119 protein-coding genes, 3 pseudogenes and 2 riboswitches (2 of these 124 only partly in view) are annotated in these 114171 nt (G+C 46.0%); of the genes and pseudogenes, 94 read left to right on the top strand and 28 right to left on the bottom strand.

Annotated features, from left to right (window positions below):
• The 7 genes from AC58UX_RS16450 to AC58UX_RS16420 all read left to right on the top strand — a co-directional run.
• Positions 1-119, top strand: the 3' portion of a protein-coding gene (locus tag AC58UX_RS16450; protein ID WP_497254525.1) for a patatin-like phospholipase family protein. It extends 733 nt beyond the left edge of the window; only the last 119 of its 852 coding nucleotides appear in the window; its start codon lies beyond the left edge, outside the window; its stop codon occupies positions 117-119.
• Positions 120-166: 47 nt separating this feature from the next.
• Positions 167-277: riboswitch (TPP riboswitch) on the top strand.
• A gap of 106 nt (positions 278-383) precedes the next feature.
• Positions 384-1400 carry an ABC transporter substrate-binding protein gene (locus AC58UX_RS16445; protein ID WP_497254523.1) on the top strand — a complete coding sequence of 339 codons (1017 nt, stop codon included), beginning with the start codon at positions 384-386 and terminating at the stop codon, positions 1398-1400.
• Positions 1401-1428: 28 nt separating this feature from the next.
• Entirely contained in the window at positions 1429-1719 is a 291-nt protein-coding gene (locus AC58UX_RS16440; protein ID WP_056621187.1) for a thiamine-binding protein, read from the top strand.
• Positions 1719-2486: an ABC transporter permease gene (locus AC58UX_RS16435; RefSeq protein ID WP_497254521.1), complete on the top strand. Its 768-nt coding sequence runs from the start codon at positions 1719-1721 to the stop codon at positions 2484-2486. The genes AC58UX_RS16440 and AC58UX_RS16435 overlap by 1 nt, the downstream gene beginning before the upstream one ends.
• A gap of 19 nt (positions 2487-2505) precedes the next feature.
• A complete protein-coding gene (locus AC58UX_RS16430; RefSeq protein ID WP_497254519.1) occupies positions 2506-3282 on the top strand; it encodes an ABC transporter ATP-binding protein in 777 nt (258 codons plus the stop codon).
• On the top strand, positions 3269-4072 hold the full coding sequence (locus AC58UX_RS16425; protein WP_497254517.1) for a TatD family hydrolase: 804 nt from the start codon (positions 3269-3271) through the stop codon (positions 4070-4072). The genes AC58UX_RS16430 and AC58UX_RS16425 overlap by 14 nt, the downstream gene beginning before the upstream one ends.
• Positions 4073-4153: 81 nt before the next feature.
• On the top strand, positions 4154-4720 hold the full coding sequence (locus AC58UX_RS16420) for a DNA-3-methyladenine glycosylase I (protein WP_497254515.1): 567 nt from the start codon (positions 4154-4156) through the stop codon (positions 4718-4720).
• A gap of 61 nt (positions 4721-4781) precedes the next feature.
• On the opposite strand, the gene AC58UX_RS16415 is transcribed toward AC58UX_RS16420, so the two are convergent.
• From AC58UX_RS16415 to AC58UX_RS16405, 3 genes are all read right to left on the bottom strand, one after another.
• Positions 4782-5090, bottom strand: coding sequence for a hypothetical protein (locus AC58UX_RS16415; RefSeq protein ID WP_497254513.1), 309 nt, complete (start codon positions 5088-5090; stop codon positions 4782-4784).
• A gap of 131 nt (positions 5091-5221) precedes the next feature.
• Positions 5222-6211 (bottom strand): YpdA family putative bacillithiol disulfide reductase, encoded by a 990-nt coding sequence (locus tag AC58UX_RS16410; protein WP_497254511.1) that lies wholly within the window; start codon positions 6209-6211, stop codon positions 5222-5224.
• Positions 6212-6373: 162 nt separating this feature from the next.
• Positions 6374-6550 (bottom strand): hypothetical protein, encoded by a 177-nt coding sequence (locus AC58UX_RS16405; RefSeq protein ID WP_497254509.1) that lies wholly within the window; start codon positions 6548-6550, stop codon positions 6374-6376.
• A gap of 169 nt (positions 6551-6719) precedes the next feature.
• On the opposite strand from AC58UX_RS16405, the gene AC58UX_RS16400 reads away from it, so the two are divergent.
• Genes AC58UX_RS16400 through AC58UX_RS16390 form a run of 3 tightly spaced genes read left to right on the top strand, consistent with a single transcriptional unit; the run spans position 6720 to position 7957 of the window.
• Positions 6720-7031: a Dabb family protein gene (locus tag AC58UX_RS16400; protein WP_497254507.1), complete on the top strand. Its 312-nt coding sequence runs from the start codon at positions 6720-6722 to the stop codon at positions 7029-7031.
• A 13-nt stretch (positions 7032-7044) separates the two neighbouring features.
• On the top strand, positions 7045-7299 hold the full coding sequence (locus tag AC58UX_RS16395) for a DUF2164 family protein (protein ID WP_497254505.1): 255 nt from the start codon (positions 7045-7047) through the stop codon (positions 7297-7299).
• 22 nt (positions 7300-7321) lie between these two features.
• Positions 7322-7957, top strand: a complete 636-nt coding sequence (locus tag AC58UX_RS16390) for an NUDIX hydrolase (RefSeq protein WP_497254503.1) — start codon at positions 7322-7324, stop codon at positions 7955-7957.
• Between the two features lie 65 nt (positions 7958-8022).
• On the opposite strand, the gene AC58UX_RS16385 is transcribed toward AC58UX_RS16390, so the two are convergent.
• Together AC58UX_RS16385 and AC58UX_RS16380 are read right to left on the bottom strand one after the other, a co-directional pair.
• A complete protein-coding gene (locus AC58UX_RS16385; RefSeq protein WP_497254501.1) occupies positions 8023-8187 on the bottom strand; it encodes a hypothetical protein in 165 nt (54 codons plus the stop codon).
• Between the two features lie 14 nt (positions 8188-8201).
• Positions 8202-8456, bottom strand: a complete 255-nt coding sequence (locus AC58UX_RS16380) for a YpbS family protein (protein ID WP_497254499.1) — start codon at positions 8454-8456, stop codon at positions 8202-8204.
• Positions 8457-8618: 162 nt separating this feature from the next.
• On the opposite strand from AC58UX_RS16380, the gene hrpB reads away from it, so the two are divergent.
• From hrpB to AC58UX_RS16365, 3 genes are read left to right on the top strand one after another with little or no spacing between them, the layout of a single operon-like run.
• Positions 8619-11102, top strand: a complete 2484-nt coding sequence (hrpB, locus tag AC58UX_RS16375; protein ID WP_497254497.1) for an ATP-dependent helicase HrpB — start codon at positions 8619-8621, stop codon at positions 11100-11102.
• A 34-nt stretch (positions 11103-11136) separates the two neighbouring features.
• Entirely contained in the window at positions 11137-11856 is a 720-nt protein-coding gene (locus AC58UX_RS16370) for a lipase family protein (RefSeq protein ID WP_497254495.1), read from the top strand.
• On the top strand, positions 11849-12112 hold the full coding sequence (locus AC58UX_RS16365; RefSeq protein ID WP_497254493.1) for a hypothetical protein: 264 nt from the start codon (positions 11849-11851) through the stop codon (positions 12110-12112). Before AC58UX_RS16370 ends, AC58UX_RS16365 begins: the two co-directional genes overlap by 8 nt.
• A 41-nt stretch (positions 12113-12153) precedes the next feature.
• On the opposite strand, the gene AC58UX_RS16360 is transcribed toward AC58UX_RS16365, so the two are convergent.
• A complete protein-coding gene (locus AC58UX_RS16360) occupies positions 12154-13056 on the bottom strand; it encodes a LysR family transcriptional regulator (protein WP_497254491.1) in 903 nt (300 codons plus the stop codon).
• 145 nt (positions 13057-13201) lie between these two features.
• Between AC58UX_RS16360 and AC58UX_RS16355 the strand changes: the two genes are divergently transcribed.
• Positions 13202-13672, top strand: a complete 471-nt coding sequence (locus AC58UX_RS16355) for a CBS domain-containing protein (protein ID WP_497254489.1) — start codon at positions 13202-13204, stop codon at positions 13670-13672.
• A 172-nt stretch (positions 13673-13844) separates the two neighbouring features.
• On the opposite strand, the pseudogene AC58UX_RS16350 reads toward AC58UX_RS16355, so the two are convergent.
• The 3 genes and pseudogenes from AC58UX_RS16350 to fabF all read right to left on the bottom strand — a co-directional run.
• Positions 13845-13982 (bottom strand): annotated as a pseudogene (locus AC58UX_RS16350) (beta-ketoacyl-[acyl-carrier-protein] synthase II); the annotation flags it as partial.
• A 122-nt stretch (positions 13983-14104) separates the two neighbouring features.
• Positions 14105-14242, bottom strand: a pseudogene (locus AC58UX_RS16345) (beta-ketoacyl-[acyl-carrier-protein] synthase II); the annotation flags it as partial.
• A gap of 124 nt (positions 14243-14366) precedes the next feature.
• Positions 14367-15602, bottom strand: coding sequence for a beta-ketoacyl-ACP synthase II (gene fabF, locus AC58UX_RS16340; protein WP_497254487.1), 1236 nt, complete (start codon positions 15600-15602; stop codon positions 14367-14369).
• A 112-nt stretch (positions 15603-15714) separates the two neighbouring features.
• Between fabF and AC58UX_RS16335 the strand changes: the two genes are divergently transcribed.
• The 8 genes from AC58UX_RS16335 to AC58UX_RS16300 all read left to right on the top strand — a co-directional run bounded on the left by AC58UX_RS16335 (position 15715) and on the right by AC58UX_RS16300 (position 23424).
• Positions 15715-16557 (top strand): helix-turn-helix transcriptional regulator, encoded by an 843-nt coding sequence (locus AC58UX_RS16335; protein ID WP_497254485.1) that lies wholly within the window; start codon positions 15715-15717, stop codon positions 16555-16557.
• Between the two features lie 68 nt (positions 16558-16625).
• Positions 16626-17729 carry a GntR family transcriptional regulator gene (locus AC58UX_RS16330; protein WP_497254483.1) on the top strand — a complete coding sequence of 368 codons (1104 nt, stop codon included), beginning with the start codon at positions 16626-16628 and terminating at the stop codon, positions 17727-17729.
• A gap of 84 nt (positions 17730-17813) precedes the next feature.
• Entirely contained in the window at positions 17814-19493 is a 1680-nt protein-coding gene (locus AC58UX_RS16325; protein ID WP_497254481.1) for a ribulokinase, read from the top strand.
• Between the two features lie 30 nt (positions 19494-19523).
• Positions 19524-21011 carry an L-arabinose isomerase gene (araA, locus tag AC58UX_RS16320; RefSeq protein WP_497254479.1) on the top strand — a complete coding sequence of 496 codons (1488 nt, stop codon included), beginning with the start codon at positions 19524-19526 and terminating at the stop codon, positions 21009-21011.
• Positions 21012-21204: 193 nt separating this feature from the next.
• Positions 21205-22206: an aldose 1-epimerase gene (locus tag AC58UX_RS16315; protein WP_497254477.1), complete on the top strand. Its 1002-nt coding sequence runs from the start codon at positions 21205-21207 to the stop codon at positions 22204-22206.
• A 101-nt stretch (positions 22207-22307) separates the two neighbouring features.
• Positions 22308-22481, top strand: a complete 174-nt coding sequence (locus AC58UX_RS16310) for a hypothetical protein (protein WP_497254475.1) — start codon at positions 22308-22310, stop codon at positions 22479-22481.
• 89 nt (positions 22482-22570) lie between these two features.
• Positions 22571-22918 (top strand): ASCH domain-containing protein, encoded by a 348-nt coding sequence (locus AC58UX_RS16305; protein WP_497254473.1) that lies wholly within the window; start codon positions 22571-22573, stop codon positions 22916-22918.
• Between the two features lie 86 nt (positions 22919-23004).
• Positions 23005-23424: a hypothetical protein gene (locus AC58UX_RS16300; protein ID WP_497254471.1), complete on the top strand. Its 420-nt coding sequence runs from the start codon at positions 23005-23007 to the stop codon at positions 23422-23424.
• 14 nt (positions 23425-23438) lie between these two features.
• On the opposite strand, the gene AC58UX_RS16295 is transcribed toward AC58UX_RS16300, so the two are convergent.
• The 3 genes from AC58UX_RS16295 to AC58UX_RS16285 all read right to left on the bottom strand — a co-directional run bounded on the left by AC58UX_RS16295 (position 23439) and on the right by AC58UX_RS16285 (position 25496).
• Positions 23439-24134, bottom strand: coding sequence for a class I SAM-dependent methyltransferase (locus tag AC58UX_RS16295; RefSeq protein WP_497254469.1), 696 nt, complete (start codon positions 24132-24134; stop codon positions 23439-23441).
• 150 nt (positions 24135-24284) lie between these two features.
• On the bottom strand, positions 24285-24716 hold the full coding sequence (locus tag AC58UX_RS16290; protein WP_497254467.1) for a threonine/serine exporter family protein: 432 nt from the start codon (positions 24714-24716) through the stop codon (positions 24285-24287).
• A gap of 6 nt (positions 24717-24722) precedes the next feature.
• Positions 24723-25496: a threonine/serine exporter family protein gene (locus AC58UX_RS16285; protein ID WP_497254465.1), complete on the bottom strand. Its 774-nt coding sequence runs from the start codon at positions 25494-25496 to the stop codon at positions 24723-24725.
• A 167-nt stretch (positions 25497-25663) separates the two neighbouring features.
• Here AC58UX_RS16285 and AC58UX_RS16280 point away from each other — a divergent pair, with 167 nt between their 5' ends.
• Entirely contained in the window at positions 25664-26536 is an 873-nt protein-coding gene (locus AC58UX_RS16280) for an HAD hydrolase family protein (protein ID WP_497254463.1), read from the top strand.
• 21 nt (positions 26537-26557) lie between these two features.
• On the top strand, positions 26558-27109 hold the full coding sequence (locus AC58UX_RS16275; protein WP_497254461.1) for a DUF1697 domain-containing protein: 552 nt from the start codon (positions 26558-26560) through the stop codon (positions 27107-27109).
• Positions 27110-27269: 160 nt separating this feature from the next.
• Here AC58UX_RS16275 and AC58UX_RS16270 read toward each other — a convergent pair whose 3' ends face one another.
• Positions 27270-27497 carry a hypothetical protein gene (locus tag AC58UX_RS16270; protein WP_497254904.1) on the bottom strand — a complete coding sequence of 76 codons (228 nt, stop codon included), beginning with the start codon at positions 27495-27497 and terminating at the stop codon, positions 27270-27272.
• Between AC58UX_RS16270 and AC58UX_RS16265 the strand changes: the two genes are divergently transcribed.
• From AC58UX_RS16265 to AC58UX_RS16250, 4 genes are all read left to right on the top strand, one after another.
• On the top strand, positions 27477-28055 hold the full coding sequence (locus tag AC58UX_RS16265; protein WP_497254884.1) for a polysaccharide deacetylase family protein: 579 nt from the start codon (positions 27477-27479) through the stop codon (positions 28053-28055). The genes AC58UX_RS16270 and AC58UX_RS16265 overlap by 21 nt on opposite strands.
• 62 nt (positions 28056-28117) lie before the next feature.
• Positions 28118-29050 carry a manganese-dependent inorganic pyrophosphatase gene (locus AC58UX_RS16260; protein WP_497254459.1) on the top strand — a complete coding sequence of 311 codons (933 nt, stop codon included), beginning with the start codon at positions 28118-28120 and terminating at the stop codon, positions 29048-29050.
• Between the two features lie 109 nt (positions 29051-29159).
• The gene (gene msrB / locus AC58UX_RS16255; protein ID WP_497254457.1) at positions 29160-30146 is read left to right on the top strand and encodes a peptide-methionine (R)-S-oxide reductase MsrB; all 987 of its coding nucleotides are present in this window, start codon (positions 29160-29162) and stop codon (positions 30144-30146) included.
• Positions 30147-30212: 66 nt separating this feature from the next.
• Positions 30213-31100, top strand: a complete 888-nt coding sequence (locus tag AC58UX_RS16250; RefSeq protein WP_497254455.1) for a multicopper oxidase family protein — start codon at positions 30213-30215, stop codon at positions 31098-31100.
• 248 nt (positions 31101-31348) lie between these two features.
• Here AC58UX_RS16250 and AC58UX_RS16245 read toward each other — a convergent pair whose 3' ends face one another.
• Positions 31349-32239 carry a cation diffusion facilitator family transporter gene (locus AC58UX_RS16245; protein ID WP_497254453.1) on the bottom strand — a complete coding sequence of 297 codons (891 nt, stop codon included), beginning with the start codon at positions 32237-32239 and terminating at the stop codon, positions 31349-31351.
• 329 nt (positions 32240-32568) lie between these two features.
• Between AC58UX_RS16245 and AC58UX_RS16240 the strand changes: the two genes are divergently transcribed.
• Positions 32569-32832 (top strand): HPr family phosphocarrier protein, encoded by a 264-nt coding sequence (locus AC58UX_RS16240; protein WP_497254451.1) that lies wholly within the window; start codon positions 32569-32571, stop codon positions 32830-32832.
• A gap of 62 nt (positions 32833-32894) precedes the next feature.
• A pseudogene (locus AC58UX_RS16235) lies at positions 32895-33802 on the top strand (Gfo/Idh/MocA family protein).
• 272 nt (positions 33803-34074) lie between these two features.
• Here the strand turns inward: AC58UX_RS16235 and AC58UX_RS16230 are convergent.
• Both AC58UX_RS16230 and AC58UX_RS16225 read right to left on the bottom strand, forming a co-directional pair.
• Positions 34075-34884: a YitT family protein gene (locus tag AC58UX_RS16230; RefSeq protein WP_497254882.1), complete on the bottom strand. Its 810-nt coding sequence runs from the start codon at positions 34882-34884 to the stop codon at positions 34075-34077.
• Between the two features lie 115 nt (positions 34885-34999).
• Complete coding sequence (locus AC58UX_RS16225; RefSeq protein WP_497254449.1) at positions 35000-35344, bottom strand: hypothetical protein; 345 nt, start codon at positions 35342-35344, stop codon at positions 35000-35002.
• A gap of 216 nt (positions 35345-35560) precedes the next feature.
• Between AC58UX_RS16225 and AC58UX_RS16220 the strand changes: the two genes are divergently transcribed.
• From AC58UX_RS16220 to AC58UX_RS16195, 6 genes are all read left to right on the top strand, one after another.
• Positions 35561-36610, top strand: coding sequence for a YheC/YheD family endospore coat-associated protein (locus AC58UX_RS16220; protein WP_497254447.1), 1050 nt, complete (start codon positions 35561-35563; stop codon positions 36608-36610).
• Positions 36611-36664: 54 nt separating this feature from the next.
• On the top strand, positions 36665-36856 hold the full coding sequence (locus tag AC58UX_RS16215; RefSeq protein WP_497254445.1) for a hypothetical protein: 192 nt from the start codon (positions 36665-36667) through the stop codon (positions 36854-36856).
• 229 nt (positions 36857-37085) lie between these two features.
• Positions 37086-37394, top strand: a complete 309-nt coding sequence (locus tag AC58UX_RS16210; RefSeq protein WP_497254443.1) for a hypothetical protein — start codon at positions 37086-37088, stop codon at positions 37392-37394.
• 15 nt (positions 37395-37409) lie between these two features.
• On the top strand, positions 37410-37892 hold the full coding sequence (locus AC58UX_RS16205) for a hypothetical protein (RefSeq protein ID WP_497254441.1): 483 nt from the start codon (positions 37410-37412) through the stop codon (positions 37890-37892).
• A 101-nt stretch (positions 37893-37993) separates the two neighbouring features.
• Entirely contained in the window at positions 37994-38755 is a 762-nt protein-coding gene (gene hisA / locus AC58UX_RS16200; protein WP_497254439.1) for a phosphoribosylformimino-5-aminoimidazole carboxamide ribotide isomerase, read from the top strand.
• A gap of 40 nt (positions 38756-38795) precedes the next feature.
• The gene (locus AC58UX_RS16195) at positions 38796-40169 is read left to right on the top strand and encodes a PDZ domain-containing protein (RefSeq protein WP_497254437.1); all 1374 of its coding nucleotides are present in this window, start codon (positions 38796-38798) and stop codon (positions 40167-40169) included.
• 10 nt (positions 40170-40179) lie between these two features.
• Here AC58UX_RS16195 and AC58UX_RS16190 read toward each other — a convergent pair whose 3' ends face one another.
• Positions 40180-41058: an alpha/beta fold hydrolase gene (locus tag AC58UX_RS16190; protein WP_497254435.1), complete on the bottom strand. Its 879-nt coding sequence runs from the start codon at positions 41056-41058 to the stop codon at positions 40180-40182.
• Between the two features lie 93 nt (positions 41059-41151).
• Between AC58UX_RS16190 and AC58UX_RS16185 the strand changes: the two genes are divergently transcribed.
• From AC58UX_RS16185 to AC58UX_RS16165, 5 genes are all read left to right on the top strand, one after another.
• Positions 41152-42705, top strand: a complete 1554-nt coding sequence (locus AC58UX_RS16185; RefSeq protein WP_497254433.1) for a tetratricopeptide repeat protein — start codon at positions 41152-41154, stop codon at positions 42703-42705.
• A 102-nt stretch (positions 42706-42807) separates the two neighbouring features.
• Positions 42808-43710, top strand: a complete 903-nt coding sequence (locus AC58UX_RS16180) for an S-layer homology domain-containing protein (RefSeq protein ID WP_497254431.1) — start codon at positions 42808-42810, stop codon at positions 43708-43710.
• A gap of 133 nt (positions 43711-43843) precedes the next feature.
• Positions 43844-44020, top strand: coding sequence for a hypothetical protein (locus tag AC58UX_RS16175; RefSeq protein ID WP_497254429.1), 177 nt, complete (start codon positions 43844-43846; stop codon positions 44018-44020).
• Positions 44021-44231: 211 nt separating this feature from the next.
• Entirely contained in the window at positions 44232-45137 is a 906-nt protein-coding gene (locus tag AC58UX_RS16170; protein WP_497254427.1) for a Gfo/Idh/MocA family protein, read from the top strand.
• Positions 45138-45164: 27 nt separating this feature from the next.
• Positions 45165-46148 carry a Gfo/Idh/MocA family protein gene (locus tag AC58UX_RS16165; RefSeq protein WP_497254425.1) on the top strand — a complete coding sequence of 328 codons (984 nt, stop codon included), beginning with the start codon at positions 45165-45167 and terminating at the stop codon, positions 46146-46148.
• A 260-nt stretch (positions 46149-46408) separates the two neighbouring features.
• Here AC58UX_RS16165 and AC58UX_RS16160 read toward each other — a convergent pair whose 3' ends face one another.
• The gene (locus AC58UX_RS16160; RefSeq protein ID WP_497254423.1) at positions 46409-47482 is read right to left on the bottom strand and encodes an LLM class flavin-dependent oxidoreductase; all 1074 of its coding nucleotides are present in this window, start codon (positions 47480-47482) and stop codon (positions 46409-46411) included.
• A 180-nt stretch (positions 47483-47662) separates the two neighbouring features.
• Here AC58UX_RS16160 and AC58UX_RS16155 point away from each other — a divergent pair, with 180 nt between their 5' ends.
• From AC58UX_RS16155 to AC58UX_RS16100, 12 genes are all read left to right on the top strand, one after another.
• On the top strand, positions 47663-48247 hold the full coding sequence (locus tag AC58UX_RS16155; RefSeq protein ID WP_497254421.1) for a histidine phosphatase family protein: 585 nt from the start codon (positions 47663-47665) through the stop codon (positions 48245-48247).
• A gap of 104 nt (positions 48248-48351) precedes the next feature.
• Positions 48352-50130 (top strand): sensor histidine kinase, encoded by a 1779-nt coding sequence (locus AC58UX_RS16150; RefSeq protein WP_497254419.1) that lies wholly within the window; start codon positions 48352-48354, stop codon positions 50128-50130.
• Positions 50105-51712, top strand: coding sequence for a response regulator transcription factor (locus tag AC58UX_RS16145; RefSeq protein ID WP_497254417.1), 1608 nt, complete (start codon positions 50105-50107; stop codon positions 51710-51712). The genes AC58UX_RS16150 and AC58UX_RS16145 overlap by 26 nt, the downstream gene beginning before the upstream one ends.
• 173 nt (positions 51713-51885) lie before the next feature.
• Positions 51886-52842 carry an ABC transporter permease gene (locus tag AC58UX_RS16140; protein WP_497254415.1) on the top strand — a complete coding sequence of 319 codons (957 nt, stop codon included), beginning with the start codon at positions 51886-51888 and terminating at the stop codon, positions 52840-52842.
• A gap of 11 nt (positions 52843-52853) precedes the next feature.
• Positions 52854-53828, top strand: coding sequence for a carbohydrate ABC transporter permease (locus AC58UX_RS16135; protein ID WP_497254413.1), 975 nt, complete (start codon positions 52854-52856; stop codon positions 53826-53828).
• Between the two features lie 73 nt (positions 53829-53901).
• On the top strand, positions 53902-55455 hold the full coding sequence (locus AC58UX_RS16130; protein ID WP_497254411.1) for an ABC transporter substrate-binding protein: 1554 nt from the start codon (positions 53902-53904) through the stop codon (positions 55453-55455).
• 152 nt (positions 55456-55607) lie between these two features.
• On the top strand, positions 55608-56807 hold the full coding sequence (locus AC58UX_RS16125) for a CynX/NimT family MFS transporter (protein ID WP_497254409.1): 1200 nt from the start codon (positions 55608-55610) through the stop codon (positions 56805-56807).
• Positions 56804-58657, top strand: a complete 1854-nt coding sequence (locus AC58UX_RS16120) for a heparinase II/III family protein (RefSeq protein WP_497254407.1) — start codon at positions 56804-56806, stop codon at positions 58655-58657. Before AC58UX_RS16125 ends, AC58UX_RS16120 begins: the two co-directional genes overlap by 4 nt.
• Before the next feature lie 133 nt (positions 58658-58790).
• Positions 58791-59885 (top strand): peptidyl-prolyl cis-trans isomerase, encoded by a 1095-nt coding sequence (locus tag AC58UX_RS16115; RefSeq protein ID WP_497254405.1) that lies wholly within the window; start codon positions 58791-58793, stop codon positions 59883-59885.
• A 30-nt stretch (positions 59886-59915) separates the two neighbouring features.
• The gene (locus AC58UX_RS16110; RefSeq protein ID WP_497254403.1) at positions 59916-63572 is read left to right on the top strand and encodes a X2-like carbohydrate binding domain-containing protein; all 3657 of its coding nucleotides are present in this window, start codon (positions 59916-59918) and stop codon (positions 63570-63572) included.
• A gap of 11 nt (positions 63573-63583) precedes the next feature.
• Entirely contained in the window at positions 63584-66475 is a 2892-nt protein-coding gene (locus tag AC58UX_RS16105) for a golvesin C-terminal-like domain-containing protein (protein WP_497254401.1), read from the top strand.
• A gap of 110 nt (positions 66476-66585) precedes the next feature.
• A complete protein-coding gene (locus AC58UX_RS16100) occupies positions 66586-68751 on the top strand; it encodes a Sip1-related alpha-galactosidase (protein ID WP_497254399.1) in 2166 nt (721 codons plus the stop codon).
• Between the two features lie 187 nt (positions 68752-68938).
• Here AC58UX_RS16100 and AC58UX_RS16095 read toward each other — a convergent pair whose 3' ends face one another.
• The gene (locus tag AC58UX_RS16095) at positions 68939-69646 is read right to left on the bottom strand and encodes a histidine phosphatase family protein (RefSeq protein WP_497254397.1); all 708 of its coding nucleotides are present in this window, start codon (positions 69644-69646) and stop codon (positions 68939-68941) included.
• Positions 69647-69824: 178 nt separating this feature from the next.
• Between AC58UX_RS16095 and AC58UX_RS16090 the strand changes: the two genes are divergently transcribed.
• From AC58UX_RS16090 to AC58UX_RS16055, 8 genes are all read left to right on the top strand, one after another.
• Positions 69825-71054, top strand: coding sequence for a GNAT family N-acetyltransferase (locus tag AC58UX_RS16090; protein WP_497254395.1), 1230 nt, complete (start codon positions 69825-69827; stop codon positions 71052-71054).
• 15 nt (positions 71055-71069) lie between these two features.
• On the top strand, positions 71070-71420 hold the full coding sequence (locus AC58UX_RS16085; protein WP_497254393.1) for a VOC family protein: 351 nt from the start codon (positions 71070-71072) through the stop codon (positions 71418-71420).
• 4 nt (positions 71421-71424) lie between these two features.
• On the top strand, positions 71425-72300 hold the full coding sequence (locus AC58UX_RS16080; RefSeq protein ID WP_497254391.1) for an RNA polymerase sigma-70 factor: 876 nt from the start codon (positions 71425-71427) through the stop codon (positions 72298-72300).
• Between the two features lie 67 nt (positions 72301-72367).
• Positions 72368-72811: a carboxymuconolactone decarboxylase family protein gene (locus tag AC58UX_RS16075; protein ID WP_497254389.1), complete on the top strand. Its 444-nt coding sequence runs from the start codon at positions 72368-72370 to the stop codon at positions 72809-72811.
• 249 nt (positions 72812-73060) lie between these two features.
• A complete protein-coding gene (locus tag AC58UX_RS16070; RefSeq protein ID WP_497254387.1) occupies positions 73061-74164 on the top strand; it encodes a fatty acid desaturase family protein in 1104 nt (367 codons plus the stop codon).
• Positions 74161-74478 carry a MocE family 2Fe-2S type ferredoxin gene (locus AC58UX_RS16065; RefSeq protein WP_497254385.1) on the top strand — a complete coding sequence of 106 codons (318 nt, stop codon included), beginning with the start codon at positions 74161-74163 and terminating at the stop codon, positions 74476-74478. The genes AC58UX_RS16070 and AC58UX_RS16065 overlap by 4 nt, the downstream gene beginning before the upstream one ends.
• 105 nt (positions 74479-74583) lie before the next feature.
• On the top strand, positions 74584-75603 hold the full coding sequence (locus AC58UX_RS16060; protein ID WP_497254383.1) for a LacI family DNA-binding transcriptional regulator: 1020 nt from the start codon (positions 74584-74586) through the stop codon (positions 75601-75603).
• Positions 75604-75635: 32 nt separating this feature from the next.
• A complete protein-coding gene (locus tag AC58UX_RS16055; protein ID WP_497254381.1) occupies positions 75636-76613 on the top strand; it encodes an aldose 1-epimerase in 978 nt (325 codons plus the stop codon).
• A 74-nt stretch (positions 76614-76687) separates the two neighbouring features.
• On the opposite strand, the gene tatA is transcribed toward AC58UX_RS16055, so the two are convergent.
• Genes tatA through AC58UX_RS16035 form a run of 4 tightly spaced genes read right to left on the bottom strand, consistent with a single transcriptional unit; the run spans position 76688 to position 80233 of the window.
• Positions 76688-76888 (bottom strand): twin-arginine translocase TatA/TatE family subunit, encoded by a 201-nt coding sequence (gene tatA / locus AC58UX_RS16050; protein WP_497254379.1) that lies wholly within the window; start codon positions 76886-76888, stop codon positions 76688-76690.
• Between the two features lie 28 nt (positions 76889-76916).
• Entirely contained in the window at positions 76917-77657 is a 741-nt protein-coding gene (tatC, locus tag AC58UX_RS16045; protein ID WP_497254377.1) for a twin-arginine translocase subunit TatC, read from the bottom strand.
• A 44-nt stretch (positions 77658-77701) separates the two neighbouring features.
• Positions 77702-79423 (bottom strand): GMC family oxidoreductase, encoded by a 1722-nt coding sequence (locus AC58UX_RS16040; protein WP_497254375.1) that lies wholly within the window; start codon positions 79421-79423, stop codon positions 77702-77704.
• Positions 79424-79456: 33 nt separating this feature from the next.
• Complete coding sequence (locus AC58UX_RS16035; protein ID WP_497254373.1) at positions 79457-80233, bottom strand: gluconate 2-dehydrogenase subunit 3 family protein; 777 nt, start codon at positions 80231-80233, stop codon at positions 79457-79459.
• A 177-nt stretch (positions 80234-80410) separates the two neighbouring features.
• On the opposite strand from AC58UX_RS16035, the gene AC58UX_RS16030 reads away from it, so the two are divergent.
• The 3 genes from AC58UX_RS16030 (at position 80411) to AC58UX_RS16020 (ending at position 81961) form a co-directional block, all read left to right on the top strand.
• Complete coding sequence (locus AC58UX_RS16030) at positions 80411-80776, top strand: c-type cytochrome (RefSeq protein ID WP_497254371.1); 366 nt, start codon at positions 80411-80413, stop codon at positions 80774-80776.
• Between the two features lie 132 nt (positions 80777-80908).
• Positions 80909-81508 (top strand): DUF2238 domain-containing protein, encoded by a 600-nt coding sequence (locus AC58UX_RS16025; protein WP_497254369.1) that lies wholly within the window; start codon positions 80909-80911, stop codon positions 81506-81508.
• A gap of 108 nt (positions 81509-81616) precedes the next feature.
• Entirely contained in the window at positions 81617-81961 is a 345-nt protein-coding gene (locus AC58UX_RS16020; protein ID WP_497254367.1) for a zinc ribbon domain-containing protein YjdM, read from the top strand.
• Positions 81962-82051: 90 nt separating this feature from the next.
• On the opposite strand, the gene AC58UX_RS16015 is transcribed toward AC58UX_RS16020, so the two are convergent.
• Positions 82052-82480 (bottom strand): cupin domain-containing protein, encoded by a 429-nt coding sequence (locus tag AC58UX_RS16015; RefSeq protein WP_497254365.1) that lies wholly within the window; start codon positions 82478-82480, stop codon positions 82052-82054.
• 377 nt (positions 82481-82857) lie between these two features.
• Between AC58UX_RS16015 and AC58UX_RS16010 the strand changes: the two genes are divergently transcribed.
• The 3 genes from AC58UX_RS16010 to AC58UX_RS16000 all read left to right on the top strand — a co-directional run bounded on the left by AC58UX_RS16010 (position 82858) and on the right by AC58UX_RS16000 (position 85041).
• A complete protein-coding gene (locus AC58UX_RS16010; protein ID WP_497254363.1) occupies positions 82858-83481 on the top strand; it encodes an FMN-dependent NADH-azoreductase in 624 nt (207 codons plus the stop codon).
• A 156-nt stretch (positions 83482-83637) separates the two neighbouring features.
• Positions 83638-84021, top strand: a complete 384-nt coding sequence (locus tag AC58UX_RS16005; protein ID WP_497254361.1) for a hypothetical protein — start codon at positions 83638-83640, stop codon at positions 84019-84021.
• A 30-nt stretch (positions 84022-84051) separates the two neighbouring features.
• Positions 84052-85041 carry a glycerophosphodiester phosphodiesterase family protein gene (locus AC58UX_RS16000; RefSeq protein ID WP_497254359.1) on the top strand — a complete coding sequence of 330 codons (990 nt, stop codon included), beginning with the start codon at positions 84052-84054 and terminating at the stop codon, positions 85039-85041.
• Positions 85042-85102: 61 nt separating this feature from the next.
• On the opposite strand, the gene AC58UX_RS15995 is transcribed toward AC58UX_RS16000, so the two are convergent.
• Positions 85103-85636, bottom strand: coding sequence for a DUF84 family protein (locus AC58UX_RS15995; protein WP_497254357.1), 534 nt, complete (start codon positions 85634-85636; stop codon positions 85103-85105).
• 204 nt (positions 85637-85840) lie between these two features.
• Here AC58UX_RS15995 and AC58UX_RS15990 point away from each other — a divergent pair, with 204 nt between their 5' ends.
• The 3 genes from AC58UX_RS15990 to AC58UX_RS15980 all read left to right on the top strand — a co-directional run bounded on the left by AC58UX_RS15990 (position 85841) and on the right by AC58UX_RS15980 (position 88137).
• A complete protein-coding gene (locus tag AC58UX_RS15990; RefSeq protein ID WP_497254355.1) occupies positions 85841-86269 on the top strand; it encodes a DUF4362 domain-containing protein in 429 nt (142 codons plus the stop codon).
• Between the two features lie 98 nt (positions 86270-86367).
• A riboswitch (cyclic di-AMP (ydaO/yuaA leader) is annotated at positions 86368-86502 on the top strand.
• A gap of 5 nt (positions 86503-86507) precedes the next feature.
• Entirely contained in the window at positions 86508-87158 is a 651-nt protein-coding gene (safA, locus tag AC58UX_RS15985; protein ID WP_497254353.1) for a SafA/ExsA family spore coat assembly protein, read from the top strand.
• Between the two features lie 517 nt (positions 87159-87675).
• A complete protein-coding gene (locus AC58UX_RS15980) occupies positions 87676-88137 on the top strand; it encodes an SRPBCC family protein (RefSeq protein WP_497254351.1) in 462 nt (153 codons plus the stop codon).
• Positions 88138-88215: 78 nt separating this feature from the next.
• Here AC58UX_RS15980 and AC58UX_RS15975 read toward each other — a convergent pair whose 3' ends face one another.
• Both AC58UX_RS15975 and AC58UX_RS15970 read right to left on the bottom strand, forming a co-directional pair.
• Positions 88216-89025 (bottom strand): sugar phosphate isomerase/epimerase family protein, encoded by an 810-nt coding sequence (locus AC58UX_RS15975; RefSeq protein WP_497254349.1) that lies wholly within the window; start codon positions 89023-89025, stop codon positions 88216-88218.
• 101 nt (positions 89026-89126) lie between these two features.
• Positions 89127-90026, bottom strand: coding sequence for a helix-turn-helix transcriptional regulator (locus tag AC58UX_RS15970; RefSeq protein WP_497254347.1), 900 nt, complete (start codon positions 90024-90026; stop codon positions 89127-89129).
• A 171-nt stretch (positions 90027-90197) separates the two neighbouring features.
• Between AC58UX_RS15970 and AC58UX_RS15965 the strand changes: the two genes are divergently transcribed.
• The 12 genes from AC58UX_RS15965 (at position 90198) to AC58UX_RS15910 (ending at position 98794) form a co-directional block, all read left to right on the top strand.
• Positions 90198-92309, top strand: coding sequence for a glycoside hydrolase family 52 protein (locus tag AC58UX_RS15965; protein ID WP_497254345.1), 2112 nt, complete (start codon positions 90198-90200; stop codon positions 92307-92309).
• Between the two features lie 104 nt (positions 92310-92413).
• Positions 92414-92860, top strand: coding sequence for an NUDIX hydrolase (locus AC58UX_RS15960; protein WP_497254343.1), 447 nt, complete (start codon positions 92414-92416; stop codon positions 92858-92860).
• Positions 92861-92865: 5 nt separating this feature from the next.
• Positions 92866-93066, top strand: a complete 201-nt coding sequence (locus AC58UX_RS15955) for a hypothetical protein (protein WP_497254341.1) — start codon at positions 92866-92868, stop codon at positions 93064-93066.
• 105 nt (positions 93067-93171) lie between these two features.
• Complete coding sequence (locus AC58UX_RS15950; RefSeq protein WP_497254339.1) at positions 93172-93753, top strand: YdeI/OmpD-associated family protein; 582 nt, start codon at positions 93172-93174, stop codon at positions 93751-93753.
• Between the two features lie 25 nt (positions 93754-93778).
• Complete coding sequence (locus AC58UX_RS15945) at positions 93779-94111, top strand: low molecular weight protein tyrosine phosphatase family protein (protein ID WP_497254337.1); 333 nt, start codon at positions 93779-93781, stop codon at positions 94109-94111.
• Between the two features lie 25 nt (positions 94112-94136).
• Positions 94137-94583, top strand: coding sequence for a GNAT family N-acetyltransferase (locus AC58UX_RS15940; RefSeq protein ID WP_497254335.1), 447 nt, complete (start codon positions 94137-94139; stop codon positions 94581-94583).
• On the top strand, positions 94561-95733 hold the full coding sequence (locus AC58UX_RS15935) for an alanyl-tRNA editing protein (RefSeq protein WP_497254333.1): 1173 nt from the start codon (positions 94561-94563) through the stop codon (positions 95731-95733). Before AC58UX_RS15940 ends, AC58UX_RS15935 begins: the two co-directional genes overlap by 23 nt.
• A 74-nt stretch (positions 95734-95807) precedes the next feature.
• Positions 95808-96206 carry an RrF2 family transcriptional regulator gene (locus tag AC58UX_RS15930; protein WP_497254331.1) on the top strand — a complete coding sequence of 133 codons (399 nt, stop codon included), beginning with the start codon at positions 95808-95810 and terminating at the stop codon, positions 96204-96206.
• A 230-nt stretch (positions 96207-96436) separates the two neighbouring features.
• Entirely contained in the window at positions 96437-97135 is a 699-nt protein-coding gene (locus AC58UX_RS15925) for a class I SAM-dependent methyltransferase (RefSeq protein WP_497254329.1), read from the top strand.
• Between the two features lie 136 nt (positions 97136-97271).
• The gene (locus tag AC58UX_RS15920) at positions 97272-97754 is read left to right on the top strand and encodes a DUF2975 domain-containing protein (RefSeq protein WP_497254327.1); all 483 of its coding nucleotides are present in this window, start codon (positions 97272-97274) and stop codon (positions 97752-97754) included.
• A gap of 10 nt (positions 97755-97764) precedes the next feature.
• Entirely contained in the window at positions 97765-97980 is a 216-nt protein-coding gene (locus tag AC58UX_RS15915; RefSeq protein WP_497254325.1) for a helix-turn-helix domain-containing protein, read from the top strand.
• Between the two features lie 43 nt (positions 97981-98023).
• Entirely contained in the window at positions 98024-98794 is a 771-nt protein-coding gene (locus AC58UX_RS15910; RefSeq protein WP_497254880.1) for an arylamine N-acetyltransferase family protein, read from the top strand.
• A 371-nt stretch (positions 98795-99165) separates the two neighbouring features.
• Here the strand turns inward: AC58UX_RS15910 and thpR are convergent, their stop codons facing one another.
• Positions 99166-99750 carry an RNA 2',3'-cyclic phosphodiesterase gene (gene thpR, locus AC58UX_RS15905; RefSeq protein WP_497254323.1) on the bottom strand — a complete coding sequence of 195 codons (585 nt, stop codon included), beginning with the start codon at positions 99748-99750 and terminating at the stop codon, positions 99166-99168.
• Positions 99751-100168: 418 nt separating this feature from the next.
• On the opposite strand from thpR, the gene AC58UX_RS15900 reads away from it, so the two are divergent.
• From AC58UX_RS15900 to AC58UX_RS15845, 12 genes are all read left to right on the top strand, one after another.
• Entirely contained in the window at positions 100169-101497 is a 1329-nt protein-coding gene (locus tag AC58UX_RS15900; RefSeq protein WP_497254321.1) for an ABC transporter substrate-binding protein, read from the top strand.
• Positions 101498-101569: 72 nt separating this feature from the next.
• The gene (locus AC58UX_RS15895) at positions 101570-102466 is read left to right on the top strand and encodes a carbohydrate ABC transporter permease (RefSeq protein ID WP_497254319.1); all 897 of its coding nucleotides are present in this window, start codon (positions 101570-101572) and stop codon (positions 102464-102466) included.
• A gap of 6 nt (positions 102467-102472) precedes the next feature.
• The gene (locus AC58UX_RS15890; protein WP_497254317.1) at positions 102473-103303 is read left to right on the top strand and encodes a carbohydrate ABC transporter permease; all 831 of its coding nucleotides are present in this window, start codon (positions 102473-102475) and stop codon (positions 103301-103303) included.
• 20 nt (positions 103304-103323) lie between these two features.
• Entirely contained in the window at positions 103324-104370 is a 1047-nt protein-coding gene (locus tag AC58UX_RS15885; RefSeq protein ID WP_497254315.1) for a glycoside hydrolase family 43 protein, read from the top strand.
• A 181-nt stretch (positions 104371-104551) separates the two neighbouring features.
• Positions 104552-105901, top strand: a complete 1350-nt coding sequence (locus AC58UX_RS15880; RefSeq protein ID WP_497254313.1) for an ABC transporter substrate-binding protein — start codon at positions 104552-104554, stop codon at positions 105899-105901.
• A gap of 31 nt (positions 105902-105932) precedes the next feature.
• Positions 105933-107687 (top strand): cache domain-containing sensor histidine kinase, encoded by a 1755-nt coding sequence (locus AC58UX_RS15875; protein WP_497254311.1) that lies wholly within the window; start codon positions 105933-105935, stop codon positions 107685-107687.
• Positions 107680-109296, top strand: coding sequence for a response regulator (locus AC58UX_RS15870; RefSeq protein ID WP_497254309.1), 1617 nt, complete (start codon positions 107680-107682; stop codon positions 109294-109296). Before AC58UX_RS15875 ends, AC58UX_RS15870 begins: the two co-directional genes overlap by 8 nt.
• A gap of 103 nt (positions 109297-109399) precedes the next feature.
• Entirely contained in the window at positions 109400-109666 is a 267-nt protein-coding gene (locus AC58UX_RS15865) for a hypothetical protein (RefSeq protein ID WP_497254307.1), read from the top strand.
• A gap of 271 nt (positions 109667-109937) precedes the next feature.
• Positions 109938-112787 carry a fibronectin type III domain-containing protein gene (locus AC58UX_RS15860; protein WP_497254305.1) on the top strand — a complete coding sequence of 950 codons (2850 nt, stop codon included), beginning with the start codon at positions 109938-109940 and terminating at the stop codon, positions 112785-112787.
• Positions 112788-112873: 86 nt separating this feature from the next.
• Entirely contained in the window at positions 112874-113224 is a 351-nt protein-coding gene (locus tag AC58UX_RS15855; protein ID WP_497254303.1) for a zinc ribbon domain-containing protein, read from the top strand.
• 134 nt (positions 113225-113358) lie between these two features.
• Positions 113359-113817, top strand: a complete 459-nt coding sequence (locus AC58UX_RS15850) for an SRPBCC family protein (RefSeq protein ID WP_497254301.1) — start codon at positions 113359-113361, stop codon at positions 113815-113817.
• Positions 113818-113832: 15 nt separating this feature from the next.
• Positions 113833-114171: the 5' portion of a GNAT family N-acetyltransferase gene (locus tag AC58UX_RS15845; protein WP_497254299.1), read on the top strand. 207 nt of this gene lie beyond the right edge of the window; the window shows 339 of its 546 coding nt (coding positions 1-339); it begins with the start codon at positions 113833-113835; its stop codon lies beyond the right edge, outside the window.

Genomic DNA, 114171 nt, shown 5'->3' with positions numbered 1-114171 from the left:
CCAAAGTGGAAGTAGGACGGATGGAGAAGGACCCGCGCAAGCTTGAGAAATTGTTTGAGCTTGGCTATGAAGATGCGAAGAAGCTTGGGCAGAAGTTAAAGGAATGGTTACTTCGTTAAAGGTTTGCTTTTTGTCGAAACTTGCGGTATCTTAGAAATTAACCAAATAAAGAACCCACGGGAGCTTGAGATGTCAGGCTGAGATTGTGACCGTCATTGTCACTAACCGTTAATCTGATCTGGGTAATGCCAGCGTAGAGACTCTTATAAATGCACATCCAGCGATAATTTCGCTTGGAAATATCATTTTCTACACATGGCGCTCCCGGATAACGGGGGCTTTTTCTTATGGTTACATAGAGAAAGAGGAGAGGGAAATCAGCAATGAAATGGAATAAAATCGCACCACTCGTACTTGTCAGCTTGACCGTTTTCATGGCGGGCTGCGGCAACAATGCAACGAAGTCCGCACAACCGACAGATGGGGCTAAAAAGCTAACCGATGTGAAGGTTGTTCTAGACTGGACGCCGAATACCAATCATACAGGACTGTATGTGGCGAAGGATCAAGGTTTTTTTGAGCAAGAAGGTTTGAACGTTCAGATTATAGCGCCAGGTGAAGGCGGAGCGGATACGATGATCGCCTCTGGAGCGGCTGAGTTTGGTGTGAGCTATCAAGAAAGTATTACGCAAGGCCGGGTTCAAGGAGTGCCATTAGTTTCGATTGCAGCAGTTATTCAACATAATACATCAGGCTTTGCTTCACCGGTTGCGAAGAACATCAAAACTCCGAAGGATTTTGAGAACAAATCATACGGCGGCTGGGGAGCTCCTTCTGAGAGTGCCATGATCGATTCGTTGATGCAATCCGAGAAAGCAGATCCGAAGAAAGTGAAAATGGTGAATATCGGCGACGCGGACTATTTTACTGCAGTCAAACGCGATATTGATTTTGCTTGGATTTACTACGCTTGGACAGGTGTTGACGCAGAACTTCGCGGTGAGCCGCTCAACATGATTTATTTAAACAAGTATTCGGATAAACTGGATTATTATACACCGGTTCTGGCGACAAATGAGAAGATGATCTCTTCGAAGCCAGAAATAGTTAAGGCATTCGTAGCTGCGGCGTCGAAAGGCTATCAATATGCGATATCCAAGCCAGAAGATGCGGCTAACATTTTGATCAAAGCTGTTCCTGATCTAGATCCTAAGCTAGTCGTCGCTAGTCAAAAATGGTTAAGCCCACGCTATCAGGATGATGCAGCACGCTGGGGCGAGCAAAAGAAATCCGTGTGGGAAAACTACGCAACCTGGATGCTTGATCACAAGCTTTTAGAGAAAAAGCTGGATGTGGATGCGGCATTTACGAACTCATTTTTACCGGGAAGCACGAAATAATCAAATAGGCTAAAAGAGGAGAATTCCAATGGCTAATGCGCTTGTCAGTATTCAAATCATTCCCAAAACGGTGAATGGGGAAGACGTAATTCCTTACGTAGACCGTGCAATTGAAGTGATCGCGAAGTCTGGTGTCAAATATTTCGTGTCCCCGCTGGAAACGACAATGGAAGGCGAGCTGGATCAGCTTTTATTGATTATCCAAGATATGAATACCGCGATGATCGATATGGGAAGTCCGAACGTCATCTCGCAAGTGAAAATCTACTTCAATCCGTCAGGCGCTTCGATGGACAAGTTGACGGAGAAATACAGATAATGAACATCCATCGCTGGATCAAAGCAGGATGGCCGCCACTCGTGGTAGTCATCCTTCTGTTGTTTATTTGGCAGTTTGCGGTTACATGGGGAGGAACGGCCGATTGGCTGCTTCCGAGCCCTCTTAAAATATGGCGTGACGGCACGACAGATATGCCGCGTGTGTGGATGCATATGTGGGCAACTATCCGTCTGATGTGTATTGGTTTCAGTGTGGGAGCACTTGGCGGAATTCTTGTTGCAAGTAGCTTACATAGGCTGCCGTTCGTGAAAGCAGGCTTCTATCCGCTGCTGATCCTCTCGCAAAATATCCCTGTCATCGCACTAGGTCCGCTGTTGATCATTTTATTTGGTTTTGGTCTTTTACCTAAAATTATTTTAATTTCACTTGTTTGTTTCTTTCCTGTGACGATGTCAACATTAGATGGCTTTATGCAAACCGATCGCACCATGTATAACTACATGCAAATGATTGGCGCTTCGAAACGCCAAATTTTTTATAAATTAGAGCTGCCTCACGCATTACCATTTCTGTTTACCGGGCTTAAAATATCAGCGACTTACAGTGTAATGGGAGCTGTCATTGCCGAATGGCTGGGCGGAAATGTGGGGCTTGGCTATTATATGATTTTACAAAAATCAGCCTTCCGAGCAGATCGTGAATTTGTGGCCATCGGGATTATCGTGATCCTGAGCCTGCTTTTTTTCTGGCTCATTGCTGGGATCGAAAAGCTCGTCATTCGTTGGAACGTCAAACGTTCTTCGTAAGGAAAGGAGGCGCTGTTTCATGAGCAAATTAAAGCTAACAGGAATTGGGCACGGTTTTCCAAACAAAAAAGGGCACGTTTCCGTGCTTGCCAATATTCAGCTGCAAGTCGAGCAAGGGGAGTTTGTTTCCATCATTGGCCCCTCTGGCAGCGGTAAGAGTACATTATTCCATATTATTGGCGGACTCGTTCAGCCGATGTCTGGGGAGGTTTGGCTGGACGGCGAGAAGGTGACAGGCAAAAAAGGGTTAATTTCCTACATGCCGCAGCAGCCGGCTTTGTTCCCATGGCGCACGATTGAGGAGAATGTGGCGCTGGGGCAGGAAGTGGCTGGTGAGTCGCGCGATACGGCGATCGCCAAAGCCAGAGAATGGCTGCCCAAGGTCGGATTAGGCGGCTATGAACGAGAGCTCCCTCACGTGCTGTCAGGCGGGATGCAGCAGCGGGTTTCCTTTTTAAGAGCCTTGTTAAGCCCGCAGGAGCTCATGTGCTTAGATGAGCCATTTGGCTCTTTAGATGCGCTAACAAGGCAGGATATGCAGGCGTGGCTATTAGACATTTGGGAGCAGAATAAACGTTCTATTCTATTTGTGACGCATAGTATCGAGGAAGCGCTATTTCTATCTGACCGTATTTATGTGCTTTCCAATAAGCCAGCAAGTATTATAGAAGAGCTGAAGGTTCCATTTGCAAGACCGCGACAGGAAGCAGTTCTGCAGGATCCGGCATTTCTAACACTCAGGCAGCATATTCAAGGGCTTCTAAGACGGGAGAAAATAAACGATGCAAGCCATTGATGCACATATTCATCTCGATATGTATACGGTAGCGTCCGCACAGTCGATCCTAACGGATTTAGAAGCTTCTCAGGTGCAGGCATTGATCGCGGTGTCCAGACATCTAGAATCCTGTAAGGACACGAAGCGATTGCAGTTACTCGCGCCAAACCGAGTCTTTGCGGCGTATGGGTTTCATCCGGAGCAGGAAATACCGACGGATGCTCAGTTGGAAGCATTAATCAACTGGATGCGTGAACATGCAAGTGAAATGATCGCGGTTGGCGAAATTGGCCTGCCTTACTATATGCGACAAGAGGTGGAAGCAACGGGTCAAGTATTTAACTTGGCGCCGTACATTCGCCTGCTGGAGCGATTCTTGCAGCTAGCTGCCGAATGGGACAAGCCTGTTGTGCTTCATGCGGTGTATGAAGATGCCGCAATCGTATGTGACTTACTTGCGAAATACAGCATCAAGAACGCACATTTTCATTGGTTTAAAGGACCAGACGAAACGGTGGAGCGAATGATAAACGCTGGCTATTACATTTCAATCACGCCTGATGTTCTCTATGAAGAGGAGATTAGAGGGCTTGTTCGTACATATCCATTAGCGCAAATGATGGTCGAAACAGACGGCCCTTGGCCATTTGAGGGGCCATTCGCAGGTCAAGAGACACATCCTCGTATGGTTCATGCCGTCACCAAGCAAATTGCCGAGTTGAAAGGATTAACCGTACAAGAAACGGCAACCATTTTACTGGGCAACACTTGCCGGTTTTATCAGTTGTCAAGGTCAGACCAACGCTAAATCCAACTGGACAAGTGTTCGTATTCGCCTTATAATAAAATAGAACAAATGTTCGATATTTGGATGAGGTGAAAGAAAAACATGACAAATCGTTGCGGTTGGGTGAATGAAGACCCTTTATATCAAGATTATCATGACCACGAATGGGGTGTTCCCGTTCATGATGATCGTGTTTTATTTGAGATGCTGAACTTAGAAGGTGCGCAAGCGGGCTTAAGCTGGTATACGATCTTGAAGAAGAGAGCCAATTATCGAGAAGCGTTCGATGGCTTTGATCCGCATGTGATCGTGAATTATGATGAGGCAAAGCTGCAGGAATTGCTTCAAAATCCCGGCATCGTGCGAAATCGCTTAAAAATTGCCGCTGTTGTCCAGAACGCGAAAGCCTTTCTTAAAGTTCAACAAGAGTTCGGTACGTTCGATACGTACATCTGGAGCTTCGTAGGCGGAGAACCGATGAAAAATCGGTGGGAGGATAGCCGACAGCTACCTGCCACAACGGAAATTTCAGATCGCATGAGCAAGGACTTAAAGAAGCGCGGCTTCAAATTTGTCGGTTCAACGATTTGTTACGCATATATGCAAGCTGTGGGCATGGTCAATGATCACATACAAACATGTTTCTGTTATCACAACGAAAATAACTAGAAGGTAAACATAAGGCCATCTGATGGGACGAATCGTCCGAGTCAGATGGCCTTATTGTGCTTCAATTGGCATGTTGGAGTTGTTTTTCTATTAAATTGAATTTGATCATATAGATCCGTTTGCGAATGTAGAAATCATAAACAGCACCTGTAAGCTCTCTTGGTTTAATCCGGTTGTTCGTGTCGTTATCTATGATCGTTACCGACCCATCGTCATAAAACTTGAACGTATAGTCGGCATAGTGCGAGTGAGCTTCGTCCAGCATGGTATCGATCTGTTCAGGAAGAAGATGTTCAGTGGCGTCACACAATGCCTTCTGGAACCAATAATCTCTCTCGATAAAACGAAAATTGTGACTGCGGTTCATCATGTTAACAACCTCCTCATCTAATTGGAACGTTTGTTCTTGTTTTCATTATAGCAAACAAGTGTTCGTAATGGAAGAGGGAACTATGAAAAAAAGGAAATATTTTCATAGAATTAATATGAAAAAACCACCAATCACATTGATTGATGGTTTTGGCTAGCAATGATATGTTTGGTAATGGAAAGTCCGTGCAATCGCCCTGTTTCGATGAAGATTTCGTTCGCATCATACTTGGATGAAGCGACAACGCCTGCAACATATAAGCCGGGAATATTCGTTTCCATCGACGCTGGGTTGACCACAGGCGCATTGGTTTTTTCATGAAATTGAACACCAATATCCGTAAGCAACTGCCGGTCTGGATGAAAGCCGGTTAAAGCAAGCACAAAGTCATTTGCTAAAGTGACGTGTTCGCTTCCTTTTCGCACATATACAGTGTGTTCGTCAATTCGTTCGACCTGCGAGTCAAACAACATCTGGATTCGGCCTTTGCTCACCATGCTTTCAAACAGGGGACGGACCCATGGTTTAATATTGGCCGAGAAATCTTTTCCACGATAGACGACAGTCACCTCTGCACCAACACGTAGTAAATCCATGGCAGCATCCACAGCTGAATTGTTGCCACCGATAATCGCGACTTTGGCTCCAGCATAAGGATGGGCTTCCTTGTAATAATGCGTCGTTTTCGGAAGTTCCTCCCCAGGTATGCCGAGCAAGTTAGGGTGATCGAAATAACCTGTAGCGACAACAACTTTGAGCGTATCGTAAGTCGCTTTATTGCCAAACTGATCGGACGTGTGAACCTTGAAGCCAGCTTCAACTTGCTCAATGAGAACAGCTTCCTCGTAGGAGCGGATTCGCAGCTGCTCTCGGCGAGCGACTTCACGGTAGTAAACCAGTGCCTCCTGGCGGTAAGGTTTATCATGCGGAGTCGTAAAGGAATAGCCGCCAATCTCTAGCAGCTCAGGCGTACTGAAAAATTGCAAATACGTAGGATATAAATAAATGGCATTTACGATACAGCTTTTCTCTATGAGTAATGGTGACAGACCTGCGCGTTCCAAGGCAACGGCTGCCGATAAGCCGCAAGGCCCTGCACCAATCACAATCACTTGCTCCACAGTAACAACCTCCTCAAATCCAGTTTCTTTAGTCTATAGTAGCGCACGTGGTAGGAGATGCCAAGTTCGATTGCCGCTGAAAATAAGTCGAAATAACGAAAATAGAGCAGCCCCAAGCTCCTAAGAAGGAACGAGAGGACTGCTCTATATGTATGAAGCCGATTATTTTTGGTTCAGTTGGTTTTCTTCATTGTCTTCACTAATATCGTCCTTGGCTAGATTAATGGAACTCGTGCTTGGCGCGTTTTCCAGCGTATCATTCACGAAAGCCATATCTTGATTTTCCGCATTCATATTCGTTGTTCCTGTATAATTGCCTTCATGTTTCTTATTTTCCATAGGGCACTTCCTTTTCTTCTGATTTAAAGTACTTCGTTAATGTGCACAGGCATGCAGGATTTTATTCCCTTTTTAGGTATGGTAAGGCAAGGGTGTGAGTCAATATAGTTCCTAACAACAAAATCCGCTATAATAAGCGAAGATGGTAAAAGAAGGAGAGATCATACGGATGTCAGCGACAAGTATTAAGCATATGGTTGTTTTCAAATTGCATACAGGTAAGGATAACGCTGCAGCGGAACAATTCCTGAAAATCAGCGCAGATGAGCTGACAACAATTCCAGGAGTAGAGCAATTTGAAGTACTCCGTCAAGTGAGCGCGAAAGCTGAGTATGATTATGGATTTTCCATGGTATTTGCGGATCAAGCTGCGTATGATGCCTATAATCAGCACCCTGTACATACCCAATACGTGGCTGAGCGGTGGTTAAAAGAAGTTAGTTCTTTCCAAGAAATTGACTTTAAAGTATTCGAAAAATAGGAGTGCGTACTCTATGAAAGTTCTTAAACTGCCCAAGGATGAAAAAGACGCTTTAATCAGCGATCTGCAGGAGCATTTGGATGTGGAATTAGGTGTGACAGTAGGTCAGATTGCCGCAGAGCAATTGATTGACTACATGCTGCAGCAGCTAACGGCACCTATTTACAATTTAGCTATCGAGGATGCACTCAAAGGCGTGAGGGATCGCATGAGCGTGCTGGAAGATGATCTGTATGCCATGAAGGTTACAAAGCGTACGCGTAGATAGTGGATTGGAGTGGGAACGTGAAATGAAGAAGTCTGAAGAGCTATTTGATGTGTTTGATGAGCAAAAGAATTGGCTTGGCGTGGCGCCTCGCTCCGAGGTTCATGCCAAGGGTCTATGGCATCAGACCTTTCAGTGCTGGATTGTCAGCCTGGAAGAAAAAGTGCCGAAGCTGCTGTTACAGTTAAGGCATCCGGATAAAGATTTATTCCCAGATCTACTCGATATCTCTTGTGCAGGACATCTTGCAGCGGGTGAAACCATCATTGAGGGGACGAGGGAGCTGGTGGAAGAGTTAGGGCTCACCGTTGCTTTCGAGGACTTAATTCACTGCGGCATGTTTGCGGAAGAGGATCTCATTTCGGATAACCTGATCGACCGTGAGTATTGTCATATGTTCATTTATCGCTGTGATCAAGCTTTGAAGAGTTACGTGCTTCAACCTGATGAAGTTAGCGGGCTATTTGCGGTGAACGTGTCTGATTTTAAACAACTCATTCGCGGTGAACGAGTAGAAATTGCAGCAACTGGTTTTAAAAGAAGTAGGAACGGCGAATACATAGATGTAGAATGGCCGATTTCATTGAAGGATGTAGTGCCGCATCCTACGGCTTATTTTGAACTTCTTTTTAAGAAGTTGGAGGAGCAGGGTTGGACATAACTATGCGTAAGCAGGAAAAAGAACCGACTCAGAGAATCTGATCGGTTCTTGCAGCGCTTATTTAATTAGACGAAATAGGTGCTCGCAATGTAGTAATAAGCGATGTAGCACACAATGGAAAGCCCGATGCAGGTAATTCCCCATGCCGTTTTTTTCTTAAACAAAAGCAAGAATCCCGCACTGAAGGCGGATCCCATGATAAGCATTGAAATAAAAGTTAGCACACCCATGCAAATGTATCTCCTTACCCTTTGTTTACGTAATCACGAACCATATCCTCGGTTACGAGGGAACGGAGCGGAGAAATACCTTTTTGGGCATGGGCGATAATTTGGGCCGTAATGGCGTTGATGCTATCAACGTTAAAAGGCAGCCCGCGTTTGCACAAGTCGACAGCCGTGTCAATGGCGTGCTCTCGCTGTGCATCAAGCTCAGCAAAACGAACAAGATGCAAATGCTGTGCATTCGAATGTTTGGAAATCGCTTCATGTACATTCATGTTAAAGTTCTCCTTTAGTGACTAGATTGTCTTCTAGTATACACGATTGAATTGCGAAGGAACAGGTTTCCAAGGAGAAAACAGATGAACAAATCGTGATCTTTCATTCATGGCATGCATATTTGATGGCATTAATTAGAAGGTAGGCTCGGAGTGAAACCCATGAATGTGTTACCGATTACCGCAATACTTCCACAACTCGTAGATACGTTAGAAGTACGCAGCTGTGCGATTGTTGTTGCGCAGCCAGGCGCAGGCAAAACGACGCAGGTACCATTAGCACTATTGGATGCCCCGTGGCTACAAGGTCAAAAGATTCTCATGCTAGAACCTAGAAGACTAGCTGCTCGCGCTGCAGCAAGATATATGTCTAGGCTTCTCGGTGAGGAAGTCGGTCAGACAATTGGCTACCGCGTGAAAAATGATACCCGGGTCGGACAGAACACCCGTATTGAGGTCATCACAGAAGGTGTCCTAACACGCATGCTGCAGCAGGATCCTGCCTTGGATGGGGTGGGTATCGTTATTTTTGATGAATTTCATGAGCGCAGCTTGCATGCAGACATCGGACTTGCTCTGTGTCGGCAATCACAAACACTGCTTCGTGAGGATTTAAGAATACTGCTCATGTCGGCCACCATAGAAGCCAATGAGATTTCTGCTTTGTTAGATGAAGCTCCGATCATTGAAAGTGAAGGCCGAACCTTTCCAGTCGAGACGCATTATCTTCCAAATAAAGTAGTTGGAAGAATAGAGAATGCAGTTGTTACAAGTGTTGCGCAGGCACTACGAGATCAAGATGGAAGCCTGCTAGTCTTCCTTCCAGGTGCAGCGGAAATTCATCGTGTCGCGAATGGAATTGCAGCATTGCGATTAGGTCAAGAAGTGGAGATCGCACCTTTGTATGCGAATCTCACGATAGAGGCCCAAGACCAAGCGCTGGCGGCCACCCGTGAGCCAGGCCATCGCAAAGTCGTACTGGCCACGTCCATCGCGGAGACCAGCTTGACGGTCGAAGGGATCACGGTCGTGATCGACAGCGGCCTTATGCGTGTGCCGCGGTTTTCGCCCCGCACCGGCATGACCCGTCTGACGACGGTGCCGGTGTCAGTCGCCTCTGCGGATCAGCGCAGAGGCCGGGCAGGGCGTCTCGGTCCAGGCGTGTGCTACCGCCTATGGACCGAGACCGAGCACCGGCAGCTCCCGCCGAGCTCTACGCCCGAGATCCGCGAAGCCGATCTCGCCCCGCTGGCGCTGGAGCTTGCCGCCTGGGGCGCGCCAGACCCCGCTGCGCTGGTCTGGCTAGACCCGCCGCCTGCTGCTGCGTACCAGCAGGCGCAGGAACTGCTCGTGCAGCTCGGCGCGCTGCACGACAACGTACTGACGCCGCACGGCAAGCGTGTTGCGGCGTTAGGCTTGCACCCGCGGCTTGCGCACATGGTGCTGCAAGCCATCCCGCTTGAGCTCGGCGCGCTGGCGTGCGAGCTCGCGGTCATGCTGAGCGAGCGCGATTTCATGCGCGCCGCCGAGCGGGATGCGGATGTGCGCAGCCGCATCGAAGTGCTCCAGCGCGCCGTGCGTGGCGACGCGCGCGAGGGGGTGGACCTTGGCCTTTGTCGCCGCATCGCGGCGGAGGCCAAGGTCTTGATGCAGTCGCTCGGGGTGAAGCCGAGCGAGGGCAATGCAGAGGCGAGCGGGCTGCTGCTCGCCTTCGCCTTCCCCGACCGCGTCGCGCAGCGGCGGTCGGCGGGGCGGTTTACGCTAGCGAACGGCCGCGGGGCCGTGCTGCCAGAGCTGCAGCCGCTCTCGAATGAGCGGTACATCGTCGCAGCGGAGCTGGACGACAGCGGCATCGAGAGCCGGATTTATCTCGCTGCTCCGCTCGAAGAGGAGCAGCTGTTCACCGCCTTTGAAGACCATATCCGCAAAGAACAAGTAGTGGAGTGGGATGGTGAAGTGGGCTCCGTGCGAGCGAGAGAACGGTGGCAGCTCGGCGCGCTCACACTGAAAGACAAACCGCTGCACGATCCAAATCCGGATCTCGTCCTGCAAGCATTGCTTACAGGGATTCGAGCGGAATCCTTGGACGTGCTGCCTTGGTCGCGTTCCGCGCGCCAGCTTCAGGAGCGCAGTATCTTTTTGCACCGTTTTACGGAGAATTGGCCCGATCTTCGCGACGAAACGTTACTAGCGACTCTTGAGGAGTGGGCAGGTCCGCATCTGTATGGGGTGAAAAGCAAAGGAGCTTTAAGCCGCCTCAACTTGACAAGCCTATTAGAAGAAATGCTAACATGGGAGCAGCGCCGTTCGTTAGACGAGTGGGCGCCTACGCACATTCAAGTGCCGAGCGGGTCGCGAATCCCCATTGATTATAGCAACATGGAATCACCGACTTTATCCGTGCGTCTGCAAGAGATGTTTGGGTTAGCAGATACCCCTCGAATCGCGAAAGGTAGGGTGCCCGTAACCCTACACCTGTTATCTCCGGCTCAGCGGCCGATGCAGGTGACGAAGGATTTGGCGAGCTTTTGGCGGGAAGCCTACTTCGAAGTGAAAAAAGATCTCAAAGGCCGCTACCCCAAGCACTACTGGCCTGACGATCCGATGGCGGCGATTCCGACGAACCGAGCGAAGCCAAGAACTTGAACCCATTTATCCGAGAAGGGAACGAAAGCAAGTCATGACCAGTCACGCTGATACCGCGGACATCATAATTTATGTTTCAGCTGGATTTGCAACCGCGTCGAATTTCCTGGATGATTTTGCAGATAAACTTGCTTCGCGATATGTACAGGCTGGTAAGCATGTGCGTGTGTATGTTCACTTTCCATACGGCGATTGGGAACGTTCGAAGCGAGGGCAGCTGCAAGAAATTATCCGAGATATGTGGCATAACGCACATCGGATGAAATCCGTCTACGGCGGTAAAAGCTTACGCGAATTCGTACAAGCAACGATGAAACATGGGCAAAAGCTGCTTTTCATCGGACATAGTGCTGGTTCTGTAGCCTCGATCATGGCGGCGGAGGAGCTTGCGCGTGAGGGACATACGATCCTCGGCGTGATCCAAATTGGATCCCCGAGGTGTGCGATTCCGGCTATTTTCAAAAATAAAGTACTGTACGTACATGCTGCGAATCCGCATAATCAAGCGAGAGATCCCATTCCTCGGTTGGGAACATGGGGCGGGTGGAGCCGAACACGTTTAGGCATCCACGGCTGGAACCGTGTGAAACATGCGCCGTTACACCAGCTCAAGCTCCCGCTTATTGGGAGTCATGCTGATTATTTTAGAGATCACAATCCCTACATATGGCAAAATGCAACCAATTTACAAACGACCATGAACGCAATCTGGACATGGCTACAAACACTTGAAAAGGATGTTGAAGATGATTGAAATTTTGAAAGCAAGTATGGAACACAGCAAGGAAGATGGCTACCTCGGGCATGTTCAGTTTAAAGTTGAAGGCCATGAGCATCCGTATGAAATTACGCTACATGACCCAAAGGGGAAAAATGATTGGAGCTATGCCCTGAACTTCCTCAATGAATCTGGTAAAGAAGAGGATATTGAGGCAGTAGAAGAGCTGCTCGAAGAGGATGAGCATTTCGATCTGCTTGTAGATGCGGCGCGGGAAGCGTTGGCGAAGTAAATATCATTGGAAGCCGCGCTGGTTAGCGCGGCTTTTTGTCGTTATTGTTTTATTTGAAAATGCTTTAAAAATTGTTGTCTAAAAAGGTTGGATACTTGAGCATTTTTATCCAATCCTGAACGTACCCATCCTAGTTGGATCGGCACTTGCTCCACATCCTCGATCTCGAGCATAACCAGATTTCCACTCAAGGCATAGGGACTATCAAAAAATGAAAAATCATAACCAATGGTGGCTGCAAGGTTTTCTTTCAAGGCTGTAGCTATCGCATTTGGGTTATTACTCCTAAATAAAATCGGTAGTGCGCCATGATGTTCAGAAAAGTGATGCATAAAATCATGAAGATACGATTCATCGTACAAAGCAAAAGAGCATTTCTGCATGTCAATAGGCGTGATTTTCTTTTTGGCTGCTAGCGGTGAGTTCTTCCAAACCCCGACAACGATTTTCCCCTTCCAAATACAATCGAAACTCAATCCAGCCTCAATTGTCGACTCACCTCTTAGTCCAACCAATCCTAAATCAATGTTGTTTTGTTTAATTTCTTGCAAGATAACATCGGAAGAACCCTCAATAATTCGGAAAGACACATCGGGGTAATCATTTTTAAAGCTGGAAACAGTTCTCACAAGTGAACTCATTACCCCTGGTAGAGATGCTACTCGCAATTCTGCTTGCATCATTTGGGATAAGCGTAATACTCTTTCCTTCATTTCCTGCAGTTTAGTTACGACTTCCAATGCGGTTTGTATGATGTTCATGCCCTCTTTCGTAGGGACAACACCTGTACGTGAACGATTAAAAATCGGAAGTCCTAGCTCGGATTCCAAACTAGCAATCGACTGACTAACCGCAGATTGTGTTACGTTTAGATTGCTCGCAGCGATCGTTAGTGATTTCGTTTTTGCGACTTCAATAATGTAGTGCATCTGTTCTAGTTTCATAAAATTTGCTCCTTTATAGCATTAGTATAACTAATGATAAACTAATTAACATTAATTTTATTTATTTTAAAGGGTGAGTTATACTAGTTTTTGCAACGTATGTATGACACTTGGGTCATATATTTTCGTAAAGGGGAAATCGGACATGGAAACGTCGGCAATGACTATTATGACCCAGCAAGTGTATAAGTTAAAAGAACATGATTCTGTCGGAGATGCGATTGACAAGCTTATCAAGTACAGGATCAGCTCTTTGCCAATCGTTAACGACTACAATGAAATCGTTGGTTTTGTAAGTGATGGAGATATTCTTAGAATGATCGGCAAGCATCATCTTAAAGTGATAGATAATGGATTTTTTATGGTCAATTATTTTGAAAATGGCGATCCCTTTGATTTTCGTTGTAATCACATCAGACAAATGAGTATCATGAAAATTGCAAAACGTAAAGTGATCAAGGTGCAGACGGATACCAACATTGAGGAAGTCTCAGCAATCCTGGCTCAAAAACAGATAAAAAAAGTGCCTGTGGAACGCAATGGAGTCCTAGTTGGCGTAATTAGTCGCGCTGATCTCATACGTCACATCTATACAGAGAAACTTGAAATAGGGTAGTACAACGAAAAACCGCGCTTCTGCACGGTTTTTTGTTCGTCTAGGATTTGTAGCCGGCACGCTATTGGGGAGAAACTATATTAATTAATTGATAATATCGCCTAGTATCAATTTACAGCTGACAATATTTCATTTTTGTCATTGACCTATTTACGTGGTTTATATATTACCCTCACCCAAACCGCTTCAAAATCAACACCGCATTATGCCCGCCAAAGCCAAATGAACTCGACAACCCGTACTGCAACTCCGCATGCCTCGCCACATGCGGGACGTAATCCAGATCACACTGTGGATCTTGATTGTCCAAAGATTCCAACCTGCACTTGATGGGGAGAAACTATATCGATTTATTTTTTTGACTAGTATCATTTTACAACTGACAATATGTCATTTTTGTCCCGAGCTATTTACGTGGTTAGTATATTACCCTCACCCAAACCGCTTCAAAATCAACACCGCATTATGCCCGCCAAAGCCAAATGAACTCGACAACCCGTACTGCAACTCCGCATGCCTCGCCACATGCGGGACGTAATCCAGATCGCACTGCGGATCTGGATTGTCCAAAGATTCCAACCTGCACTTGATGGGGGAGAAAGTATATCGATTCTTATTTTTGCCTAGTATCAATTTACAACTGACAATATTTCATTTTTGTCATCGACCTATTTACGAGGTTCGTATACTGCCCTCACCCAAAAAGCTTCAAAATCAACACCGCATTATGCCCGCCAAAGCCAAATGAGCTCGACAACCCATACTGCAGCTCCGCATGCCTCGCCACGTGCGGGACGTAATCCAGATCACACTGCGGATCTGGATTGTCCAGATTGATGGTCGGCGGAATGAGGCCGTCTTGTAAGGTTTTGATCAGCGCGACGGCTTCGACACCGCCGGCGGCGCCAAGCATATGGCCGATCATCGACTTGTTTGCGCTGATCGGCACGTTGTATGCGCCGCGGCCAAGCAGACGCTTGATCGCCAGCGTCTCGGAGAGATCTCCCGCGACGGTGCTCGTCGCGTGCGCGTTGATGGTGTTGATCTCCGACGCGTCGATCCCTGCATCGACCAGCGCTTCGCGCATGGCTCGGTAAGCCCCCGAGCCTTCAGGATCGGTCGCCACGATGTGGTAGGCGTCCGAGGTTGATCCATAGCCGACGATCTCGGCATGGATGCGAGCCCCGCGTCGCTCCGCGTTCTCGAGCGACTCCAGGACGAGCACGCCAGCGCCTTCGGCGGCGACGAATCCGTCACGCTGCGCGTCGAACGGGCGACTCGCCTGCTCCGGCGCATCACAGCGCGTCGACAACGCGGTTGCATTGCCGAAGCCCGCTAGCGCGAGGTCGGTGACCGTCGCTTCGGCGCCGCCGGCAATAACGGCATCTGCGCCTCCGCGCTGGATGAGCTTGAAAGCCTCGCCAATGGCGTTATTTCCCGTCGCGCAGGCGGTGACGGGAGCTAAGGATGGCCCCTTGGCACCGTATAGGATGCTCACCTGCGCTGCCGCCATGTTGGCGATCATCATCGGAACAACAGTCGGACTGACGCGGCTTGGCCCTCTGGACAGCAGCGTTCGATAGTTGTCCAAGATCGTTTGAATGCCGCCAATGCCAGAGCCGATATAGACGCCAACGCGTTCTTCGTTGGAGGCGTCGATTACGAGCCCAGCGTCATCGATAGCTTGTTTGGCTGCGGCAACAGCGAACTGGCAGTATCGATCCATGCGGCGCACCTCGCGCCGACCAACTTCGGCTTCCGCATCGAAATCACGAACAATGCCAGCGAAGTTTGTTTTGTAATCCGATGTGTCGAACTGCTCTATTTTAGAAATACCAGATTTCCCCGCAATCAAATTTCCCCAGAATGTCTCTACCTGATTTCCTATAGGTGTAATGACTCCCATACCTGTAATAACCACACGTTTCATCGCGTCGTCCTCCTTTTTTACTTAGAATGTCACACTACGTATCCTATTACAAGTTACCGTTTATACTGGTATAATGGCTTCTATGATACTAGGCTGAGGAGGCAACAGACGCATGAACACGAAGGAAAGACTCCATGAATTATCCAACTTTCTAACAGCACATCGGTCACGCATTCAACCGCATGAAGTTGGATTAGTAGGCGGAAGCAGGCGGCGTACGCCAGGTTTGCGTCGAGAAGAAGTCGCTGCGATCGCTGGCGTAAGCACGACGTGGTATACCTGGCTGGAACAGGGACGCGACATCAAAATGTCCGTACAAGTCCTTGATCGAATTGCGATGGCCTTACAGTTGAATGAGGATGAACGGCAATATTTATTCATGTTAGCCCTTGAGCAACCAGCGCCTACGACTTTTGTCGATAAGATACCAACGATAAGCCCGGCTTTGAACCGGATTTTGACGGAGCTTCATGATTGTCCGACGATCGTATCTGATCGCAGATGCCATATCGTTGGCTGGAATCAAGCAGCTGCGGCTGTTTTTCTAGATTTTGCTAAGCTCCCGGAGGGGGAGCGGAATATGATATGGCTGCTTTTTACACGGAAAGAATTGAAAGCATTGGCGGTCAACTGGAGTGACTTTGCCAAAGGTTTTTTGGCGATGTTTCGCTCTTATTATGGACAGTATGTAGGAGATAACTGGTATAGCGAGTTTATAGAGGAAATAAGTGAGCGGAGCAAAGAATTTCGTGCTTTGTGGAATGAGGGTGATGTTAGCTCTGCGCCTGAAGTTTTTATTGAATTTCGACATGCTAAGGTGGGAAAAATGCTGTTCGATCTCACAACCTTGCAGGTGCAAGGGAGAACGGATCTGAGATGCAGTGTGTATACCCCGTCCATCGGGTCCGATACTGATACGAAAATCAGACTACTGATGAGTAAATTAAACGAGTAGCATAAATATGTACATACAAGTTAACAGAATGGTATAATACGTTCACAATCAAAGCCTTGAGGTGAAGCATGAAAGATAAGCAATTACCGAAATACCAACAATTAAAACAGGAAATTTTATCCTGGTTACATACCGGAAGACTTAAGCCTAATGATCAAATGCCATCGGAAAACGAGATTGCCGAGCAGTTTCAAATGAGTCGGCAAACGGTAAGACAGACGTTCGGCGAGTTGGAGAAAGAAGGCTGGCTCTACCGCATGCAAGGCAAAGGAACGTTCGTTTCTACGCCGCAAACGCAAAAATCACGCGATGTACAAACGATAGGTATCCTGACGACCTATATTTCTGACTATATTTTTCCGCATATTGTGAGAGGAGCAGAGGCAGCGTTGCGGGCGCGAGGCTATAGATTGCTGCTCTCTTCAACAGATAACGACAAAGCAAAAGAACGAGAAAGTCTGGATATGATGATGAGTCAGCCCCTCAGCGGACTTATTATTGAGCCCACCAAGAGCGCAGAGGGGAACCCAAATCTGAGTTACTATTTGGCTTTGGACTACCAGCATATTCCGTATCTCATGATTAACGAGCGGTATCCCGAGATGAATTGTCCTTCTTTAATCGTGGATGATGAAGAAGGTGGATTTAAGGCTGCTCAGCATTTAATTAAGCTTGGGCATCGGCGGTTAGCGGGCTTTTTCAAAACAGATGATTTACAAGGTGTGAATCGGTTAAAAGGCTTCATTCGTGCGCATCATCACTACCAGATCCCGCTGCTGCCGGAATACGTGATTCATTATACGACAGAGGAGAAGCGCCAAAAACCGTATGCAAGCGCCGTTGCAATGCTTGAACACAGTACGGTACAGGAACGCCCGACGGCCTTCGTTTGTTACAATGACGAGCTTGCGATTCATCTGCTTGAAGCTGTACGTACAATTGGCTTGCAAGTGCCGCAGGACGTCTCCATTATTGGATTTGATGACTCCACTCTTGCCACAGCAACTGAAGTGAAGTTGACTTCGCTTTCCCATCCTAAGACGGAGCTTGGGAGTGACGCAGCTGGTATTCTAATTGATATGATCGAGAATAAGCGTGCCAGCGGCAGTGAAACAGGAAAAGTGTACAAGCCAGAATTAATAATTCGTGAGTCAACGATGCGCATTTCCTAATTTAAAAATTTAGGGTAGTCAACTTGTACGTACAAGTGATATACTGAAACCAAGAATCATGTTCACTTTTGAAGGAGGCCCACGATGTCGAAGAAATATGCGATTGGTGTTGACTATGGAACGGAATCAGGACGTGCGGTTTTGGTTGATTTGAGTGATGGCACTGAGGTTGCAGATCACGTTACGCCGTATCCGCACAATGTGATTGACGAGAAACTGCCGGTTTCCGGTGTGAAACTAGAGTACGATTGGGCTTTACAGCATCCCCAAGATTATATCGATGTGTTAACGCAATCGGTTCCTGCAGTTGTACGTGCATCTGGTGTAGATCCTGCGGATATTATCGGGCTGGGGATTGATTTCACGGCATGTACCATGCTCCCGATCGATAAGGAAGGTCAACCGCTTTGTTTCCAACCCGCGCTTTCCGCGAATCCGCATAGCTGGGTAAAGCTCTGGAAACACCATGCAGCACAAGATGAAGCGACTTTGATCAATGAGATTGCGGCGAGCAGAGGGGAAGCTTTCTTGCCACGTTACGGCGGTAAAATTTCTTCCGAGTGGATGATCGCTAAGGTTTGGCAGATTTTGAACGAAGCACCTGATATTTATGACCAGGCTGATCGCTTCTTGGAAGCGGCAGATTGGGTAGTTTCTCAAATGACAGGTCAAGCCGAAATCGTACGCAACAGCTGTACAGCGGGCTACAAATCCATTTGGCATAAGCAAGACGGCTATCCAAGCCAAGATTTCTTTAAAGCGTTGGATCCTCGCCTGGAAGATGTAACGGCTACGAAGCTTCGCGGTGATGTTGCTGCTCTAGGTACAAAAGCTGGAGAGCTGACCGCTGCAATGGCTGAGCGCATGGGGCTAGCGGCGGGAACAGCGATTGCTGTGGGTAATGTGGATGCGCATGCGGCAGTACCTGGTGTTGGCGTAGTGACTCCAGGCAAGTTAGTCATGGCGATGGGGACATCCATTTGTCACATGCTGCTTGGTACAGAAGAGAAAGAAGTAGAAGGCATGTGCGGCGTCGTAGAAGACGGCATTATTCCAGGCTACTTAGGATATGAAGCAGGGCAATCTGCGGTTGGTGACATTTTCGCATGGTATGTGGAACAAGGTATTCCTGCTTATGTAGAGAAGGCTGCAGCTGAGGAAGGCATCAATGTCCACGAATGGTTGGAACGTCGTGCATCCGCTTACAAACCAGGTGAAACGGGCTTGCTAGCATTGGACTGGTGGAATGGTAACCGTTCGGTGTTAGTCGATACAGAGTTAAATGGACTTATTTTAGGTTATTCTTTGCTGACAAAACCGGAAGAGATTTATCGTACTCTACTGGAAGCAACAGCTTTCGGAACTCGCAAAATTGTCGATGCTTTTCATAGCAACGGGGTTGAGGTTGAAGAGTTGTACGCGTGTGGCGGTCTGCCGCAAAAAAATCGCCTTCTAATGCAAATTTATGCAGATGTTACGAACCGTGAAATTAAAATTGCCGATTCCAAACAAACGCCAGCGCTTGGAGCTGCTATGTTCGGAGCCGTAGCTGCGGGAGCGGACAAAGGCGGTTATGACAGCATCGTGGATGCCGCGAAGCAAATGGCGCGTGTGCGTAAAGAAACGTTCAAGCCCATTGCGGAAAACGTCGCTGTATACGAAAAGCTATACCAAGAGTATAGCAAGCTGCATGACTATTTTGGTCGCGGTGACAATGATGTGATGAAACGACTTCGCTCGATTCGTGAAGAAGCCCGTCATTAATTATCCCAATATCCTAGGAGGCATTAAGCTATGAACCCTTTTTCTGAAAAAGTATTTTGGTTTGTCACTGGCAGTCAACATTTGTATGGACCTGAAACACTGCTTCAAGTAGATGAGCATTCCAAACAAATCACAGCAGGTATTGATCGTGCCGAAGTGATCCCTAGCAAGCTTGTGTTCAAACCAGTTCTAACTACACCGGATGCCATTCGTAGACTGTGTCTAGATGCGAATGCGGATGATTCCTGTGCGGGAATTATTACTTGGATGCATACGTTCTCTCCGGCAAAAATGTGGATCGCAGGTCTTTCGGAGTACCGCAAGCCGTTGCTTCACTTGCACACACAATTCAATCGTGATATCCCATGGGAAACGATTGATATGGATTTCATGAATTTGAACCAAGCTGCGCATGGTGACCGTGAATATGGGTTCATTGGCGCTCGCATGGGAATTTCTCGTAAAGTGGTAGTCGGCTACTGGGAAGATCCTGCTGTGCTTGATCGCATTGCAGGCTGGATGCGTACGGCCGTGGCGTTCATGGAAGGTCGCAGCTTGAAGGTTGCTCGTTTTGGAGACAACATGCGTCATGTGGCCGTAACAGAAGGCGATAAAGTCGAAGCGCAAATTAAATTCGGCTGGTCCATCAATGGCTACGGTGTAGGTGATCTTGTTCAGCGTGTTGGGGATATCTCTGAAGCTGAAGTAGATCAACTTATGGATGAATATAATGAATCATACGACATTACACCTGAAGGCCGCACAGCGGGACCTATTCGTGATGCCATTCGTGAACAAGCGCGTATTGAGCTTGGGTTGAAAGGCTTCTTGCAAGAAGGCGGCTTCGGTGCTTTCACAACGACGTTTGAGGATTTGCATGGCCTTAAGCAATTGCCAGGTCTTGCGGTTCAACGCTTGATGGAGCAGGGCTATGGCTTTGGCGGTGAAGGTGATTGGAAAACGGCGGCGTTGCTGCGCGTGATGAAAATCATCGCAAACAACAAAGGAACGTCCTTCATGGAGGACTACACATATCATATGGAGCCAGGCAATGAGCTTGTGCTAGGCGCACATATGCTTGAAATTTGTCCGACGATTGCGGCGACTCGTCCGAAAATCGAAGTTCACCCGCTTGGCATTGGCGGTAAAGCAGATCCAGCGCGTCTTGTTTTTGACGGTGCTTCAGGCTCCGCATTGAATGCTTCCCTCATCGATATGGGCAACCGCTTCCGCTTGCTGATTAACGAGGTGGATGCAGTTCAACCAGTGAAAGATATGCCGAAGCTGCCTGTTGCACGCGTGTTGTGGAAGCCGCAGCCTTCCTTGAACGATTCAGCAGAAGCTTGGATTTATGCAGGCGGCGCTCATCACACGGTGTTCTCTTACACAGTGAGCACGGAGCAGCTTGTAGATTGGGCAGAGCTGGCTGGCATCGAAGTCGTTATCATTAATAAAAATACTTCACCACTCCAGTTCCGTAATGAGCTTCGCTGGAACGATGCAGTTTGGAGACGCTAATCAACAGGAAGTCTTTAGGACCTGAGGCATTCAGCCTCAGGTTTTTCTATCGAATGCCGAATGTCATATTTGTCTATATAAAAGCTTTTTATGTCCATTGACTTCTTTGAGAAATATCGGCTAAAGTAAAATCAAATAAGCCTGTCCACATTTTGGATAGAAGTAGCTAGTTATTAGGAGGAGAATGAAGAGGATGTCTACCAAAGCATATGAAGGAACGTACAATGGTGAACAAGCAATTTGGCTGCAAGCTGGGCGTTATGAAGCGGTTGTTTTGCCAGATGTCGGTGCAAATCTGATTGCTTTTCGTGATATAGAGAAAGAATATCGTTTCTTGCGTGAGCCGGCTCTGGAAGAAATGGAAGCGTTCAAAGAGCGTCCAATCGTTCATGGCATTCCTGTATTGTTCCCGCCGAATCGTTATGAGGATGGCAAATTCCCGTGGAATGGGAAAGTATTCCAGTTTCCGGTGAATGAACCTAAGACAGGCAATCATTTGCACGGATTTGTACACAATATTCCATGGGCCGTGGAGAATTTCAGCAGCGATGGCACGGAAAGCCGCGTTGCACTTGCTTTACGTGTGCGTGAAGGACATTCGGTTCATGAATTTTTACCTTTTGACTTTACGATTCGCTTGATTTATACCTTGAATGAGCAAGGTTTGCATCAGCAAATTTCCGTACATAATGAAGGCAATGAAGCGATGCCGTGCTTGTTAGCGTTCCATACGACAATTAATGCGCCTTTTGCGGTCAACAGCCAGCCTTCCGACTATACATTCCAAATGACAATCGGCGAGCGTTGGGCATTGAACGAGCGCATGCTGCCAACAGGCGAGTATCAAGCGCTATCCGCGGATGAAGAGAAGATGAAAGTCGGCGGTCTGTCGCCGTTCTTTGAAGGCATGGATAATCACTACACGAGTGTTCCGCAAAATAGCCGCAACTTCATGGCATTGACAGATGCGCGCGAAGGGATCAAACTCGTTTATGATGTAGGAACTTCGTACAAGCAGTGGATGATTTGGAACAATGGCAAAACAGAAGGCTTCTTCTGCCCTGAGCCACAAATGAACTTGGTCAATGCGCCGAATGTGAATCTGCCGGCAGATCAAATCGGGCTAGTGTCCTTGGAACCTGGCGAAGTGTGGGAAGAGACAGCACGCTTATATGTCATTAAAGCTTCGAAATAAGAAATAATCGGTTGCGAACCACCCCCTTTGATGCATGGAGAGAATCCGATGGGATGATCGACTTGTGAGGAGGGGGTATTTTCATACTAGGAGGGGTAAGAATGGGGAAGTGGGATCATTTAGATCGCGAGCAAATTGAAGCTAAGGTTGATGCGCTAACACTTGAAAATGAAAGATTGAAGGCGGAAATCGCGCGTCTGCGCGGCGTTAAGCCTCCAGCTTCAGGCTCCATGGAGAGCATGTCCACAAAGCTGAGGGAAGCTTTATACGAATAAATTGGGCTGCCAGATCGGAATAAACGCCTCAGTTCGACAAAGCGAATGTGATTCGCTATAATAAACACTGGCAAAAGGAGGGAACTATCATGAGTCAAACTAACGTAAATGAAACTTTACCGCCAAAAACGTGTTCCATCGATCGACTTGTAACGAAAGAAGCCGAAGTAAGTAAAGTACTTGCTGGCCAAAAAACAGCTTGTCGTCGTAATGGACGTTATGCGGATATCGGTGAAACGATGGACTTGCAGGGCACAGCTTTTACAGTAACCAATGTATACCAACAAGCGCTTGGTGAGCTTACAGCTGAGCATGCAAAAATGGAAGGTCACGAAACTGTAGATGAGTATCGCGACAGCATTCTTGCTATGCACCCTGGTATGCCGTGGCTGCCACAGATGAAAGTCTGGGTACACGAATTCCAAAAAGCAGAATAAAACAAAGAACCGTGTGGATCCTAGATTCACACGGTTTATTCTCATTCCTGATAGAACGGATGATCAATTTGTCTTGGTATGTTGTCATGCTTTATATTCATATTTTTAGCGTTGTGTTAAGCATTGGTCCTTATTTCGTCCTATTTCCGTTACTTGCCCTTATTCGCAGAGCGCCATTCGAGCAGCTTCCTGATTACTTAGAGCCTTTTCGAATTACAGTACGGCTAACGAAGCATGCTGGGCATGTGCTTGTTGTGACAGGCATTATCCTGACTTGGGTCACGGCATGGAGTTGGAAAACCTCCTGGATTGTCGCGACAGTCCTGATCATGGTCGCTTCGTTATACTTCATCGCACGTGCATTCTCACCGCTTCTACGACAGTTGAAGGCCCCCCACGAGGATCGTAATCTACTCGTAAATAAGCTTCGCAAAGCCTTGATCCTGTATGTGATCATTACGCTTGCGATGATGTGGTTCATGGTGTCGAAGCCGATGATCTGGTGATTTTTGTTGAGAGTTTATGGCTTTCTCGCCAGCATCACGACAAAATTATGGGACTTGTAAACACAGTCCACATCCTCGAAGCCGGAGTCGCGAAGCCAGCCAAGCTGCGCATCTAATGGAGCCATTTTATCCAGCTTGGTCCGCTCGTAGGCGGCTTGCAGTGCTTCTTGGGTGAGATCCGTTGCTTCGATCTTAGCGACCCAGTCGGAACGGTATAGGCTATCGAGAAAAGGTGTTTGACCTAACACTTGATCTGCATTCACGAATACCCCACCTGGCTTTAACAGATGAAAAATATGAGCGTACAAAGCTTGTTTATCTGCATCCTCCAAATGATGAATGGATAGGGAAGAGATCACCGCATCGTAAGGTTCGGCATCCTCAAAAGTTGTGTAATCCCCAGCAAGGAATCTCATCTCCGTAGTTTCTGCCTGTTCAAATCTTTCTCTGGCAATGTCCAGCATACCGGTCGATAGATCAATTAAGGTTAATCTCGCTTGTGGGTACATGCGCAGCATATAGGAAGAAAAAAGCCCTGTCCCAGCGCCTAAATCGAGAATACGCGGAGCTTCATGGTCTACTTGGACAAGAGAAGCGGCCGTATTATAAAAATCCTCGAAGCAAGGGATCAGCTTTCTACGCTGGCTATCGTATTTTTGGGCAATTTCATCGAATTTCGTTCCAATGTGATGGTTTGCGGTGTTGTTCATGTGTGGTCAGCTCCATTTCCTATCCTTGGTTAGTGTCTCTGTACACTTAGTGTAAAGGGCAGTTGGTAAAAAATCCAAGAGTTATTCGTGATGGAGTTATAGGTTGAAACTATGAAAGATCAAATTTTTATTGGGGTGAGATTGGCGGATTTAAGTTCTTGTCCTTCTTAACAGTACGTTAATGACCTCTGAGAAAACCAGACCGATGGCAATCGCACCCGAGAGCAAGAAAGCTTTCGCAGCCAACTGAACAGCGACGTCATAGTGATTTTGCACGACATTACGCATCGCATCATAAGCTAGTCCACCAGGAACGAGCGGAATAATCCCGGAAACGCTGAAAACGATGACGGGTGTTTTATATATTTTCGCAAAAAACTGGCTAATAATGGTCACTACAAAGGACGCAATGAGCGTAGCTAAGATGGGATCCAGATACGCTTTTTGAAATGAGAAATAAAGCATCCATCCAATCATTCCTACAAAACCACATTGTACAAGGGTTCTTCTAGGTACATTGAAAATGATGCCGAATGCGGAAGTCGAAATGAAGCTGGTTATGAGCTGTTCGAACATTTCCATATTAGATTAGAACCCCTTCCCTGGATAAAAGGTCAATACAAAGGCGATTCCCGCCCCGATGGCAAAAGCGGTCAAGAAGGCTTCGGCTCCTTTTGAAACGCCAGATACGAAATGGCCTGCCATTAAATCGCGCACCGCATTGGTAATTAGCAGCCCCGGCACGAGCGGCATCACGGAGGCAATAATAATCGTATCGAGATTATGACCGAGCTCTATTTTGACCGTTAAATAGGCAATAAGTCCAATAATGAGCGACGCGAGGAATTCGGCGAAAAATTTGATCGGGACTAACCTGTGGAAGAACGTGATGGAAATCGTGCCCAAGCCACCAGCAAGTAAAGCAGGGAAGAAGTCTGACCACTGACCCTGAAACATAATGAGAAAACAACCGCTCGCAATCGCTGCGGCTAAGGCCTGCAACCATGCGGGATATCTGCGTTTATCGGTGCTTAGGGCTTCAAGCTCTTGATACGCTTCGGTAGGCGAAAGCTCCCCTTGGCTAATTCTGCGTGAAATGGCATTAACCACGGTGACTTTCCGTAAATCCGTTGATCGAGAGGAGATGCGAATGAGTCGTGTTGTTTGTTCTGGTCCGTCGATCGAGAAAATAATGCCAGTTGGCGTAACAAAGCTATGCGAATTCGGAATGCCGAAAGCTTCGGCAACGTGGGTCATCGTATCTTCCACACGGTAGGTTTCGCCACCGTTTTCCAGCATAATTTTACCAGCGAGCAAACACACTTGTGCGATTTCATAATTCGTCGCTGCAGGCTGCGCCATGGGATCCGTATCCTTTCTCCAGTAAAGTAATTGACCTAAGTATAATTCATATTGGGATATTTTGAAAATGAATGAGTCGACGGAATCGGGCTGAGCGGCTGTGTTTATGCTATAATTCCTGGATACATGGGAAGAAATACCATTAGCTAGTTGGAGGGGGCCCGGAAATGAGCTTGTTTATGAAAAAAGACTATTTCTTGACGGACTTGGACGGAACTCTGCTGCGCTCTCATGCGAAACCATCAGATTTTACAGTAAAAGTACTCTCTGAAGCACTTGAGCAGGGAACAGTTATTAGTTATGCGACGGCTCGGAACTATCAGAGTTCACAGGCTGTCGCTTCCGAAATCCCGTGGAAGTATCCGATCGTTTTGTATAATGGTGAGATGTTGTTTGATCCGATTCAGAAGCGGGTACTAGACGGACGTTGGTTGGATAGTGCACGAACGAATGCAATTGTTGCTATGGGGAAAACGTGTGGGTTGACGCCGTTGTTGTTTGCCCTTGATGATCAGGATAACGAGCGTGTCATTCATGAGAAGCTGGTACGCACGGGGGATGTTCAGTTCTATGCAAGTCGGCTCAATGATCCAAGATTTCAAGAGGTTGAGGTGGTTAGCTGTTCCGATTCACTGCGTACGCTGATTCTGACATATATCGGGTTGCTGGACGAGCTTCTACCGCTGAAGGCTGCCGCCCAAGAATTGTTAGGATCTGAGGTTCATATCCAATTGATGAAGGATAATTACATAGAAGGGCACTACTTCCTTGAATTTAGTCATCCAGAAGCCAATAAGCAGATGGGCTTGCGCTTATGGGCGGAGCTTGTTGGTTGTTCGTCCGAAGAGGTGACGGTTTTCGGGGATAACCTGAATGACACGGGGATGTTCCTTAAGGCTGGGCATAAAGTGGCTGTGGCGAACGCGCATCCTGAGATTTTGCTGTTGGCGGATGAAATTGTCGTGAGTAATGATGAGGATGGCGTTGCTGGGTATATAGCTGCTCGATTGGGTGGGTTATTTGCAGATGAGGTCATGTAAGTTGAAAAAGGAGGGTTAGCGATGCCGAGATATGTTGCTATGCTGCGCGGAATTAATGTCAGTGGGCAGAAAATCATTAAAATGGATCGGCTTAGACAGCTATTCGAATCGATGGCGTTTACGAATGTAAGCACTTATATCCAGAGTGGGAATGTCATCTTTAATGCTGAGGAAGAAGACCCAGCGATTGTGCGTGATCGCATCGTCCAAGAGTTGAAGGAACAGCTGACGTTAGACATCCCTGTCATCATCCGTACTCCGGCGGAGTTGCGAGAGGTGGTATCGAGCACGCCGTATCCGACAGTGAATGAAGAAGAAAATGAGCAAAGATACGTTACGTTTCTTGGTGGCACACCGACGGAAGCAGCGCTTGCTAAGTTGAATGCTGCACAGAGTGAAGTGGACGAGTATCAGGTACTTGGTCTAACCGTGTACTTGTTAATTCGTAAAAACTACGGTGAATCCAAGTTCAGCAATAACTTTATTGAGAAGAAGCTAGGCGTTGCCGCAACTACTCGGAATTGGGAAACGGTGAACAAGTTGATTCAGTTGGCGGGGGGAGCGGGGGAGTAACCTCGATTTAACTCGGCAAAATCGGACTAACGTAACTTCGGCGGGAGCTTGTGGAGAGACAAGTCGTGAGGTGGTGGCATATGGAGCTATGCTGGCATTATTTGCATATTCAGTCTGCATGTAGGGGAGGCTTAGGAGATCACACCTTGGACTACTATGTTCAAAATAAGGTAGGCGATCTTCGATGAAGCTTCACATGCAAAAGAATGCACTCGCAGCCTTGCTGCTCGCTTGCCTCTTCCTGGCGTGCTTCGCCGCGCCAGCTAAGGCCAAGCACGGGATCGCGATCCCCGTGCTCAATTATCACAGTATCGGGGTGGACCCCGGGAACACGTACGTGCTCCACCCCGATACGTTCGCGCGCCAAATGGACTATTTGGCCGCGCATCACTACACCCCGATGACGCTGGAAGAGTTCACCAGCGTCATCGAACACAAGCGGCCGTCACCGGCTCACTCCGTGCTGCTCACGTTCGATGACGGCTATGCGAATAATGCGGAGGTGGCGTTGCCTATCCTCCAGCAGCACGGCTTTCCGGCGACATTATACTTGTCGACGGGTCTTATTAACACGCCAGGGTACCTCACCTGGCCGCAAGTCAAACAGCTGAGCGCAGCAGGATGGGATATTGCGTCACACACCGTGACGCACCCGCATCTGCCCGAGCTCAGCAAGAAGGCACAGCGCGCGGAAATACTTGCAGCGCGCGCACGCATTGAGCAAGAGCTGGGGAAACCAGCGGATACGTTCGCTTATCCGTACGGCGAGTACAACCGCACGACGCTGCGTATTTTACGAAAGGCCGGCTTTCGGTACGCCTTCACGACCAAAGACGGCTGGGCTTCATCCGATCAACCGCCACTGGAGCTGCATCGCATCGTCGTAGACAGCCAAAAACCATTCGAAGATTGGGTTCAGCAATTGTCCGAACCGACATCGCCGTAGTATAATCGTGTTTAGAGGTCATAACCACTCTCACTAAAAAATGTCTTTTAAGGAGTCGTACAATGTCAAAAACACTTATTTTCGGACATAAAAATCCGGACACTGATTCAATCACATCCGCAATTGCTTATGCTGCATTGAAAACAAAATTAGGTCAAGAAGTAGAAGCAGTTCGTCTAGGTTCCGTTAACGGCGAAACGCAATTCGCGCTTGATACCTTTAAAGTAGCGGCTCCACGTGAAGTTCAAACCGTTGCGAACGAAGCAGCAAATGTTATCTTGGTCGACCACGTTGAGCGCCAACAAAGCGCTAACGATATCGATCAAGTACGCGTTGTGGAAGTTATTGACCACCACCGTATTGCGAACTTCGAAACGAGCCACCCGCTTTACTACCGTGCGGAGCCGGTTGGTTGCACAGCAACGATTCTAAATAAATTGTACAAAGAAAACGGCGTTTCCATCGATGCTGACATCGCTGGTTTGATGCTTTCTGCTATCATTTCTGATTCCTTGCTATTCAAATCGCCAACTTGCACAGAGCAAGACGTTGCTGCTGCTCGTGAGCTAGCTGCAGTTGCAGGTGTTGACGCTGAAGTTTATGGTCTGAACATGCTAAAAGCTGGCGCAGATCTAAGCGACAAATCCGTTGCACAATTGATTTCTTTGGATGCAAAAGAATTCCAAATGGGCAGCTACAAAACAGAAATCGCACAAGTCAATGCGGTTGATGTGAACGATGTTCTTTCCCAACAAGCTGAAATCGAAACGGCGCTTCAAGCGATCATCGCTGAGAAAAACCTAGATTTGTTCTTGTTCGTTGTAACGGACATTTTGAACAATGATTCCGTAGGTCTTGCTCTTGGACGTAAAGCTGACGCAGTTGAGAAAGCGTACAACGTATCTCTTGTTGACAATAAAGCGGTACTTAAAGGCGTTGTTTCCCGTAAATCACAAATCGTGCCTGTTCTTACAGACATTTTCAACAATCTGTAGGATACATAGCGTATTTTCGAACACCGTTCACTTGATGAGCGGTGTTTTTGGCTATCTCGGTAACTTTTGATATGATAAGAAGATAATTGGAGAAAGAGGTGGCCTTAACATGACAGATAACATTCAAGGTGTTCATTTAGATAAAGCAACATTTGCAGGAGGGTGCTTCTGGTGTATGGTAACGCCGTTCGAGTCACTGCCGGGCATTATTTCCGTTGTTTCCGGTTATATCGGCGGGCATACGAGCAATCCGACGTATGAAGAAGTGTGCTCAGAGACGACGGGGCATGCGGAAGCCGTGCAGATTACTTTTGACCCCGAGCTATATCCCTATGAAAAACTTTTAGACACGTACTGGCGTCAAATTGATCCAACCGATGCGGGTGGACAATTCCATGATCGTGGATCATCGTACCGTACGTCGATTTTTGCCCATAGTGATGAGCAGCTAGCCAAAGCTGAGGCGTCCAAACAAGTGCTGCAGGATAGCGGTCGATTCGATCGTCCAATCGTAACGGAAATCGTTCGGATTGATGCTGAAGCCTTTTACCCAGGGGAAGAGTATCATCAGGATTATCATCATAAAAATCCGCTTCGCTACAAAGCCTACCGCAAAGGGTCAGGACGCGATGCGTATATTTCGCAATATTGGAACACTGCGAAGGATAAAGAAGAGCGTAAGAAAGCTCTAACGCCGATCCAATACGAAGTTACACAAAATAATGCGACTGAGCGTCCATTCCAGAATGAGTTCCATGATCACAAAGAAAAAGGCCTCTACGTTGATATCGTTTCAGGGGAGCCGCTGTTTACCTCTTATGATAAGTTTGACTCCGGATGCGGTTGGCCGAGCTTCACACAGCCATTATTCGAAGGACATGTGAAAGAGCTAACGGACACGAGTCATTTCATGATTCGGACAGAAGTTCGAAGCACGGAGGCGGATTCGCATTTAGGTCACGTTTTTAACGATGGTCCTGGACCCAATGGGCTTCGCTATTGCATCAATTCCGCAGCACTGCGGTTCATTCCTTTAGCGGAAATGGAGAAAGAAGGCTACGGTGCGTATCTACGTTTCTTTGAAGGGAAGCAGTAAGTAGGTAAATCCTCAGCTTTGACGCATATGCTTGATGTATAGAGCGCTGAAGCGGGGGGATATGCCATGGTCGTATCACCAGATCTGCAAGATCTAAGCTATGTCGTGCTGCATGGTGTGAAGTTTTTTGAGTTGGTCGCGGAGCCGGTCATGCAAGAAATTTTACCCGGTGTATTTATCAAAGGATGGGGATACAACGGCAGCATTCCAGGGCCAACGATCCGAGTCTTTCCTGGTGATTGGGTAACTATTCGCGTGCATAATCGGCTGCCGGAGGCTACAAGTGTGCACTGGCATGGGCTTGATGTGCCGAATCGCATGGACGGTGTGCCAGCGGTTGAGCCCTCACCCTATATAGAGAACGGCCAATATTTTGATTATCATTTTCAAATTGTGAACCCTCCAGGTACGCATATGTATCACACGCATGTGGACACGGCGTTTCAAGAGTTGATGGGCTTAGGCGGAGGCTTGATTATCGAAGATCCGTACGAATGCACTGCACAACGGGACTATTTTATTATGCTTCAGGAGTTTCATGTAAAAGGCATGGAAAAAGGTGTCGTGAAAGCAGGTCATTATGAATTGGAGACCATGTCGGATGCTTTTAATTTTTTTACGATGAATGGTCGGTGCTTTCCTCATACAAGCCCGTTACCTGTTCGATATGGGGAGGAAATGCGCATTCGGTTTGGTAATATCGGAATGAACGCACATCCCATTCATTTGCACGGTCATCAGTTCTGGGTCACAGCAGCAGATGGGAACACCATACCGCATTTCAATCGAGAGAGACGGAATACGATACTTGTGCCTAGCGGTGTCACGGTGGATATTGAATTTTCAGCGCAAAATCCTGGCGTTTGGCCGCTGCATTGCCATATGCCGCATCATACATCAAACAATATGACGAAGCCTACGGGCGGTATGTTTACGGTTGTTAAGTATGTGTAGGCGAGAATGGCTAAGATGAATCTGAGTTGCGGCTAGTAGCTGGAAAAGATACAGTTAATTTCACCATATTTGATTAAAAACACTATTTAGATGGATTTCCTACAGCTAATTTTGCCATACTCGACGATTTGGAGATCATCGAGGCAGATTAACTACAGGAAATCCATCTATTTAGATTTTTACGAGGTTTTTTGCGAGGATTAGCTGTAGGAAATACAGTTATTGTCTATTTCAAAGCAATAGCACCATCATTTCTCATACCAAGGGTTCAAATGGATCAACACTTCATCCACATCGCTGTACTGATCCATGATGGATTTCTTAATTGCACGCGAGATGTCATGTCCTTCTTGGATCGTGAGCTCGCCAGGAACAGAGATACGCGCATCAACTAAAATATAGTGTCCGTGCTCTCTCGCCCGAACACGATCAATACGTTTCACCTGAGGAACCGCTTCGATCAAAGCGGTAAATTGCGCAAGCATATGTTGATCGACGGTTTTTTCCATAAGAATATCGAAGGATTCTTTGGCCATCTCAGCACCCAACTTCAAAACCAAGAGGGACACAACAACCCCGGCAGCCGCATCGCCGTATGCCAGCCAGTGAATGTCGGAGGCTTTGCCGACGAACGCCAAACCAATACCGACTACGGCTGCAAGCGAGGCATACACATCAGCTAAATGATCGTGAGCTGTCGCGATCAAGCTTTTGCTGTTTGTATTGCGTCCGATCCGCATGGTGTAGACATAAAGCGCATATTTCCATACCACAGAAACAGCTGAAGCGATCAAGGCGATTAGACTAGGCGCACTCGGTTCATGGAAGAGCGCTGCAACGGAGTGGTACCCGATATAAAGCGCAGCCGTTACAAGGATGAAAGCAACAAAGCCCGAGCCCAGCACTTCGGCTTTACCATGGCCGTACGGATGATCTTCATCCGCCGGGAGCTTGGAAATTCGCATGGCGCTTAGTGCAGCAACTGTTGCGATGATGTCACCAGCGTTATGAACACCGTCAGCGAGTAGTACCTCACTATGAAAAATGAGACCGATAATAATTTTAATAATCGTTAATAAAATGTTACTGATGAGGGAGAGCCAAATGGCCCAAACCGATGACTTGTTGTTAGTATGCATGAATGATGACCTCCTGCAGAAGTGTTTCCCGAAGGAAAAAAAATCCCTCGACCTAAGGTCGGGGGATTGGGCTGGTTTTTTTACCACATAAGAATTTATAAGTTTCCGATGCTCGGAAATACAAATTTTTATTGGCGATAAAAACTACCTTTAAAACGCGGTCGCTCATCTTCGAAGGACTTCGATAGGAGTTTTTATCATGGGAATCTAGTAAACTATCATTATAGGGCATATTCAACACTTCACTTTTCAGAAATATCTTTGTATAATACCACACATAATGAGAAATCACAAACCTCCAAATGTCATGGAAAGGAAGTCGAGACGGCATGCGCGTACATGAATTTAAGATTGTCAAAGATTTAGAGAGAAGCGATTTAACTGGAATTTCTGCGAAATCTTCAATTTTTATCTCGGACATAACACTCGACTTTCAGTTAGAAGAAAAGCATCATAAGGTTGATGTGAAAAGTGTATTAGGTATGCTGCTGGTTCCCATCAAGGCAGGTACGACGCTGCGTTTGCTCACGAGAGGGAAAGATGAGGAAGAGGCCATGCATTTTATTTTTGGGTTATTTCAAATATTTTGCTAAACAGGTGCGCGTATACGCTTACATGCTTGTCCATTAGCAGTGTAGTTGGTGGTTAATTCTCGATGCGTACATATCGAATTGTTGGCGTTGGTTGTGGTGGCATGGCCAATGTGTGGGTTGAAAATATGAAGCAAAGGCAGGCGTGTGAGATCGGAGCACTCGTGGATATTAAAGTAGAGTTCGCGCAAGCGATGGCTGATCGTCATGGGCTGAGCTGTGGTGTGTATACAGATGTTGAGACAGCGATTCGTGAGAATGGCGCCAATCTGGTGCTGGATATCACGATTCCATCGAGTCATTTTGGGGTTGGAAGCACCGCACTGCGTCTCGGATGTGATGTACTGGGCGAGAAACCGATGGCGGCAACGATGGACGAGGCGCGTGCGCTCATTCAAATTGCAGATGAAGCCGGGAAATCGCTGGCTGTTATGCAAAATCGCAGATACGACGCGAATATTCGCGCCTTTCGCGAGGCTCGGTTCCTTACTGGGGCAGACCCTGTTTCGGTGTACTGCCAAGAATTTAACCCTCCCGGCTCCTGGTATGCCGGGAATGCCTCTGCCATCTGCATCTACGAGATGTCAGACGGCTCTGTGTTCTGCTACCGCGGCTCCTAGTGCGCAGAAGGTGCACCGACCTCTTGGGAGGCGTCTTGGCGCGTGACGGGCGAGCAGGGCACCGCTCTGTGGGACGGTGCGGGCGCGCCGTACGCGGAGGTTGCGGATGCCGACACAATCAAGACGGCAAGTTCCTGCGGGAGTTCACGCGCGTGGACGCGAACGTGAACTGGTCGGGTCGCAGCGGCCATGCTGGCTGCTTGGACGAGATGTTCGCGGCGCTGGCCGAAGCCTGCCGCGCGGAGACCGATTGCCGCGACAATATTAAGAGCATGGCGATGGTGTTAGGCGCGCTGGACAGTGCGAAGCTGGGCCAGAAGGTCAATCTGCGTTCGTACTGGAGCAGCATGTGATGCTTGCAAATAAGTGAAAATGCGAAAAAGCATCCTTTTTTATCGAATGAACCCTTATTTGCAAAAATGCTTGCAAATAAGCAATTATTTCTGCCAGTTTGGGCTTTTTCGGGCCAATCTTGCTGAAAAGGATGCTTTTTTGCACTAATTTCGCCACATGGGGCGGTTTTCCGAGAATTAATGTAGTTTTGCAATTTTGCTCGGTTACCTTTAGCATATACGCAAAAAACAAGGAGCTAAGACGGCCTTTGCCGCTTGGCTCCTTGTTTTTTCTAGTGAATATCCTTCTTCTTAAAGCGTCCGCCCTTCACATCGTGAATATTCCCGATGGCAAGAAAGGCTTTAGGATCCAAGTCGTCGACAATGGATTTGAGCTTCGCTTCTTCCAGTCGTGTAATGACGCTGAAGATCACTTTTTTATCATCACCTGTAAAAGCGCCCTCGCCTTTGAGGTACGTGACCCCTCGACCCAGTCGATTCGTTATGGAATCCCCGATTTTCACGTATTCATCGCTGATAATCCAAACGGATTTGGATTGATCAAGACCCTCAATCGTAATATCAATCATTTTAAAAGCAATAAAATAAGCAATCAGTGAATACATCGCCCGATCCCAACCAAACACGAAGCCTGCGCTTGCTAGAATGAAAAAGTTGAAGAACATGACAATTTCGCCAACCGAGAAGGGCATTTTTTTACTAAATAAAATAGCGACAATTTCTGTGCCATCCAGCGACCCGCCTGAGCGTATAACGAGCCCTACGCCAATGCCAAGGATCACTCCGCCAAATACAGCGGCTAATAAAGGATCGATGGTGATCGCTTGAACCGGGTGAAGCAAGGTGGTGCCAATCGACATCAAGATAACTGAGAACGTGGTTGAGATAGCAAAGGTTTTCCCAATTTGCTTATATCCGAGCAACACGAACGGCAGATTGAGTACAACCAGAAAGATACCGATAGGAAAGCCGGATAAATGCGATAGGATAATGGAAATCCCCACGATACCGCCGTCAATAATATGATTCGGAACTAGGAAAATTTCCAAGCCAATCGAAACTAGGATCGTACCGATAATCATAAATAAAATTCTACGGGCAAATTTTAATCTTGTTAGTTTCCGATGCTGTGCATGCGTTTGAGCCTGTTGTTCTTTACCTAATGAAGTAGCCATGAAAGTGTCCTCTTTTCCTCAATCATTCAATTTCGTTACTTAATGAGTAAGAAGGAATGAGGCCCGCATAACGTGAGGTGAATTTGAGGAAGGCAAGCAGGATAACTTTCAGTTTTTTCCAAATAAGACTCGCTAGAAATACGATAAAAACGACAAAAATAGTTATTTCATACTGCTTGTGAAACTGGTCATCTAAATGAATCTTATTTTCATAAACAAGGATGATTTCCTTCGTAGGCGGCTGTTGTTGAACCGTTAAAACCTGTGTGGTATTGGCAGAAATGAGAACATCGGTTTCGGCTGTAGCATGGTTAGCAATAGGGGGAGTTAAAGGAAAGACGAATAGTCCGAGAACCAGCCAGACCATGATTGTCCAACAGCATTTTCGTGAAAAAGGGTGTATGGTTATCCCCTCCAAACAATGTAAATCCAAATTTGCTTGAATTGTAGCACTTCACTACCAATGAGTCAAACTTCAAATTAGTCAAAGTCAGATGTTGGGATTTCCTCGTGTGTAACAGGACCATTTAGGCCTATTTCTGCATACATTAGTAGGATGAAACCTAGCTGATGAGGTGACAATGTGCACGATGTAATCGGAATTCTCCTGGACCGTAAAACGTATCTCGGCATTCTTCGGAACCAAACCGGGTATGAACATATCGCTTATTATAATAAGGCCGCTGCAGAGTTGGAGATGACGCCTTTTTACATGTGTTTAAAAAATGTGAGCGCGAAGTCGGCTCTAGGTTTATGTTATGAAAACAAACAGTATACATTGAAGCGGCTGCCGATCCCAAAGGTCATTCATAACCGAGCGATGACACTTTCCCTTTCGTCAAAAAAGAAATTAAATGAAATCGCGAAGATAAGCCAAGTTTTCAATGGTCAAAATAGACATGATAAGCTCCGTATCCATCGGTTGTTACGCGCAAGCACCGACAGCTCAGCCTTTCTTCCTCCAGCTATGACATACTCACTCGACAAATTGAAGAAGGCTTTGAGCCGATATGGATCTTTCTTTGTGAAACCTACCAATAGTTCAGTGGGAAAAGGTGTACTGAAGGTTACTGCGCTGCCAAATGACATCTGGCAAGTGTGGTGGAGTAAACAAGTAGTGAGGCAGCTTGACTTGCAGCAAGTCATTGATTTTATAGATGAGAAAGTTAGCGGACAATCGTATTTGATTCAAAAAGCAATTCCTCTTGCAATGTACGAGGGGCGTCCCTATGACTTGCGCGTATCTGTACAACGTGGTGACAAAGGAGAATGGGGCGTTACCGGGATAGCAGGGAAGGTTGCTGCGACTGGTCGCCATGTCACCAATTTGGCAAGAGGCGGAGAAGCCAAGATTTGCGAGACGTTGTTTGTAAGTAATGGCTTCGATCCGGTTCTGAAGAGGGAGCAAGTCGAAAAAGCTGCATTACAAATTGCAGAGAGCCTGAGTCAGCAAATTCCCTCGATCTCCGACGTGGGGATGGATATAGGCATCGATGAGCAAGGAGCCATTTGGCTTATCGAAGTGAACGGCAGGGATCAGCGTTATCAATATAAGCATTTGAAATTGAATAAGACATTTTATCGCACGTATGAGACCCCCATGCTATATGCGAAATACTTATTGAGTAAATAGATTCAATCTGGCGTAAAGAAGCAGAAAACCTGCGCCCAAAGGTGGAGTTGAGATGTGAGTGAGCGAGTTCTCGTCATTAAAATGAATTTATTACCTTGGTATAACGAACTGGACGATCAGTTGGAAGTCTATCATATTACGTTCCCTGAAGTTGTGCGCGAGCGAATTATGACATTCGGTGAATTTCGAATTCTGTCCATTAATCGGTATCAAACGCGCTTGAAACGAATTCCTGAAAAAGCTTAGAGCTTTTTGTGCGTAGAAATTAGATAATTGTGGCATAATTAATTATAGAAGCAATAACCCGTAGAGGCAGGAAATACCTGCTTCTTTTTGTGTACAGAAAATGAATTTGGCAGATGTGTTGCTTCATACCCCTATAAACAAGTAAAATAGAAGTGAAGCATTATTCGTTCGATGAAGGCTTTTACCCACAAGCAAATACAGGGTGTACAGGAAAAGGGGACATTTAAAGGTGAACGTTCATTTAAATTTTACAAACAAAGGCAAAGTAGTCATCGAAAATTTCAATAATGAGGAGCTTATTGAAATTTTTAGTCGTTATATTAACACGTTGACGAAGAAGTACGCAGTTGATATATCGGTGCCTGCTGAAGCAAATCAGAATATCGTTCAGGATGGTTCATTTAAAGTGGTACTTTCCAATGTACAATGTGATGTTGAGACTTTTTTCAAAGAGCTAGGGAGAGATATTAAAGTGCCCCTGAAGAAAAGAGCGGAAGGCAAGTTGGAGAACGTGTTTAAAATTCAAGTGATCGAGTAAGTTACGGGGGCATGTATGCTTAGTTTAGACGAAAAGTTAGCCATAGCAGCATCCTTTCCTGAGTTGCAGCGTAAGGATGTTTCCCTGGGACGAATCAATTTTCATTATGTAGAGAGTGACTATGAGAAGACAACTGTTCTGTATCATCTTCACCCGAATGGAATTGGATTCGTGTATGCCGAATACATCCCAGGCTGTACGGTAGATTCCAAAGGGTTAATCAACATTCGGGATTATAGTGAAGACGAGCTTCGTGACATTATCGCGAAGTCGATTCAGTCTTTAACTCGTGGCGGTAGTCCTAAAGCTGTTTCAAAGGTTGAGGAAGATCTTGTCCCGCAGGAAGAAATTTGGGCGGATGACAACGGCAATACATTAAGTGTTACGTTCGTGGAAGATTTATGGTATATCTACGCGGGAGAGAATTTGGATTGCGCCTTTGAGACGTATGAAGAGGTTCAGGAGTATCTGGAAGAAGAAGGTTTTGATAAGCAGTGATTTATGTGTGTGCAGCCCTCCATTGAGGGCTTTTCTCATGTTAGCACTGATGACGGGACGTCATTCAACTACTACTTATGGCAAAGGGGAAACAGTACGTCATGAAATTTAGACCATGCATTGATTTACATAACGGGAAAGTAAAGCAAATTGTCGGTGAAACCTTGGGTGGGGAGGGTCAGCCTGTCGTTGAGAATTTTGTTTCTTCGTATGACTCAACCTATTATGCGGAAATGTTTAAAAGAGATCGTTTAACCGGCGGGCATGTGATCATGCTTGGCGGTGGCAATCAGGACGAAGCGATACGAGCGCTTCAAGCGTATCCTGGCGGACTGCAAATCGGCGGCGGTATTCAGGCGGAGAACGCGAGCTTTTATCTGGAGCAAGGGGCGTCTCACGTCATTGTAACTTCGTATATTTTCCGCGATGGACAGCTGAATATGGATAATCTCACGCGGATCGTTGAAGCGATTGGGAAAGAGAAATTAGTCATTGATTTGAGCTGCAAAGAAAAGGATGGCAAATGGTATGTCGCTACCAATCAATGGACACAGCTGAGTGATGTGGAGTTGAATCAAGCGTCGATCCAGTTCTTTGAACAGTATTGCGATGAATTTCTTATTCATGCAGTGGATGTAGAAGGGAAGCAGAGCGGGATTCAACAAAGCTTGGTAAGCTCATTGGCGCAGTGGGTTACGATTCCAACTACGTATGCCGGCGGGGCTAGATCGTTTGAGGATTTGGCGTTGTTTAGACAACTATCCCAAGGGAAATTAGATATTACGATTGGCAGCGCACTTGATATTTTCGGTGGGAAGCTCTCGTATGATGAGGTTGTTAGGCAGTTAAGTATTGCGTTGTAAGGGTAGGCTTGTTCGCATGTTCGGATAAAGGATGTGTGCAATGGCACTTTGGCACAAGTTATATGACTGGGGAATCGGGATCATCCTCCTGTTAATCATGATAGGTGAGCTAGTCTGGCTGCCGGATCCCATGCGATGGGGGACACGCTATTATTGGATTGATCTTATAGATCTGCTGATTTATGCGCTTGCGCTTGTTCCATTGCTCTGGATGATAGCGGCTCTTCTGCACCTCGCCAAGTCTGAATCACGGTGGAAGAAAGTATTTCGCGGCTTTATTAGTTTCATCTGCTTATTAAGTGTAGTTATTGTGGTTACAATGCCTAAAAAGCTGGAATTTTCAGCTTCTGCCATGATCCTCAGTTTGGTTCTGATTTCTGTGGATATGGTCCTTCACGAACGAAAGAAACGAAAGGTGCCACGCCAAAGTATACTTGTTTTGGGTGTGACACTAGGACTTTTGCTGTTGATGCTTTGGCCAACCAACTATTTGGTGACGTATCCAGGCATTACCCTCAACATGAATCGGTATGCAAAAGCTCAAGGCGGAGCTTCCCATGGTGATATTTCGGGTGTGCTTATTTTCGAACGGCCGGCATTTCCGGTGGACTGGTTGTATGCGAAGCTTTTTAAAGACTACACCTTTGAGAGAATCGAAAGCTTGGGTATGTCCATCGGCGAATACAATCAGGAAGTTCGGACGATGAAGGAAGACGCGAACGCCACGGGAAGTGCCATTGCTTTCCATAAAGTAGGATTAGGCAAAGGGATTGTCTCAGAAGGCGTGCGGATTACGGCTGTATTGCAAAATACGAAAGCCTCCGAAGTGCTGAAGCCAAGCGATGTCATTACCGCATTGAATGGACATCCGATCACCATGACTTCTGAGCTTAGTGAGCGGATGAAAGTAGTTAAACCAGGCGAAGTCATCAAACTTTCCATTATTCGGAATCAGGCAAAAGTCGAGCTGACCGTTGAAACACGTGCTAGTACGGATGACCCGGCTCGTGCCTCGATTGGCATCATGATTGCGAATGAGTTGAGATACGATCTACCTGATCTCGTCACGTATCATAATTATTTGCTTCACGAAGGCGGACCGTCCCATGGGGCCATGCTGGCGTTAACGCTCATTGACCAGCTTACACTGTGTGGTGTTACGTATGGTCATCACGTTGCGGGAACAGGGACTATCGAATGGGACGGATCCATCGGTCCAGTCGGTGGACTCGTGCAGAAAGCTTATACGGTGAGCCGAACGAATGCGGATGTGTTCTTTGTGCCAGTTGCGAATGAAGCGGATGCGAGAAAAGGTGCAGGCGATTTGCGTATTGTACCTGTTCGTACGCTAGATGATATTTTGAACTGGCTGAAGGCCAATCCTAAGGTTGGGGCACCAGGATGCTCCTCATAGAGGCTGCCTTTTAGTCTCGTGCAGCTTCATAGAGCTTACGCGCAACGAGCTTGGGCTCGTACTGTGGAGTTGTCATATGATCGCCATGGACTTGTAAGAATCGGAAAATACCAAGTCGACTCGACATGTGCGGATGCCAGCCATAGTTGGGATCACCAAATGGAATCACATTATCTTCCATGAGGTATACGTAGCTTTTCGGAATAGGCAGGCTATAAAATTTCTTCAGGTCTAATTTCTCGAACAAGGGTCCCGCTGGCTCAGGCGATACTTTGCTATAGATGCGTTTTGCTTGCTCCAACGTAGCCAAATTCGTAAAGGTTTCTCTAAACAGCTCATAAGGCAGCATAAGCGTGTTGTTCTTGGAGCCTGCCACGAACTGCTTAAACTGCGCAACCACAGGTGGCGGGAACTCATCGGCAGCCATTCCGCCGTCCTTGAGAACGAAGGCGTTCAGAAATACAAGCCGCTTCAAGCGATCGGAAACTAGCTCAGCTGCTTTTTGGATCAACGTACCTCCAAAGCTATGTGCAACCAGGATCACGTTATGCAAGTTATGTGAGATGATGAAATCCGCAATCGATTTGGACATCATCGCATGTGTCACATTTTTATTGGGGTCAGCGCCATGTCCTGGAACATCAGGGACGTAGACGGTATGACCTTTTTTGCTTAACTCCGAGGCAATGCCTGCCCAGAAGCTTCTATCGGCCCAGGCGCCATGGACGAGAACGAACGTGAGCGGCTGTTCTTTTGCACGGAAGGATGGATCATCTTCTTGGTTCCAGGGTATTGGCAAATAGGGCCAATTCGTAGACATATATTGTGGAGGATAGGGTGCAGGCCATACTGGATTTGGATTAGGGTAAATCTCATTCAGGTATGTCATTGTGGTCTTCCTCTCTTGCAGTGATGTAATACTATATGCCCAGAAGATCGATGTGCGATAAGATTTTGAAATCGAAGGAAAGTTGGTTTACGAATGACTCATCATGAGCAGAAAATGTACCGATTTAGTGAAGCACCGATTTGGGAACTGCAGCGTGCTTACTATGAGGAGCAAGGGATTACGGCTTGGCAAAGCGGAGATGTGCCACAATACATAACGAGTAATCGAGTCATGGCTATTTCGTACGCGGAAATGTTGTTTGCTTTTCTACAGGATCGGGCTAGAATGGGCCACCTGAGCGCACGTGTGATGATTCTGGAGCTCGGAGCGGGATCAGGTCAGTTCGCATTTTATGTGCTGCAGGAGTTAACGAAGCTGATAAGAACGTCAGGCATACCGCTGCCGCCGTTTCGTTATGTTATGACCGATTTGGCAGAGAAAAATATTGCGTTCTGGCGAGAGCATGCCTGTTTAACTCCTTACGTGGAGTTAGGGGTGCTTGATTTTGCAAGATTTGATGCGGTGCAGGATGAGGCCATTCATTTGCTCCACGCAGGAGAGCGCATTGGTGCAGGTGATTTGAATCAGCCACTCGTGATTATGGCGAATTATTTTTTCGATAGCCTTCCACAGGAATTAATATATGTCGAAGATGGGCAGGTGTTTGATTGTCGGATCTCACTGGAATTTCCAGAGGGCGCATCAGAGCTTAGTGCTTCTCAGCAGCTGAAAGATGTTGTCGGAAGTTATCATTATCAGCGGGAGCCGGCTTATGACGACGATGCTTATCCATTCCGAGAGCTGCTAAACGTGTATCGTCAGCACATAACGGATTCGCATATCCTTTTGCCTGAGGTAAGCTTGCGGTGTTTGGCACGTTTGCGAACGTGGTCACAAGAAGGTTTTCTGCTGCTCACGGCCGACAAAGGAGATCAACGGTTGGAAAGCTGGGAGTTCAACGAGCCGCCGAAGCTTATTCATCACGGGAGCATTTCACTAACGGCGAATTATCACGCATTAAGCTATGTAAGTGAAGCGCAGGGAGCCCTGCCACTGTTCACAAAGCATCCGTATACCTATTTGAACATCGGATGTATTCTTCATTTTCCGGAACCCGTCCACTACGGATTAACGCGATTAGCTTATGAGAGGTTCGTGGAACAATTCGGACCCGATGATTATTTTATTTTAAAAGAAGTCTCTGATTCGCAGGTGGAACAAAAGTCGATGCCGCAGATTCTAGCCTTGTGGCGCATGAGCGGTTATGATACGCAATTGCTGCTGCCTTGTACCCAACGCTTGATCGAGGTTATTCCAGATTGTGGGGAACATGAATGGATAGCGCTTCAGCAAGGAATTGAACGAATGTGGGCACATTATTATCCAATGGATGACAATACAGATGTTGCGCTTGCATGTGCTGTGCTGCTCTATCAAATGGACAAGTATCAGGAAGCCATTCCTTACTACGAACACACGCAGCCTAAGCTGGACAATGATGCGACTGTGTTCTACGAGATGGCCGTATGTTACTACGAGATAGGTCAGGATGAGGCTGCGAAGCGATGGGCTGAGCGAACGATCTCGGTATCACCTGAGCATGAGGAAGCGATTGCCCTGCGGGAGTTGTTGAATTCACTTGTGTGATCGTTTGCAAATAACTGCAACATTCTCATAAGTCTCCACGTTAGGAAAGTATCCATCACATATGGAACGAAATACAATCCATTTAACGAGAGGAGTACATTTATGAAAAAAATAGCAGCTTTAGGCTTATCTGTCCTGTTGTGCAGTAGTTTGACCGTCGGTTCCGCATACGCGTTTTCAGACTTAGAGGAGGGACAAGCCGCAGCGATTATAGCATTAAAAGATCGAGGAATTGTCAGTGGCTTTGATAACCAGCATTTTGTGCCAAGGGGTAAAATCAGCTACGCGCAAAGTGTACAAATGATTGTCAAAGGTTTGAACCTGAACTTGGATACGATGAAGTTCATCAAGCAGCCGTTAGCATCTGACAGTTATACCAACATCCCGAATAATGCTTGGTATGCCGATGCGTTCATCATTGCGCATTACCATAATCTAGACATTCCGAAGGATGTTAACCCGAGTGCGACGATCACGCGTGAGCAATTCGGTAACTTACTTGTGAAAGCCCTTGAGACTAAAGGTCAATTCCCACTTGTAAAAATGTATATCCCAATCAAAGATGAGGATCAGCTTACCGTAGATTATCAAGGTACAATTCAACGATTGTTGCTGTACAAAATCACAGCTTTGGATGCGAACGGCAAGTTCAATCCAAAAAGCGAACTTACACGAGGAGAAGCCGCGAACTGGCTGTACAACGCCATTCGTGTGCTGGAGACACATGTGAAACCACCGCAAGCAGAGCAAGTTACCGTATCGGTTGAAAAAGTGAACGACGATGTGAACAAAGTGACGCTATCCAGAGGGTTGAAACCGAATCCTGGCTATGGTATTGCCATTGACAGCATCCAGTTCGAGGCTGATGGTCAAGCGATCGTGACATACACATTGAAGGAACCGAATCTTGACATGATGTATGCGCAAGTGATGACTGAAGCGAAGGCTGAAACTTATGTGTCTTCGAAGTATGTCGTGAAGGCCGAAGCAAGCGGCCTGAAATAGTTGGTTAAAATGCCAGTGTCCGATGAGGATGCTGGCATTTTTTTGTGCGTTTACCCTCCTGTATTCGAACGATGCAAGCTCGTACTCTCTCACATAGGATATAGCATCCTCTATTAGACGGGAGGTGAGAGATATGAAAACAATCAACTATTACACGTTGGCATTAGGTTTGTTAGGGGCGGCAAAATTAATTTTGGACGCATTTGGCATGGACTTGATCACAGATGACACTGTAAATGCGATTGCCAATGGTGTCGCAGCATTACTTTCTGTTGTAGGTGTGTACACGAACCATCAGAAATCGGAGTAATGAAAGTACGAAGTAATATCTAATGATGGGCCTCCCAATTTTTGGGGGGCTTGTGGTCGTTACAGGGGAGTTCTTTGATGGTAAAAAGACTATTAAAAGACTTGTCTCTTAAGTGGATGTTCATTATGATGGGAGAGTAGTGTTTCTCGATCAAGCGGTTTGCACCATCGTATACAAGATCATTCAAACTTGTTTGGAGGTTGTTATACTTATGACTCATACTAACTTACGAATTGGAATTATTGGGATTGATTCCTCTCATGCGCCTGCTTTTACCCAGTTGTTAAACGAGACGGAGCATCCGTTTCATGTTGCAGGAGGCAAGGTTACGATTGCTTATCCTGGTGGTTCGCCGGATTTTGAGATGAGCTATTCCCGTATTGAAGGGTTTACAGCGCAGCTTCGCGAAAAAGGTGTTCAGATCGTGGACTCGCCGGAGGAAGTTGCAGCGAATTGTGATGGTATCTTAATGACGTCTGTGGATGGGCGTATTCATCTTGAGCAGTTTCGTCGCGTAGCTTCGTATCGTCGGCCAATCTTCATTGATAAACCGATGGCGGTCTCGTCAGCCGATGCGCGTGAAATTCTAGCTATTGCTCGGGAGAATCAAATTCCGCTCATGAGCTGTTCTTCTCTTCGTTACGCGGAGGAATTGACACTTGCTCTAGAAAATACGAATCAAAGTCAGATCATCGGGATGGATTGTTACGGTCCAATGGCTCTACAACCTACACAACCTGGATTATTCTGGTATGGTATTCACACGGTTGAAATGCTGTTTAGATCACTAGGAAAAGGTTGTCTCAAAGTGAGTGCAGTAACGACCGAAGACCATGATCTTATTACTGGCGTATGGGAAAATGGTATTATTGGCACGATACGTGGCAATCGGAAAGGTAACTCGCAGTTTGGCGCGCTGCTGCATACGGACACGAATACGCAGTTTATCGATGTGTATAAACATCCGAAGCCGTATTACGCCAGCCTTTTGGAGAAGATTATGACGATGTTTGTTGCAGGTACTCCTGACATCGACGAGGAAGAAACGTTGCAAATTATTCGCTTTATGGAAGCAGCCAATGAGAGTCGCGAAACGGGACTTACTGTTTATTTATAGATGTGGTCAGGGTGGGGGAAAACAACGATGACAAGACTGGATTTAAAGGTAGCTGTCCTTGGCGCAGGCGCGATTGCTGGCCAGCATTTTGAGGCGATCCGCCGTACAGAAGGATTTGTAGCTTGCGCGGTAGCTGATATTCAGATTGAAAAAGCACAAGCCATTGCTGAAGCGTATGGTATTGTGGCTTATAGCGATTATCAAGAGCTAATTCGTCAAGAACGTCCGGATGTTGTGGTTATTGCTTTGCCGCATTTTTTACATAGAGAAACAGCGATTTTCGCGGCTGAGCACGGTTGTCATTTGATGCTGGAGAAGCCAATGGCGCTGTCGGTTGCAGAATGCGATGACATTATAGAAGCAGCGACGAAAGCGGATATTCGCATCTTAGTCGGGCATACGCAGCATTATATTGCCGAGAATATTCATGCAAAACGCATCATTGAAAGCGGAGAACTAGGCGAGATTGTCATGATTAATGATGTGCGCCATTTGAACTATTTTAGAGACACGCGGCCACAGTGGTTTCTGGAGAAAGAGAAGTCGGGCGGTGGCATTCTTGCCAATTTGGGCACCCATTCTATTGATAAAATCCAATGGCTCATGGAGAGCTCCGTGCGCAAAGCAAGTGCATCGGTGAGTCATCATGGCAAAAGAGGAAATGTAGAGGGCAGCGGCGTCATCTACATGGAGCTGGCTTCTGGGCTTCCAGCGACCATTGCGCAGTCTGGTTATCCGGGGGCGACTCGGAATGAGACGGAGATCATTGGTACAGCAGGGATGTTGAAGCTGGTAACAAGTGAAAGCTTATGGATCTCTCGCGGCGGCGCCTATGAGCAGGTGGAAGTGCCGACGATGGGGACGCCATTCGAGCTGCAATATAAGGATTTGCTGATCGCGATTGAGACAAAAAGTGAATCGAGTTGTCCGCCTTTGTATGCGCGAAGTGTGATTGCAGCGCTTGAGGCTGTTTATCAAGCCGCGGAGACGGGCGTGGAACAATATTTATAGGTTGAAATGGAAAATAGCTGGAGAGATCCAGCTATTTTTTATGTTTGTAAAGAGTAACTCGAAAAATCGAGTTACGTGTGGCGCTCAAGGCAAAAGGAATAGCGTAACTCGAAATAATCGAGTTACGCATAGCGATCAATACAAAAAGAATAGCGTAACTCGAAAAAATCGAGTTACACGTGGCGTCCAAGGCAAAAAGAATATCGTAACTCGAAAAAATCGAGTTGCGATATTCTACGAAGACATAGAAGTAGCAAACCCTATTTAACCGAGCCGCCGCGAGCAAGCTCTTTACGAACAATCGGAGCCACTTTCGTGCCCAGCAACTCAATGGCATGCAGCATCTCACGATGTGGCATTGTACCCACGTTGAGGTGAAGGAAGAAGCGAGTAACGCCGAGGTTTTTGCGCAATAGCAGGATTTTCTCAGCGACATACTCTGGATCGCCTACATAGAGTGCACCGCGTAAGCTTCGAGCAGCGTCGAAGGTAGCACGGTTGTATGCTTGTCCCCAACCGCGTTCGCGTCCGATGACGTTCATTTGCGCAGCGGTTGGTGCGTAAAACAGTTCAGCCGCCCGCTCACTCGTATCACTCACAAAGCCATGCGAATGCGTGGCTATTTGTAAGGTGTCTGGATTGTGACCTGCTTGTCTTGCCGCTTCTTTATACAGCGCCACTAAAGGAGCAAAGCTCTCCGGCATGCCGCCGATGATGGCGAATGCGATCGGCAGCCCCAAAATCCCCGCACGAATCGCGGATTCCGAATTGCCGCCGCTTGCGATCCATACCGGCAACGGGTTTTGCTCGGAGCGTGGGTACACGCCTAGATTCGGAATGTCTGGGCGGTGTGTGCCTTGCCACGTGACTTTTTCGGATTCACGAATTTTCAGCAGCAGCGCCAATTTTTCCTCGAATAATTCGTTATAATCGTCCAAGCTATACCCAAATAGGGGAAATGATTCGATGAAGGAGCCTCGACCTGCCATAATTTCTGCACGTCCGTTCGAGAGTGCATCCAGTGTTGAGAAAGATTGATACACCCGCACAGGGTCATCGGAGGAAAGAACGGTGACCGCACTGGTCAACCGAATATTTTTTGTTACTGCGGCTGCGGCAGCCAAGACGACGGCAGGGGCTGTCCCTGCGTAATCAGCGCGATGATGCTCGCCGATCCCATATACATCCAAGCCGACTTGATCGGCTAGCACGATTTCCTCGACGGCGTTGCGGATGCGTTCGGCGTGGCTCATTATTTTACCTGTTGCAGGATCAGGTGTTGTTTCCAAAAAAGTACTAATGCCTATTTCCATGGTTGGTGCTTGCTCAGACATCTTCGTCTCGCCTCCAAGTAAAGTGATAGGTCTATTGTCTCATGAGCGGAACGCGGGGACAAGTTTTATCCTCTGCGAACTATTGCGGGGAAATGGGTATGGATATAGTATAGTAAAAGAGAATCGTAGTAGGAGACTTGCGGAAACGATCAACAGTTACTATTTGGAGGATGAAATAGCATGACGGTCATTGGACTTATACGACACGGTTTAACAGATTGGAATACGGAACGACGCATTCAGGGGCGAACGGATGTTCCACTGAATGCCTATGGACGTAAGCAAGCGCAATTGTTATCTGAACGCATGAAAGATGAACACTGGGATTACATCTATGCCAGCGATCTGGGGAGAGCTAGAGAAACAGCAGAATATATAGCGCATGTGAAGCAAATGGAAGTGAGTACAGATCAGCGCTTGCGAGAAATGTATTTCGGACAAGTTGAAGGTACAACACTTGAAGAACACGTGGCGAAATGGGGAGAAGATTGGTCCAAGTTGGATCTAGGCGTGGAAACACACCAAGACCTCGCTGCTCGTGGTGTGAACTTCCTTCAAGAAGTGGTCGAAAAGCATCCGAATCAGAAGGTGTTGATCGTCAGCCACGGTGCATTGCTTAGTGTGACGCTCATGGATTTGATCCCTCATGAAGACATCGAGGACCATTTGCATAACACGTCTGTGACGAAATTACGCCACAACGAGAGCCGTTGGGAATGCTTGCAATACAATTGTATTGCGCATTTAGCTGATCTGGGTACTTGACGGTTGACCCGAAGTGCGTGGTATGATCATAACGAAAAGATAAGGTGCTCATGACAGAGTACCTTATTTTTATATCCATATTTTTCATGACGGGTGGAAAGTAAATGAAAAAGCCGACGCTTCGTATCCGTTTACTTCGCAGCTTCTTAGTCATTATTACACCTTTGGTCCTGTTTCTGTATTATGAAAACTACTATGCCATCAAAATTGTTCGAGAGGAAGTGTCGCAATCTACAAGTAATGTACTCGCGATACATATTACGCAGATTGATCGCACGCTAGAAGAAATTACGCACTATCTGTTACAACAGATTGTCACATCCGATACCAAATCTGCCTATCTGGATATGGCATCACTGCCTGAAACGAACGGTAATTATACGCTAGCTAAAATCAAAATCCATAATGAACTTACCTCGGGAAGCACTGCTTTCGAGAATTTTCATTCATTCTTCGCTTATTCCGTCAAAAAAGAGGATTTTATATTCTCTCGGTCCTCGTTCACGGACACGAATGATCTGAAAGAAATGTTGGGTGCGTACTTGCGAGAGAAGGTGAATGGACAAACGTTCAGTAATTGGATTGTTTTTCGATATTGGGAAAAAAGTTATCTGGTACGTGTGGCACAAGCGAGTGATGGGGTATATATCGGTGCAGTCCTCCTGTTGGAGGATCTGATTCGACCTCTGCGCGGATTGGACTATGGCGATCGCTGGGAGGCGATTCTGTTAGATACGACCGGACAACCTTTGACCAAATCCGTGATGTCACCAGAAACGATGACAGCGGTTAATCGAAAGCTGATTACCAATCCGCTTGCTTTTCAAGTTTTTGAAAATCCTGTCGACCAAAAGGATTACCTGCTCGTCAGTACGGACTTTCAACAGGCGCCACTTCGCCTGGCGGCCATGATTCCAGAGAAATCGCTACTGCAGCGTCTGCCATTTTTTCAAGGGGTTATCTATCTCATTCCGCTTGGTGTTATTCTTATCTTTTACTTTTACTCGCATTATTTGCGTAAAATGCTGTTCGCTCCTATGAATTCACTAATTATGGGCATGAGGCGGGTCGTAAAAGGGGATATGGAAATCGGGTTAAAGGAAGCGGAGACAGAGGAACTGAATTTTCTGATCACAACTTTTAATCACATGGTATCTCAAATTAGCCATCTCAAAATTAACGTGTACGAAGAAATGTTGAAAGCCCAGCAATCTGAATTCAAACATTTGCAAGCCCAGATCAATCCGCATTTTTATCTAAACTCCCTGAATATAATTAATAGTCTTTCTACGCTGGGGGAGAATGATCTGATCAAAAAGATGACGGAGCATCTAGCTGATTATTTCCGATTTATAACAAGATCGCATCGGGATACGATCACAATGGATGAAGAAGTACGGCATATCCGCAATTATCTGGAGATTCAAATGCTTCGTTTTCCGGAGAAAATTACGTATAGCATTAATCTGCCTGAACAGCTTTCTCGTACGATGATTCTTCCCTTGATGATCCAACCCTTTGTGGAGAACGCAGTTATTCACGGGATGGAAGAGGGGAGTAAGCCTTTCCATATCGATATCTCCGCAGGTGTTTACCAAGTAGATCCGAACTGTCTGGAAATTCTCATTCGCGATAACGGAGTAGGCTTCACACCTGAAGTCTTGTCAACGTTTAATCAGAAAAAATTTGGAGATGGAACAGGAACCCATATGGGCATTTGGAATGTGTACCGGAGGATGCGTATGGCTTTTGGCAATCAGGCGGAGGTAACCTTTTTGCTAGGTGAGCCGAATGGCGCCATTGTATGTCTGATTATTCCGGCAATTGGCGCATTTCACGAAATGGAGGATGAGGAAAATGGCAAAGTTGATGATCGTCGATGATGAGGTGTATGTGCTGCGTGCCATGATGAGGTCTATCGATTTTGCGGCACTTGGCTTTGAAGAAGTGTTTCAGGCCATGGGCGGTAAAGAAGCAATGGAAATATTGAAAGCGCATTCCATCGATCTAATCATTTGCGATATTGAAATGCCTGGCATGAGCGGCTTGGAGCTAATTGAATGGGTAAATGATCATTATCCCGAAGTGGAAACCATTTTTTTAACTGGACATGCCGAATTCTCCTATGCGAAAAAAGCCGTACAATTAGGCAGCTTCGAATATTTGCTTAAGCCTGTCAAAACTGAAGAGCTTGTCCTGACAATTAATAAGGCGATTGAGACGATCAATGAAAACAGGAATGCCGTGCAAATGGTGGAAACGAGCAAGAAATACCGCACTTTGTGGGAACGTCAGAAATCCGTTGTCGTTGAGCGCTATTGGCAGAACCTATTGTCAGGTAGAATTATTCCTGAAGTGAGCAATCTGCAAGCGGTCAATTTACCTTTAAGGACTGATTCGCAAATCTTGCCAATTCTCATCAGTATCGAGCAATGGCATAAGGAATTCAGCTTACGCGATGAGGACACGTTGGAGTATGCGATTCGCAACGCAGCGTCTGAGCTCCTTCTAGGCGGTTTTGCCGGGGACATTATCAAAGATGAGAATGGAATTCTCTTTGCACTTGTATATGAATCGTCCGAACGGTCGTCCAATGTGCAGCAATTGTCTGAAGCATGCCGAACGTTCACAGATGCTTGCAGTCGGTACTTTTACTGCACAGTTTCCTGTTATATCGGGCACTTGGTTCCGTTCCCAGAGCTTACAGAGGTGTACCATCGGTTAATTGAAATGGAGCAGGAGAATTTGTCCAATCCCTTGTCTGTTCAGCAGCTGAATCAAACGGTACGCTCTTCCAATGCTAGCAAGCATCCGTTCGTCATCCCATGGTCGGATTGGGTCATTCTTTTTGAAACAGGTAATAAAACAGAGCTCCTAAAGCGGTTAGATCAACTATTTGCCGGGATGCAGGAAGGCGGTGCAGATACGGAGTCGGCCAGTGCACTGTATCATGCGTTAGTGTATATGATCTATCACGTTGCTCATAAGAATGGTTTTTCGGTGAAAGAGTGGTCGGGACTTCGTGAACGCAGCGGGGAATTAAATGCCATTCGTTCGATTTCCCAATTGAAAACATGGGCGGAGAAAATCATCGATACGGGATCACGCTATCTCGAATCCCAAAGAAATGAAAGCTCTCAAATTATTGAGAAGACCAAGCAATTCATCAAAGCCAACTTGAAGGATGTTACACGGGAAAAGGCCGCTGGTTACATTTACTTGAATTCCGCTTATCTGTCACGCATATTCAAACGGGAAACAGGTCAGTCCCTGATTGACTTCATCATTAATGCGAAGATGGATCGGGCGAAAATATTGCTGACGGAATCGAGTCTGAAAATTGTTGATATCTGCGAGGAGATTGGCTACGAGAATTACTCGCATTTCGGACAAGCGTTTAAGAAGAAGGTAGGCATTTCGCCAGTGGAATTCCGTAAACGATTCCAAAATCTAGAATTGAAATAATGGTTGATCTCATAGAAAGTTTGGCACGATGCCAGACTTTTTTTGTTTTCGTGAGATGTTTGTGGTTTAAAGCAGTCACAAAAACGAGATAGGAGTCACGCTACCCGATAGAGAGAGAGAGAAAACGACAGTATACTAGGAGTATAGGAATTAAGTGAAAGGTGTGACATCGCATGAAAAGCAATAACATTAATCTAAAGTCACAAAACATGTTCGTACGATTCTTGCGTAATGTGAGGAAAGACAAGGCGCTGCTTTTGTTGCTTCTGCCTGGCGTCCTGTATCTAATCTTAAACAACTACCTGCCCATGTTCGGTGTCGTGATTGCTTTTAAACACATCGACTACTCCAAAGGGATTCTCGGCAGCGACTGGGTTGGATTCGATAACTTCAAGTTCCTGTTCGCTACGAAGGAAGTTTGGATCATTACGCGAAACACTGTGCTGTATAATGCGTTGTTTATTTTGCTTCATCTAGTTATACCTGTTGGGTTTGCCATTGCCTTGAATGAGATGAGAGTGCGGCTCGCAGCACGATTTTATCAAAGTGTCATGTTTCTGCCTTACTTCTTGTCCATGATTGTTGTTAGTTATCTGGGGTATTCGTTGTTAAACAGTGAGTATGGCTTTATTAACAAATCACTGCTGGAACCGCTCGGTTTTCCTGCGGTATCGTGGTACAGCGAAGTTAAGTTTTGGCCGTATATTCTACCGCTTGTGAATATATGGAAGTCTGTCGGCTACTACAGCATTGTGTATTTGGCGGCGATCATCGGGATCGATAACGAATACTACGAAGCAGCGCACATCGACGGTGCGAGCAAGTGGCAGCAGATTACACGTATTACGATTCCGCTCATTCGTCCCGTGCTCATTATCTTGACGCTATTGCAGGTAGGTAAAATTTTCAATGCGGATTTTGGTTTATTCTATCAAGTACCTCTTGATTCGGGAGCGCTTTACTCGGCGACACAGGTCATCGATACGTATGTGTATCGCGCGCTTCTTACGCTGGGAGACATCGGGATGTCCTCAGCAGCTGGTTTATATCAAGCTTCCGTAGGGTTTGTGCTAGTGCTGACCACGAATTATGTAGTGCGTAAAATCGATAAAGAGAATGCATTGTTCTAGGAGGGGTTGGAATGAAAGAATCTGTTCAGAAGTTGACTGTAGCCTCGCAAGCTCCCCCGCAGGGTAGCAAACTTGCGCTGACTAGGCGGAAGCGTGAAATCAATTCTATTAAAAAACCGACTGAAATTGCTTTGCATCTGTTCTTCCTACTGTTCTCAGCTGCCTGTATTTTTCCAGTCCTCGTTGTGTTAGGCGTTTCGCTGACGGATCAGGATACGATTTACCTGTTTGGCTATAATGTCATCCCGCGCGTATTCAGCTGGGCTGCTTACGAGTATCTCTTGCGGGATCTCGGTCCGATCCTTAGATCGTACAGTATCACGATCTTCGTGACGGTATTCGGAACGATCATAGCGCTCACGATCACGGCTTTGGTCGCGTATCCTTTATCCCGGCAAGATTTTTCTTTTCGAAATTTCTTCTCATTTTTCGTCTTCTTCACGATGATTTTCGGCGGAGGATTGGTACCTTGGTATCTCGTGTATACCAACTTCATCGATTTGCGGGACTCGATTTGGGCATTAATTGTTCCGAACCATTTGCTAGGTGCCTTCTACGTTATTATTATGAGGACGTTTTTTACGACCAGCATTCATCCATCCATCCTGGAATCAGCCAAGATTGACGGAGCTGGCGAGATCCGGATTTTCACACAAATCGTTCTGCCATTATCACTGCCAGTACTGGCGACCATCGGTCTGTTCTATACGTTGAGCTACTGGAACGATTGGTTTAATTCCTTAGTGTTTTTAAATACAGATAAGCTGGTTTCCATTCAATATTTGATGTATAAAGCGTTGCGAAACTTACAATATTTAACTACCATTGCTGTGGATAGTGGAGTAGGCGATCAGACTGCCAAACTTCCGAGTGAAACGGCTCGGATGGCGATGGCCATTATCGGGATGGGGCCAATTGTGCTGGCGTACCCATTCTTCCAGAAATACTTCGTAAAAGGTTTAACGGTTGGCGCAGTAAAAGGGTAGGCTTCATCCGGTCATCGCACTGGTCGAGCATATAGTAAGTTCATAAATACGAACTAAATGGAGGGTTAAAAAAATGAAATCGATTCGCAGTAGAATTGGCGCTGCCTTAGGGATCACCTTAACAGCAAGCCTTGTGCTCAGCGCTTGCTCCTCAGGTACGTCTAGCACCAGCACCAGCAGCCCGGCACCCGCTACAAGCGCAACTCCAGCGACTACAGCCGCAGCACCAAAACTAGATCCGTACACGATCAAGATGTTCGTGCCTGGTGTGCCACAGAAAGACCAAGAGCTTGTCAACGCTGAGATCAGCAAGTATTTGAAAGACAAGATTAATGTAACGCTCGATATGCAGGTTATCGATTGGGGCAGTTGGGCGGACAAAATGAATTTGAAATACGCGTCCAACGAGGTGTTTGATATTACGTGGACGACTTCGTGGGACAACTGGGTTGGCAAAATCCAAAACAAATCAATCATTCCGCTTGATGACTTGATAGCGAAATATGGGCAAGATGCAGTGAAAATTGTAAATCCTAAGGTAATGAACGGAATCAAGTATAACGGCGTCACGTACGGAATGCCGACCAACAAAGAATTTGCCGCCAATAAAGGGTTCCTGGTGCGCAAGGATTTAGTGGATAAGTATAAGTTCGATCTCGCTTCAGTGAAAAAACCAGAAGATATGGAGCCGTTCTTCGAGGTCATTAAGAAGAATGAGCCAGGGATGATTCCGTTCCTAAGCAGCAAGGGCAATGCGCTATTCATCGCCTTGCAAGAAGGCAATTTTTACGGGGCAAGCTCCAGTGCAACAAATCTTGGCGTCCTAGATCGTACGACGAAAGATCTGAAGCTAGTTGACCTTTATAGTGATCCACGCTACATGGATATGCTGAAACTGGCGAATAAATGGTACAAAGCAGGCTACATTAACAAAGATGCTGCGACGTTGACCGACTTCGCAGGCACATACCGCTCGGGTAAAGTATTTGCTTTCCCTGAAACATTGAAACCGGGCAAAGATTTGGAAGTGTCACAAGCGAGCGGTCAAAAATGGGTTCAAGTTGAGTTTACGAAGCCGCTTATTACAACGGGAAGTGTACTCGGAAATATGTTGTCTATTTCCCGTACGTCCAAAAATCCAGAGCGTGTTATGATGTTCCTGAATCTGTTGTATTCGGATAAAGCGTTGCTCAATATGATTGCATTCGGGATTGAAGGCAAGCACTTTGTGAAGAAAGACGCGAATACGATCGACTTTCCGCAGGGTGTGACAGCCCAAACTTCTGGGTATTCACTTGGAGCTCCTTACATGTTCGGCAATCAGTTCAATGATTACCTCTGGACGAACGAAGATCCGCAGAAATGGGATAAATACAATAAGTTTAATACGGACGGGGAAGAAGCGAAGGGCATTGGCTTTATTTTCAACAATGAAAATGTGAAAAACGAAATCAGTGCGTACACCAATGCTTTAGCTGAGTTCTACCCTGGTTTGATCACAGGTACACTAGACCCAGTAGAATACCTGCCTAAGATGGTTGAGAAGTTGAAAGCAGCGGGTATGGATAAAATTAATAAAGAAGTTCAAACACAGCTGGATGCATGGGCAGCTGCTAATAAAAAATAATGAATACATGGACGGCTCCGATAATCGGGGCCGTTCCCATTTACAATAGTAGAATTTATATGTTTCACATCATAATTTGACTATATTTCTCCATAAACGCTCCCGTCCTTGAAGGACGGCGTAGCCGTTTATTTTGAGTAAGGGTGAGCTGCATGTGGAAAATTGAAAAAAATAAACTAGCTATGGTCATTGCCATTGTACTCATTGCCTCTAATCTGCGGGCGCCATTAACGTCCATTAGTCCACTGCTGGAATCGATTAGTCAAAAGTTAAGCTTGTCACATCTTGTGGCAGGCACATTAACGACGCTGCCTCTAATGGCTTTTGCAGCTTTCTCTATCTTGTCGCCACGATTGGCCAATCGCTTTGGGCTGGAACGCGTGGTGTTGGCTGCATTATTCCTGCTAGCGTCAGGTCTTCTGCTGCGACCTTGGTCAGGTGTCAGTCTGCTTCTTGTCGGCACGACTATGGCCGGTATGGGTATCGCCGTTGGCAATGTCTTGCTGCCATCCTTGCTTAATCGTTATTTTCCAGACCGACTTGGATTTATGACCGGCATCTACACAGTCTCGATGAATCTAACAGGATCTATTGCTTCGGCCACAAGTATCCCAATTGCCAGATCTTTAGGCTGGGGATGGGAGAAAACGTTGGCCTTATGGGGATTCCTTGCCATTATAACCGCCTCGTATTGGTTGTATTGCATTCGAGCTCGTCGGCATGCAACGCAATCCGTTAATCAAAGTAAAGGTAAAGGTATATCCTTATGGCGATATAAACTGTCGTGGCAAATTACGTTGTATTTGGGACTGCAATCCTTCTTTTTCTATGTGGTCATGGCTTGGCTGCCCGATATTGCAGCGGAACGCGGAGTCGGGGCAGGCACCTCTGGTGTCATGGTCGCTTTAATGCAATTTGCCGGGCTTCCCTTTAATTTCGTAGTACCCTTGATTGCAGTTAAGGTAAAGAATCAACGCGTATTAGCGTTGACGAGTGCCGCCATGTCTATTGGCGGGGTTATTTGTTTATTTATGAATCATGCGGTGCTGCTTGCTTTAGGTGGCGCTCTCATCGGCAGTGCAGCCGGGTTTGCATTCAGTTTGACCATGATGTTCTTTAATTTACGAACGAACAGCACGCGTCAAGCAGCTGAAATATCCGGCATGGCGCAATCCATCGGGTATACGCTTGCTTGTACAGGACCAGCATTATTCGGCTGGCTGCATGATTTGAGCGGAGGCTGGCGTATGCCGCTTAGTGTGCTATTCGTAGCGATCATCGTGTTCTTATGGGCAGGGCTAGGTGCGGGAAGAAATATTCGACTTCCAGAAGAAGAGAGGTTATCTGCATGAATGTTGATGAAATTCGCGAAAATTTGGGTATTATCAGAACCGGCTCAGGCTCATGGCTGTTCGATGAAGACAGCGAACAAGTACGTAAGCGAATACTTACCGACGCTGCGTATTTGCCATTTCTGGAACAATTAGTCGCAGAAGGGGATCGATTTTTGCAGGCATCGATTCCCGATCTGCCTTGGTCGCTTTTCCGAAGAATTTGGGAGGATGGAAACCGCAAAACGTATGAAGCAGATTATTTCCATCGGAGACAACGATTAGCCGCATTAGGGTTGTTGAGTTGGCTATGGCCGGAGCGTGAAGACTATCGGGAAGGATTGTTAGACATCGTTTGGGCGATCTGCAACGAGTTTTCTTGGTGTGTTCCCGCACATTTTGAGAGCTTGCCAGGGAACGTAGCAATGAGGCAGTCTGTCCATGATCCGCACATTGGTAACCATGATCCGGCTTTAGGCATCGATCTTTTCGCAGCGGAAACAGCGTTTACGTTAGCTGAGATCCTTCAGCTTACGGGAGATTGGTGGCCGGAGGCTGTGCGTGGTCGTATTTATCGAGAAACGTATCGCCGAGTATTTATTCCCTATCTGCAAAACGATTATTTTTGGGAAGCTGTGCGCAATAATTGGGCGGCTGTGTGCGCTGGCTCGATTGCCGCAGCTGCCATTTATCTAATTGAAGATTCACAGGAGCTTGCCTTGGTATTGGAGAAAGCGCTCCCGATTCTTGATCTCTTCCTGGAAGGCTATGGAGATGACGGCGCCTGCTTGGAAGGCTATATGTATTGGAGTTATGGCTTTGGATACTATACGTATGCTGCACATCTCATAGAACGCAGGACGGCTGGAGGCATCAACCTTTTTAATCACCCAAAAGTGCAAGCGATTGCCTTATTTCAGCAAAAATGTTTTCTGACGGGAAGAAAGACGGTTAATTTCTCTGATTCGCAAGATGAAGCAGACGTGAATATCGGGCTGACACACGAATGGGCTAGAAGAGTACCTGAGCTTCATATCCCTGAATATAGCTTCGAGTGCAAACAGATTTACGATCATTGCGGACGCTTCGCGTCAGCGCTGCGTAAATTGATTTGGTTTGACTCAAACCTAAAAGGAACGGATTGGGAAGAAGCTTCCTATTATTTGCCGGATGCGCAGTGGGTCATTTCGCGTGTTCACCAACAAAATGGTAGCTTCTGTTTCGCTGCCAAAGGCGGTTACAATGATGAGCCGCATAATCATAATGACATTGGTCATTTTATTTTGACTGCAGGGGATGAAACGTTTCTTGCCGATATGGGCGCCGGTCTCTATACCAAACAGTATTTTAGTCCAGCTCGATACACGTTTATCGGCAATGGCGCGCAAGGGCATTCCATTCCACTGATCAATAATGAACTTCAGCTCACGGGCAAGGAGATTAAAGCAAAGGTGCTTGAGGCGAAAATCGGCCCCGATTGTGACCGGTTTACATTGGATCTGAGGGATACCTATGGGCAAGCGAATTTATACACATTTGAACGCAGCTGGACGTGGCAAAAGGATTGCAGTCCTCCTAGACTTCAACTGGAGGATCAATTCGAGTTTGGTGAAGGCACGAACTCGGTGAAGGAACGGTTTATTTGTGTCATGCAGCCTGAGATTTATGGGCAAGGGCGTGTCGAGCTGGAGGGTAGCCGATATAAGCTAGTCATTCAGTTTGATGAAACTTTCCTGGAACCGTCAGTGGAACCGTTGAACTTTATGAACCACTTTGGCAAGGAAGTGATGTTCTATGCGTTAGATTTTAATCAAAAGGAGATGGACAATGCTCAGCGTTTCCGCTTCGAACTTCACTTTGAAATCAAGTAGTTGGCAGCTGACACTTAGAATAGGTTACAAATTCGATGTTAATGTCATGTAATCATATAGTCGAAGCTAATTCGTAACTGTTAATATGTGGGTGATCTGAAAACGATTTCACTTGGAGGTGAGAAAATTACATATGAAAAAGGCGAGGAACAGCAAACTGACTATCGGTTTATGGTGTTTTATCTTGGTTCTGGCAGTCATTCTGCTATCTGGAAGCATCACGCTCAATCGAGATGACAGTTCTGATGCTGCAAGTGTTGCTTCCGTCAATGGCGAGGTTGTTGAAGCTAAAGAGTTTTCCGCATTTTTACTGGCGGAGCGCGCTAAGATCCTTGCCTATTTTCAGCATAAATATGGCGCAGATGATGGTCCGAAATTTTGGACAACGAGTTTTCAAGATGAAGTTCCTTTGGACAAAATAACAAAAGACGTGCTTCAAAAAGTGACGATGTTGAAACTCCAGCAATCGCTAGGCATACAGCATGGTCTGCTTCGAGATGCCAGTTATACGGCTTTTCTTGAAGAACTGCGGAGCGAAAATGAAAGAAGAACAAAGGATGCAGGAAGCGGTAAGCCAATCTATGGTCCGAAACGACTTGAGGAAAAAGTTTATTACGAGATGAGACAGTCACAATTGCTTCAAGACCTTAAGCGTAAGCTGAACAACAGTGCGGCAATCAAGGATGAAGAGATTCGTGCTTATTATAAGGAGAACAAACGGGATTTTGTGAAAGCAGGTTCGAGCAAGGTGAGAATGCTTTCTATATCCTATAGTTTAACGAACGAAGGAACATCCAAATCGACTGCAGAGCTTCTGATGAAGGATATCAACAAGAAATTGGAAGCAGGGGAAGATTTTACGGCAGTAACCGATTCGTATTGTAAAAATCAGCCCGCTATCTACACCTGCAAGGAACAAGTTTTCGACGCCACCACGGCCAGATTGGACGCAATGTCAGGTCCTGCCATCGCTTTAGCAGCGAAAGGTCTGCAAAAGGATGAAATTAGCGGCGTTATTGAGGAGAAGCAGACACTTAACCTACTAAAATGTGTGGAAAAACAAGCTGACATATTACTTCCACTGGATGAGGTGAAGAAGGGAATTGCACAAAAACTAGGCGATCAAGCGTTCGATCGGTTCCTTCAAGATCAAGCAAGTCATGCTGAGCTGATTGTAAATGATGAGAATGTAAAGTCCGTTGCAGCTAAAGTATTGCTCGATAAGTAAGGAAATTCGAGATAATGACGAGGTGGCAGAATGAGAAAACTAGTAACAATTCTTACATTGGCAGCTCTCTTATTCAGCATGGTTCCTATAGCAACTCATGAGGCCGAGGCCGCAACTGTAACTGTTTTATCGGAGAACTTCGAAAGTACAACTGTTGGTCAAGTTCCGGCGGGTTGGGTTGCCTCAGCAAGTCCCAATTTAGTCAGTGTTGTGGCAGATACATATGGAAACCGCTCATTGTCCACGACTGAAAATAATAATGGTACTGCCAACACAGCTACCTACAACTTTGCTACACCCATAACTACTTCGTTTAGCGCAGATTTGCGTGCGAAGACGAGTACAATTAACGGAGACTTCGAAGGTTACTTCTTTGCTCTGAAGGATGGGAGTGGCGCGAAAGTAGTCGAGCTATTATTTTACAACAACACGATTTCGCGCAGAACAACAGGTGCAACGGATAAGACCACAGTCAAGTCCGGCATTGTGGCGAATCAGTGGTACAACATTCATGTGGATGTTGATATGGTGGCCAAGAAATATAGTGTAGCGATTGATGGTGTACCGATTACTTCTGCTGCAAATATTTCACTTTACACGCCGACTGCGACTGAAGTATCCCAGTATGCGTTTTCTTCGTACCGGTATCGAGCAGGCACAACCGCCGTGGACGATATCGTCATTGTTAAAGAAACGGGAGGCGTCCCAACAAACCAAGCTCCCTCAGCAGTAACATTAAATGTGTATGGCACGCCTATACTTGGGAATACGTTAACTGGCGACTACATCTTCAGCGATGCGGAATCGGATCCTGAAGGAACGTCGATCTACAAGTGGTATCGGGGCACACAAGCAAATGGTTCGGATAGAACAGCTATTGCGAATGCAGTGAATACCGACTATACAATTGTGGCGGAAGATATCGGCAAGTTTTTATTTTTTGGTGTGACACCGGTTGCACAACAAGGGACGCCAACTGGCACGCATGTCGTAAGCACTGGTGTCTATGTTTCTCAGCCGCCTACATCCCCACAGGCGGGAACTGTGGTCGGCAATACGATTGCTTTTGACAGCACTAATCGGTTTATTGATGATTTGACTAATTTCTCAAAAGTGTTCAGTTACAAAGGAACGTCCATTAACAGTGGCGGTGCGGTTGGCGTGGCTGGCGATTTCTCCTACTATGCCGGTGCGAACGACTTTAAGTCTTTGGATATGGAAGTTACCTATAACAAATGGACGCTGAACTTTACGGCTCAAAATGAACTGTCCGTCTTTGAAGCGGTGTACAACAGCCAGACAGGTACTTTTGAGAACGGCAAGAAAGTGACCCTACTTCGTAAGCTTCGTCCGGAACTCATGACATCTGGTGTTCAGTATGTGAAAGCGACATACTCGACGGCTGAACCGATTACACCAGGAACCAAATATCTCCGTGCCATCTTACCACAATCTGGATTTTATGGAGATTCAGCTACAGCAAATGACTTTAGAATTGATCAAATTACCATCGAAAGTTCCCTGTCAACGACTGCACCATTGGGTGGTTATTTGATTGATGATGCATCTAGTTTCGCCATGTACACAGCGGGGAGTGATACGAGCAATCTGCAAGTGATCAATCCAACGAATATAGCGGATATTCGAACTTTTGGTACAACTTCTTATATAAAACGTAAGGATCCGACGGTTGCCTCAATGATGACGTATGCAGCCCCAGCTGGTAAGGATTTCAAAAATGCTTACGTTGAAGGCTATTATTTCGGCAATGTGCCTAGCAGCCAAGCCATGGAGATCTGGACTTCGACCAATGGCACTGATTTTACGGTTTACAATATCGCAGGTGTTTATAAGCATCCTGCTTTCGGATCGTTAGCCAATAACAGCATTCCAGATGTTCTGCAGGCGAATTATTTGCCGCCAGGAGTGAAATTCGTAAGAGTGAAGCTCATTGGAAATATAGCAAATGGGTTCCCTTACGTGACGAAGATGGCTTTCGGCTATGGTGCGGAAGTTGTTGTAGCTCCGATTGATACCGATATTCTGATCAAACAGGCATCAGGAGAAATCGTCTTAGACGGTGTGGTTGACACCGATTCGAACGGAAATCCGACTGGTGAATGGGCAGGTAGCGAGCTGCTGCGCATTGCAGGCGTAACCGATAATAACGGGGATAAGCACAGTGCGGACATTTATTTTAAATATGATGAGAGGAAGCTGTATCTCGGAGCCAAAATCAAAGATCCAACACCGATGATTAACACCAAAACGGGGACCGGCATTTGGAATGGTGACGTGCTGGAATTGTTTATGGGCGCGGAGGACCTGGATTATTTCTTGTATCCGGATAAAAAGAGTACAATGCTGCCTACTGATATTCAGCTGGTACTCGGAAGCGGAATTGATTTTGGTTATCAATCTTACATGTCCATTAATGGCGTAAACTCCAAACCGTCCGTCTTCATGGAGCTTAAGAAGGACACGGATGGAAAAGGGTACACGATGGAAGTGGCCATACCTCTGCATGCATTAAATTTGTCTCAGCCATGGACGGGAAAACCATTTATTCTGAATGCTTTCCTCAGCGACGGTGGCTTTGCCAGCCGTGGACAATGGGGCTGGACGATTAATGGCGAGGTGAACAAGAAGGTAAGAGGAAACTTTGGTAAGATTGCCTTTGAGCCATCGACGCCGCCTGTATCAGAAATGAATTTAACGACGATCGTAGATCCGAGCACACAATTCGTAACCGTGAGCGGACAAACGTTGAATCTGCAAAACAAATATGTGACGATGGCGATGCAAAATGCTACCGGGACAACGATCGCGTTGGATCAAACCGTGAGCAATGAAGCTGGTAACTTTACGTTCCAGTTCGATTTAAACCGTTTGGCGAACAGAAAAGGATCGTACACGGTTAAAGTTGGCGGCCAAGGTATCCAAGTTCCGCAAACAGCGGCCTTTACAGTAGGTGATGCTACTTCGACCATCTCACCACTTACGGCTTCGTTTGATAAGAACGTTTCCAAGCAAGCTGACGTAAACGTTGATATGAACTTGTATGGGAATACGCTGACAGCGATCAAGAATGGAACTTATCTCCTTGCTGCAGGTACGGATTATGTCGTGAACGGAACTCATGTTGTTTTGTCCAAGACGTACCTCGCGACTTTGCCAATAGGCAACGCGACGTTCTCTTTCGAATTCAGCGCAGGAGCTGCTTCTACGTTGAGCTTGCAGGTAATTAACACGATTTATTCAGAAGAAAATGTGAGTATCGTCGTTAATTCCAATGCGCTCCAGATTAGCATTCCAGCGGAAACCTTTAGTGCCAAAGGAAAGAAAAAGTTTGATATCAAGTCGGATGAGCTAAACGTGAGCATTCCATCAGAAGTGGTTAAACAAGTAGCTGCTTTGACAACAGGATCAGCATGGAACAATGCTGTGGCGACATTTAGCATCACGCCGCTTGCTGCACCTGAGTTTCAAGGTATTGCTAAAGTAAGCAGTGAAAACTACAATTTCGTTGTGACCCTGACAAGTCCAACTGGCCAGAGTCTTAGCGTGACTCAATTTGATGAGCCGATCACACTTCGTCTGGATCTCAAGGGCAATGCGGCGGCGAAGCGGGCGGCTATTGACTACATTTTGGCATATGGCCTATTGTCCTACATCGGCGGCCAATGAGGAGGGTAACCATGAATTTTAAACGTCAAATTGTACAGATGATTTCCATAGTCATGGCGGCAATTATGCTGCTAGGCGTATGGGGAGCTGTCGGTCCTGTTAATCGTGCCTATGCTGACGGAGTTACCTACTATATTGATGCCGTAAACGGAAATGACAGTAGTAACGGAACGAGTGAAGCGACAGCTTGGAAGAGCTTAACGAAGGTAAACAACAAGACCAATTTTCAACCTGGCGATCATATTTTGTTCAAATCTGGCGGTTCCTGGTCGGGTTCGTTGAAGCTGAAAAGCTCAGGAGCAGAAGGTAATCCAATTGTTGTAGGCAAATATGGGGATGGTCCTACGCCGATCATCAACGCTAATGCCGCTTATGCAGCCATTGATCTGGAAAACATTCAGTATATCACGCTGCAGGATCTGGAGTTAACGAACTTTAATCCAGCGGCTCCGGATGATTACAAAACAGGTTTTTACAGAAGAAGCGGAATCTGGATTAAGTCATTTCATAATGGACCTATGAATGATATTACGATTCGTAATATGGATATTCATGATGTCACAGGGATGAATTTGACAGGCGAAGCGACGACCACGACTACAGATGGTAAGGATAAAGGGGTTAACAAAAATGCGAACGCCGGTATCCAAATCGAAGCTTGGGAATTTGAAACCGGTAAGCCCAAAGCATATATTGACGGCTTGACGCTTGAAAACAATTATATTCATGATCTGGCGGTCATAGGGGTTAATATTACAGCCTTCTCCAATGATGTCGCGTATTTCAACAAAAATGTCACGATTAGAGGCAACACGGTATCAAATACCGGAGCTGACGGCATCATTGTAGGGGTTTCAGTCAATCCATTGATTGAGCATAATATCAGTTTGGATGCGGGTGCCTATGCCCCTGGTATCAAATGGATTGCAGGTATCTGGGTATGGAGAACCGACCGAGCGCTCGTGCAATTTAACGAGGTAGGCCGTACACGCGCAGAGATCAAAGCGGATTCGGATTCTGCTGCATTTGACACGGATCTGGCTACGCGAGGCGATCATATTTTCCAATATAACTACACCCATGACAATGCGGGCGGATTCTTCATGGATATGGGACAGTTGAAAGGCGGTATCAACATCCTACGCTATAACATCAGTCAGAACGATAAGCGTGATGGATGGCATAGCTACACGATGAACATCAACGACCCAGGAATCTACTACAACAACGTCTTCTATAATGATCTAGGCATAGGGTTCCAAATGAAAAATAATCCGAATGCCACGTATATGAATAACGTTTTCTATGTAACTGGGCCATCACCCGTCACAGAAACGTATCCGACAGGACCCAAATTCCTGTCCAACGCTTTCTATGGCAAAGCCGCACCGACACATGGAAAGAATAACGTCGTCGGTAATCCAGGCTTCGTAGATCCGGGTAAAGGTGTGGACGGTTACAACACGGTAGAGGGTTATAAGTTGAAGCCTGATTCACCGTTAATTGGAGCGGGTGCTGTGGTCGCTAACAACGGGGGAAGAGACTTCTGGAACAATCCGATTTACCGAGGATTGCCGGATATCGGAGCTTTCGAAGATTCGTCTACAGCAATCAATGACACAATTGCTCCAGCAAAACCGACGACGGTGGCCGTGAAGGATTTCCAAGATTCGACCGTAACCTTGACATGGGCAGCTTCTGAAAATGGCGTGGAACTCGATGCGGATATATATAACGCAGCGAACAATCAATTGCTCACTTCCGTGATCGCGAGCAATGAAGCGACAGTGACAGGACTCACACCAGATACGGATTACAATCTCTATGTGGTGGCTAAAGACAGGAATTGGAATCTGTCTGAGCCGAGCGCAAGCGTTGCCGTAAAAACGCGCAAGTCCGTCATCGTCGATGATCCGCAGTCTGTGAAGGTCGGCACCTGGACGGCTTCAACAGGAACCAATTCCTTTAATAACAGCTTTGTGAAGATTGCAGCTGGATCAGGAACAAACTCGGTCAAATGGACGCCTCAGGTTACGATCCCTGGTTTTTACGCTGTGTATTACTATCTGCCGGACGGGGGATCATCCAGAGCGGGGAATGCAAAGTACACGGTCGCCTCTGCAACTGGTTCAAAAACCTATACGGCCGATCAAAGGCCAGTAAGAGGCGGAACCTGGAATATACTCGGCATCCATAGCTTTAGTGCAGGTACTTCAGGTTACGTTCAATTGAACGATGCTGCAAATGGCGAGGTCGTAGCGGATGCGATTAAGCTCGTGTATTTAGAAGGCTTTGGCTTAGAGGATATCGCTCGGATTCAGCTATTCTCCTCGAAGCTGCAGCTGCGCGTAGGAGAATCCACTAGATTCTCCGTGACGGGCACAGATAGCGAGGGGCAAGCGGTAGAGCTGCCTACGGATTCACCGGAGCTGACGTACATCGTAGACGATCCGACTATTGCAACGATCAGCGGTGGATCTATCATTGGGCTTGCTGATGGTGTAACGCGTTTCCATGCCAAATTTAATTATAATGGCCGCATTACCGAAAGCAATTCGGTTGAAGTGATCGTCGGACCGAAGATGAGCGTGGATACACCTGTGTTTACGGATGCAAATGGTCAAGAATTAACCGAGATGACGGCGGGCACGATTACGGTATCATCCAGAATTATTAACTCGTCCGATAAGCACTTGAACGCAACGTTAATTGTCGCCTTGTACGGTCCTTCCGGCATCGTGGAAACGAAGAGTCAGGAGGTTGTATTGAACAAATACGACAATAATACGTTAACTGTGTCGATTACGACGCCAGAATCGGTAGAAGGCTATTCGATCAAAGCGTTTATTTGGGATAATCTCATCGATATGTCGGCATTAACTGATTTGGTGATTTTGCAATAAGGGATTAGAGAATAGAATGTAGAGGGAACCGTCTTCGGGCGGTTCTCTTACAAAAAAACCAAAGTTTTACAAATGGGAAATTATAGAAAAATGATCAGGAAGTGGACACGATGTTTACCTATAAAGATTCTACTTTACTCGCACCATCGCTAGATTTGGAGGGAACTTCGGGTCAGCCTTTGTTAAGAGGCTTCGGAGTAATGGTTACTTTGGATGGTGAAGCACCCAAGAGGCTTATGTATCAAGCTTGCGATACAAGATGTGGTGTGAACAAACTTGGGTCTTATGATGAGTATACATTGAAATTTGAAAATGAAGCGGAAGTATCTGTATCAATATCGTTGCGGTGTTACAGCGATATTGTCCTTGGTTTTGTAGCGGGGCAGATTCATAGTGAGAACTCGTTCATGCGGAGGAAGTCGTTCGCGGGCAAACAGGGAATCGCAATTACAATAGATCAAATTGAAGCGATCAGCGGCCTTATGGCAAATTATCAGCACAGTGACTGGTGGACTCGGCCACATTTTGATACAGATCCTGCCAAGCTGCCTGCTCAGACAATTTCACTGCTTTGGGAGACTGATGCAGCTTACTATCGATTGTTGCCGGTTTGCGGTCCCGTGTGTCGAACCGATCTTCAAGGTGGAGGCGGCTCGTCGGCGCAGGGCTTCTCAATCATTCTGTCTTCCTACCAGGGCGGTTTGCAGAGAAATGAAGCACTAGCTTTCGGCTTGGGGGTCGGGTCAGATCCATTCATATTGTCGGATCGCACAACGGAAGCTGCGCTGATGGAGCTGGACTATCCAGTCCTCCCGCGCGAGCGCAAAACGTATCCTGAAGTGTTGGATTACTTGGGGTGGTGCAGCTGGGACGCCTTTTATCAGAAGGTGGATGAGCAAGGTGTATTGGCGAAAGCCGTGGAGTTTAACCAATTGGGACTCCCGGTTCGCTGGATGATGATTGATGACGGCTGGTCGACATCGTCGGACGGGAAGCTGCAGGCATTTGAAGCCAATTCCGACAAGTTTCCAGAGGGGCTGTCCCATACAGTCTCTTTGTTAAAAGAACAGCACGGTGTAAAGTGGGTCGGTGTTTGGCATACGATTGTTGGCTACTGGTGTGGAATCCATCCGGAGAGTGCGATAGCGAAGTCGCTAAGTCAATACTTATACAGCACGCCAGATGGCAGTCTAATTCCTTATCCGGATCCGGCTTTGGGCTTCGGTTTTTGGCATGCGTGGCATGGGTATCTTAGCAACCAGGGCATAGATTTCGTCAAGATCGACAGTCAGGCTGCCATTAACAACTTCCTGCAATACGATCGGTCCATTGGTGCATCAGCATCCGCTGCTCATCAAGCTATAGAGGCCTCCGTTGCGCTTCATTTTAATTTGACGATGATCAATTGTATGGGATTGGGCGCTGAAAATATATGGCATCGCCCCAAATCTGCCGTATCGCGCAACAGTGATGATTTTATGCCTAAGATTAGGCACGGTTTTCGTGAGCATGCCCTGCAGAACGCCTACAATTCCTACTATCACAGCCCCTTCTATTGGGGGGATTGGGATATGTTTTGGACGATCAATCATGACGATATGCAAAATTCAGTACTAAGAGCAATCAGTGGCGGGCCTGTCTATATCAGCGATGCGCTAGGGAAGACAGATCCAAGTAAGCTGCTGCCGCTTGTCTATCACGATGGCAAGCTGATTCGATGTGAGCAAATCGCGTTGCCTACGCCAGATTGCTTGATGAAGGATCCAACGCGTGACGGAATTCCGCTGAAGTTATGGAATTATGCAGGCGATGCGGGAATTGTCGCTGCTTTCCATATTGAGGAAGAAGAGATCGAGTTGAGAAGCACTGTATCAGCGGCAGATATATCCGGATTTTCGGAAAAACGTGTTGTCCTCTACGAACATTTCTCTCAGGAAAGCAGAGTGCTGGCAGCGGGCGAAAGCTTCCCATTTGTCCTGCAACCAGAGGAATGTAAGCTGTTTGTACTTGTAGAGATCAAAGGCAAGGTGACGCCGCTAGGATTATTGAACAAGTATGCGTCCCCGCATGCGGTCATCGGGCAGCGGAGCCTGTCGGGCAGAGAAATCATCAGACTGCGAGAAGGCGGCAAATTTGCTTTTTACTCGGAACAAGTCTCGTTTCAGGTGTTAGTCGATGGGGTGGAGAAGCCGTCAATTCCCATGGGGAATGATGTGTATGTAGTCGAGTGCGGCGAGGTGCGGCAAGAGTTGATGATTGAGATTGTTTGGGGTTAAGGGATCGTGGAGAGGACAAGAAAACCTGCAGATTATATTGCAGGTTTTCTTTAGTTAGAGGAGTTAGTCGATGAAACCGGCTAACTGGCCTGTGAGAGCGGCTATGATGCAGGAGTTAGTCTATGAAATCGACTAACTCTCCAGCGAGAGCGGTCTAAATGCTGCTGTATTTTATACTTACACTGCATTAGTCAATATTATCCGCAATCAACCCAGCGCGGCTAAGTGGAAGGCCCGCTTGATAAATATGTCCCACATCGCCGACGCCGTAACAGCGCGGCACTGCCCATCCATGTCCGCGTTCTTCCATGACGATAGTCGTGACGGAGCTTGGCGCAATCCAAAAGCCTGCCCAAACCATCGGCAAAGGAAGCTCTAGGAGATGAGACAGCCAGGCTAAGCCAAAGCCAAGGTGGCAGAACACGGCGATCGTGTCTCGATTGGACTCGACGATGCGATAGCGACCGCCTTCACGTTGGTAGCCGTTCTCTTCAAAGAATCGATCCGAATTGTCACGGATTTCTTGGAATTTATCTTGGAAAGCTGGGACGTCAAACGGTGGCAGCTGATGCCAGTTCTCGCTGGAAGGATACGGACGATGTTCACGAATCCACGAGTTATCGGAATTCCACGCGACAGCTTTATTCCCTGTAGGCTGCTGGATATCCCATCCATCGAGCTCTGCTGTCCAAGGCAGCAAGCTGGGCTGAATCCCCATGGCATCCGCGGTGTACTGCATCGTATGTATAGCTCTGCCAAGGGGGGAATGATAAATTCTGTCGATTTTAGTTCCACTCAGTCGTGTGGCTAATGCTTGAGCTTCCAAATGTCCGGGCGGGGTGATGGTATTGTTCGGGTAGTCCGGCTCCGCATGTCGAATAATATAAATTTTCATAAGGGCCTCCAATTCATCTCATATACAAAATTTAGTATAGGCGCCTGTTACCTGCTTAGCAATAGGATGAAAAAACTCGCGTTTATGCAAAAATTCAAGTTTCAATAGGCTCCGGAAAAAGAATATTCGAAGCTTGTGTCGAAGTAATGTGTAGCAATATTTGGAAACGAGGTGCCTGATGCTGATTTATCAAACAGAGACTCTACATGTTCGCGAGCTTGAACCCAGCGACAAGAAATGGTTACTGAAATGGCTTACTGACCCCAAGGTATTAACCTACTATGCAGGCAGAGACAGCCCCCACGATATGCAGAGGGTGGAGGACGATTTTTATCCGGAAGATGCGGAGACCCGTTGCCTCATCATTTATCAAGATCAGCCGATCGGCTACATTCAATTTTATGAGCTGGGTGAAGAGGAACGTCTCACATATGGATATGCTGACCCAACCGATAAGATCTATGGTACGGACCAATTCATCGGGGAAACCGCTTATTGGGATAAGGGGATCGGTAAACAGCTTGTTACTTCGATGCTGGATTATCTACTCGGAGTCATGAAGGCAGACCGTGTTGTGATGGATCCCCAGCAGTGGAATGTTCGAGCAATTTCGTGCTATGAACGTTGCGGCTTTAAGAAAGTAAAGGCATTGCCAGCTCATGAGATGCACGAGGGCGAGCTTCGGGATTGTTGGTTGATGGAGCATTCGCGGATTATGCGGGTCAGAGATGCTGAAAGACAATATCATGAAGCTTGTTATGAAAATTACACCTTATTTGAACAAGGCTCATGGCTGGCGAATCCTGTGAAAACAGTGATGGATCAAATACCTCATTTTGAGGCATATGACGAAGTGTCAGTTCTGGATCTGGGCTGTGGGGTTGGACGAAACAGCATTCCGATGGCGCAGGCCTTAACTTCTAAAAGAGTGAAAATTGTCTGCGTAGACATTATGCAATCCGCGCTAGATAAGTTGCTGTCATATAGCGAGCAGTACGGCGTTCGTCAAAAAATGGAAGCAAATTGTTCAGACATAGGAGACTATGAAATTCCGTCTGAAGCTTTCGATTATATCGTCGCGGTATCGACTTTAGAACATGTAGACTCGGAGCAAACCTTCGAACAAGTTCTAACTAGGATTGCTAATGGCACAAAAGTTAACGGCATTAATTGTCTGATCGTGAACTCGAATGTCGAGGAAATTGATGTGCTAACAGGGGAATCGTTAACTCCATTCATCGAACTAAATATGAAGACGGATCACTTACAAAACCTATTAAGTAAGCACTTCGCAAACTGGCAAGTTGTATTTACGACCGTAAAAAAGTTATCATTTCCAATAGAGCGCAATGGCAAAAAAATCCTGCTCAAAACAGATTGTCTCACCTATGTCGTGTGTAAAAACTAAAGGAGGTTTCCTACAATGCCCCCCATACTTAATCAAATTGGCACCGTATTTATCCCTGTTCAAAATATTGAAAAATCACGTGATTGGTATTGCGAACTCTTAGGTCTTCCGAGTGATGGCGAGATTCTTCACGGACATTTGTATGTGTTACCGATGCAAGGGACAAGTATCGTGCTGGAAAGCAAGATATTCGCAGAAGATCACGTTTTTAGAGCTCCAGCGTTTCATTTCAATTCGAATGATATCGAGGCTGCCTATCGGTATTGTCAGGATAAAAAGGTCGAGTTATTGACTGGCATCGAGCACGGTCATTGGTTTAATTTCAAGGATCCCGATGGGAATATCCTTATGATCTGTAGGTGTTAGCGGCATGGAATTGGAAAGCGTCTATATTACATATAAGCCGTTATTATTTTCGGTTGCGTACCGCATGTTGGGTTCGGTATCCGATGCTGAGGATATGCTGCAGGATATGTTTATCATGTTGCAGCAGACGGACACGGATCATGTCACGAATTTGAAATCGTATTTAGTCAAAATGGTAACCAACCGCTGCCTGAATTACTTGAATTCGGCCAGCAAACAAAGAGAAACCTACATAGGCTCATGGCTGCCTGAGCCCAAAGTTACCGCATCCCGTGAGGATCCCGTGGGAAGCGTGGTACAAGACGAAACGATATCCTATGCATTTCTAGTGTTGTTGCAAGAATTGTCAGCGGTGGAGCGGGCTGTCTTCGTGCTGAGAGAAGTGCTCGGTTACGAGTATGACGAGGTCGCAGGCATGCTCCAAAAAACGGAAGCGAACTGCCGCAAAATTTATAGCCGCGCAAAGAGTAAGCTCGGTCATTCTTCAGAGAATGAAGAAACAACGCTAGGTGAGACGGAACCACTCGTGACGAAGTTCCTTCATGCTGTGGAAACAGGCAACTTCCAAGATTTTGTCTCCTTATTAATGGAAGATGCCGTGATGGTATCTGATGGAGGCGGCAAAGTGCGCGCTGCCATCCAACCCATTTATGGGAAACAGCGGATTGCTGCATTTTTTGAAGGGGTCCATACCAAAGGGTCACTGCAAGGGCAATGGATATCTACTACAATCAATGGCCAGACAGGACTTGTTCAAATGGTGGATCAACGGCTTCAAATGGTAATCCTGTTTGACCTAGCTATGGGACAGCAGCAATCTAGCCACATGTATCTCATTCGTAATCCAGATAAATTGCAAAAAATTTATTCTGAGCTATAATGTCACAAAACATCCTCCTCATTTGTCTTAATAGCGAAAAGAAAAAAGATAAGTGGAGGAGATTCATATGGAAGTTAGAATTCAACACGGTAAAGTTAACCCTGAGGCTTATCAAACGATGATGAAGCTGGAAGGATTCATTAAGGAAAGCGGCTTAGATCATACACTTTATGAGTTTATTAAAATTAGAGCATCTCAAATCAATGGCTGTGCCTTCTGTATAGATATGCATACAAGTGCGCTGCGCAAGATGGGTGAGAGCGAGCAACGTATTTACTTGCTCAGCGTATGGCGTGAGTCTCCTATTTATACAGAGAAAGAAAGAGCAGTTTTGGAATTAACAGAAGCCGTGACAACGATCTCCGCAGCTGGTGTTCCGCAAGAGTTGTTTGATCGCGTACGCAAGCATATCGACGAGCGTGAATTTGTAACGATCATCATGGCGATCAACACGATCAATTCATGGAACCGTATCGCGATTTCCACAGGTATGTTTCCAGGATGCATGTAAAAGGAGTCTTTTTTTCAATAGTCAAATAGATGATTAAGCCGTGGATGAGGAATTTCCTCTCCATGGCTTTTTTCTTCTTGAAATGGACAGAAGGATGTTTTATTATAAAATTGTGCCCGAGCACGAAAATGAATGCAATGACAAAAGGCAACTCGAAGAAAGTCGATTGGCTTTATTTTTTACTTAATTTCGTGCCCGAGCACGGAATGTATTATCCTAACATTATATGATGAAAAAGGAGGCATTATTATGGCAATTGTTGTTCAGAAGAGAGATTACAGTATCACTGGACAAGAAAGCAAAAGAGCGCAAGAACGCGGTTTAGCCGGTGCTGAGTGGTATGCCAGTCCCATTCCCCGCGCGAAAATGAAAGAGCTCATGAAAAGAAAGGATGGGCCAGCAATACGGGACACATTAATTTGGTTTGGTGCGTTAATTGGTTTTGGTTACTTGGCCTTTCTATCTTGGGGGACGTGGTGGGCAGTTCCGGCGTTTTTCATTTATGGCGTATTCTATGCTTCACCTGGCGATTCGAGATGGCACGAGTGTGGACATGGGACAGCATTCAAAACGCCTTGGATGAATGATGTTGTGTATCAGATCGCTTCGTTCTTCGTTTTACGTTCAGCAACTCCGTGGCGTTGGAGTCATGCACGGCATCATACCGATACCATTATTGTTGGCCGGGATCCAGAGATTTTAACGGAGCGACCACCTATTTGGAAAATCATCATGATGCAAATTTTTCATTTGTACGGTGGACCGATCGAAATCAAACGATTTGCCCTGCATACGATTGGTAAATTGGAAACGGCAGAGATGGACTACATTCCAGCCTCGGAGTATCCAAAAGTATTTCGTGAAGCACGCATCTATATGCTCATAATTCTTTCTGTTGCAGGAGCTTGCCTGTACATGGGGAGCCTGCTCCCAGCGATGTTTATTTTCTTGCCTTCCTTTTATGGCAATCTGCTGGTACTTCTTTTTGGGATGACGCAGCATCTAGGACTTTATGAGGATGTACTGGATCATCGATTGAATACACGTACAGTTCGGATGAATCCGATATTTCGTTTTCTGTATTGGAACATGAATTATCACACGGAGCATCACATGTTTCCGATGGTGCCCTACCATGCGTTGCCTAAGCTGCATCAAGAGATGAAGGACGATTGCCCTGCCCCTCGCACGAGTTTATGGGCTGCTTTGAAAGAGGTTGTCATTGCGCTTCGTTTACAAAAGCAAGATCCCTCTTATGTTGTCGTAAAGCCGCTGCCCGTTAACGCTAGACCTTATTATTTTGGCAATGGCATGGAAGAAAAATACGCAGAAGTCAGGAGACAACCATCATGATGGGCGAATGGATTGAGGTATGTGCAGTAGACGAGCTTGAAGAGGAGGATGTGATACGGTTTGACCATGGAGATGCCACATTTGCCATTTATCGCAATGCCCAGGGTCAATTTTACGCTTCGGACGGTTATTGCACCCATGAGAAAATTCATCTTTCCAAAGGATTAGTGATGGGAAATCTCATTGAATGCCCGAAGCATAATGGACGCTTCGATATTACGACGGGGGAAGCGAAGCGAGTTCCTGTGTGTATCAAGCTGAAAACTTATGAAACGAAAGTAGAGACAGGTAAGGTGTTCATCCAGATCCCCTAAGAGAGTGCTCCATTTGATATGCAACGCCGCGGACTTGATCATAGCCAATTTTTCAATCATACTTATAACGTGCCCGCACACAAAATATTTCGAATGGAGATTAGTATGAGCGTTACGATTAGGGAAATTGCCCTGCAAGCTGGGGTTTCCAGAGGTACTGTAGACCGCGTGCTGAACGGCAGGTCTGGCGTAAAGCCAGCAATTAGGGAACGAGTACTCGCCATCGCAGATGAGCTGAAGTATGTACCCAATATGGCCGCAAAAGCGCTCGCTTTTAATAGAAACCCAATCCAAATTGGGATTGTGATGCCCCCCAAGGAAATCACATTCTTTGATGATATTCGCAAAGGTATTCATGCAGCCGAAGATGAATTAAAAGGGCTAGGTATTCGCTTAGAATATGCCTATATCAGTAATGAACAGCCAGATGAGGGTGCAAAGGCGATCCAAACGTTGATTGCCAATGGCGCAAGCGGCATTCTGTTCTCGGCTATCGATGTTGAAGCGAGCCGTGCAAGTATTGATATGGCGGTTGAGCAAGGCATTCCCGTAGTAACCTTTAATTCGGATATAGAAAACTCGAAACGGAGCTGCTTTGTTGGTCAGGATCTGGGGAAAAGCGGTGAAATAGCAGCTGGTCTCATGTCACGAATGTTCAAGGGCAAAGCCAAGGTGCTAGTTGTTGTAGCGAACATGAAATTTCATGCGCATCGCCTAAGAGTTCATCATTTTAAGAAGAAATTAGCTCATACTGAGATTGAAGTTGTTGGCGTGATTGAAGGGTACGATCGCTATGAGGATACTTTTCACAAGCTGATTGATGCGCTGAAGATGTATCCGGATGTGGATGGCATCTATATGGCGACAGGTCATGCTGGTGCTTGTATCGAGGCAGTTAAATTGGCTGGAAAAGGTGGTCAACTTCGCATCGTGTGTAATGATTTATTACCTGAAGTCGAGCAGGGACTTCGAGAAGGGATCATCGATTTTACGATTATGCAAAATCCCATTCAGCAAGGCTATCGTTCTCTACGAATTTTATACGATTTGATTTTTACGGGAAAGAAGCCAGATAGTGAATATCAGTATACCGAAACTAGCATATTGATAGCAGAAAGCCTCTAACTGGGCATGAAAGTATGAAAGGATGCTGCACAATGAGTCGTTATGCGGTGAACCAAGTTCAGGAGTTGGGCTACACGTTGTTAGAGCTTATAGATTCTGAAGGGGATGCGAGAGCTAGATTAACGCCTGATTTTGGCGCAAATTTACTTTCGTATACGTGCAAAAATATCCCGATCATTGTGCCACCGAGCAGCTTACAGGCATTCATCGATCATTCAAGCCATCATACGATGTACGGTACACCGATCTTATTTCCCCCGAACCGGATTAAGAATGGCACATTTACTTTCCAAGGCAGGGAATATAGACTCCCGTTGAATGAGCCGCCTCATCATCATTTGCACGGCGAAATCTCGCATAAACCGTGGAACATCGTGGAGGTGGGGGCAGCAGATCAGCATGGTGCTTACGTGACTTGTCAGTTTGACTATGCGGAGCATCCGGAAATCATGGATTATTTCCCACATCCCTTACGATTTCGAGTGACACATCGGTTAATTGAAGGTCGTTTGACCACGGAGATATCGGTTGAAAATAAAGGGAATGACACCGCGCCGTTTGCACTCGGGCTGCATCCGTATTTTGCTTCAACGTTCGCCGGGGAAGAAGCTGTCTTAACCGTACCTGCGATAGCGGAATGGCCGGTTACGAATTTGGCTTTCGTGAAGGGGCCACCGGCTGAGACGGATTTCTGTAAAAGCTTATCAGTCGGAATTGCGCTTGCTAACTATCCCCAACTCGGTTGCTCCTTAGTTACTCTTAGAGATGATCGAACATGCTACTTCAATATGAAGAAGGCAGGACACCGGATTGCATACCAGATGGATCCAAAGTTTCCGTTCGCGATTCTTTTTAAACCGAATTGGACAGATGCGTTCTCTATCGAACCTTACACGTATGTGACGGATGCGTTTAATCTCCCTTATCCAACTGAGCAGACAGGGGCTAGGGGCATTGCTCCGCAGGAAGTTATACGATTATCAACAGCAGTATGGTTGGAGTTACTGTAGCTTTCAATCGAAGATAAGCAAAAAGGAGCTCCTTCACAAATGTGAATAGCTCCTTTTTCTGTGCCTACTTTTGCTTACAACGGCGGCTTTTTACCCTCATTTTCGATCAAATGATCCCGATCGCCATCCTCCATAATATTGCGTGTGGAGTTGCGGAACTCACGCAGCGTATCCCCGAAGGCACGCCCCAGCTGTGGCAGCTTGGAAGGGCCGAAAACGATTAATGCGATCGCCAGAATTAATATTAATCCTGAAACCCCGATATTGTTGAACATACAATCATCCTCATTTCATTTTCTTTTCTTATTCTTCAACGAGCTGCAGCTTTGCGACACGCTGCATGGCTCGCCATTGCCAGCCGGCAACGAGTACGCTGATTTCAAATAGCAGAATTAACGGCACTGTGACCGATAAATGTGAAATCATATCAGGAGGCGAAATGCATGAGCCTGTGATTGTGAGCGCGATATAGGCGTATTTTCTGGACATTTTCAGTATTTGAGGCGTGAGCAACCCGATTTTCGTTAAAAACAGGAGGATCACTGGCAGCTCAAATGCAATCGCCATAGGTATAACAATTTGAAACAGAAAAGCGAAATAACGATCGATGCCATATGTCTCAACGGCGCCGATGGACTGATTCATTCGAATCATGAATCGCATCATCATGGGGAACACAACCCAATAGGAGAACGAGACGCCGATGATAAACAACGCAAAGGCGACAGGAATATAGGGGAGTGCGCTCTTAGATTCAGCTTCGGTTAAGCCCGGCTTCACGAAGGCCCATGCTTGGTAGAGAACGACGGGCACTGTAAACAAAGCCGCAAACAGAACCGCACATTTCATATAGATCATCAGACCGTCTGTAAATGAGAACACATTCCATTTGATTTCACCAATCAATGGCTGTGATTTCAAGTAAAGCAAGATGTCCGAAGAGAGGTATAAGCCAGCACATAGCGTGATAATGAACCAGCCCAATATGATCAGCAATCGCTTGCGAACCTCAGTCAAATGCAAAATCCAATCTTCCTGCTCCATGCTTGTCCTCCTTTCTCGTGTGATGTGAAGGTTTCCCGCCAGTTTTAAACGACACTTCCACCTTGTTTCAAATATTTCGCGATCCCTTCCACTGCACGGTAGGCCAGCGCTCCAACCGTACCTGTTGGATTGTAGCCACTGTTATGTACGAAAGCGGACGCACCAACGACGAATACATTTTCTGCATCCCACATTTGTAGATAGGAGTTTACTGCAGAAGTAGAGGGATCAGCGCCCATAATTACACCGCCAGTGTTATGGGTGGATTGATAGGGCACGATATTATAGGGACCAAGCTGATCAGATGAGCCAATGGTGGTTGGTTTCATTTCTTTCATGATTTCGGCAGCTTTTCCCGCAATGAATTTAATCATTTGACGATCCTGTTCTTCAAAATCGAAGGTGATCCGTGGGAGCGGAAGACCGTAAGCATCCTTGTAGGTCGGATCCAAATCCACATAATGATGCTTCCATGGCAGGCTGCTTCCCTGCGGAGAAACGGAAATAACGCTGTTCGCATATTTCAACGAGGATTGCTTGAAGTCTTTTCCCCATGCTGGTGTACCTTTAGGAACAGAGTTTGTCGCAATCGGTCGTTGTCCGGTTTGCGAGATGCGCAGACCTGCACCATGGATGAAATTCAAATTGGTGTGATCGAAATTATCACCATTGAAATCAGGAATCTCCATGCCAAGGGAACCTGCGCCTGCGTACAAGTTAAACTGTTTTTCATCGAAAAAGCCTGTCGCATTCCCACCGTTCGTTTGGTAGCAATAGTTTTTCCCGATGACGCCTTTGCCTGTGGCTGGATCATACGGTTTGCCCAATTTAGAGGTGAGTAGAAGCTTAATGTTGTTAAAAACATAGCTGGCCATAATGACAACATCGGCAGGCTGCTCAAACTGTTCTCCTGTTACCGTATTCACATACACAACGCCGCTTGCTTTTTTACCGTCATTGAGAATTTGTATCACATTGGAGTAGGAGCGCAACTCAAAATTGCCGGTTTTCTGCGCAACAGGGAGCACGGTCACGATCGCATCTGCTTTGGCGCCGTATTCACAACCAAAACGCTCACAATAGCCACAATATTGGCAGGCAGCACGGGTAATGCCATCCGGGTTCGTATACTGCTCCGATAAGTTAGCAGAAGGCATCATATAGGGATGGTAGCCGAGCTTTTTCGTGGCATCTTCGAACAATTTCAGGACCGGTGTTTTCACCATCGGCTTCGTTGGGAACGGGGCAGAGCGTTTGCCCACCAACGGATTCTGCTCAGCATCGCCAGAAATACCAGTTAATTTTTCGAATTTATCAAAATAAGGCTCTAACGTATCATAGGTAATGCCCCAATCTTGAATCGTCATGCCTTCAGGTATTTTCTGCTTCCCATAACGTTCCACTGTTTTGCTATAAATTTCAAAATCGTAAGGGAGAAACCGCATCGTCTGTCCATTCCAATGCACACTCGCCCCGCCGAGACCTTCGCCGAGCAGGAAGGAGCCGTATTCACGCATCGGCACTGCGGCCATTTTCTCCGTATTTCGGAACGTCACAGTCTCTTTGGATAAATCCTGCATGAGATCATAGCGAGAAGCATAGCGCAGCTCATCATGCACCATATAGTAATCAGCCGTACTGCGCGGCTTCCCGCGCTCTAAGCCAACTACCTTGACACCTTGCTTCGTTAATTCAGCGGCAATAATTCCCCCGACCCATCCCATTCCTACAATGACAACGGGGACTTTCGGCATTTTAGTAGCCATACACGTTTTCCTTCCTATATTAGAATCGTACGCTTAATGCGCGAAATGATCGTGCAAGCTGCGAGGCTCCATCGCGACGAACTGATCTTTATCGATGATATTGGTATAACTCATCTGATTGCCTGGGTATTTACGCATTTTCCAGCCGGCCATATTTTTATTCCCGCCGTACAACGGATCGGAATAGACACCTTCCATGACGAGAACGCGGAAAAGGTTGAAAAAGGTTTTACCGGTAACGCCGTTCACGACACTGATTTCACCTTTTTCCATCGAGGTTAGAATCGCATCTTGTTCCTCCGGTTTAATATCTACAAACCCCTTCGTATGTTTGGTTTTAGCCGTTTCCTCCAGACTGTTCAGACCCATTGTGATGAGTTCGTGACGCTGAATGCTGAGGTAATCTCCCTGTGTGGCTTCACCCTTGACAAACGGCCCCATCCGGTACGTGCGGGCATTCACACCCCAAGGACTTGCTAGCTGGTGATCGATATAAAAGGCAACGCCAAGCTCTGTGGCGCCAGGACCGCTCTCGTCTTTGGGGAAGATACGTTCAGCAGCAGCTTCGGTAATTTGCAGTTGGGCTTGATTGAAAAACATTGGGGCTTGGTTATAATCAGCTGTAGCTTGTGGTTTAGGACTAACACTAGGCGAAGGAGAGCTCGTGGAAGCATCCTTCTTAAAGCCTCCTGAGACTGCACTTCCAATGACGCCGCCAACTACAACGCCGCCTATGGCAGTTCCGGTGTATTTGAGAAAACGGCGACGTGAGTGATCAGGCGTATGATTGTGCGTGTTTTTGTCAGCCAATTTGTCATACCTCCATGGAATTTTATGTACATCTGGGTAGTTATGGATATGTTGAGCTGTAAGCGGATTTCCTATGCATGATTTGTATGAAAATATGGTAATGGGGGCAATGTATGTGGTAGACATCCAATTTCTATTCACGCATTAGAACCTATGAATGTGAGGAGAAGCATATCCATGAATCGTAAGATCTTAGTCCTCACTCTATTGCTCGCTGGGGCATTATCGGCTTGCGGAAAGAGTGAAACGACGCCTAGCCCAAGTCCAGGTACGACAACTACATCACCAACAGCATCCGCAACTACGGGAACAACGACTAAAGCTGATGCACAAACGGTCTTCAAGGCAAACTGTGTCAGCTGCCATGGGGCGAATTTGGAAGGGATGGTCGGACCTAATCTTCAGAAAGTTGGCGGAAAGTATTCAAAAGATCAACTAACCCCAATCATCGCGAATGGGAAGGGTGCAATGCCAGCTTTTAAAGGGAAGCTATCCGATGATGAAGTCAGTGCCTTATCGACATGGCTCGCAGAAAAAAAATAGCCAGTAATAAACCCGCCCCACGCTTAATAGCGGATAGGCGGGATTTTTATTTTATACATAGATAGTCATTCATTTCGTTCTGTTTGAGGCATAGGATAATGAAGTAATTATGCAGCAAGGGAGATGAAGCAGATGAAGGGTAAGGATCGGTGGAATGACCTTTTTGAGCTTGCCATGTATGTATTAGCTGCAGGTTGTTTTGTATATTTTCTCGTCAAAGGCAATGGAGCCAAAATATTTCAAGCGGTACTCATCGTGGCCGTGCTGCAGCTCATTCGCCTTGTGGTGAAATGGACGAAGACAACAATGTTTACTTCATTGCGTTTTAGCGTGCTTCTGTTTATTTTTGTGACGATGTTCATTGCAAACGAATTCGGCTATTATGGGGTCATTCCTTTTCTGGATAAAATAGAGCATCTCTTCTCAGGCGTCATACTTTGCTTCATCGGCTTGTTGGTCTACAGCAAAGCAGCTGGAATTCAGGAAGGCACAGATTCTCCCTCTTCGCGTGTCGCGGTGTGGCTGTGTTTGTTTTTTTCGATCGCAATGGCAGGTGTGTGGGAAATTTATGAGTTCGCGACAGACCACTTGTTCGGGCTAAATTCTCAAAATGGAAGCCTACTCGATACGATGACGGATATCATTTGCGGTACAGTAGGTGCGACGTTGACTGCTTGTTATTTGGCATCTAAGGCGAAGAAACGGGCACTTCCCCTAGTGGATATTAGGTAAAGTGAAGACGCAGATTTGGCTGGGAAGTTAGCTGAATGGCAGATCCTGCCTTGTCAATTGGTAACGTTTGTGGCACTATTAGCACTATTGAATGGAGGAATGGACAGCATGGAAGAGTTGCCGAACTGCCCCAAATGCCAATCCGCATATACGTACGAAGACGGGAACCTGTTGGTGTGTCCTGAATGTGCGCATGAGTGGTCGTCATCAGGAAATGACGATGAGAACGGCGAAGATCATAAAGTAGTGAAAGACGCGAACGGCAATGTGTTACAAGACGGTGATTCGGTTACGGTCATCAAAGATTTGAAAGTCAAAGGGACTTCATCCGTTATCAAAATAGGTACAAAAGTGAAAAACATTCGCTTGGTTGAAGGCGATCATGATATTGATTGCAAGATCGATGATTTTGGCGCGATGAAATTGAAATCGGAGTTTGTTAAAAAGATATGAAAAGAGGATCCACGCTGAGCGTGGATCTTTTTATTTGCATTGGCGTTGGTAGGACGGATAGGGAGAAGTTGGTTTAGTTGCCTCTAGCTACTATCCCCCTCGCTCAGTCTTAGAATCCCAAAGCGCATCCAGCTCAGGCAGCAGGAGTACACTCTCCTGTTCATTCGGATCCGTGCGAGCAAGGACACAGCTGCAAGGCTCGGTTTTACTCGGATTATAAGGGAGATGAGGCATGCCTGCGGGAATGTAGAGGAAATCACCTTTTTCCAGCTCCATATGCTGTTCCAAGTTTTCCCCATACCACATGGCTGATTTTCCTTCCAGCATATAAATCGTGGTTTCGTGGTTTTGATGAAGATGAGCTTTTGCTCGTTGTCCGGGAGGAATGGTTAATAGCAGCATGCAAATGCCTAGCGAATCAGCACTTTCTTTGGAAATGGCCTCGGCGTAATCAAATCCTTGCTTCCCATGATAGGTTCGGGATGAACGGATGAGTCGGCATGTTCGTTTATTTTCCATATAGCAGCACCTCCTACAGCTATTCTATGCCAGTGTACATACTTTAGCTGACTGTGACTCATCTTAATAAGTAGACGAATGGGAAAGCGAAATTCTCATGGAGGAGGGGTAGATGTGCAGTTATTTCATTTAAGCTATATTGTATTATTTTGCGCAGCACTCGCGGCAGGAACGATCGGAATGGCATGGTTTGTCTATCATAAGCGGAAAAATAAAGCTCGATAATGGTTGCTATTGCTCTTGCATGCGAACCACTAAATTTGTATGTTAAAAAATACGCTTGAGTAATCCTCTCTCATGTCCTATAATGTGCCTATGTTAGTTGCAATTAAATTTGTGCTAATAATACGAGATAGAGACATGGGAGAGATGACGTCATGGCAACAGTTCTTTTTGTAAAAGTAAACGATCGACCTGCAGATCAAGCAGTAAGTGTTCAAATGTACGATACATTTTTGAATGCGTATAAAGAAACAAATCCGACGGATGTAATTACAGAACTTGATTTGTATCAAGTTGAACTTCCTTACTACGGGAATGACGCGATTACGGGCACGTTTAAGCAAAATGCAGGATATGAGCTTACGGCAGAAGAGCAAGTAGCTGCTACGATCGCTAATCGTTTTTTGGATCAATTCCTTGCGGCTGACAAAATCGTAATTGCTTTCCCACTATGGAACTTCACATCCCCAGCTCCATTGACGACATATATTTCCTACCTATGTCAGGCTGGCAAAACGTTTAAATATACAGCAGAAGGCCCAGTTGGTCTTGCTGGCGACAAGAAAGTCATTTTGTTGAATGCACGTGGCGGCGTGTACTCGGAAGGACCAATGGCTGAAGTTGAGTCGGCCATCAGACCACTTCGCGGTGTATTTGGATTATTCGGTATTCAAACACAAGTTGTTGTTATTGAAGGACATAATCAATTCAAAGATCGTTCGGCTGACATCGTTGCTGAAGGTTTGCGTGAGACCGTGAAAGCAGCTCAAGCGTTCTAAGAATTTTGGGTGTAATAAAGAAGGAGTCATCCCTTGGGATGCTCCTTTTTTATTTAAACAGAGGTTCAAATCTATTCATAGAAAGGGAATGTGAACACGTTCACGAATACAATATATGATGATCTTATACCGTTAGTCGAAAAAGGAGGTAATCTTGTGAAGCTATACGAAAGATCGCTGAACGCGCAACTCATTGTTATCTGCAGCTTAATCTTTCTAGCCGCCATGCAATTACTACTGACAATTGGCGCCGATCGTCCTATCGGATTTACGGTGCTTCTCAGTGTATGTCTTGGCATATTTCTCGTGCTTGCCCTCATAATTTGCATAGATCTCATCCAAAATGATCCGGAAACAATCGTTGCTAAAGTAGAATATTTAGAGGAATATCGGTTACATATACGGAAACCAAATGGGAAGCTAATGAAAGTGCGTGTAAAAGCTACAGAATATGAACAATTCCATGTAGAACAATCGGTCGAATTGCTTATTGCCAAACGTACAAGTGCTTTGCTTTCGATCCACAGCTTGGATATTTAGAGCATAAGAAAAACCATAAACGGAGGATTTATGAATCGCTTTAGAAAAATATTTAGAAGTAAAATTGTATGGGCTATACTCATTCTCCTAGTATTTATGTACGTCAATAACACGTCGTTACTTGCCAAAGAGCGGAGTGGTGACCCTTTTCTAATGGCACATCGCGGGCTGGCACAAACGTTCCATATGGAGGATCTGAAGAACGATACCTGCACAGCTGAAAGGATCTTTGAACCAGAGCATCCCTACTTGGAAAATACGATTCCATCCATGCAGGCCGCATTTGATGCAGGAGCAGATGAAGTTGAATTTGATATTCATGTAACGAAAGATAATCAATTCGCAGTTTTTCATGATTGGACGCTGGATTGTCGGACGAATGTGAAAGGTCAGTCGAAGGATTACACGATGGCTGAGTTGAAAAAGGTGGATATTGGTTACGGCTATACGGCCGACAATGGAAAATCGTTCCCTTTTCGCGGTAAAGGGGTCGGTCTGATGCCTTCGTTAACGGAAGTGCTCACGCAATTTCCAACCAAAATGCTTCTCATCCATATCAAAACCGATGATCCCCATGAGGGGGACTTGCTGGTTGAAACGTTGGCGAAACTATCGCCAGAACGCAGGAACTTATTAACGATCTATGGCGGGAACTTACCAGTTGCCATTGTGAAGGAAAAATTGCCTGACATGCGGGTCATTTCAGTGGATACGATGAAAAGCTGTCTACTTCCATACCTTGCGTATGGCTGGACAGGAATTACGCCATCTGCCTGTGAACACATTCAGATACACATTCCAGAAAAGCTGGCGCCGCTGCTGTGGGGATGGCCGAATAAGTTTCTAAACCGAATGGATAGTGTGGATACCAGAGTTATTGTGGTAGGCGGGAACGGGACTGAGTTCTCAACGGGGTTTGATACGCCAGCGGATGTGGAACGGCTTCCGGCATCGTATTCTGGCGGCATTTGGACGAATCGGATAGATCGAATTGCTCCAGTATATAAGGAGAAAATGTGATAATTAGAAGGGCAACCCCAGTAGAACGATCTACTTGAGTGAAGCCCTTTTTTTCATGCACTCAATCTTCCTTATAAAAAGACGACCGAAAAGGTGTCAGCGCGGCAATGACGGCATCTCGAAAAACATCACTTCGCGTAATTCGCCCCTCGCTAAATAAACCGTATGCGCCCTCTTTGTGATTACTCCCAATGGTGCTGCTCAATTCATCAATGATATGACGCAGCTCAGTGCCGCCTTGCTTCAATCGCTCACCAATGTCATTGGGGATAGGGAAATATAGCCCTTTGCCCACGAAAAGCCGCTCACCGTCCCATGCCGCACATACCGAGAACAAATACCATTGTTGCGTATGAACCTCATCATAGGTAAGCCCACCTTCTAGACCAAGTCCAATCTCTGCGTCTGGCACGGCGATCAGCACTTGTTTCGCCCGATTAATCGCACCAAGGACGGTTTCATCTTCTGTCAAAGGCTGATCAGACACTCCGGAAGGGACAACGTGACAGATCGGTTCAATACCAGCAGCCAAGACAACAGCAGCTCGTTTGGCCTGATTGTGCGTACCTAGCGCAATGCGCATTTCATTTTTCATCAAAAAACAACTCCTCGTAATGTACTGCGGAAGAACGTGATAATAAGTATACCATGTTTCCATTTCACGTAAGGATGCTTAAAAGCAATTGGGGTGGTCGTATGTGGAAAGCTTGAGAATTCAAGCTTATTTTCTTTGTTTCAATACATTTCCAGTTTCGTTTGCGTCAAACAAGTAGATGGCGTGATACGAGGGGGAGCAGAGATGAAATTCAGGAATACTCGGATATTGATCGTATTGAGTTGTATGTTACTTAGTGCTTGCTCGGGTTCGAAGTACGATATTGACAAAGGAACGGCAAAAGGGGATGTCATTAATATTCATGGCAAAATTACGAATCTGGATCGTTTCAATCAATTTTTGACCAACGTGGAGGGACATGTTGAGAGTACGTTAAGGATCATGCAAATGACGATTGAAGGGGATCCGATTTTTTATGATTTTGTATATAAAAAAGAGAAGATATCCTATTCCTATGATAATTCAGCGGACCAACATGGCAGTAATCAACGGCTGAAAACGGAATGCACACGTATGATTTCTGAGAAAGTAGAAAGAGGTATTTCCTATAAGCTGGATGGTTGTAAGGATGCTGAGGTTGGGAGTACTTTTCATTTTATGGTGGCTGATTAATGGGTATTTGAGATTACAGAAGATAAAAATGGAAAATTTTGCGTCATGTTTTCACGAATATGCCATGTTACAATCGGTTAGATCCATTTTGGATCAAAAAACTAAGAAGGCCGAAGCTTTTTTGAAGCACGGGGGACCCAATCTTTGGGGTGAAGCCGCGAATTATGCGGCCGGGTGATTACTCTTTGATCCGAATCCGACAGCTAACCTCGCAGGCCGCAAAAAGGAGAGGTTTATTTTGAAACGTTACAAAAAGCTTGTGGTAACAGGTGCACTAGGTTTGAGCGTCCTTATGGGAGCAAATGCGGCGTTTGCTGCAACGGGAACACATACGGTAGCCGGGAACGATACCATGTGGAAAATTTCTCAAAAGTATGGCGTCAGCCTAACTACGCTGATCAAAGCGAATCCGCAGGTTGCCAATCCTAACGTGATTTGGTCCGGGATGAAGCTCAATATCCCTGGAAGCACGACGACACCTGCTGCGTCCAAACCAGCGGTTACACCAGCCCCAACGCAGACCACATTTGCGAGTCAAGTCGTGACTCTCGTTAATCAGGAACGAACGAAAGCTGGCTTGAAGCCTTTAACGAGTAACAACGCGCTTACCGCGATGGCTCTGGATAAAGCCAAAGACATGTACAACAACGGCTATTTTGATCATACGTCGCCAACGTACGGCTCACCTTTTGATATGATGCGCGCCTACGGGATTCAATATTCCTATGCAGGTGAAAACATCGCCAAAGGTCAACAATCCCCTCAAGCGGTCATGACCGCATGGATGAACAGTACGGGGCATCGTCAAAATATTTTAAGCCCTAATTTCACGCAAATTGGTGTTGCTTACTACAATGGTGAGTGGGTACAGGAATTTATAAGTAATTAATTATGAGGCAGCCTCCTTGGGGGCTGTTTTTTTGCGCAGAGGAAACTTGAGGGATATGTCGAATTGGACTCTGGATGAATCGAGAAAGCAGGAGGTTCAATGACTTAACCAACACATCATAGTTACTTAATATCTGACATAGGAGTAGTGTCATAATGACCATAATTAAAAAATGGCTATTTGGGATTGTAACCTGTTTCTTTTATATCTTTCTGTTTACTCTAGTGGATGTTTCTAACAGCGGATACTGCTTTGTATGTTGGTAAGGTTATTAATCAATTTGGAATAAAGCCAACCAATGCATTTGTTTTTATCTACTACATAATTGGAACCTTAATCACTATAGCATTTTGTATATTCAATATATGGGTTTATCGTAAGAAACGTATGATTTTCTGGTTATTGTTTATTTTACACGCCTATTATTTATATAAATTGTTCAGCATAGTCACTGACCCGAACCCAATAAGAGTTATTTCAACAGGCTTGTAATCAAAAGAAGCATGAGGTGCACATCGTGATTAAGATTTACACAGAAATCGAACTTGACGCAGCGATTGACGTTTGTTTTGACATGGCGCGGAATATTGATATTCATACGCAGACAGTTTGGCCGCACACGAAGGAGAGAGCGATAGCTGGCATAACTACAGGCTTGATAAATGGAGGGGATACGGTTACGTTTGAGGCGCGGCATTTTGGGATTAGGCAAAAACACAAATCTCTCATATCGGAATACGTTCGACCTTATCGTTTTGTGGATGAAATGCTGCAGGGTACTTTCAAAAGTATGAGGCATGAACACGAGTTTATTGATTTAGGAAATCGCACGTTAATGAAGGATACGCTATGTTTCGAGGCGCCAATGGGGTGGATCGGGTGGGTAGTGGAGCGAATCGTGTTGAAGAACTACATGATGAGATTCTTACAGCATAGGAATGCGCAATTGAAGATGCTAGTTGAAAAGGAACAAACCTAGAGGGCGCTATTTCGAGGTAATCCGTACCAACAAAAGAAGCCCGCAGACGCTTCACCACGTCCGACAGGCTTCCCTCACTCACTGAAACTTCGCTTCATACCTCGCTTTAAACGTCTGAAACATCCACAAATTCACGTCCCACAAGTCGGTCACCGGCTGCCGCGTAAAAGGAAGCACCTGCATATACGGCGGCGGTCCGAATTCCGGCGTGAACGTCATCGTCTCGGCTCCGGCATCGAAGCGTTGCTGACAGATCCTCAACCACAAGTCGATGAACGTCTCGACATGTCCGGCAAATTCAGGTGCCCGCGGGTCCGCTACTTGCGGCCCTTCAGGATACCCCACGCGCCCGTGGATATGGATCGCGCGCGCTAAGCTCAGCTGCACGTCCTCGTCCTCCGGACTCGGCATGCTCTCGCAGGCTGCGCACCAATGGCTAAAATCAGCGCCGATGCTGAGCGCCGGCAGCTGCTTTAACATAGCCGCCGTTTGCCACGGCGTAAAAAAAGCCCGCCCCCGATGCGTTTCATGCGCAATCGGGATGCCAATCTCTTGCTCGACGCGGAGCGCCTCTTCGAAGAAGCGCAGCTGCTCGTCAGCTGACATGCGATCGGCCGCGCTGTGCGAATTGATCAAAACAGGTCGCAGCTCAGCTGCGCGAAGCACTTGCTCACGGAAAGATCGTGAATGATCCCATCCGCGTGTCACGACTTGGGCAATAAACGACAAGTTCATGTCGTCTAATTCTTTTCGAAACTGCTTATCGGCAGTAGCATCGGAGGGAGGCGTGTACTCAACCCCGCAGTAACCTGCTGCTACAATCTGCTCTAACTTCCCCTGCCAGTTTCCGTTCCATTCCCATAGGGATTTGTATCCATATAATTTCATATGTTTATGACTCCTTATCCTTAAAAACCTAGAATATCTCTGAGTATAGGTCAGGAAGCGGGAGAAAAACTTATGATATCTTCAGCAAAAACCAACTTATTTTACCATGATAAATGTCGGTAGGCGGTGGGGGATAAATTCGTCCATCGTTTGAATTGTTTGCTAAATTGCGACAAATCCTTATAACCCAGCTGTTCTGCAATGTACTCGATAGAAAGTGTGGGGTCCATCAGCATCAGCTTGGCTTGACGAAGCTTGACCGTGCTTAAGTATTGACGCGGCGAGACATCATAGGCTTTGTGAAAAACGCGATTGCAATGCGTAGGACTATATCCGAGCTGCTTCGCGATAACGGTAATGCGGAATGGCTCCTGCCCCTTGGCCGTCGTTGCAGCTTCATGCTCAATCAGTGTGGCCAGCTTTGCGGCTAAGCCAGAATCTTCGTTAGGCTGGGGAGATGACTGTACGTCATCTACTAATAGTTCGCTCAACGCGGTGAAAATCCGAAAGGAAGCATGCATCGTCTGCAGCTTCAAGCTCAGTCCGCTGGAGGCGTTTGCACTAGCAATTTGAGCGAGATCCAGCAGGATCGGGCGGATAAGGCTCTCCATTTTGCTTCCAGAAGGATGCAGTGTTTGCCTAATTTGACTTAATTGCTGTCTGAGCCAAGGATCGGTGACCTCCAAATGTACACATACATAAGTCATCATACTTCCATCGACTGCGCCTAAGCTGGCATGCACCTCATTCGGAAGAATCCAGACCAAGTCACCCTGCTTCTGTACAAAATGTTTATCCCCGACACGCATTCGCTGCGAGCCCTCGATGACAAGATTTAGCTCAAACATAGGATGTTGATGCTCAGGAAAGGACCATTGCGCGTTGACCTTGCGGAGATGTGCGGCAAAAATCCGAAACGACGCCTGCACATCAGGCAGCATGCCGCCATGAACGGCATTTTCGAGTCCGCTGGGTAAAGGTTCTTGTTGTAAGATTTTCATCTATATAGCTCCTTTGAAAGGTTCATAGGCATTCTCTTACAATTACTATCTCACTTTAATAGGGTAGAAATCAAATGTTTCTTTTGTCCAAATGAAAGAGCGTATTGCCCATGGGTTCAGTGTTTCAATCGTCGTATAATAAGGGCAAATGATCGAGAGGAGCTTTCTGAGATGAAGAATCAATTTTTTAACGCACATCATTCGCCAGTAGGCGCATTCGCAAGCTTTACCCTTGGATTTCCTGGCAAAAGCGGAGGCTTCGATTTAGAACAAGCGCGTCCGCCGAAGCAAAATATATATATTGGTCTTGAATCCCCGGAAGGCGGCAAGTATGATGCGCTGCCTTTCTTTGAATATTCGGTTGAAGATGAAGCACAGCGCTATGATATCGAGAATCCGGATCCGAAGCCGAAGAAAAAGAAAACGGTGTTCCCTTTTGCCCAAGAAGAGATTCATAGAGATTTTAAAGTTAGCACAGATACATGGAAAGCGGGCGATTTGGAGTTTAGCCTGATTTCACCGACACAGTCGGTTCCAGATCCAGCAACAGCAAGTGATGATGAGCTTCGTTTAGCGCTAGTTCCAGCTGTTCTCGCTTCGATTACCGTGGATAATACGAAAGGTACCTCCTCCAGAAGAGTGTTCTTCGGGTATCAAGGGAATGATCCGTACAGTGCGATGCGCAGGTTGGATGATACGATGGAAGGGGCCGCGGGTGTTGGACAAGGTCGAATTACGGCAATTGTTTCGCGGGATCCAGAAGTGCGTTCGGGGATGTATTTCAGTATTGAAGATATTTTGAAAATGAAAATCGATGAAAACTTGACCTTCGGCCTCGGAACCGTTGGTGCCTTGTTCGCAGATACGCCTGCAGGTGAGAAGCGTACATATCAATTCGCGATTTGCTTCCATCGTGGGGGCATCGTGACTGCGGGTCGTGATGCATCATATACGTATGCACGTTTGTTCAAGAACATTGAAGCTGTCGCAGATTACGCTTTAGGTAACTTCGACAAACTAGCTGCATTAGCTCAAAGCGCAGATGCTGCCCTTGAAAACTCAACCCTTTCCGCAGACCAGAAGTTTATGCTTGCGCATGCGATCCGCAGCTATTATGGGAACACGCAGCTTTTGGATATGGATGATGAGCCATTCTGGATCGTCAATGAAGGCGAATATCGCATGATGAATACGTTCGATTTGACGGTTGATCAATTATTTTATGAGTTGGCTGTGAATCCTTGGACGGTTCGTAATGAGCTCGATATGTTCGTGAAGCGGTATAGCTACGAAGATAAGGTTTGCTTCCCTGGCGACCCTACCGAATATCCGGGAGGAATTTCCTTTACGCATGATATGGGGGTAGCCAATACACTTTCCCGTCCTAGTTATTCTGCTTATGAGTTGTACGGCTTGGACGATTGTTTCTCACATATGACACATGAGCAATTGGTGAACTGGACACTATGCGGCGCAACTTATGTGGCGCATACGAATGATCAAGCGTGGCTGCAAGCAAATCTCGAGATTTTTGACAAATGCTTAACGAGTATGCTCAATCGTGATAATCCGAATCCGGAGCTGCGCAATGGCATTATGTCCTTGGACAGCAATCGCACCATGGGTGGGGCGGAAATCACGACTTACGACAGCTTAGACGTCTCACTTGGCCAATCCCGTAACAATATTTATATGGCAGGCAAATGTTGGGCGGCTTATGTGGCAATGGAAACTATTTTTGCGCAAAATGGCAGAGAAGATCTGGCTCTTATCGCAAGCGAGCAGGCCTTGAAGTGCGCACAAACGGTGACTTCTTACGTAACAGAAGCTGGCTATATTCCAGCTGTTGTTGGCGAAGGCAATGATTCCAAAATCATTCCAGCCATCGAAGGCTTGGTATTCCCATACTTCACTGGCAATAAGGATGCTCTGGATGCGAATGGCCGTTACGGCTTTTATATCGAAGCCTTGAAAAAACATCTGGATGTTGTGCTTGTCCAAGGCACTTGCCTATTCGAAGATGGCGGTTGGAAGCTTTCCTCCACAAGTAATAACTCTTGGTTAAGCAAAATTTATTTGTGCCAATTTGTAGCGCGTGAAATTCTTAATCTGGCTTGGGATGAAAAAGGAGCAGCGGCAGATGCAGCCCACGTGGCTTGGTTGACGCATCCTACCTTGTCCATCTGGAGCTGGAGTGACCAAATTATATCCGGTGAAATTACGGGCAGCAAGTATTATCCGCGTGGTGTAACGAGCATTTTATGGTTACAAGAAACGAAGTAATCCCATTCGAGCAACTGAAGCTAATCGCTTTGGTTGCTTTTTTGTTGACACTATTTGTAAAATGGAAGGGATGAGCTTTGTCCGACTGGAGGAAGATGGAACGGATGACGAAAAAGGAAATATCCGCAGGCGGTGTCGTATACCGTAAACTAGGCGAAAATGTTGAAATATTACTCATCGTTGATCGTTATCGCAAGCTGGCTTTTGCTAAGGGGCGAATGGAAACAGGTGAAACGATTGAGCAGGCTGCTCTTCGTGAAATAAAAGAGGAAACCAATATTGATGGCAAGATCATTCTGCCTTTGACCATCAATTATTATCAATTTGAACATGCTGCTTATGGTCAGGTTGAGAAAGAGACCCATTACTTCCTAGTTGAGGCAATTAGTGGTGAGCTAAAAGCTCAAACAGAGGAAATCCGAGGCGTCCAGTGGCATAACGCGGCAGAAGCGTGGTCCTTACACAATCAGCATGGGTATGAGAATAATCGGGTTATTTTGAAAATGGCGCTAGAAAGCTTGGGATGTCTGAGTAATGAGAGCGACCACTAGTTATAATGAAAGCGTATAGATTTGGTTATGTGCTGATGACCATTTGGCTGATTTGGATGTTTTATGGTTGGAACAAATATAACGATATCGATGATGAAAATAAGATGTTTCAAATTTTGGGGTTGACTGTTTTGGGGCTTGTTCTTTTTCCGGTCTATTTTTTGAGTGTGTATGTAATTGGTGCTTTGGCGAGGAGAAAGAACTAGGTTGAAAGCCGAGGTGGACACCGTGAGTGTGGGCAGTATCGAGCAGGTGCTGGATGAAATCATTGACTCTGTGAAAATCAAATTTGGAATATAGGAGGCACAACCTTGAACCCTAAAAACGAATTGCCGCAGATGCATTTTGAGGATCAACTTGCTTTTGAGAAATGGCTTGCACTTCATCATCAGACTTCCCCTGGCATTCGATTACAAATTGCTAAGAAAGGCGCTCGGATCACTTCTGTTTCCTATGATGAGGCGCTGGAGAGCGCATTGTGTTACGGATGGATTGATAGTCAGAAAGAAAAGAAGGACGAGCAGTCATGGCTCCAACGCTTTACTCCTCGAGGTGCCAGGAGCATTTGGTCCAAAGTGAATAAGGACAAGGCAGAGATGCTGATTGCAAATGGCCGAATGCTGCCCTCTGGATTGAAAGCGATTGAAGTTGCCAAGAAGAATGGACAGTGGGAGAAAGCTTACGAATCGCAAAGTAATGCATCCATTCCTGAGGATTTTGCTTTGGAATTGGAGAGGAATAGCGAGGCCAAGGCGTTCTATGATACGCTGGATCGGCAAAATAAATATGCCATCACGTTCCGAATTCATACAGCGAAGAAGCAAGAAACGCGCGTGAAGCGGATTAAGGAATTTATTTTGATGCTGGAAAATGGGGAGAAGATTTATCCTTAAATAGGTGTGTATTTTCAAAACAGGAGTGGTTGAAACGAAATTATTATTTATTTGCAGCAGAAACAAGTGGAGAAGTTTAACAGCCGAGAAAATCTTTGATCAGCGAAATGATTACATCGTTAAATCCGCGGGTACAGAAGTAGGTGCAAGAATTCGTGTGACAGAAGGCCATATCGGATGGGCGGATCTTATTTTTGTTATGGAAAAGAAGCATCTAAGAAGATTAAAAGATAAGTTTCAATTGGAAATCGCAAATAAGCAGATTATTATTTTGGATATACCCGATGATTATCACTACATGGATGAAGAGTTAATTGAGATTTTGGAAGCAAGAGTATCTGAACACATCGAGATTTAAGCACGAAAGTATGGAGTTGATCAAAATGGAAATTAAAGTAATACCGAAAGAAGCCGCCTGGCAGCTGCGGCATCAGGTCATGTGGCCTGATAAGGATTTGGATTACGTCAAGCTAGATGACGATGACACAGGGATCCATTATGGACTCCATGTAGGAGAGCAGCTGGTCTCTGTTGTATCCCTTTTTATTGATGGTGAAGAGGCTCAGTTCCGGAAATTTGCTACAGCGGTGTCTCAACAGAACAAAGGCTACGGCACGCAACTATTGAATGTTTTGCTTCGAGAAGCGAGGAATACAGGTGTGAAGCGGATCTTTTGCAATGCAAGGGTCGAAAAGGCACCGTTTTATAATAAATTTGGATTGATTGAAACAAACAAAACCTTTGTTAAAAGTGACAAATACTATATCGTGATGGAACGATTGTTCCAAAGAGAGGGTACCGAACAACATGACGATAAAGCTTTATTATGATTCTGCCTATCAACAAGAATGGCAAACTACGATCCGCCAAAAGCTCGAACGAGAAGATGGCAGCTATGTCCTCTTGGAGGAGACTGCGTTTTATCCGCATGGGGGCGGTCAGCCCTGTGATGCTGGTGAAATCAACGGAATCCCCGTATTGGATGTTCTTCTGGAGGAGGACGAAGTATTACATAAGCTGGCAAGTATGCCTGAAGGAACGAGTGCGAATTGCAAAATCAAATGGCAGCTCAGATTCGACCATATGCAGCAGCATAGCGGCCAGCATCTGCTTTCGGCTGTGTGCCGTGATCTTTATGAGGCTAACACGGTGAGCTTTCATCTCGGGACGGATTATTGCACGATCGATGTGGAGTCGCTTGATCTTGAACCAGCTAAATTAGCAGCGATTGAGACGGAAGTGAACCGTAAGATTTATGAGAATCGCGCAATTACTAGCTATTTTGTGACGCCAGAAGAGTTAGCGCAGTTGCCCCTCGTCAAACAACCGAAGGTGACGAAAAACATTCGTATCGTTGAAACTGCTGGTGTAGAGTATAACGCTTGCGGGGGTACTCATGTCGCTTCAACTGGCGAAATCGGGATGATTAAGCTATTGAAAACCGAGAAACAGAAGGGGAACACGCGGATTTATTTTCTGTGTGGTTATCGGGCACTGGCTGAATTTAATGACAATGTTCGCATTCTAGGCGCCTTGTCTACCAAATTCAACACGGGCAAAGATGAAATCATGGACCGTATTGAGAAGTGGGAACAGGAACATAAACAGGTTCAGACCGAGCTAACTGAGCTGAAAGAGAAGCTAGATGAATTTGTTGCTCAAGAGCTTTTGACGGAAAAGATAGAAGTCATTGCCCGCGAGTTCAACGATAAATCCATGAAGGACATGCAGAGTTTAGCGACCAAGCTAGCTGGGAAGACGGATTTGCCGATTCTTTTCGTGACTACGTCTGAGAATAAGGTTGTCTTTGCCCATAGCGGGAATTACGTGCAGGCTTGCGGAGCATTCTTTAAAGCCCATTTAGGAAGCTACAACGGCAAGGGTGGCGGCAGTGATAAAATGGCACAAGCGGGATTCTCAAGTGGCGAGGATGCTTTGGCATTTTATAAGTTCGTGGAAGAGTGGATTAGAGGGAATTAATATTAGTACTTGAAAGTGTGATCAATTACAGCTATTATAGACTCATAAAGTCCGTAATGGAGGAGCTTAAAGAAATGAAATATTCACAGGCGACCGACTATGCTCTTCATGCGATGCTTTTTCTGGTATCGTCAGCGTCTGATAAACCTGTTGGCGTACAAATGCTAGCGGAGAAGCTTGGCGTTTCCCAGACTTATCTGTCCAAATTGATGACCAAGCTAGTCAAAGCAGGACTCATTCAGTCTTCCCCAGGAGCCAACGGTGGATATCGACTTCGACATAAGCAGGAAGACATCTCCTTTCTCGATATCATTCGTGCGATTGAAGGGTCCGCTTCTTTGTTCGAATGCAGTTTCAATCACGGAAACGGTTGTCAAATTCAGCAGGTCGTGATGGATGCCGAGCGGCAGCTGGAGCAGTATTTGGAAAGTAATAAAATCGCCGATTTAGCGAAAACACATAAGACGGAGTAAAATCCGTTCTTTATTTTAATTGAATTAAGGATATTAAGAGTCTATTAAGTCTCTAATATTAACAGGAGGGAAATCCATAGTTGATATATTGTGCTGGAGATGCTGCAACGGAATTTCATCAAGCTATATCTGCAGCGTCATTAGGCTCATTGTCGGTAGTCGGAGTAAATAATGAACTGAATTTTGAAAATTGGCATTTGCAAGTTATCAAACATTGAGGATGGTTGAAAATGAAAGAAGAACTTAAATTTAATGCTGAAAAGGCACTTGCCTATGAGACCAATGCACGTATTTCGATTCCGACGTACGATGCGCTATTTACAATGATTCAGTCCTATTTTCGGGCTCATTCTGAGGGTGAGACGCAGTCCATACTCGTGGTTGGAGCGGGTGGCGGGAATGAAATTGCGGCTTGGGGACCATCGAATCCGGATTGGACGTTCACAGGCGTAGATATTTCTGAAGAGATGCTAAATATGGCTTCCCATAAAATTGAGCAACTCGGCCTGGAGCAGCGCGTTCAACTTATTTTGGGCACGGTTGACACTGTGCCGCAATCTGAAACGAAGTTTGATGCAGCCAGCTGTATCTTGGTCCTTCATTTCATTCAAGATATTGAAGAAAAGTTGAAGCTGTTAAGAGGAATTAAAGCGAACTTGAAGTCAGGTGCTCCATTCGTGCTCGTAAGTGCTTTTGGGGATCCTGAAGAAGCCGAGTTTCCACATCGATTGAATGTGTGGGGGAGCTTTTGGTTGGATGCAGGAAGAGAAAAAGACAATGTCGACGAATTAGTCAAAAAAGGGATTATGGCTATCTCGTTCATATCTGAAAATCAAATTGTGTGGCTGTTGGAGCAGGCTGGATTTACGAAGGTTACGCGTTTTTATGCTACTGGGCTTTTTGCGGGCTGGATGTGCCATGCGGAGTGAGAAGTAGTTGAACAAAGCAGGTCCAATTGGGATCTGCTTTATTCATTTTAATCATTTTGAAACAATAATACTTTATTGTGAAACGATAAACTATATGGTAAAGTCTATTTAACATTAACTAAGTGAGGTGCTTGTTATGAAAATAGGAACGACACTCTTTTTAAAGGCAGTTGTTATGTTTATTGGACTCCCAGTGCTTGCATTGTGTATATTTGTGGTACCTGAGATAGCGAATTTTGCAGCAGAATTGTATCCAGACCATACGTATTTGAAATATCTCATTTACATCGATTTGTATGCTACGGCGATACCTTTTTACTTTGCGCTATATCAAACGTTTATACTTTTGAGTTATATTGATAAGAACAAAGCTTTCTCAGAATTATCAGTACATGTTCTTAAAAACATAAAAAACTGTGCAAATATCATCAGCGGCTTATATGTGGTAGGTATGCCGCTTTTCTATCTTATTGCTGAGAAAGACGATGCTCCAGGTATTATTGTAATCGGAATGGTCATTATTTTTGCATCGACGGTGATTGCCGTTTTTGCTGCTGTTCTTCAAAGGCTTCTCAAAGAGGCGATTGCAATAAAATCTGAAAATGATTTGACGGTTTGAGGTGAATAACATGGCGATTATAATAAATATTGATGTGATGTTGGCCAAGAGGAAAATGAGTGTGACGGAGCTGTCGGAGAGAGTTGGCATCACAATGGCTAATCTTTCGATTTTAAAAAATGGGAAGGCAAAAGCAATTCGATTTTCCACGCTTGAGGCGATTTGCAAGGCTTTAGATTGTCAGCCTGGAGATGTTATTGAGTATAGAAGTGACGAAATCAATTAAAGATTTCAAATAAACTTTCATAAGGGACGGTGTCTTAAGATTGATTAGCGCAAATCAGCAAGTTCAGAGCTATCTAGATCGTATCGGGTTTAAAGGTTCACTGGGTGGCAGCGCAGAGACGCTGGCCGAGCTGCAAGAACGGCATCTGCACACGGTTCCTTATGAAAATTTGGATATTTTAGAAAATAGAGCTCTATCCCTTGATCCGCAGGATCTGTTTCAAAAGATCGTTGTACGCCAGCGTGGCGGCTACTGCTTCGAGCTAAATGCTTTATTCGGTTGGCTGCTGCGAGAATTAGGTTACACAGTAACGGACTACGTCGCTCGTTTTTGGCGCGATACGTCGGATCTTCCGCCAAAGCGTCGCCATCAAGTACTGAAGGTAGAAGCCGAAGGCGTCAGCTACCTGTGCGATGTTGGTGTTGGCGGGATTGTACCTCGCAGGCCCATTGCGATGATTGAAGGGCTTGAGCAGCAGCAAGGTGATGAGTGCTACCGACTCGAGAAAGATCCCTACTACGGTTGGGCGCTATGTGAGCAGAAAAACAGCGGATGGAACCGGCTTTACACGTTCACAGAGGAGCCGCAACTGCCGAAAGACTACTTGTTTGCAAGTTTCTGGTGTGAACAATCCCCAGATTCGATTTTCAACAAGACTCCAATCGTTGCGATGCGCACTCAGGATGGAAGGATTACGCTTGCTGACCGTGAGTTCCGCATTTTCAATGCGGTAGGTGTAAGCACCTTTACGCCGCAGACGGATGAAGCGTTTAAAGAGGCTTTGTTAACGTATTTTGGTATTGCTGTTTCTTAAAATGACGGTAAGAGGGTGTCCCAAAAGCCAAGTATATGGCGGGGGGCGCTCTTTTTATGTGAAAAGTAGCTGTGAATCATATGCAAAAGTGCAATTGTACAACCTTTGTTATCGAGTTGACCGCTCGTTCCGAAATGCGTGCGAAAGTGCAACAATTTCGGCCAGTAATGCTCATGTAAGCACCTATTCGGTCAAAAAGGATGCTCTTTTGCACTAATTTAGCTATGTTTAGCCGTTTTCGCTGACAAAGGATGCTCTCTCGCATCTTTGCCCCGTGGGAGCCTCTTTTTGTTAAATGCACTCGACGCCTAAGTCGCCTTCATCTTTCTTCGAATGCTGCCACAATGTTAATCTGAATTGGATTATGTTTTCTACATGTATTGAATCACAGCAATCGCCTCATACATCGGCCGCTTATCCAAATGGCTCCGATAAAGTGTCACTTCTTCGCAAACCCACTCGAGGCGTTCCCCATGCGGAGTAAGAGGCACAGGAAAATCCCTCAGTCTATTACGATCAAATTGCTCCACCCCCGTGAATTTACGCGCAAGCGTCAGGTGTGGATGAAAGGTGCGTGCTTCAGGCGTAAAGCCAAGAGGCGTAAGTGCAGCGGCTACTTGCTGTTGTAAGCCATGAAGCCCTTCTAAGTCGCGGCCAACACCAGCCCACAGCACAGAAGGATGCGTAGATCGGCCGAATAAATCGAGGTCTTCCACACGAAGCGAGAGTGGACTAGCTGCCGGCGATAAGTCCTGCAGAGCTTGCATAATATGCGGGATTTGTTCAGAAGGCGTATCGCCAAGGAACTGCAGCGTAATATGCAGATCCTCTGCATGAACCCACGTGCGAAAGGGAAGATGCAATTTAATCTCATCGATCCAACTGGCAATAACATGCTTAATTTCGGACGGAATCGGCACTGCAACAAATAAACGCGCTTGGTTAATCGTATTCATAATAGCCTCTCTTATCCTCGTAGGGTTCACATCTTCCGAAGTAATATGCCCTTTTTTTGGTAAGACTATTTCACCTTCCGCAATCCACTTTCCTGAAAATATGTCCAATGGTTCATGAATATCGTCATGGTAACGCTTTCTTGAAAACCTTATAGTTAAATTGTGGTTAAGACAACGAGTGAAGGGGTGAAGCAAAGTAGACGCAAGCGGGTTAAGAGTTCACACGATTCAAGTACGGGGATTGAACAAAAAGGAAAGAGCGATCTAAGGTCCATTGGCGTGGGAACTCCTTAGAATCGCTCTCGGTAGTGAGTATGAATTTCGACGAAATTCACAGCTCACTACAATTTTGACACAAATTCAGCTGAATAAGCAAGTACAAAAAATATGTGTTTAAATTGAAGGGAGTTTTACAACGATGAGAAAAATGAAGAGCTTACAAATGATGGGTGCAGCAAGCTTGTCGATGGCATTGGTTTTAGCAGGATGTTCTTCTACAAAAACGGCAGAAACTTCACCAGCAGCGGCATCTCCGGCAGCATCCACAGCAGCAGCGGCAACGAAAGCACCTGAACCAGCAAAAAGCGGCGAGAAAGTAACCGTTAACTTCTGGAACCCTTTCTCGGGTAATGATGGTCCATTTATGAAGAAAATTGTAGATAACTATAATAAATCGCAAGATAAATATACCGTAAAAATGACCATTCAACCGAATGGCGACTACTATAAGCTCCTTGATACAGCAATTGCAACGAAGAAAGGTATTCCTGACGTTGCCATCATGCATCTTGATCAAACTCCTACTTACATTGCGAAGGATCAGCTCCAACCTGTTGATGCGATTGCGAAAGCAGTTGGTGTAGAGAAGAGCAATTTCCCACCAGCGACAGTGGAATACTCAACGAAGGATAACAACTGGTACAGTATTCCGCTTGATATTCATCCGCTAGTTATGTACTACAACAAGGATTTGTTTAAAGCTGCAGGTATTACCGCACCACCAACCAATCGCAAAGAATTTGTTGATGCAGCAGTCAAGTTGACAGATGCTTCCAAAGGTATTTGGGGGGCGGCGATGCCAACCTTCTGGATCCAAAACTTTTTATTCCCAACTATTTTGTTCCAAAATGGCGGCGATTTCTTAGATGATAAAGGCAACATTGCTTACAATTCACCTGCAGGTGTAGAGGCTGTTACCTTTATGAGAAGCTTGACAACGATGAAGGTTTCACCTCCAACTGTTGCAGCTGATGGCGATTTCAACTTGTTCCAACAAGGAAAAAGCGCGATGCACTTCAATGGTCCTTGGTCGAAAGATGCGTTCGATAAAGCGAAAATCAATTATGGTGTAGCTCCGGTTCCTCAACTAGGTACAGTAAAACAAGCAGTGTTCGGCGGATCTCATAACTTCGTTATTCCTAAAGGAACAACAGATGCAGCAGTTCTTGCTGGTGTGGGTGATTTCTTGAAATATGTAAATGCCAATTCCATTGATTGGGCTGAATCCGGTCAAGCGGTTGCTTCCAAAGTGGTTCGCGACAGCGCTGCTTTCCAAGCAATGACACAGCAACAAACTGAAGTGGCGAAATCTTTTGAGTATGTTAAATTTGCACCAAAAGTATTAAATTGGGGTCCGATTTCCGACAGTATCTGGAGCGAGCTTGCTAATGCGCTTCAAGGCAAAAAAGATCCAAAAGCTGCACTCGACGATGCAGCAGCCAAATCAACAGCTGCCATGAAGAAGTAATCATAGCTCATGAACATGGAAAGGCGGGTACCCTGTACCCGTCTTCCCTTTTAAAGTAGAGGAGGGAATCTCGTGCCTACCCCGTCAAATTGGAAATCAAAGCTGACATCAAGCTTATTCATATTACCGTATTTCATCGCTTTTTTAGCCTTCACGCTGATCCCGATTATTTACGGGTTCATCATTAGCTTAAAGCAATACAATCTGCTCGATCCTGTGCATCCATTCGTAGGCTTCGACAATTACAAAAAGATTTTTACAAGCGGCACGCAAGAAAATGACCTGTTTTTCATTGGGATGAAAGCCACATTGAAATTCGTTGTGTTTTCAGTCCCTTTTCTAGTCATTGTAGGTCTTGGCTTTGCCTTATTGTTAAATGCACTCCCAGCAAAATTACGGTCATTTTTCCGTTCGATCTACTTTATTCCCTATGCGGTTTCGGCTACCGTCATGGCGGTTATTTGGAAGCGAATGTTCGATGTCACAGGCGGATTTATCAATCTACTCCTTGCAAAAGTAGGCATTCGTGAGTTCGATCCCGTTCCATGGCTGATCGATACGCCGTTCGTCTGGATTGCTTTAGTTATCGCAACGCTCTGGTGGACCATCGGCTTTAACATGATTATTTTCGTGAATGCGCTCAATGGTGTACCTGAAGATCTCTATGAAGCTGCCAAAATCGATGGCGCGAACGGTTGGGACAGACTGAAGAGCATCACGCTTCCTTTCATCAGGCCGGTTCTCATTTTTGTGCTAATTACCTCTACGATTGCTTCGTACAATATTTTCGCGCAGCCGAATTTGATGAGTAATGCAGGCGATGAGACGAAGGTGCTGCTCATGGGTATTCTGCAAACAGCCTATACGGCCAGAGAAATTGGTTCTGCGTCAGCGATGGCGATTCTCATGGGCTTAACGATCATGATTGTGTCAGTTATCCAATTCAAAGTCACCAGCAGGAAGGAGTAGAGGACGTTGAAATCACTGAAAATCTTTTATGTACTGCTTGCTTCACTTCTAGGTGTTATTTTCATACTGCCGATTTTATGGATGTTTTCCAATTCGTTTAAGACTGATATAGAAGTCATGGCCCCGGTATTTCATTTATTTCCGCAAGAATTTACGTGGGACAATTTTCATACGATTTTTGTCGGCGGGGCTGTCGAGGTTCCGATATTCCGTTGGATGTTCAACTCCTTTTTCGTAGGTTTTGCTGCGACACTGCTGGTCATTTTTTTAGATGCGATGGCTGCCTACGCGTTAGCGAAGTTAGATATTCCGTTTAAAAGAACGCTTTTTGCCTTGTTCGTTGGATCGATGATGGTGCCGGGCATTATTTCTTTTCTTCCTCAATACTTAAATTTCAGTAATTTCAATCTGATCAATACGTATTATGTGTTAATTTTGCCCTACTCGGGTGGTGCGCTGGGTGTATTTATGTTAATCCAATTCTTCCAGTCGTTCCCAAATGAAATTATTGAAGCGGCACGCATTGATGGGGCAAATAAATGGCAGGTGTTTAAGTCGGTATTGATGCCTTCTTCCATTTCCATCGTAACTACACTTGCAATATTCACGTTTATGAGTGTTTTCAACGACTATGTATGGCCATTCTTTACGGTAACAGACCTCGAAATGCGAACGCTGACAGCAGGTGTGGCGGTTATGGCAACAGGCAGCTTCGTACAATCGTATGGCAAATTAATGGCGCTTGCTACGTTATCGACGATACCGACCTTGATCATTTTCTTAATTGGTCAACGACAATTCATTCAATCGATCACAGCAACAGGGGTCAAGCAATAGTGGCAGAGGTGACGCTTTTCATGCGGAAATTAAGTATAATTTGTTTAAGTTTGATGCTGTTAGTAGGGTGTACGAAGGGAGCGGAAGAGACTCAAGTGAAGGATTCTAATATCGCTGTTTCACCGACAAAAGAAGCAAAAACGTTTACCAATCCGATCATTGATAATGGCGCAGACCCATGGGTCACGACGAAGGATGGGACGTACTATTATACACATACAACCGGAAATTCCATCCGCGTGTGGAAATCCAAGACGTTGACAGGGTTAGCCGAAGCGGAATACAAAGACGTCTGGTTCCCGCCATTATCAGGACCGAATACGTCCAACATCTGGGCGCCTGAATTACATTTTATAGCTGGAAAATGGTACATCTACTACGCCGCTGATGACGGCAAGAATGAGAATCATCGGATGTTCGTGCTCGAATCCGTGACAGATGATCCGCTTGGCGCTTATGTCGACAAAGGCATGATGGACACAGCTGGCCGCTGGGCGATTGATGGGACGACGCTGCAGAAGAAGGACGGCTCACTCTATTTCATATGGTCGGGCTGGGAAGGGACTGTCAATGTAAGCCAGCATCTCTACATCGCGCCTATGAGCAATCCGTATACGATTAGCGGCAAGCCCGTTGAAATCTCTCGCCCGACCTATGATTGGGAGTTGGTTGGGAATCCAACAATCAATGAGGGACCGCAGGTGTTGCTGCATGAGGATCGGATTTTTGTGATCTATTCGGCAAGCGGCAGCTGGACGGATGACTATTGTTTAGGCATGCTGAGCACGGAGATGAGCAAGGATGTGCTGAATCCGGCTTCCTGGAAGAAGGGGGATAAGGCAGTATTTTCAAAAACCGATCAAGTCTTCGGACCCGGTCATAATTCGTTTGTGAAGTCCGTAGATGGCAAAGAAGACTGGATTGTGTACCATGCCGCGAAAACACAAGGCTCCGGCTGGAATCGCAACGTCCGTATGCAGCCTTTCCAGTGGAACAAGGACGGTACGCCGAATTTTGGTACGCCGATCGCCGAAGGTGTGCCTGTGAAAGTGCCTGGCGGGGAGTAGGCGAGGGAATACTTAATACCCGAACGTGAGCAAAGAAGCCGAAGCACCCCTCCGGGCGTTTCGGCTTCTTTTGTCTATAAATCCAAAAATATGTCCATGAATAAAGGAAATAGGTCATTGGCTTGACTTCGCCTTATTTGTATAATGAAGGCAGAGTTTGAGGGCACGGGAGGGGATTCAAATGAGTGGAGCGCATAAGTCAGATAGGAATCCTAAGCAAGCTAAGAAAGCTGCGAAAGTAATATGCCTACTCCTCGTGCTAAGCATGTGTTCGATTGGCTGTGATTCGCATTCGGAGATAACAACAACCGAGCCTGCGGCGAGCAAGCTGCGGATAACGTTCTGGACGCCGTTCAGCGGTGGCGATGGGCAATTTATGGCTGAATTGATCCAGCAATACAATAATGAGAATCAGGATCATGTGAAAATAGAGCAAATCAACAATAACTCCGGTGATTATTATCCTAAGCTGTCGACGGCGATCGTGACGGAAGAGGCGCCAGATATCGCCATCGTCCACTCGGCCAAGTATTCACAGTATGCGCCTGCTGGATTTTTGACGGATTTGAATACGCTTGCGATTGAAGCAGGCGTGCATTGGGATGATTTTAACCCGACGATTCTGCAAAGTACGGTGGCCGATAATAAACATTTAGGCATTCCACTGGATACTCATCTGGAGGTTATGTACTACAACAAGGATTGGTTGCGAAAATCAGGCCTCCTAGATGAAAAGGAAAGGCCAATTATGGCGGAAGGAGAGGCAGGATACCTTGCTTTTCTAGAGAAAATTCGTGACAGTGTTCCGCCGAATGTTACGCCATTAGCCGAGCCCAACGTAAGGATCGACTCATTCTGGATGTGGTTCTCTTTTTACAATCAAATGAAACAGGATGGCGGCAGATTCTATACCGACGATGGCAAATCCGCTGCGATTGATAATCCTTCGGCCTTGAAATCCTTAGAATTTGTGAACTCTCTGTATACGAAGAAGCTCATTTTGCCGAATATCAATGATCAATTTCAAAGCTTTATTAAGGGTAATGCAGCAACTTTAATCTCAGGTGTGTGGGGGACGGGAACGTTTGAGAAAGCAGCGGATTTAAACTTCGGAGTGACCAAAATTCCTCAAATCTACGATCACCCTGCAGCGTGGGGGGATTCTCATACATTTTCGCTGCCTTATCATGAAAAGCCGGACAAAGAGAAACAGATCGCTGCGCTGAAATTTGCTAATTGGGTAGCGGCACATGGGGCTAGCTGGGCGAAAGCCGGTCATATCCCAGCCGTGAAGAAGGCTGTCTCATCGGAAGAGTTCCAAAAGCTTAAATACCGCCCTGACTATGCCAGCGCTGCGGATGATGTGAAATATTTCCCCAATCAACCGCGACAGGGTACGATTAACGATGAGCTTGTGCGTGAGTTTGAGAAAATGATGGCAGGACAAATCACGCCACAAGAGGTGCTGCAGAATGCGCAAAAGATCATTAATACCAATCTTCAGATTCAGCAAAATGCAACTCAAAAATAGGTTCCAAGCCATCAAAGATATGCCTATTGCGATGAAATTGATTGTGATGAGCGCTATTTTTATTGCGGTTCCGCTTGGCATTGCCAGTTATCTAACTTACACAAGCTACTCGGCTTCGATTCAGAAGAACATTGGGAAATATCAGATGGATGTCGTGAAGGAACTCACTGCTAACATTGATACGTACTTGAATGAGCTTAATTTATTGACGCTATTACCTTATCAATCCCCTCAAATCATGAAGTTTCTGGAGGTTGGCGATCAGACGAACGGGAGTCTTTCTTTTAACGATCGCGTGACGATCGAGGATTTCACGAAACGAGTGTTTGCGAACGGACGCGTAGACATTTCTGGTTTGACCTTATACCGAACACGAAGCGGCAATTCGTACACAGCGATGTCGGAAGAGCAGGCGAATTATACGCAGCGTGATGTGAGGAATGAAGTCTGGTACGATAAGGTTTCTAATACGGGTAAGGTGGTGTACATCGGGACATATAACAAAAATGGCTCCGATGCCACGAACCAAGTGTACTCTTTTGCTAGGAAAATACGCAGTGTAGATACAGGTGCTGTTCTTGCCTACATTGTGTTGGACGTGGATAAAAATATTATCCGCAATAAGATGGAAGCGATTTCCAATGAAAAAAAGAACATCATGATCGTTGATAATGACGGCGCGATGATTTATAAGAGCATGGTGAGCGGTCCTGATGCGGAGCAAATCAAGCAATTCAAAGGCACTGGTACGGTCGTCTATAAGCAAAATAAGGATGCGGAGTTGGTTTCCTATTTTACCTCGCCATTAACGGGGTGGACGATGATTGAGATGGTTCCTCTGGGGATTTTACTTCAGGACACGGTGTATGTGCGGAATTATATTATTGGAATCGGTGGCGTGTGCTTGCTGTTAGCGATTATTATTTTCACTTTATTTGCCCTGCGCATCACCAATCCGATCAGTGAACTGCGCAATCTCATGAAAAAAGTCGTGCTTGGCGACTTGGCCGTCTCCATTCCGATTCATAGTCGTGATGAGATCGGGCAGTTGAGTCAATCTTTTAATATCATGGTCTCGAAGCTTAGTGATCTGGGTTATCGGCTGTATGAGTCAGAGATCAGGGAGAAAAATGCCCAAATATCGGCGCTCCAGAGTCAAATTAATCCGCATTTTTTGTACAATACGTTAGGTTCGATTAGTATGTATGCCGAAATTCAAGGCAATAAAGAAGTTGTGAAAATGACGAACCATCTTAGCAAGCTGCTTCGCTATAGTATAAATAGTCATCAGAACCAAGTGCCCCTTCATATGGAATTGGAGCATGTCACGGGCTATATGGCGATTCAACAAATTCGATTTGAGGATAAAATTAAGTTCCATGTCCAGATTGAGCCAGAGCTGCTGAACTGCTCGGTCATTCGCTTTATTTTACAACCGATTGTGGAGAACAGTATTGTGCATGGGATTGATAAAGGCAATGGATATGGCACGATTAGCTTGATCGGTAAAAAACAGGATAACCATATGCTGATCCAAATCCAAGATGATGGCGCAGGGATGAACGCAACGCAATTACAGAACCTGATTGATCGTAAATTTCAAATGAAGACGACGGAAGAGGGCACAGGCGGTACAGGGTTAATGAATGTACATCGGAGAATCGCGTTGCGCTATGGGAATCAGTATGGTGTGACGATTGAGAGTGATCTTAAGCAAGGGACGACGATATCATTAACGCTACCGCTCATTGCAGGTCATCATGAAGGAGGGAGAATGAATGCCTAGCATATTAATCGTGGACGACGAAACCATTTTTCGCAAAGGAATACGATTGATGATTACGGATATGAACAGTGACTGGTTCGTGATCGATGAGGCAACGGATGGCGCAGATGCTCTAGAGAAAATTGAAGCGCTGCAGCCGGATCTGATTATTACAGATATCAAAATGCCAAGGATTGATGGGATTCAGCTTCAATATATTGTGAAAGAGCGATTTCCTCATATTTCATGTGTCGTGATGAGCGGGTATAACGATTTTCAATATGCGCGTGAATCCTTGCGTTTGGGTGCAAAAGATTACTTGATGAAGCCTTTTGGGCGTGAAGAGCTCTATGCGTTGCTCACCAAGCTGCAGGAAGCGTGGCTGACAGAGAAACGTCCTAGTAAATCCAATGGGATGGATCAACAGGTTCAGAATCAGATGCGCCAGCATGTGCTAACGGGTCTACTGACGGGGAATGTTCATCATGGTGAGGCGGAGCTGCTCGATAACGTAGGTATCCAATTCTCGCATACGTATATTAGCTGTTTAATTGCCAAGCTGGATCGGGATTCCGTGTCAGATGAGCGATATTATCAGTTGAATCCTTCGTTGTTTTCCATTTACATTCAGCAGTTTATCCAAGAGAGTCTCGATGAGAGCTATAAAGGGTACGTTTTTATTCACCACGACACGGAAGTTGTCGCTCTGATTAACCATGATGATGTTGTAAGCATTAATACGGAGATAGAGAACCTGACGAATCGGATTCGTAAGGATATTCGGGTGCAGTCCAATTTTACCCTGACATTCGGTTTAGGCAGTCCAGCCAAGGATCTGGAATCAATTCCCAAGTCGTATAAAGAGGCAGGATTCGCGTTGTTATACCGTTTGGTAATTGGCGGGGATCGGTTGTTTTCGAACGAGATTGTGGCCGAGATGAAAATGGAAAAGCATGATTGGCAAGCCGCCGATTGGCATACGTTGAATCAGTTCGTCCAAGAAGGGGACTTGGCGAACGTTCAACAGCAAGCTAGCCTTTATGTGACGAAGCTTTGCCAGCAGTGGAAGGATCCTGAAATCATTCACCAACAAATTTGCAAAATGCTGCTGCATTTCTACGAGTTGGCTGTGAATTTGGCTGTTGTGAAACAGTGGCTGCAGAACACGGATGTGAAGCAAGTTTTGGTCGATATTTACTCCTACTCGTCGAGCAAAGAATTGACGGAGCGCTGCCAGAAGCTGCTTGGCGATCTTACCGTCTGTATCGGGAACCGCAAGAAAAAGATGGTGACCAGTCCCGTTGAGATTGTTGTCCGTTATGTAGAGGAGCACTATGCGGAATCGATCACGTTAAATACGATGGCCGAAATTGTTTACCTCAGCCCGTCCTATCTCAGCAGCTTGTTTAAAAGCAAGCAAGGGCAGTCCTTCATTGATTTCCTGACGGAGAAGCGGATCGAGAAAGCGAAATCCCTGCTGCTCTATTCGGATGAAAAAATTCAAGCCATTTCGGATTCTACTGGATTCACGAACATTAGACACTTCAATCGCGTGTTCAAAACGATCACTAATCGCACCCCATCCGAGTTCCGCGAGGGGAAGAGCGCCGAGCCGTTCAAGGTTAATTAAACTTGAGCGGTTTTTTGCGTTTTAGATGAAAAGTATCCATACCATTGAGGTGCGTCTGAATAAACTAGTAGGGAAACTAGCATGGAGAGGGGGCGCATTAGTGATGAAAAAAGTACGAGCACCGATCGGCGAGAATCAAGTGTATTCCAATCGTGTAGCACGTTCGGAATTTGATGAGAACTGGAAGACAAGCGTAACGGGTAGCGGTTATGTCGTGTACACAGCTACTCGGAATAATGCGAAGATTATCGTGTTACTTACTACGGGATTAAGAAAGTTGCTTACGTTCAATAAAGGCGGGAAAGTACTGGTAGGCTCTGGCGGGGTCAGTCATTATAGTAAACCGCATAAGGCGCAGGATTTGAATTAGTTGGTGGTTTGAGGGCTACTCGAGAGGAGTTACTCGAAAATATCGAGTAACTCGAGTCAAGAGGACGTATCGAAGAAACATAGCAATAGCGTGCAACAATTAAGCAATATAGTAATATAATAGCGCTTACAAACATGCTACGCTTGGTGTATACGGACTATATTTATTAGCAAGTAAAGGAGGGAAATAGAAAAATACATAGCTGATCAGAAATCTTAAGAAATGCATTATTACGTTTTACATAAACAGTCACTATAGGAGGAATTTAAGCATGCGAAAACCACTATCCAGCAAGCTGCTCTTCCATTCAACACTGGCGTCTCTGCTAGTATCAGCGACCATCGGGCTCACGCCCGCTGTTGCCGCTGTTGATCCGACGTTACCAAACTGGTCCACAGCGGGTTACAAAGGTGGCCAGGCGCTGCCTACAACGGGAACGCAGATTGATCTAACAACGAAAGGCATTACTGCTAATGATGGCGTCGACGATTCGAATGCGTTGCAGCAAGTCATTAATGATATTCGCAGCGGTGCGTTGACTGTTAATGGAGCAGTTGTAAGCGATACCAACAGGGCGATTCTGAAATTCCCTGCAGGTCAAATTGACCTCAACAAGCAAATTCGTGTCGATGCCAGCTATATCACGATTCGAGGTGCTGGGAATAATCCAACGACCGGTACGAAAATCGTGTTCAAGCCAGCGGCAACGTACTCTGAGGATCCAGCGAATCCAGGCGCTCCGCTCATCGATGGCAAAATGTGGCCAGGATACGCAGCCTTCCGCGTGGAAGATCGTGCGAAAGATTCTGGGGACACTACATACGAGGGGAGCATCAACTTCCACTGGCTAACAGGGGAAAGAGTGGCCTCGGCAGGCGGCGGCACCAAAGGCACCACACTTGTCAAAGTAGCCTCAGGCAAAGGCTCGCAATTTGCTGCCGGCGATACGATTTATGTTGGCGCCGCCAATACGGTTGCCTTTTATGATCAGATGCAAGCTCCACAAGCTTATCGCTACAACGGCCATATGCGTACGCAAATGTTCAAGGTCGTGAGTGTCAGCGGGGACAATATCACAATTGATAAGCCGCTTGAATTTGACATTCCGTTCAGCAATAGCGGGCAGCTACCTGCGGATCCTGGCGGTTCCAATTCCACGTATTACAGTAAAGTCATGAAAGTGACGGCTGTGAAAGGCGTGGGCTTTGAGGATTTTTATTTTACACAAGATATTTCATACACACCTTACAATGGACTCATTAATGCCAATGATTACGATGCAGTTACAAACCCCGGTGGCGTTGGGCTTAAGTATAAGAATGAAGCATTAGAGTATGCGGTGCATGGCATTTTGTTCAAATTCGCGCAGGATGGTTGGGTTAAAGGCATTCGAACTTATATGACGGGTTCCCATCCTATCGTGACAGAGTTTGCCAAAAATATGGAAATTACTAATAACATTATTTATGGTGCTTGGAACAAAGGGAAAGGCGGTCACGGGTACGTACGTGGCTCCAAATTGTACGATTCCAAAATCACCAATAATACGATCGATCGTGTTCGTCATTTAACCTTACAGTGGTCGGCGACGGGCAACGTGATTCAAGGGAACGCACTGAGTGCTGACATGAACCTGCACGGAGGCTGGGAACGCCATAATTTGATTGAGCAAAATACGATCGCCATCCCGTTCGAGCATAGCTCTTGGGGGGAAGGTGAAGGCGGCCAAGATATGCTGGAGGGCACTTGGTACCCGATTTGGTATGGTGCTGGCCCACATGCGTCTAAATGGTCTGGCGGTACGGGCGAGCAGAACGTATTTTTCAACAATACGATGTCAAAGCAAACGACCAAAGGTGGCGCTTATGTTCCTTTTGCTCCTTATAATAGTGCCACGACGATCTACCAAATCGGTTGGGATGGCACACAGTGGACGCATTTGCAGAAGCCTACGGGGACTTTTATCAGTACATGGGGGCAAAATGAAACCGTTGATTTCTCGCAAGCTCCGAATAAAGGAGTATATGCTTGTTTGAGCTTTACCGGCAGCTCCTTATTAGGCAGCGGAACGGCGACGAACTCTTGTACCGGAGGGGCTGACACGCAAGCGCCTACCGTGCCTGCAGGAATGACGGCAACGGCAGCATCCAGCTCGCAAATCAATTTGAGCTGGACGGCTTCAACAGATAACGTTGGCGTCACGGGGTACGATGTGTATCGCGGCGGAACGTTCCTGAAGACGGTGACGGGCACGTCCACAACGGATACGGGCTTAACTGCGAGCACGGCCTATAGCTATTACGTGCGGGCGAAGGATGCAGCGGGCAACATTTCCGCGGCAAGCAATACAGCAAGCGCGACGACGCTTGCAGCTACCGATACGCAAGCGCCAACGGTGCCAGCGGGGATGACGGCAACGGCCGCATCCAGCTCGCAAATCAATTTGAGCTGGACAGCGTCTACAGATAATGTTGGCGTTACAGGTTACGATGTGTACCGAGGAGGAACGTTCTTGAAGACGGTAACGGGCACGTCCACATCGGATACGGGCTTAACCGCGAGCACAGCTTATAGCTATTACGTGAGAGCGAAGGATGCAGCAGGCAACATATCTGCAGCGAGCAATACAGCGAGTGCTACCACTTTGAGCGGCAGCACATCAGCTACATTGAATCCGACTGATGATGCTTATGTCCATGAAAGCAATGCGACGACCAACTACGGGAACGATACGACGATGTTCCTGAAAACATCGTCCGGCGCTAACCGCTATGTGTACTTGAAGTTCGACTTGAGCAGCGTTTCCAGTGTAACGAGTGCTAAGCTGCGCATCTATGGCAGCGCATCTGCCGCAACGACGGTGACAGCTTATCAAACAACGGATAGCTGGGCGGAAGGCACGTTGACTTGGAGCAATAAACCTGCCATCGGAAGCTCAGCTGGCAGTATCGCCATGAATGCAACGAATGCTTACTATGAAATTGACATCACCTCGTATGTGCAAGCGCAAGCAGCTGGAGACAAGATCGTCTCCATTGAGCTGCAAGAGAGTGCGGGGAAATACACGACACTGAATACGAGTGAAAATGCTTCAAACAAACCGCAGCTAGTTATTCAATAAACTTGATCAATAGTATTACTTTCCGACATTTTCGCATATGATTCGTTAGGAAGCGAATATATTAAGGGTCGGGGAGTGGAAGGCGCATGTCTTTTTTTGATAAAGTGAAGCAAGGGGCATCGGAAGCAGCGAAAAAAGCGCAGCAAACCGTTGAGATTACGAAATTTAAAACGCAAATTTCTTTGAAAGAAAGAGAAATTGATAAAATTTATAAATTAATCGGCGAATCGGTTTATACTTCTTATCTATCCGGAGACTACACTCGTGTGGAAGCTAATGTGAAGGACTATTGTCTCGGCATTGCTCAAATCAACCAAGAGATCACGGATCTTGAACAGAAAATTACCGAGGTTCGGAATGAAAAAGAATGCGTATGCGGCAAAGTGGTCGCTGCTGACACGAAGTTCTGCTCGACCTGTGGTCATCACTTTGTATAAAAAGTTAGCTTGAAGCTATCAAGCAGTTTTCGCAGAGAAAGATTCTGTGAGAGCTGCTTTTGTTTTTGAGGTTGATCCACAGCCTATGTTAAAATAGTTAGACACAAACAAATAGATTAATGGAGGCATACAAGATGGCTGAACGAATCCAAGATCCAGTTGTAAAAGTAGAAATGCTCATTCGAAGACCCGTTCAAGAAGTATTTGAGGCTTTTATTAATCCTGAAATCACATCGAAATTTTGGTTTACTCAAGGCAGCAGTAAATTAGAGGCAGGTACTCGCGTGCAATGGCATTGGGCGATGTATGGGGCAACTGCGGACGTAGAGGTCAAAGAAATCGAGATCAATAAGCGAATTGTTGTGGATTGGGGTACCTTAGTGGAGTGGTCGTTCACCACACAAGCCGATAACGAAACGTTTGTTGTCATCACGAACACAGGTTTTGCGGGCAGCGCAGATGAAATTGTAAAGCAAGCGCTTGATTCCACAGAAGGGTTTACCATTGTGTTGTGTGGATTAAAAGCATATTTGGAGCATGGTCTCCGCTTGAATCTTGTAGCGGACAAGGCTCCCTACGCAAATATTCAATAGTTGAAGGAGTACTACATGGAAGTCATTCTTACTACGAATCGCATGTCACTGGTGCAACTAGACTATTCACATTGTGATTTGGTCGTGGATTACTTTAGTCGTAATCGTGACTTTCTAGAGCCATGGGAAATGGTGAGAGACGAGTCGTTTTTTACAGCGAGCTTTCAGGCAGAATTGTTAGTGATCGAACGAAAACTGTTCGAAGACGGGCTGTTGTTCAAAGTGTGGATGCTATACGATAATCGTATCATCGGTTCTATTTCGCTCAATAATATCGTGCGTGGCGCGTTTCAATCCTGTCATCTGGGCTATCGGTTGGACAGAGAGCTGCTTAATCGGGGACTGATGACGGAG

It is taken from the genome of Paenibacillus sp. J22P90 (assembly GCF_059692195.1).
The sequence above is the reverse complement of the archived record's forward strand: the minus strand, read 5'-3'. Positions and strand labels throughout refer to the sequence as shown.

Bases quoted from the DNA above. Each gene is read 5' to 3' on its own strand.
- AC58UX_RS16285 (WP_497254465.1), bottom strand. From the start codon at position 25,496: ATGGCGCAGCCTGCAGCGACGAATTATGAAATCGCACAAGTGTGTTTG.
- AC58UX_RS16100 (WP_497254399.1), top strand. From the start codon at position 66,586: ATGTTTACCTATAAAGATTCTACTTTACTCGCACCATCGCTAGATTTG.
- fabF (WP_497254487.1), bottom strand. From the start codon at position 15,602: ATGAAACGTGTGGTTATTACAGGTATGGGAGTCATTACACCTATAGGA.
- AC58UX_RS16230 (WP_497254882.1), bottom strand. From the start codon at position 34,884: ATGATTATCGGTACGATCCTAGTTTCGATTGGCTTGGAAATTTTCCTA.
- AC58UX_RS16155 (WP_497254421.1), top strand. From the start codon at position 47,663: ATGACGGTCATTGGACTTATACGACACGGTTTAACAGATTGGAATACG.
- AC58UX_RS16310 (WP_497254475.1), top strand. From the start codon at position 22,308: ATGGGGAAGTGGGATCATTTAGATCGCGAGCAAATTGAAGCTAAGGTT.
- araA (WP_497254479.1), top strand. From the start codon at position 19,524: ATGAACCCTTTTTCTGAAAAAGTATTTTGGTTTGTCACTGGCAGTCAA.
- AC58UX_RS16365 (WP_497254493.1), top strand. From the start codon at position 11,849: ATGATTGAAATTTTGAAAGCAAGTATGGAACACAGCAAGGAAGATGGC.
- AC58UX_RS16250 (WP_497254455.1), top strand. From the start codon at position 30,213: ATGGTCGTATCACCAGATCTGCAAGATCTAAGCTATGTCGTGCTGCAT.
- AC58UX_RS16055 (WP_497254381.1), top strand. From the start codon at position 75,636: ATGAGTCGTTATGCGGTGAACCAAGTTCAGGAGTTGGGCTACACGTTG.
- AC58UX_RS16405 (WP_497254509.1), bottom strand. From the start codon at position 6,550: ATGGAAAATAAGAAACATGAAGGCAATTATACAGGAACAACGAATATG.
- AC58UX_RS16025 (WP_497254369.1), top strand. From the start codon at position 80,909: ATGAAGGGTAAGGATCGGTGGAATGACCTTTTTGAGCTTGCCATGTAT.
- AC58UX_RS15870 (WP_497254309.1), top strand. From the start codon at position 107,680: ATGCCTAGCATATTAATCGTGGACGACGAAACCATTTTTCGCAAAGGA.
- AC58UX_RS16165 (WP_497254425.1), top strand. From the start codon at position 45,165: ATGACAAGACTGGATTTAAAGGTAGCTGTCCTTGGCGCAGGCGCGATT.
- AC58UX_RS16260 (WP_497254459.1), top strand. From the start codon at position 28,118: ATGTCAAAAACACTTATTTTCGGACATAAAAATCCGGACACTGATTCA.
- AC58UX_RS16065 (WP_497254385.1), top strand. From the start codon at position 74,161: ATGATGGGCGAATGGATTGAGGTATGTGCAGTAGACGAGCTTGAAGAG.
- AC58UX_RS16125 (WP_497254409.1), top strand. From the start codon at position 55,608: ATGTGGAAAATTGAAAAAAATAAACTAGCTATGGTCATTGCCATTGTA.
- AC58UX_RS16185 (WP_497254433.1), top strand. From the start codon at position 41,152: ATGACTCATCATGAGCAGAAAATGTACCGATTTAGTGAAGCACCGATT.
- AC58UX_RS16300 (WP_497254471.1), top strand. From the start codon at position 23,005: ATGCTTTATATTCATATTTTTAGCGTTGTGTTAAGCATTGGTCCTTAT.
- AC58UX_RS15850 (WP_497254301.1), top strand. From the start codon at position 113,359: ATGGCTGAACGAATCCAAGATCCAGTTGTAAAAGTAGAAATGCTCATT.
- AC58UX_RS16440 (WP_056621187.1), top strand. From the start codon at position 1,429: ATGGCTAATGCGCTTGTCAGTATTCAAATCATTCCCAAAACGGTGAAT.
- AC58UX_RS16140 (WP_497254415.1), top strand. From the start codon at position 51,886: ATGAAAAGCAATAACATTAATCTAAAGTCACAAAACATGTTCGTACGA.
- AC58UX_RS15930 (WP_497254331.1), top strand. From the start codon at position 95,808: ATGAAATATTCACAGGCGACCGACTATGCTCTTCATGCGATGCTTTTT.
- AC58UX_RS16240 (WP_497254451.1), top strand. From the start codon at position 32,569: ATGCGCGTACATGAATTTAAGATTGTCAAAGATTTAGAGAGAAGCGAT.
- AC58UX_RS16205 (WP_497254441.1), top strand. From the start codon at position 37,410: ATGCTTAGTTTAGACGAAAAGTTAGCCATAGCAGCATCCTTTCCTGAG.
- AC58UX_RS16175 (WP_497254429.1), top strand. From the start codon at position 43,844: ATGAAAACAATCAACTATTACACGTTGGCATTAGGTTTGTTAGGGGCG.
- AC58UX_RS16275 (WP_497254461.1), top strand. From the start codon at position 26,558: ATGCCGAGATATGTTGCTATGCTGCGCGGAATTAATGTCAGTGGGCAG.
- AC58UX_RS16265 (WP_497254884.1), top strand. From the start codon at position 27,477: ATGGACTATTTGGCCGCGCATCACTACACCCCGATGACGCTGGAAGAG.
- AC58UX_RS15935 (WP_497254333.1), top strand. From the start codon at position 94,561: ATGACGATAAAGCTTTATTATGATTCTGCCTATCAACAAGAATGGCAA.
- AC58UX_RS16010 (WP_497254363.1), top strand. From the start codon at position 82,858: ATGGCAACAGTTCTTTTTGTAAAAGTAAACGATCGACCTGCAGATCAA.
- AC58UX_RS16420 (WP_497254515.1), top strand. From the start codon at position 4,154: ATGACAAATCGTTGCGGTTGGGTGAATGAAGACCCTTTATATCAAGAT.
- AC58UX_RS16150 (WP_497254419.1), top strand. From the start codon at position 48,352: ATGAAAAAGCCGACGCTTCGTATCCGTTTACTTCGCAGCTTCTTAGTC.
- AC58UX_RS16290 (WP_497254467.1), bottom strand. From the start codon at position 24,716: ATGGAAATGTTCGAACAGCTCATAACCAGCTTCATTTCGACTTCCGCA.
- msrB (WP_497254457.1), top strand. From the start codon at position 29,160: ATGACAGATAACATTCAAGGTGTTCATTTAGATAAAGCAACATTTGCA.
- AC58UX_RS16415 (WP_497254513.1), bottom strand. From the start codon at position 5,090: ATGATGAACCGCAGTCACAATTTTCGTTTTATCGAGAGAGATTATTGG.
- hrpB (WP_497254497.1), top strand. From the start codon at position 8,619: ATGAATGTGTTACCGATTACCGCAATACTTCCACAACTCGTAGATACG.
- AC58UX_RS15940 (WP_497254335.1), top strand. From the start codon at position 94,137: ATGGAAATTAAAGTAATACCGAAAGAAGCCGCCTGGCAGCTGCGGCAT.
- AC58UX_RS16075 (WP_497254389.1), top strand. From the start codon at position 72,368: ATGGAAGTTAGAATTCAACACGGTAAAGTTAACCCTGAGGCTTATCAA.
- AC58UX_RS16145 (WP_497254417.1), top strand. From the start codon at position 50,105: ATGGCAAAGTTGATGATCGTCGATGATGAGGTGTATGTGCTGCGTGCC.
- AC58UX_RS16085 (WP_497254393.1), top strand. From the start codon at position 71,070: ATGCCCCCCATACTTAATCAAATTGGCACCGTATTTATCCCTGTTCAA.
- AC58UX_RS15995 (WP_497254357.1), bottom strand. From the start codon at position 85,636: ATGAAAAATGAAATGCGCATTGCGCTAGGTACGCACAATCAGGCCAAA.
- AC58UX_RS16115 (WP_497254405.1), top strand. From the start codon at position 58,791: ATGAAAAAGGCGAGGAACAGCAAACTGACTATCGGTTTATGGTGTTTT.
- AC58UX_RS16270 (WP_497254904.1), bottom strand. From the start codon at position 27,497: ATGCGCGGCCAAATAGTCCATTTGGCGCGCGAACGTATCGGGGTGGAG.
- AC58UX_RS16110 (WP_497254403.1), top strand. From the start codon at position 59,916: ATGAGAAAACTAGTAACAATTCTTACATTGGCAGCTCTCTTATTCAGC.
- AC58UX_RS15955 (WP_497254341.1), top strand. From the start codon at position 92,866: ATGAAAGCGTATAGATTTGGTTATGTGCTGATGACCATTTGGCTGATT.
- AC58UX_RS16105 (WP_497254401.1), top strand. From the start codon at position 63,584: ATGAATTTTAAACGTCAAATTGTACAGATGATTTCCATAGTCATGGCG.
- AC58UX_RS16170 (WP_497254427.1), top strand. From the start codon at position 44,232: ATGACTCATACTAACTTACGAATTGGAATTATTGGGATTGATTCCTCT.
- AC58UX_RS16015 (WP_497254365.1), bottom strand. From the start codon at position 82,480: ATGGAAAATAAACGAACATGCCGACTCATCCGTTCATCCCGAACCTAT.
- AC58UX_RS16445 (WP_497254523.1), top strand. From the start codon at position 384: ATGAAATGGAATAAAATCGCACCACTCGTACTTGTCAGCTTGACCGTT.
- AC58UX_RS16395 (WP_497254505.1), top strand. From the start codon at position 7,045: ATGAAAGTTCTTAAACTGCCCAAGGATGAAAAAGACGCTTTAATCAGC.
- AC58UX_RS15970 (WP_497254347.1), bottom strand. From the start codon at position 90,026: ATGAAAATCTTACAACAAGAACCTTTACCCAGCGGACTCGAAAATGCC.
- AC58UX_RS16080 (WP_497254391.1), top strand. From the start codon at position 71,425: ATGGAATTGGAAAGCGTCTATATTACATATAAGCCGTTATTATTTTCG.
- AC58UX_RS16030 (WP_497254371.1), top strand. From the start codon at position 80,411: ATGAATCGTAAGATCTTAGTCCTCACTCTATTGCTCGCTGGGGCATTA.
- AC58UX_RS15990 (WP_497254355.1), top strand. From the start codon at position 85,841: ATGAAATTCAGGAATACTCGGATATTGATCGTATTGAGTTGTATGTTA.
- AC58UX_RS16280 (WP_497254463.1), top strand. From the start codon at position 25,664: ATGAGCTTGTTTATGAAAAAAGACTATTTCTTGACGGACTTGGACGGA.
- AC58UX_RS15855 (WP_497254303.1), top strand. From the start codon at position 112,874: ATGTCTTTTTTTGATAAAGTGAAGCAAGGGGCATCGGAAGCAGCGAAA.
- AC58UX_RS15860 (WP_497254305.1), top strand. From the start codon at position 109,938: ATGCGAAAACCACTATCCAGCAAGCTGCTCTTCCATTCAACACTGGCG.
- AC58UX_RS16180 (WP_497254431.1), top strand. From the start codon at position 42,808: ATGAAAAAAATAGCAGCTTTAGGCTTATCTGTCCTGTTGTGCAGTAGT.
- AC58UX_RS15975 (WP_497254349.1), bottom strand. From the start codon at position 89,025: ATGAAATTATATGGATACAAATCCCTATGGGAATGGAACGGAAACTGG.
- AC58UX_RS16070 (WP_497254387.1), top strand. From the start codon at position 73,061: ATGGCAATTGTTGTTCAGAAGAGAGATTACAGTATCACTGGACAAGAA.
- AC58UX_RS15885 (WP_497254315.1), top strand. From the start codon at position 103,324: ATGCGGAAATTAAGTATAATTTGTTTAAGTTTGATGCTGTTAGTAGGG.
- AC58UX_RS16315 (WP_497254477.1), top strand. From the start codon at position 21,205: ATGTCTACCAAAGCATATGAAGGAACGTACAATGGTGAACAAGCAATT.
- AC58UX_RS16095 (WP_497254397.1), bottom strand. From the start codon at position 69,646: ATGAAAATTTATATTATTCGACATGCGGAGCCGGACTACCCGAACAAT.
- AC58UX_RS15965 (WP_497254345.1), top strand. From the start codon at position 90,198: ATGAAGAATCAATTTTTTAACGCACATCATTCGCCAGTAGGCGCATTC.
- hisA (WP_497254439.1), top strand. From the start codon at position 37,994: ATGAAATTTAGACCATGCATTGATTTACATAACGGGAAAGTAAAGCAA.
- AC58UX_RS16130 (WP_497254411.1), top strand. From the start codon at position 53,902: ATGAAATCGATTCGCAGTAGAATTGGCGCTGCCTTAGGGATCACCTTA.
- AC58UX_RS16355 (WP_497254489.1), top strand. From the start codon at position 13,202: ATGGAAACGTCGGCAATGACTATTATGACCCAGCAAGTGTATAAGTTA.
- AC58UX_RS16295 (WP_497254469.1), bottom strand. From the start codon at position 24,134: ATGAACAACACCGCAAACCATCACATTGGAACGAAATTCGATGAAATT.
- AC58UX_RS16380 (WP_497254499.1), bottom strand. From the start codon at position 8,456: ATGAATGTACATGAAGCGATTTCCAAACATTCGAATGCACAGCATTTG.
- AC58UX_RS15865 (WP_497254307.1), top strand. From the start codon at position 109,400: ATGAAAAAAGTACGAGCACCGATCGGCGAGAATCAAGTGTATTCCAAT.
- AC58UX_RS16245 (WP_497254453.1), bottom strand. From the start codon at position 32,239: ATGCATACTAACAACAAGTCATCGGTTTGGGCCATTTGGCTCTCCCTC.
- AC58UX_RS16135 (WP_497254413.1), top strand. From the start codon at position 52,854: ATGAAAGAATCTGTTCAGAAGTTGACTGTAGCCTCGCAAGCTCCCCCG.
- tatC (WP_497254377.1), bottom strand. From the start codon at position 77,657: ATGGAGCAGGAAGATTGGATTTTGCATTTGACTGAGGTTCGCAAGCGA.
- AC58UX_RS16090 (WP_497254395.1), top strand. From the start codon at position 69,825: ATGCTGATTTATCAAACAGAGACTCTACATGTTCGCGAGCTTGAACCC.
- AC58UX_RS15920 (WP_497254327.1), top strand. From the start codon at position 97,272: ATGAAAATAGGAACGACACTCTTTTTAAAGGCAGTTGTTATGTTTATT.
- AC58UX_RS16425 (WP_497254517.1), top strand. From the start codon at position 3,269: ATGCAAGCCATTGATGCACATATTCATCTCGATATGTATACGGTAGCG.
- AC58UX_RS16040 (WP_497254375.1), bottom strand. From the start codon at position 79,423: ATGGCTACTAAAATGCCGAAAGTCCCCGTTGTCATTGTAGGAATGGGA.
- AC58UX_RS16360 (WP_497254491.1), bottom strand. From the start codon at position 13,056: ATGAAACTAGAACAGATGCACTACATTATTGAAGTCGCAAAAACGAAA.
- AC58UX_RS16305 (WP_497254473.1), top strand. From the start codon at position 22,571: ATGAGTCAAACTAACGTAAATGAAACTTTACCGCCAAAAACGTGTTCC.
- AC58UX_RS16390 (WP_497254503.1), top strand. From the start codon at position 7,322: ATGAAGAAGTCTGAAGAGCTATTTGATGTGTTTGATGAGCAAAAGAAT.
- AC58UX_RS16430 (WP_497254519.1), top strand. From the start codon at position 2,506: ATGAGCAAATTAAAGCTAACAGGAATTGGGCACGGTTTTCCAAACAAA.
- AC58UX_RS16435 (WP_497254521.1), top strand. From the start codon at position 1,719: ATGAACATCCATCGCTGGATCAAAGCAGGATGGCCGCCACTCGTGGTA.
- AC58UX_RS16000 (WP_497254359.1), top strand. From the start codon at position 84,052: ATGAATCGCTTTAGAAAAATATTTAGAAGTAAAATTGTATGGGCTATA.
- AC58UX_RS15925 (WP_497254329.1), top strand. From the start codon at position 96,437: ATGAAAGAAGAACTTAAATTTAATGCTGAAAAGGCACTTGCCTATGAG.
- AC58UX_RS16060 (WP_497254383.1), top strand. From the start codon at position 74,584: ATGAGCGTTACGATTAGGGAAATTGCCCTGCAAGCTGGGGTTTCCAGA.
- AC58UX_RS15960 (WP_497254343.1), top strand. From the start codon at position 92,414: ATGACGAAAAAGGAAATATCCGCAGGCGGTGTCGTATACCGTAAACTA.
- AC58UX_RS15880 (WP_497254313.1), top strand. From the start codon at position 104,552: ATGAGTGGAGCGCATAAGTCAGATAGGAATCCTAAGCAAGCTAAGAAA.
- AC58UX_RS16400 (WP_497254507.1), top strand. From the start codon at position 6,720: ATGTCAGCGACAAGTATTAAGCATATGGTTGTTTTCAAATTGCATACA.
- AC58UX_RS15915 (WP_497254325.1), top strand. From the start codon at position 97,765: ATGGCGATTATAATAAATATTGATGTGATGTTGGCCAAGAGGAAAATG.
- AC58UX_RS16190 (WP_497254435.1), bottom strand. From the start codon at position 41,058: ATGACATACCTGAATGAGATTTACCCTAATCCAAATCCAGTATGGCCT.
- AC58UX_RS16225 (WP_497254449.1), bottom strand. From the start codon at position 35,344: ATGGTCTGGCTGGTTCTCGGACTATTCGTCTTTCCTTTAACTCCCCCT.
- AC58UX_RS16325 (WP_497254481.1), top strand. From the start codon at position 17,814: ATGTCGAAGAAATATGCGATTGGTGTTGACTATGGAACGGAATCAGGA.
- tatA (WP_497254379.1), bottom strand. From the start codon at position 76,888: ATGTTCAACAATATCGGGGTTTCAGGATTAATATTAATTCTGGCGATC.
- AC58UX_RS16160 (WP_497254423.1), bottom strand. From the start codon at position 47,482: ATGTCTGAGCAAGCACCAACCATGGAAATAGGCATTAGTACTTTTTTG.
- AC58UX_RS16330 (WP_497254483.1), top strand. From the start codon at position 16,626: ATGAAAGATAAGCAATTACCGAAATACCAACAATTAAAACAGGAAATT.
- thpR (WP_497254323.1), bottom strand. From the start codon at position 99,750: ATGAATACGATTAACCAAGCGCGTTTATTTGTTGCAGTGCCGATTCCG.
- AC58UX_RS15875 (WP_497254311.1), top strand. From the start codon at position 105,933: ATGAAATTGATTGTGATGAGCGCTATTTTTATTGCGGTTCCGCTTGGC.
- AC58UX_RS16385 (WP_497254501.1), bottom strand. From the start codon at position 8,187: ATGGGTGTGCTAACTTTTATTTCAATGCTTATCATGGGATCCGCCTTC.
- AC58UX_RS16335 (WP_497254485.1), top strand. From the start codon at position 15,715: ATGAACACGAAGGAAAGACTCCATGAATTATCCAACTTTCTAACAGCA.
- AC58UX_RS16120 (WP_497254407.1), top strand. From the start codon at position 56,804: ATGAATGTTGATGAAATTCGCGAAAATTTGGGTATTATCAGAACCGGC.
- AC58UX_RS16020 (WP_497254367.1), top strand. From the start codon at position 81,617: ATGGAAGAGTTGCCGAACTGCCCCAAATGCCAATCCGCATATACGTAC.
- AC58UX_RS16370 (WP_497254495.1), top strand. From the start codon at position 11,137: ATGACCAGTCACGCTGATACCGCGGACATCATAATTTATGTTTCAGCT.
- AC58UX_RS16195 (WP_497254437.1), top strand. From the start codon at position 38,796: ATGGCACTTTGGCACAAGTTATATGACTGGGGAATCGGGATCATCCTC.
- AC58UX_RS15900 (WP_497254321.1), top strand. From the start codon at position 100,169: ATGAGAAAAATGAAGAGCTTACAAATGATGGGTGCAGCAAGCTTGTCG.